This is a genomic window from Pigmentiphaga daeguensis (assembly GCF_039523035.1).
GTDB classification, from domain to species: domain Bacteria; phylum Pseudomonadota; class Gammaproteobacteria; order Burkholderiales; family Burkholderiaceae_B; genus Pigmentiphaga; species Pigmentiphaga daeguensis.
On sequence record NZ_BAAAEN010000009.1, the window covers coordinates 1 to 112,117 of the forward strand.

Annotated in this window: 106 protein-coding genes, 1 tRNA gene and 1 other RNA gene (1 of these 108 cut by a window edge); 73 read left to right on the forward strand and 35 right to left on the reverse strand. The window is 68.4% G+C overall.

The genetic code is table 11. The annotated features are described in order from the left end of the window. Positions 1-253: 253 nt before the first annotated feature. The 5 genes from ABD104_RS13045 to ABD104_RS13065 all read left to right on the forward strand — a co-directional run bounded on the left by ABD104_RS13045 (position 254) and on the right by ABD104_RS13065 (position 4,798). Positions 254-1,762: an amidohydrolase family protein gene (locus tag ABD104_RS13045; protein WP_343927644.1), complete on the forward strand. Its 1,509-nt coding sequence runs from the start codon at positions 254-256 to the stop codon at positions 1,760-1,762. A 134-nt stretch (positions 1,763-1,896) separates the two neighbouring features. Further along, positions 1,897-2,952, forward strand: a complete 1,056-nt coding sequence (pyrC, locus tag ABD104_RS13050) for a dihydroorotase (RefSeq protein WP_343927696.1) — start codon at positions 1,897-1,899, stop codon at positions 2,950-2,952. Continuing rightward, positions 2,934-3,764 carry a DUF3025 domain-containing protein gene (locus ABD104_RS13055; protein ID WP_132980535.1) on the forward strand — a complete coding sequence of 277 codons (831 nt, stop codon included), beginning with the start codon at positions 2,934-2,936 and terminating at the stop codon, positions 3,762-3,764. The genes pyrC and ABD104_RS13055 overlap by 19 nt, the downstream gene beginning before the upstream one ends. An 11-nt stretch (positions 3,765-3,775) precedes the next feature. Then, positions 3,776-4,187: RNase P RNA component class A (rnpB, locus tag ABD104_RS13060), an RNA gene on the forward strand. 53 nt (positions 4,188-4,240) lie between these two features. Next, a complete protein-coding gene (locus ABD104_RS13065; protein WP_132980536.1) occupies positions 4,241-4,798 on the forward strand; it encodes a LuxR C-terminal-related transcriptional regulator in 558 nt (185 codons plus the stop codon). A gap of 9 nt (positions 4,799-4,807) precedes the next feature. Here ABD104_RS13065 and ABD104_RS13070 read toward each other — a convergent pair whose 3' ends face one another. From ABD104_RS13070 to ABD104_RS13090, 5 genes are read right to left on the reverse strand one after another with little or no spacing between them, the layout of a single operon-like run. Then, the gene (locus tag ABD104_RS13070) at positions 4,808-5,785 is read right to left on the reverse strand and encodes a fumarylacetoacetate hydrolase family protein (RefSeq protein WP_087841745.1); all 978 of its coding nucleotides are present in this window, start codon (positions 5,783-5,785) and stop codon (positions 4,808-4,810) included. After that, positions 5,785-6,795 carry an MBL fold metallo-hydrolase gene (locus tag ABD104_RS13075; protein ID WP_087841744.1) on the reverse strand — a complete coding sequence of 337 codons (1,011 nt, stop codon included), beginning with the start codon at positions 6,793-6,795 and terminating at the stop codon, positions 5,785-5,787. The genes ABD104_RS13070 and ABD104_RS13075 overlap by 1 nt, the downstream gene beginning before the upstream one ends. A gap of 51 nt (positions 6,796-6,846) precedes the next feature. Then, positions 6,847-7,824 (reverse strand): Bug family tripartite tricarboxylate transporter substrate binding protein, encoded by a 978-nt coding sequence (locus ABD104_RS13080; RefSeq protein ID WP_087841743.1) that lies wholly within the window; start codon positions 7,822-7,824, stop codon positions 6,847-6,849. Next, positions 7,821-9,380: a class I adenylate-forming enzyme family protein gene (locus ABD104_RS13085; protein ID WP_087841742.1), complete on the reverse strand. Its 1,560-nt coding sequence runs from the start codon at positions 9,378-9,380 to the stop codon at positions 7,821-7,823. The genes ABD104_RS13080 and ABD104_RS13085 overlap by 4 nt, the downstream gene beginning before the upstream one ends. Before the next feature lie 10 nt (positions 9,381-9,390). After that, on the reverse strand, positions 9,391-10,560 hold the full coding sequence (locus ABD104_RS13090) for an acetyl-CoA acetyltransferase (protein ID WP_087841741.1): 1,170 nt from the start codon (positions 10,558-10,560) through the stop codon (positions 9,391-9,393). A gap of 406 nt (positions 10,561-10,966) precedes the next feature. On the opposite strand from ABD104_RS13090, the gene mraZ reads away from it, so the two are divergent. From mraZ to lpxC, 16 genes are all read left to right on the forward strand, one after another. Then, on the forward strand, positions 10,967-11,395 hold the full coding sequence (gene mraZ / locus ABD104_RS13095; protein ID WP_087841740.1) for a division/cell wall cluster transcriptional repressor MraZ: 429 nt from the start codon (positions 10,967-10,969) through the stop codon (positions 11,393-11,395). A 4-nt stretch (positions 11,396-11,399) separates the two neighbouring features. After that, positions 11,400-12,461, forward strand: a complete 1,062-nt coding sequence (rsmH, locus tag ABD104_RS13100; protein ID WP_279815623.1) for a 16S rRNA (cytosine(1402)-N(4))-methyltransferase RsmH — start codon at positions 11,400-11,402, stop codon at positions 12,459-12,461. 9 nt (positions 12,462-12,470) lie between these two features. Beyond that, positions 12,471-12,821 carry a cell division protein FtsL gene (gene ftsL / locus ABD104_RS13105; RefSeq protein ID WP_087841738.1) on the forward strand — a complete coding sequence of 117 codons (351 nt, stop codon included), beginning with the start codon at positions 12,471-12,473 and terminating at the stop codon, positions 12,819-12,821. Continuing rightward, positions 12,818-14,551 (forward strand): peptidoglycan D,D-transpeptidase FtsI family protein, encoded by a 1,734-nt coding sequence (locus tag ABD104_RS13110; protein ID WP_087841737.1) that lies wholly within the window; start codon positions 12,818-12,820, stop codon positions 14,549-14,551. The genes ftsL and ABD104_RS13110 overlap by 4 nt, the downstream gene beginning before the upstream one ends. 2 nt (positions 14,552-14,553) lie before the next feature. Continuing rightward, the gene (murF, locus tag ABD104_RS13115; protein WP_343927645.1) at positions 14,554-17,517 is read left to right on the forward strand and encodes a bifunctional UDP-N-acetylmuramoyl-L-alanyl-D-glutamate--2,6-diaminopimelate ligase MurE/UDP-N-acetylmuramoyl-tripeptide--D-alanyl-D-alanine ligase MurF; all 2,964 of its coding nucleotides are present in this window, start codon (positions 14,554-14,556) and stop codon (positions 17,515-17,517) included. Then, a complete protein-coding gene (gene mraY, locus ABD104_RS13120) occupies positions 17,507-18,676 on the forward strand; it encodes a phospho-N-acetylmuramoyl-pentapeptide-transferase (protein ID WP_087841735.1) in 1,170 nt (389 codons plus the stop codon). The genes murF and mraY overlap by 11 nt, the downstream gene beginning before the upstream one ends. 24 nt (positions 18,677-18,700) lie before the next feature. Continuing rightward, complete coding sequence (gene murD, locus ABD104_RS13125; protein WP_279815619.1) at positions 18,701-20,239, forward strand: UDP-N-acetylmuramoyl-L-alanine--D-glutamate ligase; 1,539 nt, start codon at positions 18,701-18,703, stop codon at positions 20,237-20,239. Between the two features lie 4 nt (positions 20,240-20,243). Continuing rightward, entirely contained in the window at positions 20,244-21,437 is a 1,194-nt protein-coding gene (gene ftsW, locus ABD104_RS13130) for a putative lipid II flippase FtsW (RefSeq protein WP_087841734.1), read from the forward strand. Continuing rightward, positions 21,434-22,501 (forward strand): undecaprenyldiphospho-muramoylpentapeptide beta-N-acetylglucosaminyltransferase, encoded by a 1,068-nt coding sequence (gene murG / locus ABD104_RS13135; protein ID WP_279815617.1) that lies wholly within the window; start codon positions 21,434-21,436, stop codon positions 22,499-22,501. Before ftsW ends, murG begins: the two co-directional genes overlap by 4 nt. Positions 22,502-22,507: 6 nt before the next feature. After that, positions 22,508-23,947 carry a UDP-N-acetylmuramate--L-alanine ligase gene (gene murC, locus ABD104_RS13140; protein ID WP_087841732.1) on the forward strand — a complete coding sequence of 480 codons (1,440 nt, stop codon included), beginning with the start codon at positions 22,508-22,510 and terminating at the stop codon, positions 23,945-23,947. After that, on the forward strand, positions 23,944-24,888 hold the full coding sequence (locus tag ABD104_RS13145) for a D-alanine--D-alanine ligase (RefSeq protein WP_087841731.1): 945 nt from the start codon (positions 23,944-23,946) through the stop codon (positions 24,886-24,888). The genes murC and ABD104_RS13145 overlap by 4 nt, the downstream gene beginning before the upstream one ends. Positions 24,889-24,908: 20 nt before the next feature. Then, complete coding sequence (locus ABD104_RS13150) at positions 24,909-25,724, forward strand: cell division protein FtsQ/DivIB (protein ID WP_087841730.1); 816 nt, start codon at positions 24,909-24,911, stop codon at positions 25,722-25,724. Beyond that, a complete protein-coding gene (gene ftsA, locus ABD104_RS13155; protein ID WP_087841729.1) occupies positions 25,721-26,953 on the forward strand; it encodes a cell division protein FtsA in 1,233 nt (410 codons plus the stop codon). Before ABD104_RS13150 ends, ftsA begins: the two co-directional genes overlap by 4 nt. Positions 26,954-27,231: 278 nt before the next feature. Then, positions 27,232-28,410 (forward strand): cell division protein FtsZ, encoded by a 1,179-nt coding sequence (ftsZ, locus tag ABD104_RS13160; protein WP_132980572.1) that lies wholly within the window; start codon positions 27,232-27,234, stop codon positions 28,408-28,410. A 301-nt stretch (positions 28,411-28,711) separates the two neighbouring features. Next, positions 28,712-29,215: a peroxiredoxin gene (locus ABD104_RS13165; protein ID WP_087841728.1), complete on the forward strand. Its 504-nt coding sequence runs from the start codon at positions 28,712-28,714 to the stop codon at positions 29,213-29,215. 117 nt (positions 29,216-29,332) lie between these two features. Then, positions 29,333-30,256: a UDP-3-O-acyl-N-acetylglucosamine deacetylase gene (gene lpxC, locus ABD104_RS13170; RefSeq protein ID WP_132980541.1), complete on the forward strand. Its 924-nt coding sequence runs from the start codon at positions 29,333-29,335 to the stop codon at positions 30,254-30,256. 41 nt (positions 30,257-30,297) lie between these two features. Here the strand turns inward: lpxC and ABD104_RS13175 are convergent, their stop codons facing one another. After that, positions 30,298-30,786, reverse strand: coding sequence for a DciA family protein (locus ABD104_RS13175; RefSeq protein ID WP_338616257.1), 489 nt, complete (start codon positions 30,784-30,786; stop codon positions 30,298-30,300). 82 nt (positions 30,787-30,868) lie between these two features. Here ABD104_RS13175 and ABD104_RS13180 point away from each other — a divergent pair, with 82 nt between their 5' ends. Further along, positions 30,869-31,825, forward strand: a complete 957-nt coding sequence (locus ABD104_RS13180; RefSeq protein WP_087841726.1) for a M23 family metallopeptidase — start codon at positions 30,869-30,871, stop codon at positions 31,823-31,825. A 224-nt stretch (positions 31,826-32,049) separates the two neighbouring features. On the opposite strand, the gene ABD104_RS13185 is transcribed toward ABD104_RS13180, so the two are convergent. Next, positions 32,050-32,994, reverse strand: a complete 945-nt coding sequence (locus tag ABD104_RS13185; RefSeq protein WP_343927646.1) for a LysR substrate-binding domain-containing protein — start codon at positions 32,992-32,994, stop codon at positions 32,050-32,052. 112 nt (positions 32,995-33,106) lie between these two features. Between ABD104_RS13185 and ABD104_RS13190 the strand changes: the two genes are divergently transcribed. The 4 genes from ABD104_RS13190 (at position 33,107) to secA (ending at position 38,818) form a co-directional block, all read left to right on the forward strand. Next, positions 33,107-33,991 (forward strand): amidohydrolase family protein, encoded by an 885-nt coding sequence (locus ABD104_RS13190; protein WP_343927647.1) that lies wholly within the window; start codon positions 33,107-33,109, stop codon positions 33,989-33,991. Further along, positions 33,991-34,872 (forward strand): substrate-binding domain-containing protein, encoded by an 882-nt coding sequence (locus tag ABD104_RS13195; RefSeq protein WP_279815607.1) that lies wholly within the window; start codon positions 33,991-33,993, stop codon positions 34,870-34,872. The genes ABD104_RS13190 and ABD104_RS13195 overlap by 1 nt, the downstream gene beginning before the upstream one ends. A gap of 65 nt (positions 34,873-34,937) precedes the next feature. Next, positions 34,938-35,900 (forward strand): tripartite tricarboxylate transporter substrate binding protein, encoded by a 963-nt coding sequence (locus ABD104_RS13200; RefSeq protein ID WP_343927648.1) that lies wholly within the window; start codon positions 34,938-34,940, stop codon positions 35,898-35,900. A gap of 173 nt (positions 35,901-36,073) precedes the next feature. Continuing rightward, positions 36,074-38,818: a preprotein translocase subunit SecA gene (gene secA / locus ABD104_RS13205; protein ID WP_132980546.1), complete on the forward strand. Its 2,745-nt coding sequence runs from the start codon at positions 36,074-36,076 to the stop codon at positions 38,816-38,818. Between the two features lie 208 nt (positions 38,819-39,026). Here secA and ABD104_RS13210 read toward each other — a convergent pair whose 3' ends face one another. Further along, positions 39,027-39,497 (reverse strand): RidA family protein, encoded by a 471-nt coding sequence (locus tag ABD104_RS13210; protein ID WP_087841720.1) that lies wholly within the window; start codon positions 39,495-39,497, stop codon positions 39,027-39,029. A gap of 167 nt (positions 39,498-39,664) precedes the next feature. On the opposite strand from ABD104_RS13210, the gene ABD104_RS13215 reads away from it, so the two are divergent. Then, positions 39,665-39,982: a YciI family protein gene (locus ABD104_RS13215; RefSeq protein ID WP_087841719.1), complete on the forward strand. Its 318-nt coding sequence runs from the start codon at positions 39,665-39,667 to the stop codon at positions 39,980-39,982. Between the two features lie 6 nt (positions 39,983-39,988). Here ABD104_RS13215 and ABD104_RS13220 read toward each other — a convergent pair whose 3' ends face one another. Then, a complete protein-coding gene (locus ABD104_RS13220; RefSeq protein WP_165963324.1) occupies positions 39,989-40,951 on the reverse strand; it encodes a LysR substrate-binding domain-containing protein in 963 nt (320 codons plus the stop codon). A 133-nt stretch (positions 40,952-41,084) separates the two neighbouring features. On the opposite strand from ABD104_RS13220, the gene ABD104_RS13225 reads away from it, so the two are divergent. Beyond that, positions 41,085-42,155, forward strand: coding sequence for a mandelate racemase/muconate lactonizing enzyme family protein (locus tag ABD104_RS13225; RefSeq protein ID WP_165963325.1), 1,071 nt, complete (start codon positions 41,085-41,087; stop codon positions 42,153-42,155). A gap of 49 nt (positions 42,156-42,204) precedes the next feature. Beyond that, the gene (locus tag ABD104_RS13230; protein ID WP_343927649.1) at positions 42,205-43,179 is read left to right on the forward strand and encodes a Bug family tripartite tricarboxylate transporter substrate binding protein; all 975 of its coding nucleotides are present in this window, start codon (positions 42,205-42,207) and stop codon (positions 43,177-43,179) included. Between the two features lie 40 nt (positions 43,180-43,219). Here the strand turns inward: ABD104_RS13230 and ABD104_RS13235 are convergent, their stop codons facing one another. From ABD104_RS13235 to ABD104_RS13245, 3 genes are all read right to left on the reverse strand, one after another. Next, positions 43,220-43,912, reverse strand: a complete 693-nt coding sequence (locus tag ABD104_RS13235) for a FadR/GntR family transcriptional regulator (protein ID WP_279815596.1) — start codon at positions 43,910-43,912, stop codon at positions 43,220-43,222. A 115-nt stretch (positions 43,913-44,027) separates the two neighbouring features. After that, positions 44,028-44,279: a hypothetical protein gene (locus ABD104_RS13240; RefSeq protein WP_132980550.1), complete on the reverse strand. Its 252-nt coding sequence runs from the start codon at positions 44,277-44,279 to the stop codon at positions 44,028-44,030. 223 nt (positions 44,280-44,502) lie between these two features. Beyond that, on the reverse strand, positions 44,503-45,780 hold the full coding sequence (locus tag ABD104_RS13245) for an aromatic ring-hydroxylating oxygenase subunit alpha (RefSeq protein ID WP_087841713.1): 1,278 nt from the start codon (positions 45,778-45,780) through the stop codon (positions 44,503-44,505). A gap of 343 nt (positions 45,781-46,123) precedes the next feature. Here ABD104_RS13245 and ABD104_RS13250 point away from each other — a divergent pair, with 343 nt between their 5' ends. Continuing rightward, a complete protein-coding gene (locus tag ABD104_RS13250; RefSeq protein WP_165963328.1) occupies positions 46,124-46,276 on the forward strand; it encodes a hypothetical protein in 153 nt (50 codons plus the stop codon). A gap of 23 nt (positions 46,277-46,299) precedes the next feature. On the opposite strand, the gene ABD104_RS13255 is transcribed toward ABD104_RS13250, so the two are convergent. Together ABD104_RS13255 and ABD104_RS13260 are read right to left on the reverse strand one after the other, a co-directional pair. Further along, on the reverse strand, positions 46,300-47,295 hold the full coding sequence (locus ABD104_RS13255) for a Bug family tripartite tricarboxylate transporter substrate binding protein (RefSeq protein WP_165963329.1): 996 nt from the start codon (positions 47,293-47,295) through the stop codon (positions 46,300-46,302). A gap of 163 nt (positions 47,296-47,458) precedes the next feature. Further along, the gene (locus ABD104_RS13260; RefSeq protein ID WP_087841711.1) at positions 47,459-48,205 is read right to left on the reverse strand and encodes a FadR/GntR family transcriptional regulator; all 747 of its coding nucleotides are present in this window, start codon (positions 48,203-48,205) and stop codon (positions 47,459-47,461) included. A 142-nt stretch (positions 48,206-48,347) separates the two neighbouring features. Here ABD104_RS13260 and ABD104_RS13265 point away from each other — a divergent pair, with 142 nt between their 5' ends. The 7 genes from ABD104_RS13265 to ABD104_RS13295 all read left to right on the forward strand — a co-directional run bounded on the left by ABD104_RS13265 (position 48,348) and on the right by ABD104_RS13295 (position 54,940). Further along, on the forward strand, positions 48,348-49,616 hold the full coding sequence (locus ABD104_RS13265) for an aromatic ring-hydroxylating oxygenase subunit alpha (RefSeq protein ID WP_087841710.1): 1,269 nt from the start codon (positions 48,348-48,350) through the stop codon (positions 49,614-49,616). A 95-nt stretch (positions 49,617-49,711) separates the two neighbouring features. After that, positions 49,712-50,719, forward strand: coding sequence for an amidohydrolase family protein (locus tag ABD104_RS13270; protein ID WP_087841709.1), 1,008 nt, complete (start codon positions 49,712-49,714; stop codon positions 50,717-50,719). A gap of 49 nt (positions 50,720-50,768) precedes the next feature. Next, positions 50,769-51,827: a CobW family GTP-binding protein gene (locus tag ABD104_RS13275; protein ID WP_343927650.1), complete on the forward strand. Its 1,059-nt coding sequence runs from the start codon at positions 50,769-50,771 to the stop codon at positions 51,825-51,827. A gap of 45 nt (positions 51,828-51,872) precedes the next feature. Next, positions 51,873-52,880 carry a DODA-type extradiol aromatic ring-opening family dioxygenase gene (locus ABD104_RS13280; RefSeq protein ID WP_087841708.1) on the forward strand — a complete coding sequence of 336 codons (1,008 nt, stop codon included), beginning with the start codon at positions 51,873-51,875 and terminating at the stop codon, positions 52,878-52,880. A gap of 30 nt (positions 52,881-52,910) precedes the next feature. Then, positions 52,911-53,579: an RraA family protein gene (locus tag ABD104_RS13285; RefSeq protein ID WP_343927651.1), complete on the forward strand. Its 669-nt coding sequence runs from the start codon at positions 52,911-52,913 to the stop codon at positions 53,577-53,579. Positions 53,580-53,615: 36 nt separating this feature from the next. After that, positions 53,616-54,266 carry an RraA family protein gene (locus tag ABD104_RS13290; protein ID WP_343927652.1) on the forward strand — a complete coding sequence of 217 codons (651 nt, stop codon included), beginning with the start codon at positions 53,616-53,618 and terminating at the stop codon, positions 54,264-54,266. Beyond that, positions 54,263-54,940: a 4-carboxy-4-hydroxy-2-oxoadipate aldolase/oxaloacetate decarboxylase gene (locus ABD104_RS13295; RefSeq protein ID WP_087841706.1), complete on the forward strand. Its 678-nt coding sequence runs from the start codon at positions 54,263-54,265 to the stop codon at positions 54,938-54,940. Before ABD104_RS13290 ends, ABD104_RS13295 begins: the two co-directional genes overlap by 4 nt. A 4-nt stretch (positions 54,941-54,944) precedes the next feature. On the opposite strand, the gene mgtE is transcribed toward ABD104_RS13295, so the two are convergent. The 6 genes from mgtE to ABD104_RS13325 form a co-directional block, all read right to left on the reverse strand. Continuing rightward, positions 54,945-56,414 carry a magnesium transporter gene (mgtE, locus tag ABD104_RS13300; protein ID WP_087841705.1) on the reverse strand — a complete coding sequence of 490 codons (1,470 nt, stop codon included), beginning with the start codon at positions 56,412-56,414 and terminating at the stop codon, positions 54,945-54,947. A gap of 254 nt (positions 56,415-56,668) precedes the next feature. Further along, positions 56,669-57,391, reverse strand: coding sequence for a monofunctional biosynthetic peptidoglycan transglycosylase (mtgA, locus tag ABD104_RS13305; RefSeq protein ID WP_207958691.1), 723 nt, complete (start codon positions 57,389-57,391; stop codon positions 56,669-56,671). 64 nt (positions 57,392-57,455) lie between these two features. Beyond that, positions 57,456-58,295: a shikimate dehydrogenase gene (gene aroE, locus ABD104_RS13310; protein ID WP_343927653.1), complete on the reverse strand. Its 840-nt coding sequence runs from the start codon at positions 58,293-58,295 to the stop codon at positions 57,456-57,458. Further along, on the reverse strand, positions 58,295-59,281 hold the full coding sequence (locus ABD104_RS13315; protein WP_279815570.1) for an energy transducer TonB: 987 nt from the start codon (positions 59,279-59,281) through the stop codon (positions 58,295-58,297). The genes aroE and ABD104_RS13315 overlap by 1 nt, the downstream gene beginning before the upstream one ends. Before the next feature lie 17 nt (positions 59,282-59,298). Further along, positions 59,299-60,249, reverse strand: coding sequence for a 2-hydroxyacid dehydrogenase (locus ABD104_RS13320; RefSeq protein ID WP_343927654.1), 951 nt, complete (start codon positions 60,247-60,249; stop codon positions 59,299-59,301). 62 nt (positions 60,250-60,311) lie between these two features. Then, positions 60,312-60,719: a VOC family protein gene (locus tag ABD104_RS13325; protein ID WP_087841700.1), complete on the reverse strand. Its 408-nt coding sequence runs from the start codon at positions 60,717-60,719 to the stop codon at positions 60,312-60,314. A gap of 215 nt (positions 60,720-60,934) precedes the next feature. Between ABD104_RS13325 and ABD104_RS13330 the strand changes: the two genes are divergently transcribed. Genes ABD104_RS13330 through ABD104_RS13350 form a run of 5 tightly spaced genes read left to right on the forward strand, consistent with a single transcriptional unit; the run spans position 60,935 to position 65,210 of the window. After that, a complete protein-coding gene (locus ABD104_RS13330) occupies positions 60,935-61,927 on the forward strand; it encodes a Bug family tripartite tricarboxylate transporter substrate binding protein (RefSeq protein ID WP_087841699.1) in 993 nt (330 codons plus the stop codon). Positions 61,928-61,942: 15 nt separating this feature from the next. Next, positions 61,943-63,163, forward strand: coding sequence for an FAD-dependent oxidoreductase (locus ABD104_RS13335; protein WP_207958687.1), 1,221 nt, complete (start codon positions 61,943-61,945; stop codon positions 63,161-63,163). Beyond that, complete coding sequence (locus ABD104_RS13340; protein WP_338616244.1) at positions 63,150-64,088, forward strand: alpha/beta hydrolase; 939 nt, start codon at positions 63,150-63,152, stop codon at positions 64,086-64,088. Before ABD104_RS13335 ends, ABD104_RS13340 begins: the two co-directional genes overlap by 14 nt. A 21-nt stretch (positions 64,089-64,109) precedes the next feature. Next, positions 64,110-64,526 carry a RidA family protein gene (locus tag ABD104_RS13345; protein ID WP_087841697.1) on the forward strand — a complete coding sequence of 139 codons (417 nt, stop codon included), beginning with the start codon at positions 64,110-64,112 and terminating at the stop codon, positions 64,524-64,526. 30 nt (positions 64,527-64,556) lie between these two features. Continuing rightward, on the forward strand, positions 64,557-65,210 hold the full coding sequence (locus ABD104_RS13350) for a GntR family transcriptional regulator (protein WP_087841696.1): 654 nt from the start codon (positions 64,557-64,559) through the stop codon (positions 65,208-65,210). Positions 65,211-65,246: 36 nt separating this feature from the next. On the opposite strand, the gene ABD104_RS13355 is transcribed toward ABD104_RS13350, so the two are convergent. Genes ABD104_RS13355 through mpl form a run of 3 tightly spaced genes read right to left on the reverse strand, consistent with a single transcriptional unit; the run spans position 65,247 to position 69,314 of the window. Further along, entirely contained in the window at positions 65,247-67,295 is a 2,049-nt protein-coding gene (locus tag ABD104_RS13355) for a ribonuclease catalytic domain-containing protein (protein ID WP_279815563.1), read from the reverse strand. A gap of 7 nt (positions 67,296-67,302) precedes the next feature. Further along, positions 67,303-67,917, reverse strand: a complete 615-nt coding sequence (locus tag ABD104_RS13360) for a YqiA/YcfP family alpha/beta fold hydrolase (protein WP_343927655.1) — start codon at positions 67,915-67,917, stop codon at positions 67,303-67,305. Next, positions 67,914-69,314, reverse strand: a complete 1,401-nt coding sequence (gene mpl, locus ABD104_RS13365) for a UDP-N-acetylmuramate:L-alanyl-gamma-D-glutamyl-meso-diaminopimelate ligase (RefSeq protein ID WP_343927656.1) — start codon at positions 69,312-69,314, stop codon at positions 67,914-67,916. Before mpl ends, ABD104_RS13360 begins: the two co-directional genes overlap by 4 nt. Before the next feature lie 113 nt (positions 69,315-69,427). On the opposite strand from mpl, the gene ABD104_RS13370 reads away from it, so the two are divergent. The 9 genes from ABD104_RS13370 (at position 69,428) to ABD104_RS13410 (ending at position 77,022) form a co-directional block, all read left to right on the forward strand. Continuing rightward, positions 69,428-70,045 carry a hypothetical protein gene (locus tag ABD104_RS13370; protein ID WP_343927657.1) on the forward strand — a complete coding sequence of 206 codons (618 nt, stop codon included), beginning with the start codon at positions 69,428-69,430 and terminating at the stop codon, positions 70,043-70,045. After that, complete coding sequence (locus ABD104_RS13375; protein WP_343927658.1) at positions 70,042-70,638, forward strand: TlpA family protein disulfide reductase; 597 nt, start codon at positions 70,042-70,044, stop codon at positions 70,636-70,638. The genes ABD104_RS13370 and ABD104_RS13375 overlap by 4 nt, the downstream gene beginning before the upstream one ends. 138 nt (positions 70,639-70,776) lie before the next feature. After that, on the forward strand, positions 70,777-71,211 hold the full coding sequence (gene aroQ / locus ABD104_RS13380; protein ID WP_087841690.1) for a type II 3-dehydroquinate dehydratase: 435 nt from the start codon (positions 70,777-70,779) through the stop codon (positions 71,209-71,211). Positions 71,212-71,233: 22 nt separating this feature from the next. Beyond that, positions 71,234-71,695: an acetyl-CoA carboxylase biotin carboxyl carrier protein gene (gene accB / locus ABD104_RS13385; protein ID WP_087841689.1), complete on the forward strand. Its 462-nt coding sequence runs from the start codon at positions 71,234-71,236 to the stop codon at positions 71,693-71,695. A gap of 168 nt (positions 71,696-71,863) precedes the next feature. Further along, positions 71,864-73,213 (forward strand): acetyl-CoA carboxylase biotin carboxylase subunit, encoded by a 1,350-nt coding sequence (gene accC / locus ABD104_RS13390; protein WP_087841688.1) that lies wholly within the window; start codon positions 71,864-71,866, stop codon positions 73,211-73,213. Between the two features lie 15 nt (positions 73,214-73,228). Next, complete coding sequence (gene prmA, locus ABD104_RS13395) at positions 73,229-74,122, forward strand: 50S ribosomal protein L11 methyltransferase (RefSeq protein ID WP_087841687.1); 894 nt, start codon at positions 73,229-73,231, stop codon at positions 74,120-74,122. 12 nt (positions 74,123-74,134) lie between these two features. After that, the gene (locus ABD104_RS13400) at positions 74,135-75,394 is read left to right on the forward strand and encodes a DUF3426 domain-containing protein (protein ID WP_338616239.1); all 1,260 of its coding nucleotides are present in this window, start codon (positions 74,135-74,137) and stop codon (positions 75,392-75,394) included. A 5-nt stretch (positions 75,395-75,399) separates the two neighbouring features. Beyond that, positions 75,400-76,356, forward strand: a complete 957-nt coding sequence (locus tag ABD104_RS13405; protein WP_087841761.1) for a carbohydrate kinase family protein — start codon at positions 75,400-75,402, stop codon at positions 76,354-76,356. A gap of 165 nt (positions 76,357-76,521) precedes the next feature. Continuing rightward, complete coding sequence (locus ABD104_RS13410) at positions 76,522-77,022, forward strand: outer membrane lipoprotein (RefSeq protein WP_087841685.1); 501 nt, start codon at positions 76,522-76,524, stop codon at positions 77,020-77,022. 72 nt (positions 77,023-77,094) lie between these two features. Here ABD104_RS13410 and ABD104_RS13415 read toward each other — a convergent pair whose 3' ends face one another. From ABD104_RS13415 to ABD104_RS13445, 7 genes are all read right to left on the reverse strand, one after another. After that, positions 77,095-77,652: a YggT family protein gene (locus tag ABD104_RS13415; protein WP_087841684.1), complete on the reverse strand. Its 558-nt coding sequence runs from the start codon at positions 77,650-77,652 to the stop codon at positions 77,095-77,097. 327 nt (positions 77,653-77,979) lie between these two features. Continuing rightward, entirely contained in the window at positions 77,980-78,501 is a 522-nt protein-coding gene (locus ABD104_RS13420; RefSeq protein ID WP_087841683.1) for a histone H1-like DNA-binding protein, read from the reverse strand. A 379-nt stretch (positions 78,502-78,880) separates the two neighbouring features. Next, on the reverse strand, positions 78,881-80,044 hold the full coding sequence (locus tag ABD104_RS13425) for a ribonucleotide-diphosphate reductase subunit beta (protein WP_343927659.1): 1,164 nt from the start codon (positions 80,042-80,044) through the stop codon (positions 78,881-78,883). Between the two features lie 26 nt (positions 80,045-80,070). After that, positions 80,071-82,968, reverse strand: coding sequence for a ribonucleoside-diphosphate reductase subunit alpha (locus ABD104_RS13430; protein ID WP_087841681.1), 2,898 nt, complete (start codon positions 82,966-82,968; stop codon positions 80,071-80,073). 465 nt (positions 82,969-83,433) lie between these two features. Further along, positions 83,434-84,009 (reverse strand): 1,6-anhydro-N-acetylmuramyl-L-alanine amidase AmpD, encoded by a 576-nt coding sequence (gene ampD, locus ABD104_RS13435; protein WP_087841680.1) that lies wholly within the window; start codon positions 84,007-84,009, stop codon positions 83,434-83,436. Beyond that, the gene (locus ABD104_RS13440) at positions 84,006-84,251 is read right to left on the reverse strand and encodes a PP0621 family protein (protein ID WP_087841679.1); all 246 of its coding nucleotides are present in this window, start codon (positions 84,249-84,251) and stop codon (positions 84,006-84,008) included. The genes ampD and ABD104_RS13440 overlap by 4 nt, the downstream gene beginning before the upstream one ends. A 21-nt stretch (positions 84,252-84,272) precedes the next feature. Further along, the gene (locus tag ABD104_RS13445; protein WP_087841760.1) at positions 84,273-85,124 is read right to left on the reverse strand and encodes a cytochrome C assembly family protein; all 852 of its coding nucleotides are present in this window, start codon (positions 85,122-85,124) and stop codon (positions 84,273-84,275) included. Between the two features lie 23 nt (positions 85,125-85,147). Between ABD104_RS13445 and ffh the strand changes: the two genes are divergently transcribed. From ffh to ABD104_RS13475, 6 genes are all read left to right on the forward strand, one after another. Continuing rightward, positions 85,148-86,566, forward strand: a complete 1,419-nt coding sequence (gene ffh, locus ABD104_RS13450; RefSeq protein ID WP_343927660.1) for a signal recognition particle protein — start codon at positions 85,148-85,150, stop codon at positions 86,564-86,566. Between the two features lie 42 nt (positions 86,567-86,608). Further along, positions 86,609-87,751 (forward strand): ABC transporter permease, encoded by a 1,143-nt coding sequence (locus ABD104_RS13455; RefSeq protein WP_343927661.1) that lies wholly within the window; start codon positions 86,609-86,611, stop codon positions 87,749-87,751. Further along, a complete protein-coding gene (locus tag ABD104_RS13460; RefSeq protein WP_207958688.1) occupies positions 87,745-88,539 on the forward strand; it encodes an ABC transporter ATP-binding protein in 795 nt (264 codons plus the stop codon). The genes ABD104_RS13455 and ABD104_RS13460 overlap by 7 nt, the downstream gene beginning before the upstream one ends. Further along, positions 88,540-89,478, forward strand: coding sequence for an MlaD family protein (locus tag ABD104_RS13465; RefSeq protein ID WP_087841676.1), 939 nt, complete (start codon positions 88,540-88,542; stop codon positions 89,476-89,478). It begins immediately after the preceding gene. Next, a complete protein-coding gene (locus ABD104_RS13470) occupies positions 89,475-90,110 on the forward strand; it encodes an ABC-type transport auxiliary lipoprotein family protein (protein WP_087841675.1) in 636 nt (211 codons plus the stop codon). The genes ABD104_RS13465 and ABD104_RS13470 overlap by 4 nt, the downstream gene beginning before the upstream one ends. Positions 90,111-90,285: 175 nt before the next feature. Further along, the gene (locus ABD104_RS13475) at positions 90,286-91,233 is read left to right on the forward strand and encodes a tripartite tricarboxylate transporter substrate binding protein (protein ID WP_343927662.1); all 948 of its coding nucleotides are present in this window, start codon (positions 90,286-90,288) and stop codon (positions 91,231-91,233) included. Positions 91,234-91,239: 6 nt separating this feature from the next. On the opposite strand, the gene ABD104_RS13480 is transcribed toward ABD104_RS13475, so the two are convergent. After that, positions 91,240-92,982, reverse strand: a complete 1,743-nt coding sequence (locus ABD104_RS13480; RefSeq protein ID WP_087841673.1) for a proline--tRNA ligase — start codon at positions 92,980-92,982, stop codon at positions 91,240-91,242. 83 nt (positions 92,983-93,065) lie between these two features. Between ABD104_RS13480 and ABD104_RS13485 the strand changes: the two genes are divergently transcribed. Together ABD104_RS13485 and ABD104_RS13490 are read left to right on the forward strand one after the other, a co-directional pair. Further along, positions 93,066-93,638, forward strand: coding sequence for an RNA pyrophosphohydrolase (locus ABD104_RS13485; protein ID WP_087841672.1), 573 nt, complete (start codon positions 93,066-93,068; stop codon positions 93,636-93,638). A 67-nt stretch (positions 93,639-93,705) separates the two neighbouring features. Beyond that, a complete protein-coding gene (locus tag ABD104_RS13490) occupies positions 93,706-94,314 on the forward strand; it encodes a CNP1-like family protein (protein ID WP_132980555.1) in 609 nt (202 codons plus the stop codon). A 40-nt stretch (positions 94,315-94,354) separates the two neighbouring features. Here ABD104_RS13490 and ABD104_RS13495 read toward each other — a convergent pair whose 3' ends face one another. From ABD104_RS13495 to ispB, 3 genes are all read right to left on the reverse strand, one after another. Then, positions 94,355-94,789: a secondary thiamine-phosphate synthase enzyme YjbQ gene (locus ABD104_RS13495; RefSeq protein ID WP_087841670.1), complete on the reverse strand. Its 435-nt coding sequence runs from the start codon at positions 94,787-94,789 to the stop codon at positions 94,355-94,357. Positions 94,790-94,877: 88 nt separating this feature from the next. Further along, positions 94,878-94,954: transfer RNA gene (locus tag ABD104_RS13500), tRNA-Pro, on the reverse strand. Positions 94,955-95,018: 64 nt separating this feature from the next. Continuing rightward, positions 95,019-95,984 (reverse strand): octaprenyl diphosphate synthase, encoded by a 966-nt coding sequence (gene ispB, locus ABD104_RS13505; protein ID WP_087841669.1) that lies wholly within the window; start codon positions 95,982-95,984, stop codon positions 95,019-95,021. A 252-nt stretch (positions 95,985-96,236) separates the two neighbouring features. On the opposite strand from ispB, the gene rplU reads away from it, so the two are divergent. From rplU to ABD104_RS13540, 7 genes are all read left to right on the forward strand, one after another. Beyond that, complete coding sequence (gene rplU / locus ABD104_RS13510; RefSeq protein WP_087841668.1) at positions 96,237-96,548, forward strand: 50S ribosomal protein L21; 312 nt, start codon at positions 96,237-96,239, stop codon at positions 96,546-96,548. A 69-nt stretch (positions 96,549-96,617) separates the two neighbouring features. After that, complete coding sequence (rpmA, locus tag ABD104_RS13515) at positions 96,618-96,875, forward strand: 50S ribosomal protein L27 (protein ID WP_087841667.1); 258 nt, start codon at positions 96,618-96,620, stop codon at positions 96,873-96,875. A gap of 414 nt (positions 96,876-97,289) precedes the next feature. Further along, positions 97,290-98,501, forward strand: coding sequence for a GTPase ObgE (obgE, locus tag ABD104_RS13520; RefSeq protein WP_343927663.1), 1,212 nt, complete (start codon positions 97,290-97,292; stop codon positions 98,499-98,501). Between the two features lie 8 nt (positions 98,502-98,509). Further along, positions 98,510-99,634, forward strand: a complete 1,125-nt coding sequence (gene proB, locus ABD104_RS13525) for a glutamate 5-kinase (RefSeq protein ID WP_165963331.1) — start codon at positions 98,510-98,512, stop codon at positions 99,632-99,634. A gap of 196 nt (positions 99,635-99,830) precedes the next feature. Further along, on the forward strand, positions 99,831-101,225 hold the full coding sequence (locus ABD104_RS13530) for an MFS transporter (protein WP_371696233.1): 1,395 nt from the start codon (positions 99,831-99,833) through the stop codon (positions 101,223-101,225). A 130-nt stretch (positions 101,226-101,355) separates the two neighbouring features. Next, a complete protein-coding gene (gene glpK, locus ABD104_RS13535) occupies positions 101,356-102,885 on the forward strand; it encodes a glycerol kinase GlpK (RefSeq protein WP_343927664.1) in 1,530 nt (509 codons plus the stop codon). After that, positions 102,882-104,495 carry a glycerol-3-phosphate dehydrogenase/oxidase gene (locus ABD104_RS13540; protein ID WP_343927665.1) on the forward strand — a complete coding sequence of 538 codons (1,614 nt, stop codon included), beginning with the start codon at positions 102,882-102,884 and terminating at the stop codon, positions 104,493-104,495. Before glpK ends, ABD104_RS13540 begins: the two co-directional genes overlap by 4 nt. On the opposite strand, the gene ABD104_RS13545 is transcribed toward ABD104_RS13540, so the two are convergent. Next, entirely contained in the window at positions 104,438-105,163 is a 726-nt protein-coding gene (locus ABD104_RS13545) for a TetR/AcrR family transcriptional regulator (RefSeq protein WP_279815529.1), read from the reverse strand. The genes ABD104_RS13540 and ABD104_RS13545 overlap by 58 nt on opposite strands. Before the next feature lie 219 nt (positions 105,164-105,382). Here ABD104_RS13545 and ABD104_RS13550 point away from each other — a divergent pair, with 219 nt between their 5' ends. The 7 genes in view from ABD104_RS13550 to ABD104_RS13580 are tightly spaced (at most 37 nt apart) and all read left to right on the forward strand, a layout consistent with a single transcriptional unit that may run on beyond the window. Then, positions 105,383-106,648, forward strand: a complete 1,266-nt coding sequence (locus tag ABD104_RS13550; RefSeq protein ID WP_343927666.1) for an alpha/beta fold hydrolase — start codon at positions 105,383-105,385, stop codon at positions 106,646-106,648. Between the two features lie 28 nt (positions 106,649-106,676). Next, complete coding sequence (locus tag ABD104_RS13555; protein ID WP_343927667.1) at positions 106,677-107,627, forward strand: VOC family protein; 951 nt, start codon at positions 106,677-106,679, stop codon at positions 107,625-107,627. Positions 107,628-107,649: 22 nt separating this feature from the next. Further along, positions 107,650-109,350, forward strand: coding sequence for an AMP-binding protein (locus ABD104_RS13560; protein WP_087841658.1), 1,701 nt, complete (start codon positions 107,650-107,652; stop codon positions 109,348-109,350). Then, a complete protein-coding gene (locus ABD104_RS13565) occupies positions 109,347-109,826 on the forward strand; it encodes an acyl-CoA thioesterase (RefSeq protein WP_343927668.1) in 480 nt (159 codons plus the stop codon). Before ABD104_RS13560 ends, ABD104_RS13565 begins: the two co-directional genes overlap by 4 nt. Continuing rightward, a complete protein-coding gene (locus tag ABD104_RS13570) occupies positions 109,823-110,977 on the forward strand; it encodes an FAD-dependent monooxygenase (RefSeq protein WP_343927669.1) in 1,155 nt (384 codons plus the stop codon). The genes ABD104_RS13565 and ABD104_RS13570 overlap by 4 nt, the downstream gene beginning before the upstream one ends. A gap of 37 nt (positions 110,978-111,014) precedes the next feature. Beyond that, a complete protein-coding gene (locus ABD104_RS13575) occupies positions 111,015-111,992 on the forward strand; it encodes a Bug family tripartite tricarboxylate transporter substrate binding protein (RefSeq protein ID WP_087841655.1) in 978 nt (325 codons plus the stop codon). A gap of 17 nt (positions 111,993-112,009) precedes the next feature. Beyond that, positions 112,010-112,117 carry the start of a maleate cis-trans isomerase family protein gene (locus tag ABD104_RS13580; protein ID WP_087841654.1) on the forward strand. The gene runs 642 nt beyond the window's last position, so the window shows 108 of its 750 coding nt (coding positions 1-108); it begins with the start codon at positions 112,010-112,012; the stop codon falls past the right edge of the window.

Sequence of the window (112,117 nt, forward strand, 5' to 3'; positions counted from 1 at the left end):
TCTTGGTCATCTCTCTGGTTCCTTTACCGGCATTATCGCCGGATCAGGCCCAGAGCTCTCCACTTATCGGACTGTCTGAATTTCCGCCGCCACCTCTATCCCCCTGGGCGCGGGCATCATGGCTTCGCTGGTCGAACGCAGCATGCCGGTCGTGGATTGAGCCTGCCCCAAAGGGGGCGGGTTTGCACCAGCCTTGCCACCAATTGCTTTAGGAATAAAATTTGTAGACCTAAAGCAAAAGAAGGGGGATGGCATGGCGAACGAACAGCGCGCGGCGGCGCACGCCGCAGGCGGCGGCCTGGACCGGCGGGATTTCCTGCGCGGTGCGATGGCGGCGGCGGTGGCCGGGACCGGTGCCGCCCTGTCGAGCCACGCACGGGCCCAGGCCCAGCCTGAAGACGCGCGGACGCCGGGCCGGGAGTTCCTGATTTCCGGCGGCCATGTGCTGTCGATGGACCGGAACGTGGGCGACCTGCCCGAAGGCGACGTCCACGTACGCGACGGCACCATCGTCGCGGTGGGCCGCAAGCTGTCCGCGCCCGGCGCGCAGGTCATCGACGCGCGCGGGATGATCGTCATGCCCGGCTTCGTCGATGCCCATTCCCATCTCTGGAATGCCTTCCTGCGGGGCTCGGTGCGGGGCGACGATCCCCTGCGCGGCTATTTCCCCACGACGAATCGAGCCGCGCCGCTGTGCACGCCGGACGATGCCTTCCATTCGGTCCGGTTCGGGCTGATGCAGGAACTGCTCTCGGGCGTGACCTGCCTGAACAATTTTTCGCACAACACGCGCTCGGTCGCGCATGCCGATGCCGAGATCCGCGCGGCGCTGGACGTGGGGGCGCGCACCCGCTTCTCGTACGGCACGCCCGGCCGGGGCGAGCGCCTGGACCTGGCCGGCGTCAAGGCGACGCTGGCGAAGTGGGGCCGGGCGGATCCGCGGCTGAGGCTGGGCGTCAACCTGCAGCTGCCGACGCCGGCCGTGCTGAAGGCCGGCGGCAGCGACGAGACCTTCGTCGGCGAGGTGCGGGCGTCGAGGGAACTGGGGCTGCCGATCTCGCTGCACTATGGCGACACGGCGCACGGGCTCGTGGGGCTGATGGATCGAAGCAACCTGCTGGGGCCGGACATCCTGATGATCCACACCCAGGGGTTTACCGCCGCCGAGCGTGAACTGATGGTGAAAAAGCAGGTGCAGTTCAGCATGTCGCCGGCTATCGAGATCCCGTACTCGACGGTGCGCAACGGCTACATCCAGTTCGCGGAGCTGGAGGCGCTGGGGGCCAGCCTGAGCCTGTCGGTCGACGCGTCCAGCGCGCTGGCGACGGGGGATTTCTTCACGGTCATGCGGGCGCTGCTTTGGGCCCACAAGCAGCGCGCCGACGTCGACCGCAAGCTCGAACCGCGCCGCATCGTCGAGATCGCGACGCTGGGCGGCGCCAAGGTGCTCGGCATGGACGACATCATCGGATCGCTGTCGGCCGGCAAGCAGGCCGACATCATCCTGGTCCGCAAGCGCGACATCAACATGGCGCCGGTGATCGACCCGTATTACTCGCTGGTCTATTCGGGCATGCCCGCCAACGTCGATACGGTAATGGTCGGCGGACGCGTGTTGCTGCAGGGAGGGCGGCACGCGACGCTGGACGTCCGGGAAGTCGCGGACCTGGCCGCGCGGGCCGGGAGCAAGATGCACGAGCGGCTCGAGGGCATCATCTCGAACAGCAAGGAAAACCTGGGCGACCTGAACCGGAAAGGATGAGCGGCGGCGGGCGCGGGCGCGGAAGTTGGCGCCGGGCCGGATTCGGGCCGTAAAATGAGGGCTACCGGGCCGGCGCGGGTGCGGCGTACCTGCCCGCGCCGGCCGATCCTTCGAGACGCCCCTTGGCCGCATCCATGACCATTTCCACGCTTACCATCACCCGCCCCGACGATTGGCACCTGCACCTGCGCGACGGCGAGGCGCTCGAGGCCGTCGCCGCCCACTCCGCACGCCAGTTCGCCCGGGCCATCATCATGCCCAATCTGAAGCCGCCGGTCACCACGACGGCCCAGGCGCTGGCGTATCGGGACCGCATCCTGGCCGCGCTCGGCAAGAGCGGCATCGGGCCGGAAGCGTTCACGCCGCTGATGACGCTGTACCTGACCGACAATACGGCGCCCGAGGAAATCCGGCGCGCCCGCGAGTCGGGCGCAATCCACGCCGTCAAGCTGTATCCGGCCGGGGCGACGACCAACTCGGATGCCGGCGTGACGGACCTGCTGGGCCGTTGCGCCAAGGTGCTCGAGACCATGGAGGAGGTCGGCATGCCGCTGCTGACCCATGGCGAGGCCACCGATCCCGCCATCGACGTGTTCGACCGCGAGCAGGTCTTCATCGACCGGGTCATGATTCCCCTGCGCCGCGTCTTCCCGGCCCTGAAGGTGGTGTTCGAGCACATCACCACCGCCGATGCCGCGCAGTACGTGCGCGATGCCGAGGGGCCGATCGCGGCCACCCTCACGCCCCAGCACCTGCTGTACAACCGCAATGCCTTGTTCCAGGGCGGCATGCGTCCGCACTGGTATTGCCTGCCGGTGCTCAAGCGCGAGACGCATCGCCAGGCCCTGGTGGAAGTCGCCACCAGCGGCAACCCGCGCTTCTTCCTGGGCACCGACAGCGCGCCGCATGCGCGCGGCCTGAAGGAACACGCCTGCGGCTGCGCGGGATGCTTCACGGGGCTGCACGCCATGGAGCTGTACGCCAAGGCCTTCGACGACGCCGGCAAGCTGGACGCGCTGGAAGGTTTCGCCAGTTTCCACGGCCCCGATTTCTATGGCCTGCCGCGCAATACCGGCAAGCTCACGCTGGTGCGCGAGCCCTTCCGGATTCCCGACGAACTGTCGTTCGGCCAACAGACCATCGTGCCGCTGGCCAGCGGGGAGACCTTGCCGTGGCGGGTCTCGATCTGACCCACATCGACTGGGGCCAGCCCTGGTTCGCCGGCGTCGCCCACAAGGGCGAACTGCTGGCGTCCGCGGGCGAGGAGCCCCTGTGCGACAGCCTGAACCGGCTGCTGACGGCGGGCGAGGGTGGCCACGGCGCGCGCGGACGCATGCGGGTGGCCTCAGGCAAGCCGCTGGTCTTCGTGCCACAGGCCGACTTGCCGGAAGGCCGGGCCTACGAGGCGCACATCCACCAGACCGGCCGTGTGCCGACCCGCGACAACCTGCACGATCTCTTCAACGGGCTGGTGTGGTTCGCCTTCCCGCAGACCAAGGCACGGCTGAACGCGATGCAGGCACGCGCGCTGAAGAAAGCGCCGGCGGCCGAGGGGCGGGGCTCCTTGCGCGACGCCGTGACCATCTTCGACGAGAACGGGCTGGTGCTGGCCTGCTCCAGCGACGAGCTGGCCCAGGCCTTGCGCCGTTTCGACTGGCGTAAGCTGTTCGTCGAACGCCGCACCGCCACGCTGATGCAGACCGAACCCTGGGCGATCGGCCACGGATTGCTGGAAAAGCTGGTGCGGCCCTACAAGGCCATCACCGCCCACACGCTGATCGTGCCGGTCGACGACTCGTATTTCCGCGCTTCGCCCCAGCAGCGGCGGACCACCGTCGACCGGCTGGTGGCCGACTGGCTGGACAACTGGCCCTTCTTCACCGCGCGCGACCTCTGCCCGCTGCCGGTGCTGGGCCTGCCCGGCTGGTGGCCCGACAACACGACGCCGGGGTTCTACGACGATCCCGAGGTTTTCCGCCCCGGCCGCACCCGTCAGCGGTAAAATACACGCGCAGAGCAGATCAGGCAGTCGCGGTGCCTTCGGGCATCGAGGAAGGTCCGGACTCCACAGGACAGGATGGCGGCTAACGGCCGTCCGGCGATCGCCGGGGCGCAAGCCCGGGCGCGAAGCCGAGGAACAGGGCCACAGAGACGAGTCTGCGGCGAGGGCGGACGATGTCCGCACCGGTACGGCCACTCCGTACCGTTCGCATGGGCAACCGTGCGAGTCGCGGCAGGGTGAAACGCGGCAACCTCCATCCGGAGCAACACCAAATAGGCATGCGCGCGGCTTCGGCCGCACAGGGCGGTCCGTCCGAGCATGCGGGTAGGTGGCTAGAGCCGTCCGGCAACGGCCGGCCCAGAGGAATGACTGCCCGCGGGCGATGCCCGTGTACAGAATCCGGCCTATCGATCTGCTTTGCCTTGATTCTTTGCGCCTGGCCATCCATCCGGGGCAAGCCCATCGCCGCGAGCCCCATGACCGCAGCCCTGCCCACCCCTTTGGATCTAGCCTTCGAACTGGCCCCGGTCGGCCTCCTGGTGACGCGCGACCGCGTCATCGAGCGCTGCAACCGGGCGTTCGCCGGGATGTTCGGCTACAGCCGCCAGCAACTGGTGGGGCAGACCACCGAGATGCTGTATCCGTCGCACGCCGAGTACGAGGACATCGGCGCGCGTGGCGTGCGCAGCATGCTGGCCGAGGGCATCCACCGCGACGAGCGCATCATGGTCCATCGCAACGGCGAGCTGTTCTGGTGCGCGGTATCCGGGCAGCCGGTGGACCCGGCCCAGCCCTATGCCTGCGCCATTTGGGTGTTCGAGGACCTGCGGCCGGTGCGTCCGGTCCGCCTGGCGCTGACGCCGCGCGAGCGGGAGATCTCGGCCCAGATCCTGGCCGGGCGGACCAGCAAGCAGATCGCCAAGGACCTCGCGCTGAGCCCGCGCACAGTCGAGACCTATCGCCTGCGCCTGATGCGCAAGCTCGAGGCCCGGACCGTGGGCGAGCTCATTTCCCGCCTGCTGGGCCTGCCGTAGCCCCGGCCCCTAGACCGGGATGCGGATGGGAAACGGCGGCGGCGACGGGACGTGCGGCGCCACGATGCGATTGCGCAGCGTGCCCAGCCCGCTGACCTCCAGTTCCAGCACGTCGCCGTCCTTCAGGAAGCGGCCCAGCTCGTTGCCGCAGCCGCCCCCCACCGTTCCCGATCCCAGGACCTCGCCCGCGTACAGGGTCTCGTCGGACGACACGTAGGCCAGGATGTCCAGGAAGGTATGGTGCATGTCGCGCGAGTTGCCGCGCGACCATTCCTCGCCGTTGACCCGGGTGACCATGGTCAGCGTCTGGGGATCGGCGATCTCGTCGGCGGTGACCAGCCAGGGGCCCATGGCGTTGCCGGTATCGAAGTCCTTGCCCTTGGCCGGGCCCAGGCCGCCCTGCATCTCGGTGTACTGGGCGTCGCGCGCCGAGAAATCGTTGAAGATGGTGTAGCCGAAGATATGGGAGGCGGCCTCGGCCACGGGGATGTTCTTGCCCCCGCGCGAGGTGACCATGCCTATCTCCAGCTCGTAGTCGATGACCTGCGAGTACGCCGGCCAGTGCACGTCGGCGCCGTCGCCCACGACGCTGAAGGGATTGCCCTTGTAATAGATGGGGCGTTCGTACCAGACGCGCGGCAGTTCGACCGAGGCCGGGTCCAGCCGCTGCGTGCCGATGCCGAACAGATGGCGGTTGGCGCGCGATTGCCGGAAATGCGTCTCGAAGCACAGGCAGTCGCGCAGGCGGCGCGGCTGGGGCAGGGGCGCCAGGCGGGCGACGGCCGACACTTCATGGGTGGCCGCGGGGCGCTCCACCAGCCGTCGCGCGTGGTCCAGCGCCGCCGGCCCGGCATCGATCAGGTCCAGCATGCTGCGGAAATAGGGCGCGGCGTCGGCCGCCGTGAAGTCCGAGATCGCGCTTTCCCCGGGCAGCAGCGCGCCGATGTGCGCCGCGCCGCCGGGGGCGAGGAAGGTGGTCAGTTTCATCAGTGGTTCCCATCGCAGTGGTCGTGTCCGCAGGCGTGCTGCTTGCGGGCGAAATGGCGTTTGCCCATCAGCGCCAGCATGTCCATGACGTTGGGCGCCGGGAGCGCGCCGCCCGAGATTTCGCGGTAGCAGGCGTAGACATTGACGCACAGCCGTTCGTCCTCGCCCCAGTTCGCCCAGCGGTCCATCGAAATGGCGTCCACCGCCTGCTCGAAGGACATGCCCGCTTCGAGGCAGCGGCGGGACTCGGCCAGCAGGTAGACCAGATAGTCGCGGAATTCCCGCACGCCATCCTTGTCCGTGATCGGGCCATGGCCGGGCACGATGGTCTCGACGTCCCACTCCAGCATCCGGTCGCAGGCGGCGATCCAGTTCGAGACCGGGCCGGTCCAGATGGCCGGATGCGCGCCGACGAACATGATGTCTCCGGTGAAGACGGTGCGGTCCTGCGGTACGTAGACCAGTACGTCGCCTCGCGTATGGGCCGGGCCGACTTCGATGAGCTGGACTTCCTTGTCACCGACCTTGAGGTCCATGCGGTGGTCGAAGGTCTCGGTGGGCAGCGTCAGGCGGATGCCGCTGAAGTCGAACCGCGAACCGATCACCTCTTGCCAGAACTTGCCGGCCATGCCCATGTTCGGCCAGTCCTTCTGCCATCCTGCGTATTGTTCGGGTGGGCGGTGCTTCATGTCCTCCACGCAGCCGTTGGAAGCGATGATGCGCGATCCCTCCAGCAATTGGTTGCCGAAGGTGTGGTCGCCGTTGCCGTGGGTGTTGACCAGGGCGCCGATCCGCTTCGCGGCGGGCACGGCGTCGCGCATGCTGGCCAGCATCTCGGACGTCATGGGCAGGTCGAACAGGGTATCGACCAGCAGCGATTCGCCACTGTCGGAAATCAGCCCGGCGTTGGACCAGCCCCAGCTTCCGTCGGGAACGAGGTAGGCGTGCAGGCCGTTGCCCAGATCGTGCAAGCCCTTGGTGAAGCGCCATTTGGCGGTCGAGGTCGTCATGTCGTCTCCTTCTGGTTGTCCCGCGCTCTATGTATATTCACAGGTGGTGGCTCAGTCGAGCCGGATGTTGGCGTTGCGGATGACGGCGCCCCATTTGTCGTAGTCGCGCCGCACGATGTCGCGCAGTTCGGCAGGGGTCGATCCTACCGGCTCCAGGCTGGCGGTGGCCAGGCGCTCGCGCACGTCGGGCATGGCCAGCACGCGGGCGACGTCGGCGCTGATCTTGTCCACGACCTCGGGCGGCGTGCCCGCGGTGGCGAACAGGCCGTGCCAGGCATCGGCCACGTAGCCGGGCACGGTCTCGCCCACGGTGGGCACGTCGGGGATGTTTTCGCTGCGCTTGGCCAGCGTCACCGCCAGCGGCCGGACCTTGCCGTCCCGCGCGGCGGCCACGCCGTTGGTGTAGGGCTCCATGGCCAGGTCGATCTGCCCGCTCAGCAGCGCCAGCACCTTGTTCGTGTTCATGGGGACGTGCAGCATGCGGGTGCCGGTCATGCTGGTCAGCAGCTCCATCACGATGTGGTTGCCCGAGCCGTTGCCGGCGGACCCGTAGGTGAGCTTGCCGGGATGCTTCTTCGCATAGGCGACCATCTCTGCGACGTTGTTGATGCCCAGGTCGCTCCGGGCCAGCAGCACGTAGCCCAGGTTGACCATGAGCGACACCGGCGCGAAGCTCTTGAAGGCGTCGTAGCCCAGTTTGCCGTACAGGTGGGGGTTGGCGCACAGCACCGAGTTGACCGTATAGAGCAGGGTGTAGCCGTCGGGCTGGGCCTGGGCAACCGCGGTCGCGCCGATGGCGCCGCCGGCGCCCGGACGATTCTCGACGATCAGGGACTGGCCCCAGATGTCCCCCAGCTTTTGGCCGACGATGCGCATGACCACGTCGGGCGAGGTGCCGGCCGCGAACGGGATGATGACCTTCACGGGCCGCGTGGGGAAGTTCTTCTCCGATCCGTGGGCGGGCCAGGAGGCGGCCAGAGCGAGGGCCAGCGCGGCGCGGCCGAACAAGCGTGCAACAGGGGTCTTCATGTCGTCTCCTTGGGAGGGGCTGGCTCGTTGCGGCCGCCGGCAAGCGCGGCCTTGAGCTCGGTTTTCAGAACCTTGCCGTAATGGTTCTTGGGCAGTGCATCGACGAAGCGGTAGCGCTTGGGGCGCTTGAATCGCGCGATCCGGTCCAGGCACAGGCCGTCGAGCGCGGCCGGGTCCGGCGGCGGGCCGCCCCGGGGCACGACGAAGGCCACGACCTCCTCGCCCCATTCCGGGTCGGGCGCGCCGACCACCGCGACCTCGGCCACGCCGGGATGGGCCAGCAGCACTTCCTCGATTTCGCGCGGGTAGATGTTAGAGCCCCCCGAGATGATGACGTCCTTGGAGCGGTCCTTCAGCGTCAGGAAGCCTTCCGCGTCCAGCACGCCGACGTCGCCGGTCCACAGCCACCCGCCGCGCAGCGCCCGGGCGGTGGCCTCGGGGTCGCGCCAGTAGCCGGCCATGACCACGTCGCCGCGCACCTGGACCTCGCCGATCTCGCCGTCGGGCAGCGGTTCGCCGCGTTCGTCGGCCACGCGTATCTCTACCTGGGACTGGGCGTAGCCCACCGAGGCCAGGCGCTCGAGCCAGCGCGGATGGCCCCGGTCGGCCAGTTGCCGGCGGGACAGCGCCGTGATCGTCATGGGCGACTCGCCCTGGCCGTAGATCTGGACGAAGCGGTCGCCCATCACGGCGAGCCCGCGCCGGATGTCCTCCACGTACATGGGGCCGCCGCCGTAGACGATGGTCTTGAAGCCGGACGGATCGGCATCCGTGGCCTCGAGGTGGGCCACCAGCCGCTTGACCATGGTGGGCGCCGCGAACATCGACAGCCGGTCCACGCCGGCCGCCAGGGCGGCCAGCTCTGCGGGATCGAAGCCGCCGGACTCCGGCACCACGTGGCGTGCCGCGGCGGCCATGTGCGGCAGGCTGTACAGCCCCGCGCCATGGGACATGGGCGCGGCATACACGGCGGCGTCGTCCGCATCCACCGGATCGACGTCCGAGAAGTAGCAGGCCGTCATGGCGAGCAGCATGCGGTTCGTCTGCATGACGCCCTTCGGGCGCCCGGTGGTGCCCGAGGTATAGAACAGCCAGGCGAGGTCCTCGGGCCGGCGCGGGGCGGGCGGCACCGGGGCGGCGTCCAAGAGGTTCCGGTAGCCGGCCGTGCCGGTCTCGAACACGCGACGGATCGCCGGCGCCTCGCCCAGCAGGGGCAGCAGGCCCGTGGCCAGTTCCGGGGCGGTGAAGAGCGCGCCGGCCTCGGCATGCTCCAGGATGAACAGCGCCTCGCGCGGATGCAGCTTCGCATTAATGGGCACGACCGCCAGCCCGGCCCACCAGGCACCGTACATGGCTTCCAGGTATTGCGGGCAATTGGGCATGAACAGCGCCACCCGGTCGCCGGGCTTGAGGCCGTGGCCGCGCAGGCCGCCGGCGATGGCCGCCGCGCGCGCGGCCAGCCCGCGGTAGTCGAGCAGCCGCGAGGCGCCGTGGTAGACGGCCGGGCGATCGCCGTGGGTCCGCGCCGCGCGGACCAGTAATTGGACGACATTCATCGGGCGGGTCCTAAGCTGCGCGTTCCAGCACGCTGACGTAGTTGGCGACCACGGAACCGCCCATGTTGAAGACGCCGGCCAGTTCGGCGCCGGGCACCTGGATGTCCCCGGCCTCGCCGCACAGCTGCATGGCCGCCATGACGTGCATGGACACGCCCGTGGCGCCGACCGGATGGCCCTTGGCCTTGAGGCCGCCCGACGGATTGACGGGCAGCGCGCCGCCCGGCGCCACCGTGCCGTCGTCGACGCAGCGCGCGCCCTGGCCGGCCTCGGCCAGCCCCATGGCTTCGTAGCTGAGCAGCTCGGCAATGGTGAAGCAGTCGTGGACCTCGGCCAGGTCGAGGTCGCGGATGCCGATGCCGGCTTCGTCCAGCGCGCGCCGCCAGGCCCGCCGCGGTCCTTCGAAGGCGACCGGGTCGCGCCGGGACATGGGCAGGAAGTCGTTGACCTGGACCGTGGAGCGAAAGCGCACGGCGCGGCGGAAGTCGCGCGCCAGCGGGGCGGCGGTCAGCACCAGCGCGGCGGCGCCGTCGGCGACGGTGGAGCAATCGGTCTTGCGCAGCGGCGCGGCGATGATGGGATTGCGCTCGGACACGGTGTTGCAGAAATCGAAGCCCAGGTCGCGGCGCAGGTGGGCGAGCGGGTTGCGGGCGCCGTTGGCGTGGTTCTTGGCCGCGATCCGCGCCAGGGTCGCGCCGTGGTCGCCGTGGCGGGCGAAATACTCCCGGGCGATCAGGGCGAAGATGCCGGGAAAGGTCAGGCCGCGCGAGCCTTCCTCGCGATGGTGGCTTGCGCGGGCCAGCGCCGCGGTCACGGCCGGCCCGTCTGCGGCCGTCATCTTCTCGGCCCCCACCACCAGGGCGACGCGGACCCGGCCCGAGCCGATGGCGTCCAGTGCGGCATGGATGGCGGCCGATCCGGAAGCGCAGGCGTTCTCCAGGCGCACGGTGGGCGTGAAGCGGAAATCGTCGTCGGCGCCGAAGGGCAGGGAGGAAGGAAAGCCGTCGGGCACCATGCCGGCGTTGAAGTGGGAGACGAACACCGCGTCCACGTCCCGCGCCCGCAGGCCGGCGTCGGCCAGCGCCAGGCGCGTGGATTCGACCATCAGCCCCTCCAGGTCGAAGTGGTCCAGGCGGCCGAAGGGGGTGTGGCCCCATCCGACGATGCAGGGGGTGTCCATGGCGTCTCCTTGGTGGCGTCCGTCCCAGTGGGAAGACGCATGTCGTTATGGAGGCCATTATTTCCAGCCGCGCCTGCCGGGCCTAGTCGTAGGAATACGCTAGTAGCGCCCCCGGGCGCGTAGGCCGAGGGCCGCGGGACCCGCGTGGCGCCTGGGCAAGGGGCATTGTTTTGTTACCTTGTCGCCCCTTTTATGTCACTCCCCGGTTTTTCTTCAGACGACACCTTCACTTCAAATGCCAATGCACTGATTTCATGGAACATTTCGCAATGTGAAGGTTCGAGAAAGTGCACCTAAGTCCTTGTTACTAATGAAGAAACCGTGTCCGAGCGGCTTGACCCCGCGTAATCGCTCATTTAGAGTGGGAAATAGTAGAATTTTGTGCAAAAAAGTGGGGTGAGAAGCCGTGTTTCAGGGCAGCAGCGCGCTGACGCTCGATGCGAAGGGAAGGGTATCCATCCCTACCCGGCATCGTGACGCGCTGATGATGCAGGCCGAAGGCCGGCTGACCCTGACCCGGCACCCCGACGGTTGCCTTCTGATCTACCCCCGTCCCACCTGGGAGGTGAAGCGCGAGCAGATCGCGGCGTTCCCGATGCAGGCGCGCGCGCTGCAACGGCTGCTGCTGGGCAATGCCCAGGATGTCGAGCTCGACAGCGCGGGCCGCATCCTGATCGCTCCCGAGCTGCGCACCGCCGCCGCCCTGACGCGCGAGGTGATGCTGCTCGGCCTGGGCGCTCACTTCGAGCTGTGGGACGCTGCCGTTCTGGCCCAGCGCGAGCAGGAGATGCTGGCGCAGGGCATGCCCGAAGTCCTGAACCAGTTTTCTTTCTGACGCCGTGACGACCCCATTCCTGCATCGGCCCGTCCTGCTCGAGCCGACGATAGACGCGTTGGCCGTACCCGCCGACGGCGTTGGCGCCGGGGTATGGGTCGACGCCACTTTCGGGCGGGGCGGCCACACGCGCGAGCTGCTTGCGCGGCTGGGGCCCGAGGCCAGGCTGGTGGTGTTCGACAAGGATCCGCAGGCCATCGCGGTGGCGCGCGCGCTGGCCGGGCAGGACCGCCGGGTGACGGTGGTCCACGAGGGTTTCGGCGGACTGGCCGAGGAAATGTCCCGGCTGGGGATCGCCCGCATTCGCGGCCTGATGATGGACCTGGGTATTTCGTCTCCGCAGATCGACGATGCCGAGCGTGGATTTTCCTTCATGCGCGACGGCCCGCTCGACATGCGGATGGATACGACACGCGGCGAAACCGCCGCGCAATGGCTCGCCCATGCGAGCATCGATGACATGCGGGAGGTCATAGCACGCTATGGTGAAGAACGGTTTGCTTTCCAGATTGCAAAGGCGATTGCAGCTGGCCGCGAGAAACGGCCTGTCACGACCACAGGCGAGCTTGCCGACATCGTGGCTGGTGCAGTCCGCACGAGGGAGAAGGGCCAGCATCCAGCGACCCGCACCTTTCAGGCTCTACGGATTCACCTCAATCAGGAGCTTGAAGAGCTCCCGCGTGCGCTAGCCGCGGCGCTCGACCTGTTGGAGCCCGGCGGCCGGCTGGCGGTGATCAGCTTCCATTCGCTGGAAGACCGCATCGTCAAGCAGTTCATCGCCGCCGCGGCCCGGCCCGGCGCGGAAACCGCGCGCCTGCCGCTGCGCGAGAGCGAGCGGCCGCAGCCCGTGCTGGCCTCGATCGGCCGCATCCTGCCCACCGAGACCGAGGTCGCCGCCAATCCCCGCGCCCGCTCGGCGGTGCTGCGGGTGGCCGAGCGTACCCATACGGCCCTGCCGGCCGAGGGCGGCAGGGCTTTCGTCAAGACGCCCGAGGCGGCCGCAGCCAAGCGGCGCCCGCCGGCCCGGACGCGCACCCCGCGCGCCCATTCTTTCGCCAGCGCATAGGAGGCCGGCATGGGGCGCCTGCTCTTCGTCCTGACGGTGGCCCTGATAGGGTGCGCGCTGTCCCTGGTCAGCAGCCAGTACAAGGCGCGCAGCCTGTTCGTCGAACTGGAGCGCGCCCAGGCCGTGGCGCGCGACCTGGACGTGGACTGGCGCCGGCTGCAGCTCGAGCAGACCGACCACGCCAAGCATGCGCTGATCGATAGCGTGGCCCGCACCACGCTCAAGATGGAACCGGTCACGCCCGCGCGCACCATCTACCTCGCGCAGTCGCGCGACGCGCAGAGCGGCCCGGCCCTGCTGCCCTATGGTCCGCCGGGCGTGCCCCTGCCGACCAAGCCGAAAGCGGGAGGTGCGCGATGAAACGCGTCCGTTTCTCGTCCGAGAATCCTGTCCTGAACCTGAAGCTGCCCGCGTGGCGGTCGCGCTTCGTGCTGTTCCTGCTGTTCGCCGGTTTCACCGCGCTGGTCGTCCGCGCGCTGTACCTGCAGGGGCTGTCGAACGAGTTCCTGCAGAAGCAGGGCGAGTCCCGCTATGCCCGCACGCTGGTGCTGCCGGCCTCCCGCGGCAAGATCACCGACCGCAACGGGGTCGTGGTGGCGTCCAGCGTGCCTGCCCGCGCCGTCTGGGCCATCCCCGAGGACGTGAAGGCGCCCCCCGGTGCGCTGGCCGAACTGGCCAAGCTGCTGGAAATCCCGCTGCGCGACCTGCAGCGCAAGCTGGCCAACGAAGACAAGACCTTCGTCTACCTGAAGCGGCAGGTGCCGGTGGACGTGGCCGAGAAGGTGGCGGCGCTGGGCCTGGACGGCATCCACCAGCAGCGCGAGACGCTGCGCTACTACCCCGAGGGCGAGGTGCTCGGCCATGTGCTGGGTTTCACCAACGTCGAGGACCGCGGCCAGGAAGGCATCGAGCTGGCCTACAATTCCCAGTTGGCTGGCCGTGCGGGCAGCCGCCGGGTCATCAAGGACCGCCTGGGCAGGGTGGTCGAGGACGTGCAGGCGGTGCGTGCGCCCGCCAATGGTCACGACCTGACCCTGTCCATCGATACCCGGGTGCAGTACCTAGTGTTTTCGCAGTTGCAAGAAGCCGTCGAGCGCCACAAGGCCAAGGGTGGCGCCGCCATCGTGGTGGATACCCGCACCGGGGAGATCCTCGCCCTGGCGAACATGCCCACCTACAACCCCAATCACCGCGAGACCCTGACCGGGGCGCGCCTGCGCAACCGCGCGCTGACCGACACCTTCGAGCCGGGCTCGACCATCAAGCCGTTCTCGATCGCGCTGGCGCTGGACCTGGGCCGGGTGCAGCCCACCACCGTGGTCGACACCGGCGGCGGCCGCATGAACTTCTACGGGCGCACCATTTCGGACACCCACGGCTATGGCAAGCTGGATGTGGCCGGCGTGGTCCAGAAGTCCAGCAACATCGGCACCACCCTGATCTCCCAGCGCCTCGAGAACAAGGAGATGTGGGAGAAATACACGGAACTCGGCCTGGGCCAGGCGCCCAAGCTGGATTTCCCCGGCGCGGTGGCGGGCCGCCTGCGCCCCTATGACAAGTGGAAGCCGATCGAGAAGGCCACCATGTCCTATGGCTACGGCCTGTCGGTGTCGCTGGTGCAGATGGCCCATGCCTACACCGCCTTCGCGCGCGACGGCGACACCGTGCCCCTTACCTTCCTGAAGACCGAGCGCCCGCCCGCCGGCACCCGCATCTATTCCTCGAAGACCGCGCGCACGATGCGCCAGATGCTCGAGGCGGTGGTGGGACCGGGCGGCACGGCCTCGCAGGCGCAGGTCATGGGCTATCGCGTGGCCGGCAAGACCGGCACTGCGCGCAAGATCATCAACGGGGCCTATGCCACCAAGTATGTCGCCTCGTTCTCGGGTTTCGCGCCGGTGTCGAATCCGCGCATCGTCGTGGCGGTCATGATCGACGAACCCACGGCGGGCAGCATCTATGGCGGCGCGGTGGCCGGTCCGGTTTTCTCCAAGATCACCGGCGGGACGCTGCGCATGCTGGGCGTCGAACCCGATGCGCCGTTCAAGTCGCTCGTCATTCCCGAGCATCCGCTGGAGGACAGCCTGTGACGATGGCGACGTCTCCCGCCTCCATCCTGGAGTGGCTGCGCAAGCATGCCTCTCCAGGTTCGCATTTGCGCCTGGACTCCAGGGCAGTGCAGGTGGGCGACATCTTCCTGGCCTACGCGGGCGCCCGCAGCGACGGCCGCGACTTCATCGGCCAGGCGCTCGAGCGTGGCGCGAGCGCGGTGGTGTTCGAGGACACCGCGGCCGACCGCACGGCCGCGCTCAAGCGGGACCTGGCCGAACGCGGTATTCCGGCGCTGCCGGCGGCGGGCCTGAAGGCCGCGCTGGGTGTCGTCGCGTCCGGCTGGTACGGCGATCCTTCGCGCGACATGAAGGTGATCGCCGTCACCGGGACCAACGGCAAGACCTCGTGCACGCAGTGGATCGCGCGCGCGCTGACCGACGGCGGCATGCCCTGCGGCGTGATCGGCACGCTGGGCATCCAGATCCCCGGACCGGACGGCGGCTCGCGCGCGCTGGCCACCGGCCTGACCACGCCCGACGCCGTGGCCCTGCACCGCGCCCTGGCCGACATGCGGCGCGATGGCGTCGCGGCGGTCGCGATCGAGGCGTCGTCCATCGGCATCGCCGAAGGACGGCTGGACGGGCTGCACGTGGACATCGCCGCCTTCACCAACCTGACCCGCGACCATCTGGACTACCACCCGGACATGGCCGCCTACGAGGCCGAAAAGGCGAGGCTGTTCTCGTGGCCGGGCGTGGCCGCGGCGGTCGTGAACCAGGACGACGAGGCCGGCCGGCGGCTGTTAGCCTCGCTCCAGGCCAGCGGCCGGTCCGTGGCGCTGACCGCCTATACGCTGGAACCGGCGCAAGCCGGTGATGCGGCGCCCCGGGTGCTGCGCGCCTCCGACCTGCATGCCACCGGCAGCGGAATGGTCTTCACCTTGAACTGGCAAGCCCACGCGGTGCAGATCGCCACGCCGCTGCTGGGCGAGCACAACGTCTCGAACCTGCTGGCGATGGCGGGCGTGCTGCTCGAGCTCGGATGGAGCGTGCAGCGCGTGTCGTCCGCGCTGGCGTCCGCCCAGGCGGCGGCCGGCCGGCTGCAGGCGGTGTCGGCGCCGGGCCGCGCCCCGGGCGAGGGCGGGCCGCTGGTCGTGGTGGACTACGCGCACACGCCGGACGCCCTGGCGCGTGCGCTCGACGCTCTCGTGCCGGTGGCCCGGACGCGCGGCGGCCGGCGGATATGTGTATTCGGTTGCGGCGGCGACCGCGATCCCGGCAAGCGGCCGCAGATGGCCCAGGTGGCGTGCGCCCATGCCGATCTGGTGGTGGTGACCAGCGACAATCCCCGCAGCGAGCGGCCCCAGGCCATCATCGAGCAAATCCTGGCCGGCGTGCCCGCGGGCAGCGCCGTGCGGGTCCAGCCCGACCGCGCCCTTGCCATCCGGGAAGCCGTCTTCCAGGCCGGGCCCGACGACGTCGTCCTGCTGGCGGGCAAGGGCCACGAGGCCTATCAGGAGATCGACGGCGTTCGCCATCCGTTCTCGGACGTCGAGCAGGCCGAGGCCGTCCTGGCGGCCTATCGCGCCGCGCCCACCGCCGGCGGGCTGATGACGGTGGCCGACGCGGCGCAGGCCATGCGCGGGGTCGTGCATGGCGAGGCCGGCGCCGACCGCGTGGCTTTCTCCCATGCCGGCAGCGACTCGCGCAACGTGGCCGCCGGCGAATTGTTCTTCGCCTTGAGCGGCGAGCGTTTCGATGGCCATGCCTATGTGTGCGCGGCGCACGAGGCGGGCGCGGTGGCGGCCGTGGTACAGCGTCCGGTCGATGGTGCCGGGATGCCGCAGGTCGTGGTGGCCGATACCCGCCGCGCCCTGGGCGACCTGGCGGCCGCCTGGCGCGGGCGATTCGCGATTCCGGTGGTGGGCGTGACCGGCAGCAACGGCAAGACCACCACCAAGGAAATGATCGCCGCCATCTTCGCCGCGCGCCATGGCGCCGACGGCCGGCTGGCGACTCAGGGCAACCTGAACAACGAGATCGGCGTGCCGCTCACGCTGATGCGGCTGCGCGGCACGCATCGCTGCGCCGTCATCGAGCTGGGCATGAACCATCCCGGCGAGATCGCCGAACTGTCGCGCATCGCCGCTCCCACCGTGGCGCTGGTCAACAACGCCCAGCGCGAGCACCAGGAATTCATGCACACGGTCGAGGCGGTGGCGCGCGAGAACGGCGCCGTCATCTCGGCCCTGGCTGCCGACGGTATCGCCGTGTTTCCCGGCGACGATCCCTATACCCCCGTGTGGGCCGAGCTGGCCGGCACGCGCCGCTGCCTGCGCTTCGGCCTGTCGGGCGAGGTCGAGGTCTCTGCCGCGAACCTGCGGCTGGATGCCTTCGAGACCCGCTTCCAGCTGCGCACGCCCGGCGGCCAGGCCGAGGTCGCGCTGGCCGCGGCCGGCCTGCACAACGTGCGCAACGCGCTGGCCGCCGCCGCGTGCGCGCTGGCGGCGGGCATGGAACTGGACGTCATCGCCCGCGGCCTGGCCGAGTTCGCGCCGGTCAAGGGCCGCATGCAGCGGCACCGCCTGCAAAGCGGGGCACTGCTGATCGACGACACCTACAACGCCAACCCCGACTCGGTGCGCGCCGCGATCGACGTGCTGGCCACGTTGCCTCAGCCGCGGGTGCTGGTGCTGGGCGACATGGGCGAGGTGGGCGACCAGGGGCCGGCCATGCACGCCGAGGTCGGCGCCTATGCCCGGGAGCGCGGCATCGACGCACTGTTCGCGCTGGGCGAGGCGACGCGCGACTCGGTGCAGGCCTTCGGTGCCGGCGGCATGCATGCCGACGCGGTCGAGCAGGTGGCGCCCGCCGTGATGGCGGCCGGCCCCGCGTCGGTGTTGGTGAAGGGCTCGCGTTTCATGCGCATGGAGCGGGTGGTGCAGGCGTTGCAGGCCGGCCCCCCGTCGGATCATTCTTCTATTGGTAATAAGCATGCTGCTTGAACTGGCCCAGTGGTTGTCCGAGGATTACCGGGCTTTCTCGGTGTTCAGCTACATCACGTTGCGCGCGGTGCTCGCGTGCGCGACGTCGCTGCTCATCGGCCTGATGGCGGGCCCCTGGGTGATACGCAAGCTCACCGCGCTCAAGATCGGCCAGGCCGTCCGCACCTACGGCCCCGAAACCCACCTGATCAAGAGCGGCACGCCCACCATGGGCGGCGCGCTGATCCTGATCTCCATCGGCGTCTCGACGCTGCTGTGGGCCGACTGGAGCAACCGCTTCGTCTGGGTCGTGCTGCTGGTCACCTTCGGCTTCGGCTGGATCGGCTGGTCGGACGACTACCGCAAGGTCGTGCGCCGGGATCCGGAAGGCATGCCGGCGCGCGAGAAGTTCTTCTGGCAGACGCTGATCGGTCTGGTCGCGTCGGTGTACCTGGCCTTCGCCATTTCGGCGCCGGATGCCGGCGGCACCTGGTCGCTGTTCGTCGACTGGATCTCGGGCGGATTCGGCTACCACCTGCCGCCGCGCGCCGACCTGATCGTGCCGTTCTTCAAGAGCGTGAGCTATCCGCTGGGCGTGATCGGCTTCATCGCGCTGACCTGGGCGGTGATCGTGGGCAGCAGCAATGCGGTCAACCTGACCGACGGACTGGACGGCCTGGCCATCATGCCCACGGTGCTGGTGGGCACCGCGCTGGGCGTGTTCGCCTACGTCGTGGGCCGCGTCGACTATTCCCGCTACCTGCTGTTTCCGTACATCCCGGGCGCATCCGAACTGATGGTGATCTGCGCCGCGCTGGGGGGCGCGGGGCTGGCCTTCCTGTGGTTCAACGCCTATCCGGCCCAGGTCTTCATGGGTGACGTCGGCGCGCTGGCGCTGGGCGGCGCGCTGGGCACCATGGCCGTGATCGTGCGGCAGGAGATCGTGCTCTTCATCATGGGCGGGGTGTTCGTGGTCGAGACGCTGTCGGTCATCCTGCAGGTGAGCTGGTTCAAGTACACCAAGAAACGCTACGGCCAGGGCCGGCGGATATTCAAGATGGCGCCGCTGCACCATCACTTCGAGGTCAGCGGCTGGAAGGAAACCCAGGTCGTCGTCCGGTTCTGGATCATCACCATGATGCTGGTGCTGATCGGACTGGCGACGTTGAAGTTGCGTTGAACCGTGTCGGACGAATCGCTGAACATGCAAACCCCCGTTGAAACCGCCGCGCAAGCGCCGTTCACCCTGGTCCTGGGCCTGGGCGAATCGGGCGCGGCCGCCGTGCGCTGGTGCGCGCGGGCGGGCGGGGGCCTGCGCGTGGCCGACTCGCGCGCCGAGCCGGCGGGTTTGCAGGCCCTGCGGGAAGCCGCGCCGCACGCCGAGTTCCGGCTGGGCGCGGGCGCCATGCGGGACAACGGCGGCGTGAGCGTCTTCGATCCCGCCCTGCTCGAAGGCGTCGAGCGCGTCGTCATCAGCCCGGGCCTGCCGCCGCACGCGGCGCCCGCGGGCGACCTGGTCGGCGCCGCCCGCGAACGCGGGATCCCGGTCATCGGCGAGATCGAGCTGTTCGCGCTGGCCCTGGCCGAGCTGGCCGTCTCCAGGTCGTACGCGCCGCGCGTGCTGGCGGTGACCGGCACCAACGGCAAGACGACCGTCTGCGCACTGACGGGCCATCTGGTCGAGGCCGCCGGCCGTACCGTGGCGGTGGCCGGCAACATCAGCCCGGCCGCGCTGACCGCGCTGATGGCCGCGCTGGACGAGGACCGCCTGCCAGACGTCTGGGTGCTGGAACTGTCGAGCTTCCAGCTGGAAACCACGCACAGCCTGCGGCCCGACGCGGGCGCGGTGCTGAACCTGACCCAGGACCACCTGGACTGGCACGGCGACATGCGCGCCTATGGCGCCGCCAAGGCCCGGCTGCTCGCGGCCTCGTCGGTAGCCGTGGTCAATCGCGACGATGCCCAGGTGGCGGCCATGGTCGAGCGGCTGGACGCGGAGCACGTGCGCAGTTTCGGACGCGAGGCACCGGTGGCCACGGGCGACCTGGGGCTGGACCACAGCCATGGCGTGGCCTGGCTGGCCGAGGCGGCGGCCGAGGATTTCGACGCGCCGCCGCCCAAGCGCAAGAAGGGCGAGGTCGTGACCCGTCCCGATGGACGGGTGAACCGGCTGATGCCGGTCGACGCGCTGCTGATCCGGGGCCTGCACAACGCCCTGAACGTCCAGGCGGCGCTCCTGCTGGCGCGCAGCCTGGGGCTGCCGTGGGCGCCGCTGCTGCGCGCGGTGCGCGAATACCGGGGCGAGCCGCATCGCGTCGAGTTCGTGCGCGGCATCGCCGGCGTCGATTTCATCGACGACAGCAAGGGCACCAACGTGGGCGCGACCGTCGCCGCGCTGGAGGGACTGGGCCAGCGCAGCGTGCTGATCGCCGGCGGCGTCGGCAAGGGCCAGGATTTCTCGCCGCTGGCCCGCGCCGTGGCCTTGCATGCGCGCGCCGTGGTCCTGATCGGCCGCGACGGGCCGCTGATCGCCGAGGCGCTGAAGGACACCGGCGTGCCGCTGGCCACCGGCCAGGACCTGGACGCCGCCGTGCGCACCGCCCTGGACCTGGCGCAACCGGGCGATGCCGTGCTGCTGTCGCCGGCCTGCGCCAGCTTCGACATGTTCCGCGACTACAAGCACCGCGCCGACCGGTTCGTCGATGCCGTGCAGACGTTAGCTGCCGACCGGGGGGAGGTGTAGCCCGATGAGCCTGTTCGCCGAACTCACCGGTAGCGTCAACGCCGTGCGGCCCAGCCGCACGCGGATGCTGAACTACGACGCCGCGCTGGTCACCTCGGCCCTGGCGCTGCTGCTGCTCGGGCTGGTCATGGTGTATTCCGCGTCGGTCACGCTGTCCGACTCGCCCAAGTTCGCTAATTACGGCAACTACTATTTCCTGGTCCGCCACGCGCTGTACCTGACACTGGGCGTGGTGGTGGCCGCCGCCACGTTCACGATCCGCATGGACGTGTGGCAGAAATTCTCGATGCCGGTGTTCGGCGTGGCCCTGTTCCTGCTCGTGGCGGTGCTGATTCCCGGCATCGGCAAGGAAGTGAACGGCTCGCACCGCTGGCTGCCGCTGGGCTTCGTCAACTTCCAGCCCTCCGAGCTGATGAAGCTGGCCGTGCTGATCTACGCCGCCGACTACACCGTGCGCAAGCAGGCCTACATGCAGAACTTCGTGCGCGGCTTCCTGCCCATGGCCTGCGCGATGGCGGCCACGGGTCTCTTGCTGCTGCTCGAACCCGACCTGGGCGCCTTCGTGGTCATCGTCGCGATCTCGATGGGCATCCTGTTCCTGGGCGGCATCAACGGCAAGCTGTTCGGCGGCCTAACCGCCGTGCTGGTGTCGACCTTCCTGCTGCTGATCTGGGCCGCGCCCTGGCGGCGCGAGCGGCTGTTCGCCTACCTGGATCCCTGGACCGAGGCCAACGCGCTGGGCAAGGCCTACCAGTTGTCGCATTCGCTGATCGCCTTCGGCCGCGGCGAATGGTTCGGCGTGGGCCTGGGCGCCAGCGTGGAAAAACTGCACTACCTGCCGGAGGCGCACACCGACTTCCTGCTGGCCGTGATCGGCGAAGAACTCGGGTTCGTCGGGGTGCTGGTCGTGATCACGCTGTTCTTCGTGATCGTGCGCCGGGGCTTCGAGATCGGCCGCCAGGCCATCGCCATGGACCGCGTGTTCAGCGGTCTCGTCGCCAAAGGCGTGGTCCTGTGGATAGGCGTGCAGGCGCTGATCAACATGGGCGTGAACCTGGGCCTCTTGCCAACCAAGGGGCTGACGCTGCCCTTCATGAGTTTCGGCGGCTCGGGCATCATCGCCAACATGGCGGCGCTGGCCGTGCTGATGCGGGTGGACTACGAGAACCGCATCCTGATGCGCGGAGGGCGGCTATGAACGCGCCGCGCACGCTGATGGTCATGGCCGGCGGCACCGGCGGCCACATCATGCCGGGACTGGCGGTGGCCGGCGCGCTGCGCGCGCGCGGCTGGAACGTGGTGTGGATGGGCAATCCGGACGCCATGGAAGGCCGGCTCGTGCCGCCCCAGGGCATCCCGATGGCGCCCGTGCGTTTTTCCGGCGTGCGGGGCAAGGGCCTGGCCACGCTGCTCAAGCTGCCGTTCACGCTGGCCCGCGCCGCGGCGCAGGCCCTGTCGGCGTTGCGCCGCTACCGTCCCGATGTGGTGCTCGGCATGGGCGGCTACGTGGCGCTGCCGGGTGGATTGATGGCGAGGCTGCGGGGCACGCCGCTGGTCGTGCACGAACAGAATTCGGTGGCCGGCATGACCAACCGGGTGCTGGCGCGCTGGGCCAGCAAGGTGCTGACCGCTTTTCCCGGAGCCTTGCCCGGCGAGCTGACCGGCAATCCCGTGCGGCCCGAGGTGGCCGCCGTGGCTCCGCCGGCCGAGCGCTTCGCCGGCCACGCCGGTCCGCTGCGCCTGCTGGTCGTGGGCGGCAGCCTGGGGGCGCAGGCGCTCAACGGCACCGTGCCCGCCGCCCTGGCGATGCTGCCGGCGGACGCGCGTCCGCAGGTGGTGCACCAGGCGGGCGAAAAGCACATCGAGGAATTGCGCACGGCGTATGCCCGGGCGGGAGTGGACGCCGACTGCCGCGCGTTCATCGCCGACATGGCATCCGCCTATGCCGAGGCCGACCTGGTCATCTGCCGCTCCGGCGCGATGACGGTGGCCGAGGTATGCGCGGCGGGCGTGGCGGCCCTGTTCGTGCCGTTCCCGCACGCGGTGGACGACCACCAGACCACCAATGCCAGATATCTGAGCGATGCGCAGGCCGGATGGCTGCAGCCGCAATCGGCCCTGACGGCCGAGTGGCTGGCCGACTGGCTGCGCCAACGCACACGGGCCGAACTGGCCGAAACCGCGACCCGCGCGCGAGCGCTGGCGCATCCGCTCGCCACCGAGCGGATCGCCGACATCTGCGAGGCGGCGGCGCGACGCTGACACATCATGAGACATCGAATCCGACACATCCATTTCGTTGGCATAGGCGGCTCCGGCATGAGCGGGATCGCCGAGGTGCTGTTGAACCTCGGCTACCGCATCAGCGGATCCGACCTGGCCGACAACGCGACCACTCGCCGGCTGGCGGAGCTGGGCGCGCACATCACGCAGGGCCACAGCGCCGGCAACGTCGAGGGGGTGGACGCCATCGTCACCTCCACCGCGGTCGCGGGCAACAACCCGGAAGTGATCGCCGCGCGCAACAAGCGCATCCCGGTCGTGCCGCGAGCGGTCATGCTGGCCGAGCTGATGCGCCTGAAGCGCGGCATCGCGGTGGCGGGCACGCACGGCAAGACCACCACCACCAGCCTGATCGCCAGCGTCCTGGCGGCGGGCGGGCTGGATCCGACCTTCGTCATCGGCGGGCGCCTGAATTCGGCGGGAGCCAACGCCAAGCTGGGGCAGGGCGAGTTCATCGTGGTCGAGGCCGACGAATCGGATGCCTCGTTCCTGAACCTGCTGCCGGTCATGTCGGTGATCACCAACATCGACGCCGACCACATGGATACCTACGGCCACGATTTCGCGCGGCTCAAGAGCGCATTCGTGGAATTCACGCAGCGGATGCCGTTCTACGGCACCGCGGTGCTGTGCATCGACGACGCCAACGTGCGCGAAATCCTGCCTTTCGTCTCGCGGCCGGTCACGACCTACGGCTTCGCCGCCGATGCGCAGGTGCGCGCGACCGACGTCCGCACCGACGGTCCGCGCATGTGCTTCACCGTCAGGCGGCGCGACCGGCAGGTCGAACTGCCGCCGCTGGACATCACCTTGAACCTGCCCGGCGAGCACAACGTGCGCAACGCGCTGGCGACCATCGCGGTGGCGACCGAGCTGGGCGTGCCGGACGACGCCATCCGCGAGGCCCTGGCGGCGTTCAAGGGCGTCAATCGCCGCTTCACGCAGGCGGGCGTATTCCCGGTGAAGGCCGAACACGGCGGCGGCAGCTTCACGCTGATCGACGACTACGGCCACCACCCGGTGGAAATGGCCGCCACGCTGGCGGCGGCGCGCGGCGCCTACCCGCACCAGCGCATCGTGCTGGCGTTCCAGCCCCATCGTTACACACGCACACGGGATTGCTTCGAGGATTTCGTCAAAGTGCTGGGTACGGCCGATGCCCTGCTGCTGGCCGAGGTCTACGCCGCGGGCGAACCGCCCATCGTGGCGGCGGATGGCCGCTCGCTGGCCCGCGCCGTGCGCGTGGCCGGCAAGGTCGAGCCGGTGTTCGTCGAGGACATCGCCGACATGCCGCAGACCATCGCGGATTTCGCGCGCGACGGCGACATCGTCATCGCGATGGGCGCCGGCTCCATCGGAAGCATGCCGGCAAGAATGGGAGCGCTGTTCGCTCCGGCATCGGATCAGGAAGGGATACCGCAATGAGCGCGCAATTCGGCAAGGTCGGAGTGCTGTACGGAGGGAAGTCCGCCGAGCGCGACGTGTCCATCATGTCCGGCACCGGCGTGCACAAGGCCCTGCGCAGCGCGGGCATCGAGGCGCACCTGTTCGACACCGGCGTGCGCTCGCTGGCCGAGCTGGCCGAGGAGCGCTTCGACCGCGTCTTCATCGCCCTGCATGGACGCTATGGCGAGGACGGCACGATCCAGGGCGCGCTGGAACTGTTGCGGGTGCCCTATACCGGCAGCGGGCCGCTGGCTTCCGCGCTGGCCATGGACAAGACCATGACCAAGCGCATCTGGGTCCACGAAGGGCTGCCCACGCCGCGCTTCGAGACACTGGACCGCCGGTCCGACCTGGCCGCGGTGGCCGCCCGCCTGGGCCTGCCGCTGATCGTCAAGCCGCCGCACGAAGGCTCCACCATAGGCGTGACCAAGGTCACGGACCTGGCCGGCATGCGCGCGGCCTACGACCTGGCGGCCGAGTACGACGAGCAGGTCCTGGCCGAGGCCTTCATCCAGGGCCGCGAGCTGACCGTGGCCATCCTGGGTACCGGCGCCTCGGCGCGGGCCTTGCCGGTGGTCGAGATCGTGGCGCCCGAGGGGAACTACGACTACGAGCACAAGTATTTCACCGACGACACCCGCTACCTGTGCCCCGCGCAGCTGCCGCCCGCGGTCACCCAGCGTGTCCAGGAAATCAGCGAGGCCGCGTATCGCGTCCTGGGCTGCGAAGGCTGGGGCCGGGTGGACGTGATGCTGGATGCCGACAACCAACCCTATCTGCTGGAGGTCAATACCTCGCCCGGCATGACCGGCCATTCCCTGGTGCCCATGGCGGCCGCCGCCGAAGGCATGAACTACGAATCCCTGTGCGTGGAGATCCTGAAGGATGCCCGCTGCAAGGTTTCAGGCCGGTCTTCGTAAGAGATTGAATCGGACACTCTGTGTGGAACGACTCCCGTACCCTGAATCTCATCGCCAATACCCTGTACCTCGCCGCGGCGCTGGTGCTGGCGGCGTGCGCGCTGCTGTGGCTGGCGCAGCGACCGGTGTTCGCGTTGCAGACGATCTGGATCGAGGCCGAGGACGGCACGCTCCAGCATGTGACGCCGGCCAGCGTGCATCCGGCCATCTCCGGCCGGCTGACGGGCAACTTTTTCACCGCCGACCTGGAGCAGATGCGCCAGGTGTTCGAGACGGTGCCCTGGGTGCGGCAGGCGTCGCTGCGCAGGCAATGGCCCAATTCGCTGGTGGTGACCATACAGGAGCACCAGCCGCTGGGACTGTGGAACGAGAACCGCTTGCTCAACACCTACGGCGAATCGTTCACCGCCAACCTGGGCGAGGCCGAGGACGACCGGCAATTGCCGATCTTCGCCGGCCCGGAGGGCTCCGAAAAGCTGGTGGCGCAGCGCTACGCCGAGCTGACGCGCTGGTTCGCGCCGGTCAAGCTCGACCCGCTGCGGGTGGTGCTGACGCCCCGCTATGCCTGGCAGGTGGAGTTGTCCAATGGCGCGATCATCGACCTGGGGCGCGAGCCGACCACCGCGCCCGGCACGGACACCGCGTCGCTGGAGTCGCGTGTCCAGCGCTTCGTGCAGGCGATTCCGGTGATCGAATCGCGCATCGGCAAGCTGGAACATGCGGACCTGCGCTATCCGAACGGCTTCGCGGTCACCACCGCCCGGCCGCCGGCCAGTGCCAAACCGAATCCAAGGAAACCTGCATCAACCATGCAACCTAACCAGAAAAGACCATGACTCGTGAAACCAAGGATCTGATCGTTGCCCTCGACATCGGCACCAGCAAGGTGGTGGCGGTCGTGGCCGAGATGCTGCCTGAAGGGCGCTTCGAAGTGCTCGGTCTCGGGCAGCATGAGTCGCGCGGCATGCGCAAGGGCGTGGTCGTCAACATCGAAACCACGGTCAACTCCATCCAGCGCGCGCTGGAGGAGGCCGAGCTCATGGCCGACTGCAAGATCCGGGACGTCTTCACGGGTATCGCCGGCAGCCACATCCGCAGCTTCAATTCCAGCGGCATGGTGGCGATCAAGGACAAGGAAGTCACCGCCACGGACGTCGCGCGCGTCATCGAGACCGCCAAGGCCATCAACATCCCGACCGACCAGCAGGTGCTGCACGTGCTGACGCAGGAGTTCATCGTCGACGGCCAGGAGGACATCCGCGAGCCCATCGGCATGAGCGGGATCCGCCTGGAAGTCCGGGTGCACATCGTGACTGGCGCGGTCAGTGCCGCCCAGAACATCGTCAAGTGCGTGCGCCGCTGCGGCCTGGAGGTGCAGGACCTGATCCTGCAGCCGCTGGCCTCGAGCCTGGCCTGCCTGACGCCCGACGAAAAGGAACTGGGCGTGGCCCTGGTGGACATCGGCGGCGGCACCACCGACATCGCCATCTTCACCGGCGGCGCGATCCGGCACACCGCGGTCATTCCCATCGCCGGCGACCAGATCACCGGCGACGTCGCCGCGGCGCTGCGCACGCCCACGCCCGATGCCGAGGAGATCAAGCTGCGCTACGGCGTGGCCAAGCAGGTGCTGGCCAGCCCCGACGAGCGCATCGAAGTGCCCGGGCTGGGCGACCGCGGGCCGCGCCAGCTGTCGCGCCAGGCGCTGGGCGCCGTGATCGAGCCGCGCGTCGAGGAGCTGTTCACCTTCGTGCAGCAGGTGATCCGCGAGTCGGGCTACGACGAGCTGCTGTCGTCCGGCATCGTGCTGACCGGCGGCACCTCGCAGATGCCCGGCGTGGTCGAACTGGCGGAGGACATCTTCCTGAAGCCCGTGCGGCTGGGCGTGCCCGAGTACACCGGCAGCCTGGCGGACGTGGTCCGCAGCCCGCGCTTCTCGACGGTGATGGGGCTGCTGGCCGAGGCCCGCTTGCAGCGCGTGCGCGGCCGCAAGGTGGCGCAGCAGACCGGAAATGTCACACAGGTTTTCTCTCGTATGAAAGAGTGGTTCCTGGGGAATTTTTGAAGCGATCCCCCGTCGCATACGTTGCCCGAATCGTGCAGTCCTTCGCAGTCCGATGAAGCAGTGCCCGTTCTTTGAGTCTGTGCAGTTGCAGGTCCAGAGTATCCAGTAGTTCGTTCAAATCAGTTTTTTACATGAGTCGAGGAGGTGCGTGACCGGGGAAGGTGAAACGTGAAGCGCGATCCCAAGGCGGGGTCAGTCAGATGGTCGATTCCGGCCCGATCACATTTCACATTTCACATTTCCCAGCCGCCACTTATCCGCCAGAACCCCCGGAGGTCATTATGAAATTCGAAATGCTAGACACCGATACCCGTGGAACGGTCATCAAGGTGGTGGGCGTGGGCGGCGCCGGCGGCAACGCCGTTGCCCACATGATCCGTCGCGGCGTGCAGGGCGTGGACTTCATCTGCGCCAACACCGACGTGCAGGCGCTGTCGCATACCAATGCGCCGGTGCAGATCCGCCTGGGCCGCAGCGGCCTGGGCGCCGGCGCCAAGCCCGAGCAGGGCCGCGCCGCCGCCGAGACCGCCCGCGAAGAGATCCGTGACGCGCTGCAGGGCGCCAACATGGTGTTCATCACCGCCGGCATGGGCGGCGGCACCGGTACCGGTGCCGGCCCCGTGGTGGCCGAAGTCGCCAAGGAGCTCGGCATCCTGACCGTGGCCGTGGTGACCAAGCCCTTCAACTTCGAGGGCAGCAAGCGCATGCGCATGGCCGAGGAAGGCATCGAGGCCCTGACGCAGCACGTGCATTCGCTGATCGTCGTGCTGAACGAGAACCTGTACGAACTGCTGGGCGAGGACGCCACGCAGGAAGACTGCTTCAAGTCGGCCGACGACATCCTGCACAATGCCTGCGCCGGCATCGCCGAGATCATCAACGTGGACGGCAACGTCAACGTCGACTTCGAAGACGTCAAGACCATCATGAGCGAGCAGGGCAAGGCCATGATGGGCACCGGCATCGCGAGCGGCGTGGACCGCGCCCGCGTGGCGTCCGAGCAGGCCATCGCGTGCCCGCTGCTGGAAGGCATCGACCTGAACGGCGCCCGCGGCGTGCTGGTCAACATCACCGCCAGCCGTTCGCTGAAGATGCGCGAGACCCGCGAGATCATGGACACCATCCGCAGCTATGCCGCGGAAGATGCCACCGTGATCTTCGGCGTGTCGTACGACGATGCGATGGGCGAAGACCTGCGCGTGACCGTCGTGGCGACCGGCCTGGGCCGCAACAAGGCCAAGCCGCAGCTGGTGCAGAACACCATGCAGCAGCTGCGTACCGGCACGGACAACGTGCCGGCCTACAACGCCCAGGCGGGTGGCACCAACTACCACGACTACGACACGCCCACGGTCTTCCGCAACCCGCGGGATGCGTCGATGCGCGTGCAGGCGCTGGAAAGCTCGGGCATGGAGCACCTGGACATCCCCGCCTTCCTGCGCAAGCAAGCGGATTGAGCCAAGGCTCAATCCGCTTGCTGGGTGGGTGAGCCCCCCGTACGCGCTGACGCGCGCCCCCCAGGGGGCGATGCGAGTGGACCGGCAAAGCCGGATCCACCGCATCCTGGGTCTAGTTCCTGTATCGTGAGGTCCTGGCGCTGTTGCTTCGCAGGCTGCCTGCGCTAGCACCGGTGGTACAACCCAACCAGTCCCCACTAGACCCAGGAAACCGCGGATCTGGCTTTGCCAGTCCGCCGGTTTCGCCCCCTGGGGGGCGCGCGTCAGCGCGTAGGGGGGGACATTTTTTTAGGAGTCTTCCATGACCATCAAAGTAGGTGATCGCGTCCCCGACGGTACCCTGACCGAATTCATTGCCGTGGAGACCGAGGGCTGCTCGCTCGGCCCCAACGCGTTCCAGGTCGCGGATCTGGTCAAGGGCAAGAAGATTGCCGTGTTCGCCGTGCCGGGCGCCTTCACGCCCACCTGCTCGGCCAAGCACGTGCCCAGCTACCTGCAGAACCATGATGCCCTGAAGGCCAAGGGCGTGGACGAGATCTGGTGCGTGGCCACCAACGACGCGTTCGTGATGGGTGCCTGGGCCAAGGACCAGGGCAGCCAGGGCAAGATCCGCATGCTGGCCGACGGCTCGGCCAAGTGGACCAAGGCGCTGGGCCTGGAATTCGACCTGACCGAGCGCGGCATGGGCGTACGTTCGCAGCGTTATTCCATGCTGCTGGACGACGGCGCCGTCAAGGTGCTGAACGTCGAAGCTCCCGGCAAGTACGAAGTCAGCGACGCGGAAACCCTGCTCAAGCAGCTGTAATTCCGTTTCCGGGATGGCCGCGGCAGGGCGTGCGCGGCCGTCCCGGAACCTGTGGCGGGCCACCCGCTCTAACACGGAAACGTTACAATATAGTATTAACCCGGATTCCTAGCCGCCATGCTTTGCCAGCGCACAATAAAAAGCGTCACTCGAACCACCGGAGTCGGTCTGCATTCCGGGCGGCGCGTCGAGATCACGCTGCGTCCGGCGGCGCCCAATACCGGCATCGTCTTCCACCGCATCGATCTGCCCGAGCCCGTGGACCTGCCCGCCTCCGCGATGTCCGTCGGCGATACGCGCATGGCGTCGGTCCTGCAGAAGGGCGATGTGCGGGTGTCTACCGTTGAACACCTGATGTCCGCCTGCGCAGGCCTGGGCATCGACAACCTGCACGTGGACCTGACGGCTGAGGAAGTACCCATCATGGATGGCAGCGCGGGTACCTTCGTGTTCCTGCTGCAGTCGGCGGGCATCGAGGAACAGAGCGCCGCCAAGGAATTCATCCGGGTGCTGGAGCCGGTCGAGGTTCGCGAGGGCGAAGGCGCATCGGCCAAGTGGGCCCGGCTCGAACCCTATGATGGCTTCGCCCTGGCCTTCTCCATCGATTTCCACCATCCGGCCATCGATGCCACGTCGAATTTCGCCGAGATCGACTTCGCCAAGCATTCCTACATCAAGGAAATCGCGCGCGCCCGCACCTTCGGGTTCATGCAGGACGTGGAAAACCTCCGCGCCGCGGGCCTGGCGCGCGGCGGCAGCCTGGACAATGCCATCGTGATGGACGAATTCCGCGTCCTGAACAGCGACGGACTCCGCTACGACGACGAGTTCGTCAAGCACAAGATCCTGGACGCCATCGGCGACCTCTACCTGGTGGGCAAGCCCCTGATCGCCCGCTACGTGGCCCACAAGTCGGGCCACGGCATGAACAACCAGCTCGTGCGCGCCCTGCTGGAGCGCCGCTCGGCCTGGGAATTGGCCACCTTCGAATCGAAGTCGGTCGCCCCCCAAGCCTTCCGCGAAGACTGGGTGACCGTGTGACCCCCCCTACGCCCTGACGCGCGCCCCCCAGGGGGCGCGCGTCAGCGCGTAGGGGGGGGTAACCTCTTTTTCAGTTCGGCCAGGGCCTGGGTGCCCAGCTCGGTAGCCTGGCGCGCGGGGGCGCGGGGGGCGGGGCGGGACAATTCGGTCTCTTCCAGGCGGGTAAGCGTTGCTTGAACGCGGACGGCGATTCCGTTAACCTGCCACCCTTGCTTTTCCAAGGCCGCCACCAGCCGGGGTGCCAACTGGCGCAGTTTGGCCGAATGGGCCGCGGCCGGTACGCCCAGTGTCAATTGGCCATCCTCGAAGCGCAGCACGCGGCAGGACGGGCCCAGGGGCGCGGGCAGGGCGTCGCAGACCTGGCGTTCCAGGTCCAGCAGACGGCGGGCGGTGCCCAGCAGGCTGGCGCCCTTGCCGTCACGGCCCAGGCACGCCAGCGTGGCGGTGTACTGCGCGGGGTCGGCATGGGTCTGCGGCTTGCGCCGCTTCCGGAGGGTCGCGGCGGGCCGGGTACGAAAAGTTTCGATCACGAACTCCCTGGAGTCTCGGGAACATTCAAGAGGATACGGGGCGCCGAGCAAGGCGCGTCTCTCACGCCAGGAGGCACGTTCCGTGCAGATCATCATAGTGCATCCGCGCCTGTCCGAGGCGAGGACGCTGACCATAACCCCCCGTTTCGCCGCGGGGATGATCGCCGCAATCGGTGCCGCCCTGATTCTTGGCGCCGTACTGTTGAATTACGCCGCTTCCGGCATCGCATGGCCATGGAGCGGCTCCGGCCTGTCCGAGCGTACGCGCGAGGAAGCCCGCCAGCAGGCGGTGCTGCGCGAGAACATCAATCTGCTGGCCAAGCGCGTGGGTGAAATGCAGGCCAAGCTGATGCAGCTCGACGCGCTGGGCGAGCGCGTCGCCGGCCTGGCGGGCGTGGCTCCGGCGTTTTCCGCCAAGGGCGTGCCGGGCCGCGGCGGGCTGCTGGTATCGCCGCAGCCTATGTCGCCCCAGGACGTCAGCTCCGAGCTCGATCATCTTGAAGCCCAATTGGCCGAGCGCTCCGACTACCTCAGCGTCCTGGACGCGCAGCTGACGACCCTGTCCGTGCGCAAGGCCATGACGCCCACCGTCATGCCCGTCACGCAGGGGTACAACGGTTCCTCGTTCGGCTGGCGCGTCGATCCCTTCACCGGTACGCGTTCCCTGCACGAAGGGGTGGATTTCTCCGCGCCGTCGGGCACGCCCATCGTGGCCGCGGCCGGCGGCGTCGTGCAGGTGGCCGAATTCCACGCCGGCTACGGCTACATGATAGACATCGACCACGGCAACGATCTCGTCACCCGCTACGCCCACGCCTCGCGGCTGCTGGTCAAGCCGGGCGACCTGGTCAAGCGCGGCCAGCGCATCGCCGCCGTCGGCAGCACCGGCCGCTCCACCGGTTCGCACCTGCACTTCGAGGTGCGGCTGGGCGGCGTGGCGGTCAACCCCAACAACTTCCTGACCCACGGCCCCGGCAAACAGCCGGTCGAACCGTTCTCCAAGGTCGTCACGCTGCCCGCCCCCGGTCCGCTGGACTAGAAAGAGGCCCCCCTACGCGCTGACGCGCGCCCTGGATGATGAGCCCCCAGCCCCCAGCCGCTACGCGGCAGCCCCACTAGACCCAGGATGCGGTGGATCCGGCTCCGCCGGTCCACCCGCATCGCCCCCTGGGGGGCGCCCGAAGGGCGTGGGGGTGGGCTTCCCTTCCGGTCCACCCGCATCGCCCCCTTGAGGGGGCCCGCGTAAGCGGGTAGGGGGAGGGCCTACGTCAGGGGGGGACCATAATCAACAGAGACCTCCCGCAGGCAGCGCATCAGGCGTTCGCTGGCGGGGGACAGCGCGCGCTGCTTGCTCCAGGTCAGGCCGATGGGGCGCAGCAGGCCGGGGAGTTCCAGGGGCAGAATGGCCAGCATGCCCAGGTCGCTGTAGTAGCGGGCCGCGACGCGGGACAGGAGGCCGACGGCCCGGGTGGACTGGAGATAGTTGGCGATGACCGGAACCGACAGGGTTTCGATGTAGTCGCTGGGCATGGCAATGTCGTGTTCCTGGAAGACGGCCTCCAGGGGTTCCCTGGGCAGGGACGCCACCGGCGGCAGGATCCAGGGGAACGGGGCGAGGTCGCGCCAGTGCAGCGACGAGACCCCGGCCAAGGGGTGCTGGCGGCCCACCACGACCATGCTCGATCCCTCGAACAGGGGCGCTTCCTCGAAGTCGGCCGACGGCCAACTGGACAGCCGGCCCACCAGGACGTCCAGGTGGCCTCGCCGCAATTGCGGCAGCAATGTGTCCATCGAGCCTTCTTGCACGTGCACCGTGGTCGTAGGCGAGACCCGCTTGAGCGCGGCCAGCGCCTGGGGGACCAGGGCCGAGGTCATGGCGGGCATCGCGCCCAGCGCCGTCCGCCCGGACGCGCCCGACAGCAGCGCACGCAGTTCGTCGCGGGTCTGGGCCAGGGTGTTCAGCATCACGCGGGCCTGGCGGATCAGGCATTCGCCGTAGGCATTGGGCTGGACGCCCCGGGCCGTCCGGTCGAACAGCTTGAAGCCCAGGCCTTTCTCCAGTTCGGACAGCGCCAGCGACACCGCCGGCTGGGTGATGTTGAGGCTGGCCGCGACCTTGCCCAGGTTGCGCAGCTCGTCCAGGGCCACCAGCAATTGCAGGTGGCGCGGCTTGAGGTTGGCGCGGATGTACCAGTCGAGTCTCGCCATGGCGGATCTCTCCGGATGTGTCATAAGTAGATGCTTATGATAAACGCCAGATTTTTAAGTGGTTTGCTTATGTTGATGCGGGCATGATGGGCGCCTTCGATCAGGAGTCCCCGTGTCCCATCCCAAGCCGACATCGATCATCGATCTACATACCCACGTCATCGCCGCGGACCAGCGGGCCTATCCGCTGGCGCCGCTGTCCGGCCGGCAATCGGACTGGTCGCGCGAGCGGCCGGTCACGCGCGAAGACATGCTGGCCGCAATGGACGAGGCCGGCATCGCGCAGGTCGCGCTGGTGCAGGCCTCCACCTGCTATGGCCATGACAGCAGCTACGTCGCGGACTCGGTCGCCGCTCGGCCGGACCGTTTCATCGGCGTCTATTCGATCGGCTTGTCCGAGCCTGACGCCGCCGATCGCATCGCATACTGGCACGGCCGCGGGCTGCAGGGCATGCGGGTGTTCATCGCCGGGCATACCGCGGCCGACCACGCGGCGCGGCTGGACGACCCGCTGGGCTTTCCCGCCTGGGAGCGGGCGCAGGCACTGGACATCCCCGTGTGCGTGCAACTGCGGGCCGATGGCTTGCCTCAACTGGAAAACATCCTGCGGCGCTTCCCGCGCGTGCGGGTGCTGCTGGACCACTTCGCCCGGCCCCGGCTGGACGACGGTCCTCCCTATGCGGCGGCGGCCAGCCTGTTCGCGCTGGCGGAGCATCCCAACCTGTTCCTCAAGTTCACCACCCACAACGTCCGGGAGTCCCGCGAGGGGGCGGCCACGCAGGCCAGCTTCCTGCGGCGCGCGATCGACGTGTTCGGCGTTCGCCGCATCGCCTGGGGATCGAACTTCCCGGCGTCGGCGGGCAGCCTGGCCAGCCTGCTGGGCGAAGCCCTGGAGTCCACCGCCTCGCTGTCGGGCGAAGAGCGGGAATGGATTTTCCATCGCACGGCCCGGGCACTGTATCCCGAGCTGGACGCCGCATCGGCAAGGGGCGCGTGATGGGTCCGACGACGCTGCGCACCCTGCTGGGCGATTATCCCAACACGCTGGCCCTGAAGCGGGGCGAGATCGCTTCGCCGCTGGTCGGTTTCGAGTTCGACCCGGTCAAGACCGCCAACCGGGCGTTCAAGCGCGTGGTGCGCGAAGGCGCCTTCGACGTGGCGGAGCTGGCGCTGGTGACCTTCCTGCAGGCCAAGGCCTACGGCAAGCCCCTGGTGTTGATGCCGGCCGTGGTGGGGGCGGGCCGCTACCAGCACCACTGCCTGGTCCACAACGTCGAGCGCGGCCGCCTGCGGGTGGCGGAGCTGGCCGGCAAGCGCATCGGGATCCGGGCCTACGCCCAGACCACGGTGGCCTGGGTGCGGGGCATCCTGGCCGACGACTACGGGGTGGACCTGAATGGAATACGTTGGGTGACGTTCGAGGACGGGCACCTGGCCGAGTTTCCGGATCCGCCGGGAGTGACGCGGGCCGAAGGCCGGAACATGGTGGAGATGCTGCTGGCGGGGGAACTGGATGCCGCCATCATCGGCACCGACCTGCCCGACGATCCTCGCCTGGCGCCGGTGCTGCCCGACCCCCATGCGGCCGCCGCTGCGTGGGGCGCCCGGCACGCCATGGTGCCCATCAACCATATGGTGGCCGTGGACCGGAAATTGTGCGAGACGCGTCCGGATGTGGTCCGCGAAGTCTACCGCCTGCTGCAGGAAAGCAAGGCCGCGGCCCGGCGGGACGCCGGCGCGCCGGATCTGACGCCGTTCGGTGTGGAACCCAACCGCCATGCGCTGGAGCTGATCATCCATTACGCCTACGACCAGAAGCTGATACCGCGGCGCTATGCCGTCGACGAGCTGTTCGACGACGTGACCCGCGTGCTGTGACCGGCGCCGGCCCGTAAAGACTATCGCGGCGGCGGGGACCGCCGCCCTCATTCCCAGGAGACAACATGAAATGGTTCGCAATCCTGGCCGCCTGCGTGGCGGCCGCCGTTCCCACGCTTCCCGCGCAGGCCCAGGTGGGCGGCCAGGTCTCGCGCATCGTCGTGCCGTTCGCGGCCGGCGGGGCCCGGGAACTGCTGGCACGCACCTTCTACCAGGAACTGGGCCAGCAGCTGGGCCAGACCATCATCATCGAAAGCCGGCCCGGCGCGGGCGGGGCCATCGGCACGTCCAACGTCGGGCGCGCCGACCCGGACGGGCGTACGCTGCTCATGGCCGCGTCCAGCCATTTCGTCACGGCGGAACTGGGCGCCAAGCCCCACTATGACCCGGTCAAGGATTTCACGCCGGTGGCCAACATCGGCACCCAGAGCTACGTGCTGATGATCAGCAGCGCGCTGCCGGCCAGGAACGTGGCCGAATTCATCGCTTATGCCAAAAAGCGCCCGGGCGAGCTGAACTACGGCTCGGCCGGCATCGGCAGCTCCACCCACCTGGCCATGGCCTATTTCCTGAGCACGGCCGGGCTGGACATGCTGCACATCCCCTACAAATCCACCCAGGAAGCGGCCAACGACGTGGCCGGCGGGCGGGCGCAGGCCGTGATCGTGCCCAATGCCGGCGTCGGCGCCTACTTGCAGGACCCACGGCTGCGCATCATCGGGGTGACGTCGCGCCACGCCTCGCCGCTGCTGCCCAACGTGCCGCCCATCGCCCAGGCGGGCCTGCCTTCCTACGTGTTCGAGTCCTGGTTCGGCCTGCTGGCGCCCGCCGCCACGCCCGCGCCGGTGGTCCAGCGCATCAACGCCGCGGTGGCGAAGGTGCTGGAGATGCCGGTCATCAAGGAGCGCCTGGCCACCCAGGGCGTGGCGCCGGACGCCATGGGCGTCGATGAATTTGCGAAACTGTTCGCCCAGGACAGGCAGTTGATGGCCCGCATTGTCAAGGAGGCCAGGCTGACCCGGGATTGATCCGGACCGCTACCGGCGGGGGGCGGGTGCCGGCCCCGGCCGGGCACCGATGTCCATGCGGACGGGGCGCGCGATTCAAGGTCCTCCCACGGTGCTAAACTGGCTGGCTTATCCCCTATCCCGGCTGGGATGCCAGGCCACGGCCCGGCCCCGGTTGCTTGCAAATATCGCGCATGGTTTCCTCTCTGCTCAAGAAAATTTTCGGCAGCCGCAATGACCGGCTGCTGAAGCAGTACGGCAAGTTGGTCGCTCGCATCAACGCGCTGGAGTCCCAGACCGCCGCACTCAGCGACGAGCAACTCGCGGCCCGTACGCAAGAGTTCAAGCAACGCTACCAGAACGGCGAATCGCTGGACGACCTGCTGCCCGAGGCCTTCGCCGTCGTGCGCGAAGGCGGCAAGCGGGTGCTGGGCATGCGCCACTTCGACGTCCAGCTGCTGGGCGGGATCGTGCTGCATACCGGCCGGATCGCCGAAATGCGCACGGGCGAAGGCAAGACGCTGGTGGCCACGCTGCCGGTCTACCTGAACGCGCTGGCCGGCAAGGGCGTGCACGTGGTCACCGTCAACGACTACCTGGCCCAGCGCGACGCCGGCTGGATGGGCCGGCTGTACCGCTTCCTGGGCCTGACGGTGGGCGTGGTCGTGTCCCAGCAGCCCAACGAGGAAAAGAAAGAGGCCTACCAGGCCGACATCACCTACGGCACCAACAACGAATTCGGCTTCGACTACCTGCGCGACAACATGGAATACCGCGTGGAGGACCGCCGCCAGCGCGCGCTGTTCTACGCGGTGGTCGACGAGGTCGACTCCATCCTGATCGACGAGGCGCGTACGCCGCTGATCATCTCGGGCCAGGCCGAAGACCATACCGAGATGTACATCCGGATGAACGCGGTGCCGCCGCTGCTGACCCGGATGGCGTCCGAGCCCAAGTCCAACGAGCCCGAGCCCGAGGGCGACTTCTGGGTGGACGAGAAAAGCCACCAGGTCTACCTGTCCGAGGCCGGCCACGAGAAGGCCGAGCAGATCCTGGAGCGCCAGGGCCTGCTGCCCGAGGGCGAGTCGCTGTACGAGCCGCGCCACATCAGCCTGATGCACCACCTGATGGCGGCGCTGCGGGCGCACAACCTGTTCTTCCGCGACCAGCACTACGTCGTGCAGAACAACGAAGTGGTCATCGTCGACGAGTTCACCGGCCGCCTGATGGTGGGCCGCCGCTGGTCCGACGGCCTGCACCAGGCGGTCGAGGCCAAGGAAGGCGTGAAGATCCAGAACGAGAACCAGACGCTGGCCTCGATCACCTTCCAGAACTACTTCCGGATGTACGAGAAGCTGGCCGGCATGACCGGCACGGCCGACACCGAAGCCTACGAGTTCCAGGAAATCTACCGCCTCGAGACCGTGATCATGCCGACCAACCGGCCCATGATCCGCGTCGACCAGAACGACCAGGTCTTCAAGACCGACCAGGAAAAGTACAACGCCATCCTGGAAGACATCCGGGACTGCCAGAAGCGCGGCCAGCCGGTGCTGGTGGGTACCACCAGCATCGAGAACTCCGAGCTGCTGTCGGCCATGCTGGTGAAGGCGGGCCTCAAGCACGAGGTGCTCAACGCCAAGCAGCACGCGCGCGAAGCCGAGATCGTGGCCGAGGCCGGCAAGCCCGGCCATATCACCATCGCCACCAACATGGCGGGCCGCGGCACCGACATCGTGCTCGGCGGCAGCGTCGACAAGCAGGTCGACCTGATCCGCGCCGACGACTCGCTGTCCGAGGCCGAGAAGGAAATCCGCATCGCCCGCGTGCGCGATGAATGGAAGCCGCTGAACGAGCAGGTCAAGGCCGCCGGCGGCCTGCGCATCATCGGCACCGAGCGCCACGAGTCGCGCCGTATCGACAATCAGCTGCGCGGCCGCGCCGGCCGCCAGGGCGATCCGGGTTCGTCGCGTTTCTACCTGTCGCTGGAAGACTCGCTGATGCGCATCTTCGCGGGCGACCGCGTGCGCGCCATCATGGAGCGCCTCAAGCTGCCCGAGGGCGAGCCCATCGAGGCCGGCATGGTCACCCGCTCCATCGAGTCGGCCCAGCGCAAGGTCGAGGCCCGCAACTTCGACATCCGCAAGCAGCTGCTGGAGTACGACGACGTCGCCAACGACCAGCGCAAGGTCATCTACACCCAGCGCAATGAGGTCCTGGAGGCCGAATCCATCGCCGACGTGGTCGCCGGCCTGCGCGAGGCCACCTTCACCGAGGTGTTCCGCGGCTACGTGCCGGAAGACTCCGTCGAGGAACAATGGGACGTGCCGGGCCTGCAGAAGACGCTCGAGCTCGAGTGGCAGGTCGAGCTGCCGCTGGCCGGCATGCTGGAAGCCGAGCCCAACCTGACCGACGACGACCTGCTCGAGCGCGTGCTGAAGGCCGCGGCCGATGCCTACGACGCCAAGGTGACCCTGGTGGGCACCGAGATGTGGGGCCAGTTCGAGCGCTCCATCCTGCTGCAGTCCATCGACACGCACTGGCGCGAACACCTGGCCATGCTGGACCACCTGCGCCAGGGCATCCATTTGCGCGGCTACGCCCAGAAGAACCCCAAGCAGGAATACAAGCGCGAAGCCTTCGAGCTGTTCTCCAACATGCTGGACCGCATCCGCAACGACGTCGTCAAGGTGCTGATGACCGTGCGCGTGCAGTCGGCCGAGCAGGTGGAACAGGTCGAGCAGGAGGCCGCCCAGCCGCACGTGCAGAACGTGCAGTACCACCATTCCGACTACGACGAAGCCCTGGCAGCCGCCAACGCCGCCGCGGGATCCGGACAGGAACCCGTGCGCAACGTACTGCCCAAGGTGGGCCGCAACGATCCCTGCCCCTGCGGCAGCGGCAAGAAGTACAAGCAGTGCCATGGGAAGCTGGCGTAGCCAGCTTCTAGGGAAGCCCACCCCCTATCCGCTTGCGCGGGCCCAGAATGGTGAGCCCCCAGCCGCTACGCGGCTATCACTGGCTGCCAGCGGTAGCAACCGTGCTTCTATCCAAGATAGTTTTCCCTAGACCCAGGAAACCGCGGATCTGGCTCCGCCAGTCCGCCGGTTTCGCCCCCTGGGGGGCGCGCGTAAGCGCGTAGGGGGGTTACACCACCTCGAACATCGCCTCGATCTCGACCACCACGCCGTGCGGCATGCTGCTCACGCCCACGGCCGTGCGCGTATGGGCGCCGGCTTCCCCGAATACCTCCACCATCAGGTCCGAGGCGCCGTTGACCACCTCGGCGATGCGGACGAAGTCGGGCGTGGCGGCAACGAAGCCGCGCAGGTTCACTACCGACACGATGTCGTCCAGGCCGTTGGGCAGGGCGGCGCGGGCCTGGGCCAATACGTTCAGCGCGCTGGCGCGCGCGGCCTGCTGGGCCTGGGCCAGGTCCAGGGTGTCGCCCACGCGGCCGACGTGGCGCAGTTCGCCGTTCACGCTGGGCAACTGGCCCGAGACGAACAGCAGGTTGCCCAGCTTGCGCGCCATGCGGATGCGCGCGGCGCGGGCCGCGGGCGCGGGCGGCAGGATGATGCCCAGGGCCGACAGGCGGGCGTCGATGGAACTTGGCATGGGTGGCTCCCGGTGATGGCGAAGGCCGCCATTGTCCCGTCCCGGCCCATGGGGCGGGCTGATTTTTCGCGCCGCGGCCATAACCATGCGGTTGGAACCGCGGGCGAAACTGGAATGCGGCAGCGGCCGGCGGCTCCGTATCATGGCCGTTTCGACAAGGAGCGCGCATGCTGTACATCATCTACCAGGAAGACCGGGACGACGGCGCGGCGGAGATCCGCAAGCGGGTCAAGCCCGCGCATCTGGAGTACCTGGCCAGGTTCGAATCCAGGCTGGTGCTGGGCGGCGCCATGCTGGCCGAGGACGGCGTGGGGCGCACCGGCAGCGTATTGATCCTGAACGTGGGCAGCCTGGCCGAGGCGGAGGCGTTCTCGCGCGACGAGCCGTTCCGCAAGGCCGGCCTGTTCAAGAGCGTGAAGATCTCGCGCATGCGGCGCGGACAATGGAACCCGGCGGCCGCGCCCGCCACCGCCGAGGGCAACTGACCGGCATCAGGCCGCGGGCGGGCGGTGGTAGAGCTCGCCGGCGGCCTGCTTGAGGCTGTCCACCATGCGCAGCGCGGCGGCCGACAGATTGTTGTGGGCGTGGGTGATGATGCCCACGGGCAGGGCGGGATAGCCGATGTCCACCGGCAGCTTGGCCAGGACACCCTGCTCGATGTCGGCCCGGACGATCTGCCACGGCAGCGCGGCCACGATGTCCCGCTGCAGCAGCAGGGCGCGTATCAGCGGGAACGACAGGGTCTCGACGATGCGGGCGGGCAGGTCCAGCCCCTCGCGGGCGAAGAACAGGTGGATGGGCGTGCGCGCCACGCTGCTCGCGTGCGGCATGACCCATTCCTGCGCAGCCAGGTCGGCTGGCGTGGGCGCGGCCTTGCCCGCCAGCGGGTTCTGGCGTCCCGCCACCAGCACGATGGGTTCGAAGTACAGGGGGATCTGCCGGATCTGCCCATGGCCGTCCTGCTCGGACATGCGGCCCACGACGATGTCGATCTCGCCGGCCTGCAGTCCGCTCAGCAGCCTTTCCTTGCTGCCGTCCACCACCGACACGCGCGTGGCGTCGCCGCCGGCGAAGAACAGCGACAGCGCGCGCGGCAGCAGCGTGGGCAGCGCCACCATGTAGCTGCCTATCGCCAGCTTGCCGGCCGAGCCCTGGCGCAGGGCGGTCAGTTCATCGGCCGCGCGCTTGAGCTCGGCGTGCAGCGAATGGGCATAGCGCAGCACGTGGCTGCCGAACACGGTGGGCACGACACCCTTGGCGGTGCGGTCCAGCAGCCGCTCGCCCAGCAGTGTCTCCAGTTCGTGGATGGTCTTGGATACCGCGGGCTGCGACATGTGCAGCGTTTCCGCCGCGCGCGACAGGGCGCCGCATTCGGCCACGGTCTTGAACATCAGCAGGTGGCGCAGCTTGACCTGGGTGGTCAGCACGCGCTCGATCGATCGCTCGGCTTCCATGTGAACCCCGATGGCGGGAAGAAGAGGACGGCCGGCCCATAACCATTTGGTTTGCCCGGCCGCCTGAATGCGAATGATCGCACGCTCGGGCCGCTGATAGAGTGGCCGCATCCCTGCCATGCCGGAGAAGCCGTTGAAGATCACCGCATTTTCCCTCGAACACCTGAGCCTGCCCGACGAAGATCCCAACTGGAAGTTCGCGGGCCAGGCCTATCCGACCAACGATGCCGTCGTCCTGACGCTGACGGCCGAGGACGGCACGCGAGGCTGGGGCTATGCCGCGGCCTTTCCGCACCTGGCCGCGACCGCGCTGGGGGTGGAGGGCGCCTTGCAGCGCATCTGTCCGGCGCTGGTCGGCCAGGACGCGATGGCGATCGAGGCCAATCTGGTGCGCGTACAGGCGGCGCTGGTGGGCAACAACCCCGCCAAGGCCGCCATCGATTGCGCGCTGCACGACCTGAAGGCGCGCCTCTTGGGCGTGCCGCTGTACGAGCTGCTGGGCGGCAAGACCACCGACCGTATCGCGATCTGCCGCATGCTGGGCCTGAAGACGCCGCCCGAGATGGCCGAGCGCGCACAGCGCCTGGTGGACCAGGGCTACCGCCACCTGAAGCTCAAGGTGGGCGGCTCCGTGCGCGAGGACATCGAGCGGTTGCGCGCCGTGCGGCGCCAGGTGGGCGACGCCGTGCGGCTGGTGGCCGACCCCAACCAGTCCTATCGCGCCAAGGATGCCGTCGTGTTCGCGCAGCGGGCCGTCGAGTTCGACGTGGACATCATCGAGCAGCCGGTGCGGGCCGACGACCTGGACGGCCTGCAGGAAGTCACGCGCGCCTCCAGCATCGCCATCGAGGCCGACGAGAGCGCCTACGACGCCTCGTCGACCTACCGCCTGGCCGCGAGCCGCTCGATCAACGCGGTCAGCCTCAAGGTGCCCAAGATGGGCGGGCTGCGGGCCGTGCAGACGGCCGCGCGCATCTGCGAGGTGGCGCACCTGGGGTGCCGGATGGGCGCCAACGTCGGCAGCCAGCTGCTGGCTGCCCATGCCCTGCACCTGGCCGTGGCGCTGCCCAACATCACCTATGCCTGCGAACTGGCCGAGTTCCAGAAGCTGCTGAACGATCCGTTCGAGGGCCTGAAGGTGGTGGACGGCCATCTCCATGTCCCGGAAGGCCCGGGCGTGGGCGTCGTCCGCCGCGCGTCCTGAGCGCGTCCGTCCGCACATTTTTCTTCAAGGAACGTCCATGGAATTCCCCATGCTTGCCCGTCGCCCCGTCCTGCGGTCCGCGTTGTTCCTGCTGGCCGCGACATTGGCCGGCAACGCCGCCGCCCAGCCCCTGCCGCGCCAGATCCGCATGGTCGTGCCGTTCTCGCCCGGCGGTCCGGCCGACCTGATCGCGCGCAAGCTCTCCGAGCGCCTGGGCCCGCAATTGGAAGCGACCGTGATCGTCGACAACCGTCCCGGCGCCAATGGCGCGATCGGCGTGCAGGCGGTGGCCAAGGCCGTGCCCGACGGCGGCACGCTGCTGTTCGCGACCTCGGGCATGCTGACCATCAGCCCCGTCTTGTACAAGGACCTGAACTACGATCCGCTGAAGGACCTCAGTCCGATCGGCCGGGTGGTGGCCAATGGCACCGCATTGCTGGTGGGCAAGCAGCTTCCGGCCAGCGACATGAAGGAATTCGTCGCCTACGCCCGCCAGTCCGCGAATCCCGTTCCCATCGGTTCGGCCGGAACGGGCAACATCACGCACCTGTACATGGAGCTGATGAAGGACGCCACGCGTGGCAACTTCGTCCACGTGCCCTACAAGGGCGTGGCTCCCGCGCTGACCGACGTCATGGGGGGCCAGATCGCCGGCGTGTTCGTCGACCTGCCGGCGGCGCTTCCGCTGCTCAAGGGGGGGAAGGTGAAGGCCCTGGGGTTGGTGGGCACGGAGCGCAGTCCATCGGCGCCCGAGATCCCCACCATTGCCGAGCAGGGCTATCCGGGGGTGGACGGCGTGAGCTGGTTCGGCGTGCTGGCGCCCGCCGGCATGGCCGCCGACAAGGTGCAGGCCATCCACGCGGGCATCGCGCGGGTGTTGGCCGATCCGGCCATGATCGAGAACCTGAAGGAGATCGGTTCGGTTCCCGCCTTGAACCAGCCCGCGCAGATGACCACGCTGATGCGCGACGAACAGACGCGCTGGGCGCGGCTGATCAAGGCGCGCAACATCCAGGTGGACTAGGGCCGAGGCCGGTGGCCCGCGCGGGCCACCCGGGACGCGGTCAGTTGCCGGCCGCGTTCTTGTCCGCGGCGCCGTGCTTGGCGCGGACCTTGGCCACGTGGTCGGTCAGCAGTTGCCTGGCCAGTTCGCCGTCGCGCGCCACGATGGCCGCCAGCATCTTGCGGTGCCGCTGCACCAGCCGCTTGCCCACCGCTGGTGTCGTGTATGGATTGACCGAGCGGTACAGCACGTACGAGATCGCCTTCATGATCGACGACAGGAACTGGTTGTGCGAGGCGTCGACGATGGACTGGTGGAAGGCCAGCGAGGCGGTGGTCAGTTTCTCCGGCGTGAAGTCCTCCGGCGAGGACACCAACTCCTCGACCCGCGCCAGGCACGCTTCCATCTTGGCGATGTCGTCGGCGTTCGCCAGCTTGGCCGCGAGTTCGGCGGCGCTGGCCTCGATGATGAGTTGAGCGTCGAAGACCTCGTCCGAACCGACGCCGATCAGCTTGAGCTGGATGGCCAGGGCTTCGACCACCGGCGCATCGTTGCCGTTGGCGATGCGGGTGCCGCCGCCGGCGCCCGTGCGCACGTCCACCACGCCGAGCGCTTGCAGCCGCCCCATGGCTTCGCGGATGGGCAGGCGGCTGACCTGGAACTGCTCGGCCAGATCGTTCTCGGAACCCAGGAAATCGCCGGGTTGCAGCTTGCCGTCCAGCACGGCTTCCTTGATCTGTTTTTCAACGCGCATGGCCGTGGATTCGGTGCGTCCGGCGCGCCATACTGGTAGATCGGCTCTGGTACGTGCCATTTTTTCTGTTCCACCGTTCATAAGTCGCAGACTGTATGAGCAATTATATCCGCTCTCATGACCTCGGGCCCCTGCCTCTTACCAGAAAACGAGCAAATGGCTTGGTGGTGGACGCTCCGACGATGACCTCGAACAGGCCGAACAGCCGCGGCGAGATGTACCTGACGGTGTCGTTCACGCGGACCACGCCCACCGCCATGCCGCGCCCTATGCCACCGCTCTGCACGCCGAAGCCGCTGGAGACCCAATCCGACCCGGTCGACGTGTTTGGCCTGCCGTTGGGATCGATGTTGCCGCCGTTGTCCATGTTGAAGCCGCCTTCGATGACGAAGTGCGCGCTCTAGCCGTTGCCCAGCGCTTCCGTACCCCGGAAGCCAAGGCGTGAGCCCGCGTCGTACAGGCGGCGCACGCGCGGGCGCTTGCCGTTACGGCGATGATCCGGTCTAATTACGCATACTGTATAAGTAAAAGAGGGGGTGTCAACGAAGAAAAACCCGGCCATGCCGGGTTGTCCTGGCTTACGCGCGGAGCTAGTGCGCCTGCACGTCCTCGTCGCGCAGGCCCATCGCTGCGCGGTAGGCGGCCTTGACCTCGTCCGGCTGTCCGGCCTGGAACGGATAGTCGGCCAGGTGCTTGCCCAGTATGGGATGCGCCAGCAGTTGTTCACGGGTCAGGCCCTCGGTGAACAGATGGCGTCCGGCTATGGGCAGCTCGACGCATTCGTTCACGGCCGGGTCGCGGATCAGCCCGCTGGGATCGCGTCCATCCGCCACGGCGTCCATGTCCTCGCCGAAGCGCTTGCGCAGCATGGCGATGCCGCGGTCGCTGGAGGCCAGGTTTTCCTTGGTGCGATCGGCGATGGTGCCTTGCCCGACCCAGGCCACGAAATCCTGGTTCATGACGTGGCTGGAGATCCAGCGGCCGGTGTCGGGATCCACCACGGGGCCGTGCCAGGCCGGGATGGGCCCTTGTTCATAGGGCTCCTGTTCCTTGGGAACGCGCGAGAAGGCCCAGGCGATGCTGAGCGTGTTCTCGTCGTCGATGGGGATCCGCCATTCGATGTGGTCGCCCAGGCAGAACGCCTGTGGCCACAGGCAGACGCGGCCGACGGTCCACAGGGGATGGCGCTCGCTGGTGTCTTCGCGCAGCCGCTTGTAGATGATGCCGTAGTCGAATTCCTCGAAATCCACCTTGATGTGCGTGGGCGCGTAAGGGCCGGTCTCGCCCTTGAGGCGAATGCTCCAGTTCGAGTGCATCCATTCGAAGTGCACGGGGTCGATGGAGTTCTCCTGGCACTGCAGCCAGTTGCAGGGAATCTCGGAGATGACGATCTGGGCGAAGCCGTTCTTCCAGGTGAAGGGTTCCCAGTTGGGAACCAGCGGCGCGGGCGGCGGGCCGAGATAGGCCCACAGCATGCCGGCCTTCTGTTCCACCGGATAGGCGGTGATGCGCAGGCGTTCCTTCATGCGGGCATGGGGCGCCGCGATGTCCTCGTAGGGTTGCTCGGTACAGCGGCCGTCGCGGTCGAACAGCCAGCCGTGGTAGTTGCAGCGAAGGCCCGATTGCTCGACGAAGCCATAGGACAGGTCCGCCCGCCGGTGGGCGCAGCGCCGGTCGATCAGGCCGAAGTTGCCGCCCAGGTCCTTGTACAGCACGAGATCTTCGCCCAGCAGCCGGACGGGCTTGGTCTCCATCTTGTCGAATTCGCTGACCGCCGCGATCGGGTGCCAATAGCGCCGTAGCAGTTCCCCCATGGGGGTGCCGGGCCCCACCCGAGTCAATTGACGGTTCTTCGCTTCGCTAAGCATGTGTCGTCTCCCTCGGCATCCGGCGACAACCATGCGGGTCTGCCTGCAAGTCGTTCATTGTTGGTGAATTAAGTCTGCTATTTAACATACAGTATGCGTGTTTGGGTGTTCGTGTCAAGACAAAGCGAAGGCCTTCCAGGACGGCAAGCGCGGTTCGCGCAATGGCGAGATCCATTGGGCGCAGGAGATGCTCGACCAGGGCGGCATGATGCGCGAGTTGGTCAAGTGGGACTCTATGCGCGCTACGTGGAAGGGGGCGACATCCACCGGGTGGCCGCCTTCATGAAGGCTCAGTGGCGCGGCGGCGTGAGCTGGCGATGCCTCGCGCGCGGTCCGGGAGGCGGTGGGAACGCTGCCGGTGCTGGCCGACGAAGTCCGGACCACGCTGGCGCAGATCGGCTGCCGCCGTTTCGCCGACATGTCGCCCGCGTTCATCCATCGCGGCGCGCCCGGACAGGGCGAGCCGGCCCGGGTGTCCGCGGCCCGCGCGGCCTGACGGGTGTCCCACCGTGCCGCGGGTTATTCCGGGCTGATGCCTTCGGTCTTGATGACCTGTTTCCAGCGGTCGAATTCGGCGCGGGTGAGCCGGCCCAGGTCCTCGGGCGAGCCCAGCACCACGTTGAAGCCCGTATCGGCCAGCGCGGTGCGCATGGCCGGCGCGTCGAAGATGGCCTTCAGCTCGCGGTTGAGCCGCGCCACCACAGGCTCCGGGGTTCCCGCCGGCGCGTACAGCCCGACCCAGACCGCCAGCCGATAGCCGGGATAGCCCAGTTCCTCCAGGGTGGGCACGTCGGCCATCAGGGGCGAGCGCGCCGCGCCCGTCTGGGCGATGGCCTTGAGCTTGCCCGAGGCCACCAGCGGCCGCGCCGCCTCGATCGGGGCGATCATCATGGTCACGCTGCCCTGGACCACGTCCATGATCGCGCTGTTCAGGCCGCCGGCGGGTATGTGGCGCATCTTCACCCCCACCATGTTCTGCAGCACGGTCGTGTACAGGTGGGCGGTGGAGGCGATGCCCGGCGAGGCATAGGACGCATCGTCGGGGCGGGCCTTGAGCAGGGCCACCAGTTCCTTGAAGTTGCCGGCTGGTGTGTTCGCGCCGGTGATGACGACCTGGGCGCTTTCGGCGATCTGGCCCACGGGCACGAAGCTCTTGACCGGATCGTAGGGCGTGGGGCGAAAGGCGGGCGTGATGACCAGCGTGGTGGGGCCGACCATGAGCGTATGGCCGTCCGGCGCGGCACCGGCGGCGTAGGCCGTGCCGATGATGCCGCTGGCGCCCGACCGGTTCTCGACATAGGTGTTCTGGCCCAGTCGTTGCGACAGTTGTTCGGCCGCGCGCCGGGCGATGGCGTCCGCGCTGGTGCCCGGACTGTAGGGAACGACGATCTTGACCGCGCGGCGGGGGTAGGGCGACGAGGCGGCCGGGTCGGGCTGCGCCTGGACGCCGGTGCAACAGACGAGCAGCCCGACCGCAAGCGGCAGTCCGGCTGAGAACGGGAACGCGTGAACCATGGCTGTCTCCATGCTGGGGTGGGCCGGCTTTCTACGTGCCGGACTCTATCTATAATATATAATATATATGAAATTAGACAAGAGAAAAGCATGAGCGCACGCGGCTCCGCCCGCCGTCCCGGGTCAGGACAGCGGGCGGAGCAGGACTCGAGGGGGAGGGGCGTCAGTCCGCGCGCGAGGCGGTGTCCGCTTCCTGGGACAGCGTCCTGGCGCGCTGGTAGGCCAACCGTTCCCGCATCAGCCTGGCCGCTTCCACGCCGTCGGCGGACTCGATGGCCTCGAGCAGCAGTTTGTGGTGGCGCACGATGCGGACCGCCGATGCCGAAGTGAGGTTGGGGCGCAGCACCGGTTCGAGCACGAAACTCAGCGCGTGGAACTGCGCAAGCAGGATGCGGCTGTGGGACGCGCGCACGATGGCTTCGTGAAAGCGCATGGATGCATCGGCGAAGCGGTCGAGCTCGCCTTTCAGCGAGGACAGCTCGGCCAACACGCCGCGCAGATGCTCCAGGTCGGCCTCGTCGCGCCGTTCCGCCGCCAGCCTGGCGGCCATTTCCTCGATCGCCATCTGCGCGTCGAACACTTCGCCCGAGGTGATGCCGATGAGCTTGAGGTGGATGGCCAGCGCGTCGGCCAGCCGGTCCGGGTTGCCTTGGGCGACCCAGACGCCGCCGCGGGCGCCCATGCGGATCTCGACGATGCCCAGCCCTTCCAGCGTGCGCAGGGCGTCGCGCGCCGCCATGCGGCTGACGCCGAACTGCTCGGACAGCGCGGCTTCGCTGCCCAGGAACTGTCCGGCGACGATTTCCCGGTTCAGGACCGCCGCCCGTATCTGCGCCACGATGCCGCCCGACAGCGTGGCGTTGGGGACGGCTGCCCACGAGGGGGGCGAAGAAAGAGGCTTGCTGACCAATCCTGATCCTTTGAGGGCAAAGCGTGACGGCGGTGGACCGCATTATAGGGCGCCGTGCCTTGCCTGGTGTAAGTATGATATATAATATATATAGGCATGGAGCCTCGCGCTCTTCCTTTCTATCCTTAGACACTGGCTGATCATGCTGAACCAAGAAAAGAACGAGTTGCTGACCCGCGTGGGGCGGGGCACGCCGATGGGGGAACTGCTGCGGCGATACTGGATGCCGGTCGCGGGCGTCACGGAGTTCGACAGCCGCGCAACCAAGGCCGTGCGCTTGTTCGGCGAAGACCTGGTGCTTTATCGCGACCTGGAAGGCAGATGGGGGCTGGTCGATCGCCATTGCCCGCACCGCCGGGCGGACCTGGCCTACGGTTTCCCGGAGTCCGAGGGCCTGCGCTGCAACTATCACGGCTGGCGCTTCGGCGCGGACGGCGCATGCCTGGAGCAACCCTACGAGGACGTTGCCCATCCCGAGGCGCGCATGAAGGACCGCATCCGGATCACGGCCTATCCCGTCCAGGAAAAGGCCGGCCTGCTGTGGGCCTACATGGGACCGGCCCCGGCGCCGCTCCTGCCCGACTGGGAGGCCTTTTCGTGGCCCAACGGCTTTCGCCAGATCGTGCTGTCGGAAATCCCCTGCAACTGGTTCCAGTGCCAGGAGAACTCCATCGATCCGGTGCACTTCGAGTGGATGCACAACAACTGGAGCCTGCGCCAGCAGGGGGTGCTGCAACCCTATTCGCCCGTGCACAAGGAGGTCGGCTTCGACGAGTTCGAGCATGGCTTCCTGTACCGGCGGGTCCGGGGCAACGGCAGGAAAGAGGACCCGCTGTGGGCGGTCGGGCGCGTCTGCCTGTGGCCCAACGCGGTGTTCCTGGGGGACCACTTCGAGTGGCGCGTGCCCATCGACGACGAGAACACGCTGAGCGTGTGCTGGTCCTACACCCGCGTTCCCCGGGAAAGCGAACCGTATGTGCAGCCCTCCATTCCCACCTGGCACGGCCCCATCCGCGACGAGCGCGGCGACTGGATCTCGTCGCACGTGATGAACCAGGACTTCGTGGCATGGGTGGGGCAGGGGCGGATCGCGGACCGCAGCCTGGAGAACCTGAGCGCCAGCGACCGGGGCATCACCATGATCCGCAAGAAGTTCTTCGAGGAACTGGATGCCGTGGCGGCAGGCGCGGACCCCAAGGGCGTGATGCGCGATCCGGACAGGAATCACCGGGTGGAACTGCCCCTTGCCTTTCGCGAGATCCTGACCGGCGGACTGCCGCTGGCGGAACTGAAGGCCCATCCGGTGTTCGGCCGGCACCTGCACGACTATGTCTTCCAGGCCGGACAGCCCGAACCGGTGGCGCGGGCGTATCGCCAGGCCATGGGACTGGAGGATGACGGGGGCCACTGAGTCCCTCCGCGCCGCAAGGGCCGGGACTGGTCCAAATGCGGCGGATATGTATAATACTGTATGAGTGTTATAGCGAGGTTGGAGGAGACCCACCCATGATCATCGATTGCCATGCCCACGTAAGCGCGCCCACGGAACTGTGGGCCTACAAGGCGAGCCTGCTCGCCAGCCGCGGCAGCCACGGCCGCGGCAAGGTGAAAGTCACGGACGACGAGATCCGGGCCGCCGCCAACAAGGCCGAGACCTGGCCGATGGGGCACCTGGACTACCTGAAGAAACACGGCACGGACCTGCAGCTGGTGTCGCCCCGTCCTTTCCAGCTGATGCAGTCCGAGCGTCCGGCGCGGATCATCGACTGGTTCACCGAGGAGTGCAACAACATCATCTACCGGCAGACCCAGCTTTTTCCGGAGACCTTCGCCGGCGTGGCGGGCCTGCCCCAGGTGGCGGGCGAGCCGATCGAGCGGGTGCTGCCCGAACTGGAGCGCTGCATCCGAGAACTGGGTTTCGGCGGCTGTCTGTTGAACCCCGATCCGTTCGAGAACGGTTCGGAAGAAGCGCCGCCGCTGGGCGACCGCTACTGGTATCCGCTGTACGAGAAGCTGTGCGAACTGGACGTGCCGGCGCACATCCACGGCACGGGATCGCGTTCCGAGCGCGTGCCCTATTCGCTGCACTTCATCAACGAAGAGACGGTGGCGGTATTCGGCCTGCTGAACTCCAACGTCTACAAGGATTTCCCCGACCTGAAGGTGGTGGTCAGCCACGGCGGCGGCGCCATCCCCTACCAGCTGGGCCGCTTCCAGGCGCCCTCGCTGCGGCGGCCCGAGGGCGACCGCTTCACCGATCGCCTGGAAAAGCTCTACTTCGACACGGTGCTGTATACCGAGGAAGCGCTGCGCCTGCTGATCAAGACGGTGGGCGTGGACCGCTGCCTGTTCGGCACGGAGTGCCCCGGCGTGGGGTCGTCGGTCGATCCGGCCACGGGCCGCTCGATGGACGACGTCAAGCCGCTGATCGAGGGCTTCGACTGGCTGAGCGCGGCCGACAAGAAGAAGATCTTCGAGGACAACGCCCGCAAGGTCTTCAAGCTGCGGCAGTAGGAACCAGGACGGGGCGCCGCCGGCGCGCCCCGTGCCCGAAGGGACGGACATGAGCACGACCGCCAATGCGCCCGCGCTGCGCACCCCCGTATCGCTGCTGACGGGCTTCCTGGGCAGCGGCAAGACCACGCTGCTGGGCCGCCTGATCCGCCATCCGGGCATGGCCGACACTGCGGTCATCATCAACGAGTTCGGCGAGATCGGCCTGGACCATCATCTGGTCGAGGCGGTCAGCGGCGAGGCCGTGCTGCTGGCCAGCGGCTGTGTCTGCTGCACGATACGCGACGACCTGACCGCCACGCTGCGCGAGCTGCACGACAAGCGCGAGCGGGGCGAGATCCCGGCCTTTCGCCGGGTCGTGATCGAGACCACCGGGCTGGCCGATCCCGCGCCCATCATTCATTCGCTGCTCAGGCACGCCGATGTCCGCCAGCTGTATGCGCTGGACAGCGTCATCTCGACCATCGATGCCGTCAACGCGGAGGCCCAGCTCGACCGCCAGCCCGAATCCGTGAAGCAGGCGGCGGTGGCGGACCGCCTGGTACTGACCAAGACCGACCTGGTGGACGAGGCGCGGACCGAGGCCCTGCTGGGGCGGTTGGCGCGCCTGAATCCCGGGGCCGACGTGGTGCGCGCCGACCGTGGCGAGGTGGACCCGGCGCGCCTGTTCGAAGTGGGCGCGCTGCCTCGGCACCGCGCGGCCGATACCGGCGATGAACCGGAACCGGACGGGTACCTGGCCGGTGTCATGCGTCACGTCTGCGGCCCGGATTGCGAGCATGCGGGCAGGGCGGGCCGGCACGACGCCGGCATACGCACGCACGCCTTCCGTTTCCAGCAGCCCCTGGACTGGGAACGCGTCAGCGCCTGGCTGGGCGGGCTGGCCTATTTCCATGGCGATGCCCTGTTGCGGATGAAGGGCCTGTTGAACCTCAGGGGCGAAAGCGCGCCGGTCGCCGTGCACGCGGTACAGCATCTGTTCCACGATCCCGTCACGCTCGCGCGGTGGCCTGACCAGGATCGCGATTCCCGCCTGGTGTTCATCACCAAGGGCCTGGACCGGGAGGTGATCGCCGATGCGCTCGCCCTGGCCATGGCCGAGGACTGACCATGACAACGAATCGAACGCACGCCGTGATCCAAGGAGACGGAAATGGCTGAGGTAGTGTGCGCGCTGGCGTGCTCGCACGGCCCCTTGCTGGCGACGCCGCCGGACATGTGGGACCTGCGCGCGGGCGCCGATCGCGAGAACAAGCGGCATTGGTACCGCGGCAGGCAGATGGACTACGCCACGCTGCTGGCGGAACGGCAGCCGGGCTTCCACGACGAGGCCAGCCTGCCGCAGCGGCAACTGCGCCACGACGCCTGCCAGCGGGCGCTGGACGAGATGGCGCGGCGGTTCCGCGCCGCGCGGCCGGACGTGGCCATCATCCTGGGCAACGACCAGCGCGAGGTCTTCCGCGAGGACCTGACCGCCGGCTTTACCGTCTATGCCGGCGACGAGATTCCCAACACCCCCTTGTCCGAAGAGCAGGTCCGGCGCCTGCCGCCCGGCGTCGCGGTGGCCGAGGAAGGCCACTGCCCGCCAGGGGGCGCGATCTATCCGGGCGACAGGCGGACCGCCGAGAGCCTGGTGCAGGCCTTGGTGGCCGAGTCCTTCGACGTGGCGGTGTCGTACCGGCTGCCCGGCGGCGCGGATCGCCAGCACGGCATTCCCCACGCTTTCGGCTTCATCTACCGCCGCATCATGGAAGATGCGCCGCCGCCGTCAGTGCCCGTCTTCACCAACGTGGGCGTGCCGCCCAACCGGCCGCTCACGCGGCGCTGCCTGCAGATGGGGCATGCGCTGGCCAAGGGCATCGCGGCGCTGCCGTCCGATCTGCGGGTGGCCATCGTGGCCTCGGGCGGCTTCACCCATTTCGTCGTGGACGAAGAACTGGACCGCCGGATCCTGGACGCCATGCGCAGGGGCGACGAGGCGGCGCTGGCCGCCGTGCCCGAGTCGCATTTCGAGGGCAATACCTGCGAGATCAAGAGCTGGTATCCGCTGGTGGCGGCCATGAACGACCTGGGCCGCAGGATGGAAGTGATCGACTACGTGCCGTGCTACCGGACCGAGGCCGGGACGGGCAGCGGCATGGCCTTCGCGTCGTGGCAATGACGCGGCGCAAGAACCGAGGGAATGCAAGACATGGATAGCAAGGACATCGTGCGGCGCATGCAGCGCATCGACAGCTGCGCCTTTTCGGATGCGCTGGACAAGCTGGGCTTGAAAGGGACGGTGACGGGCCTGCCCAGGCGCGCCGCGAGCCGCCGCATTGCCGGGCGGGTGGTGACGCTCAAGCTGGTCGAGGCGTCGCAGGCGCCCCGCCACGACGGGCCGCCCCGGCACCTGGGCACCACCGCCATCGAAGCGGCCGAGCCCGGGGATATCGTCGTCGTCGAACAGCGCACGGGCGTGGACGCGGGATCGTGGGGCGGCATCCTGTCGCTGGGCGCGAAGCTGCGCGGCCTGGCGGGCGTGATCGCCGACGGTCCGGTACGCGATGCGGACGAGGCGAACGAGTACGACTTCCCCATCTATGCGCGCGCCACCACCGCGTTCACCGCGCGCGGCCGCGTGGCCGAGGCGGGTACCAACGTACCCGTGCGGATCGGCGACGTGACCGTCCAGGCCGGTGACTACGCGGTCGCCGACAGCAGTGGCGCGGTGTTCATACCCGCCGAGCAGGCCGAGGCCGTGCTGCGCGTGGCCGAGGAGATCGCCGCGCGCGAGGCCGCCATGGCGCGCGCGCTGATGGCCGGCCAGCGCATCACCGACGTGATGGGCGCCAACTACGAGAACATGCTGGCCCGCTGAAACGGGGCGGCGCAACGACGAACGACCGGAGACGACATGGACAAGAACGTAGAACGCATCGCCAGGCTGGATACCGCCACGCTGAGCGATGCGCTGGACCGGCTGGGCATCCAGGGCCAGTGCCACGGCATCAAGCCCCGCACCGCCGGTTTCCGCCTGGCGGGACGCGCCTTCACCATCCTGTATGGCCCCGCTTCCACGCCGCCGCGCACGGTGGGCGATTTCATCGACGACGTGCCCGACGGCCACGTCGTCGTGCTGGACAATGGCGGACGGGTGGATTGCACCGTGTGGGGCGACATCATGACCGAGATCGCCCACCGCCGGAAGCTGGGCGGCACCGTGATCGACGGCATCTGCCGCGACGTGTCGCTGTGCATGGACCTGGGCTACCCGGTCTTCAGCCGCGACCACTGGATGCGCACCGGCAAGGACCGCGTGCAGGTCGAGGCCACCAACGTGCCGGTCAATATCGGCAACGCCCGTGTCGCGCCGGGCGACCTGCTGCGCGGCGACGCCGACGGGCTGGTCGCGGTGCCGCAGGCGCACGAGGAAGCCGTGCTGGCGGCGGCCGAGGAGATCGCGATGGTCGAAGACCGCATCCGCGAGGCGGTGCGGGGCGGCATGCGCCTGGACGAGGCGCGGCGCGAGTTCGGCTATCACACCCTGCAAACGAGGAAGAAATGAGCCAGAGCCGTTTCCCGTTCATGTCGCTGCCCACCGTCACGGTGGATATCGAGCGGCCCAGCCCGGCCCAGCTGGAGCAGGCCGCGGCGCTGCCCAGTTCGACGCTGCACGAGGCGGCCGGCAAGATCGGCGCGCTGCCGTCGGCGATCAAGCCGGTGCATCCCTCGTTCCGCATCTGCGGTGCCGCCGTGACGGTACAGTCGCCGCCGGCCGACAACCTGTGGCTGCATCGCGCCATCGTCGCCGCGCAGCCGGGCGACGTGCTGGTGGTGCACGTCGGCGGCCACTACGAGGCGGGCTATTGGGGCGAGGTCATGTCGCAGGCGGCTCGCGCCCGCGGCCTGGCGGGGCTGGTCATCGACGGCTGCGTGCGCGACGGCGCCATCCTGGAGCGCTTCGGCTTTCCCGTTTTCGCGCGCGGCCTGTGCATACGGGGCACGGGCAAGGACTTCGATGCGCGCGGCTGGATCAACGCGCCGACGCTGTTCGGCGACGTCACCGTGCAGCCGGGCGACCTGATCGTGGGCGATACCGACGGCGTGGTCGCCATTCCCCGCGCCCGCATCGACGAGGTCCTGGCCAAGGCCCGCCAGCGCGAGGAGGATGAGGCCCGCATCATCGAGCGCCTGGCGGCAGGTGAAAACTCCCTGGACATCTATAACTGGAACCGGTGACCGGCTATAGGAGGAACAGCGTCGCCAGGCCCAGGAAGATGAAGAACCCCATGGTGTCGGTCGCGAAGGTCAGCAGGACCGAGGAGCCGATGGCCGGGTCCTTGCCGAAGCGGCTGCGGGTCAGGGGGACCAGCATGCCTATGCAGGCGCCGACCAGCAGGTTCAGGACCATGGCGGCCATCATGACGAGGCCGAGCGAGTAGCGGCCGGAGATCGCCCAGGCGAACAGGGCGGCGACCGCGCCGCCGCCCAGGCCCACCACCAGCGCGATTTCCAGCTCGCGGCGCACCAGCTTGCCGACGTTGGCCGAGTTGATGCGGCCCACGGCCAGAGCCCGGATGATCAGGGTCATGGTCTGGTTGCCGGAGTTGCCGCCTATGCCGGCGACGATGGACATCAGGAAGGCCAGGATGACGATGTGGCCCACGGTGTCCTCGAAGCGCGAGGCGACGAAGGCGGCGGTCGAGGCGGTGCACAGGTTGACCAGCAGCCAGGGCGCGCGGTTGCGGATGGCCTGCGGGATGGGGGCGAAGATGTCTTCTTCCTGCAGGCCGGCCTTGGACAGCGCCTGCTCGTCCGAGGCCTCGCGGATCACGTCCACCACCTCGTTCACGGTCACGCGCCCGATCAGGCGGCCCACGGCGTCCACCACCGGCGCCGACACCAGGTCGTAGCGCTCGAACGCGGCGGCGGCCTCGTCGGCCTCGTCCAGCGGCGCCAGGGTCAGGATCTCGGTTTCCATCACGTCGGCCACCTGCGTATCGGGGTCGCTGACGATGAGGCGGTTGATGGCCAGGCTGCCCATCAGCTTGTCGTGCCGGTCGACCACGAAGATCTGGTCGGTGTGGTCGGGCAGTTCCTGCAGGCGCCGCAGGTAGCGCAGCACCACTTCCAGCGTGACGTCGTTGCGCACGCGGACCATCTCGAAGTCCATGATGGCCCCGACCGAATCCTCGGGGTAGCTCATGACCTCGGTCAGGCGGGCGCGCTCCTCGTCGGTCAGGCCCTTCTGGACCTCGGCCACCACCTCGGGCGGCAGGTCGGGGGCCAGGTCGGCCAGCTCGTCGGCCTCGAGGTTCTCGGTCGCGGCGACCAGTTCCTCCTGGTCCATGGTCGAGATGAGCGACTCGCGGACCCAGTCGGCGACCTCCAGCAGGATCTCGCCGGCCCGCTCGGGACGGACCAGTTGCCAGACCGCCTGCCGGTCTTCCTTGGGCAGGGATTCGAGGATGAAGGCGATATCGGCCGGATGCAGGTCCTCGAGCAGCGCGCCGAGTTCGGCGTCATGCTGGCGATGGACCAGGGCCTCGACCAGCGGGGCGCGGGTATCGCCGGCTTCCTGCCGGTGGACCAGTTCTTCGACCAGGTGCTGGCGTCGCAGCAGTTCCTGGACATGCTCCAGGGCTTCCTGGGCATCTTCGGGCTCGAGCCGGTTGCGCTCGAGCGATTTGAGTTGGGTTGCTTGTTCGACCATCGCGCGGGAAAACACAAGACGGCCCCGCACGGGCCTTGGGTCTGGCGCCTGACGCGGGCGGACTCAGATGGGGCTCGAACGGAGGCCGGGGAACAAAAGGCCGGCTGGTAGTAAGGGTCTAGGTCGTGGCTGTGAGGCCATACCGGAAAAGCAGCACGCATGCACTGCGAAGTTGACGACGCCGCAATTGTACGCGCGCCACATGACATTCGGCCGCATTGCCCCGCCGGTTGGCGAGTTTGGTTGCAATTGAGTCACGGAATGGCCGCGCCTGGCATCCAGCGCAGCAGGCGGTCGGTGCGCGAGGCGAGGTAGGCCGAGCCCCGGTTCTTGTCGTAGAACCGGGGCCGGGGCAGCATGGAGGCCAGCCGCGCGGCCTGGTAGGACGACAGGTTGGCGGCCGAGGTATTGAAATAGTGGCGGGCCGCTGCCTCGGCGCCGAAGACGCCTTCGCCCCATTCGGCGATGTTCAGGTACAGCTCCAGGATGCGCTGCTTGGTCATGACCAGCTCGATCATGTAGGTGATGACCACTTCCTGGCCCTTGCGCAGGTAGTTGCGGGAGTTAGACAGGAACAGGTTCTTGGCGACCTGCTGGGTGATGGTGGAGCCGCCGCGCATGGGCCGCGAAGGCGGCTTGCGGCCGCGAGCCATCGCGCGTTCGGTCGCTTCGGCCAGTTGGCGGTTGTGGTCGTAGGCCTTTTCGACGGCGTTCCAGTCTATGCCGCCATGTTCCAGGAAATTGGCGTCTTCGGCGGCCACGGCGGCGCGCTTGAGGTTGTTGCTGATGCGGCCGTAGTCCACCCACTGGTAGTTCAGGCGCCGGTGGGGATCGCGCTCCTGCAGCCGCGCGAGTTCGCTGCGCATGATCGAGGTCGAGCCCGGCGGCATGTAGGCATACCAGAGCACCCAGCCGAACAGCCAGACCTGGTACAGCAGCACCAGCGCCACCGCGGCCAGTACCAGGCGCATGGCCATGCCCGCGACGCGGGCGGCAAGCGAGCGGCGGCGGACGGGGCGCGCGGGGCGGCGGGGAGGCATGTCAGGCGGAAAGCAGCTTGCGCAGGGCGGCCAGCACCGGCGCCGGATCGGGCCGCACGCCGCGCCAGATGTGGAAGCTCTCGGCCGCCTGGCCGACCAGCATGCCCAGGCCGTCGGCGGTGGCCGAGGCGCCGTCGGCCATGGCCTGGCGCAGGAAGGCGGTGGGGCGGGCGGCGTACATCAGGTCGTAGGCCATCGCGCCCGCGGCGTAGGCGCCAGCCGGCAGAGGGGGGGCTTCATCGTCCAGGCTGCTGGCGGTGGCGTTGATCACGAGGTCCCAGCCGCCCCCGGCCCGCAGGTCGGCATAGCCGCTGCCGCGCAGCATGGCCTGTCCGGCCGGGAACGCTGCAGCCAGTTCTTCGGCGCGGGCCGCCGTGCGGTTGGCGATGTCTATCCGGGCGCAGCCGGCCTCGATCAGCGGCAGCAGGATGCCGCGCGCGGCGCCGCCGGCCCCGGCCAGCAGCACGCGCGCACCGGCCAGGCGGGTGCCCAGCCGGCGCAGGTCGGCGATCAGGCCGACGCCGTCGGTATTGCAGCCGTGCAGCCGTCCGTCCGCCATCCACAGCGTGTTGACCGCCCCGGCCGCCGTGGCGCGGGGGCTCAGGTGGGCGCGCGCCAGCTCGAAGGCCTGCAGCTTGAAGGGGACGGTCACGTTCAGGCCGCCGCCGCCAGCCGCGAAGAACGCGGCCACCTGGGCGGGAAAGTCGTCGATGGGCGCGCAGATGGCCTCGTAGGTGAGGTCCTGGCCGGTCTGCTCGGCGAACCGCGCGTGTATCCAGGGCGATTTGCTATGGGCGACGGGATTGCCGATGACGGCGTAGCGGGTGGGAGCGGAGGACATCAGCCGGGTTTCGCGAGTAGCTTGTCGTTGGTGAAGTACCAGGTGCGCGTGATGGCCAGCACGTCGGTGTCGCGCGCGATCTGGGGCGGGAACGGGGCGAACGGCGTGGCCAGCGCGACGATGCGCCTGGCCGCATCGTTGAGTATTTTATGTTCCGACGGCTTGTCGATGTCCATGCGTTCGACGGTGCCGTCGCTGCGTATATATACCGTCATGCGCAGGGAGCCGTATACCTTGCCGCGGGCCGCCGCCGGGTAGTTCTGGTTGCCCAGCGTCTCGACCCGCTGCCGCCACTGCTCGACATACACCGCGAAGCGGTATTCCGAGGTGGACGGGGCGAAGAAGTGCCGGCGCGGGCGCTTGTTGTAGTCGTCGACGCGCTGGGAGATCTCGGCGAATTGGCGGGCGAGCTGTTCGGCCCGTACCTGGGTGGGGTTGCGTTCGGGGGCGGGCGCGCCTAGCGGACCGGGAGGCGTGGGCGCCTGGCCGTGGTCGCGCGACAGCGAGGCGGCCAGGCGGCGCTGCTCGGCTTCCAGCGCGGCCTGGCGCTGCTGCAGTTCGGCCAGCAGCTTGCCGTCGCGGCTGGCGGCCGAGTGCGGCACCGGCGCCTTGGCATGCCCGGCGGCGGCATCGCCGCCGCCATCGCTGGCGACCTGCGCCCGCAATTGGGCCTGGGCCGGGGCGTGGCCGGTGCCAGCGTTGAGCAGCACCACTTCCAGCCCGTCGTCGCGTTCGGGGCGCGTGGGCCCGGGCGCGGTGAAGTGCAGGGCGAACAGGATGAGGTGGGCGAACAGCGAGATCGCCAGCGCACTCATCAGGTAGCGCCGGTCGGGCCGGGTGGTCCAGTCCTCGGCCAGTTGACCGAGGACGCGCGCGCCGGCGCGCCGGAGCCGGCGCGCCGGCGGATCCTGCGTGGAAGAAGGCCGGGGGCCGGAGGCCGCGGGCTTGCCGTCAGGGGGAAGGGGGGGAGCGGGGGGATGCGACACCCCGCGATTGTAAAGCGTCAGGCGGGGGCGGATGGCCGCACGGCATAGCGCGGCGGGCGGCCGGACAGGCCGTCTTCCAGGCTTTCGAGCATCATGTCGAGCTGCACCAGGATGGCGGCGGGCGATCGGCCCGAGATGTGGGGCGTCAGCACGACGTTGTCCATGCCCGCCAGTTCGGCCAGCAGCGCGGCGGGCGGCTCGGGTTCTTCCTCGAGCACGTCCAGGCCGGCCCCGGCCAGTTGCCCGGCGCGCAGCGCCTCCAGCAGGTCGCCCGTCTTGAGCACCGATCCGCGCGCGACGTTGATGACGACGCCGCCCGGCCCCAGGGCCTGGAACATTTCGCGGTTCAGCAGGTGGCGCGTGCGCGGCCCGCCGGGGCAGCAGGCGAACAGGAAGTCGCTGTTGCGGGCGAGTTCGAGCGGGTCGGCGTAGTAGGTGCCGGGCGCGCCCGGCTTGGGGGAAGGGTTGTGGTAGCCGATGTCGGCGCCGCAGGCGGCGGCGCGTTCGGCGACCATGCGGCCGATCTGGCCCAGGCCGATGATGCCCACCCGGGACTTGTTCAGGCTGGCGCGGGGGGCGCGCAGGGACGTCCAGGCTTCGCCGCGGGCCAGCCGGTTGCTCAAGGTCCGCAGGCCCCGCGCCAGCGCGAGGGCCAGGCCTATCGCATGGTCGGCCACCGTGGCGGCATTGGCGCCGGGGGCGTTGGTGACCACGATGCCCCGGGCATGGGCGTCGGCGATGTCGATGTTTTCGGTACCCGCGCCCATGGAGCAGATCACCCGCAGGCGCGGCAGCCTGTCCATCTGGGCGGCGGTCAGGCCGGTCGAGCCGTTGGTGACCACCGCTTCGACGTCGGCGACGGCGGTGGCGCCGAAGTCCGGCGCGCTCTCGTGCAGGCGGTAGTGCCGCGCGATACCGTCGCGCAGCGCGGGCGGCAGGGGAATGATGGACAGGACGTGGCGGGTCATGGGTGGTTGTTTCCTGGAATGGGGATGCGCCGCGCGGGACACGGCGCACGGGCCGGACCGTTTCAGGCGGCCGGCTTGACCTCCTTCACGGCGCCCTTCCAGCCATTTTCCGTGATGTCGAAGACCGTGCCGTCCGGCATCCGGTATTTGACCTCATAAAACACGTTGGGGTCGGTTTCCTTGCGGCCGGTCAGGTAGGTGCCGCCGGCTTCGGTGATGCGCTTCTCGGCGGCTTCCAGGTCGTCGACCCACATGCCGAAGTGGATCACGCCGCGCACATCCTTCAGGCCCGCATAGCCGGGCACGGTCTCGTTGGCGAAGTTCAGCAGCGCCACGTTCATGACGCCGTCCGTCATGTAGATGCCCCGCATGGCCTTGCCGGCCCGGGTCATGCCGAAGGCCTTCTCGAAGAATTGGGCCGCGGCTTCGGGATCTTCCACCGAGAGGGCGATGTGCCTGAGTTTTTCCATGAGTGCTCCTGGTCGTTCAAGGGCTGATGGGGCTTCCCATCTTTTGGTGTTCCATTCTATATTACAGGTATACCAAAATTAATAAAGGATTTTTGTTGTAGTTTTTTTGGATACCTGTAATCGATTTGGCATGTAAATTGCATCGGATGTCTCCGTGTGGCCCGGCGCCTCGGGTGAGCGCGTCGTGGGCCACTCCACCAAATCTGGAGCTCGGAATGAACAAGCAACGCAGGTCTTGCATGAAGGCGGGGGCCGTGGCCCTGGCCATGGCGGCATCGGGGGTGGCATGGACGGCCGGCGCGGCCGCGGATTCCTGGCCGGTGCGGCCCATCACCATCGTGGTGCCCTACGCACCGGGCGGCAACACCGACCTGATGGCGCGGCTGATCGGCGAGCAGCTTGCCAAGGCCTTGCACGTGCCGGTGGTGGTCGACAACAAGGCCGGTGCGGCGGGCCTGATCGCGGCGGAGTACGTGGCGCGATCGCCGGCCGACGGCTACACGCTATTCATGGGCACGCTTACGCAGATTTCCACGGCGCCGTTCACCAACAAGATCCGCTACGACCCGGTGAAGGACTTCGTGCCCATCGCCAACGTGGGCGGCAATCCGTTCGTGATCACGGTCAATGCGCGCGTGCCGGCGCGGGACGTGCAGGAGTTGATCGCCTATGCCAAGAAGCATCCCGGCAAGCTCAACATGGGGAACGCCGGCGTGGGCGGGCTGACGCATCTCTCGGCGCTGGTCTTCGCCAAGTACACGGGCATCGACGTGGTGGAAGTGCCGTACAAGGGGGCGTCGCTGGCGCTGGGCGACGTGGTGGCCGGACAGATCGACATGTATTCCGGCAACCTGTCCGAGGTCGTGCCCTATGCCCGCGACGCGCGCGTCCGGTTGCTGGGCGTGTCCAGCAAGAACCGCGTCAAGCAACTGCCGGATGTCCCGGCCCTGGCCGAATCGGTGCCCGGCATTCCCGAGGTCGAGACCTGGAACGGGCTGCTGGGGCCGGCGGGCATGCCGGCGCAAGCCGTGGACCGGATCTCCGGCGCGGTCCTGGCGGCGCTTGCCGATCCCGTCTTCCGCAAGAAGCTCGAGGACGCCGGCATCACCCCGCTGCCCGAGGCCAAGGAGCAGTTCGCCCGGCGCATCCGCCGCGACATCGAAGTGTGGAAACCGATGATCGAGATGGCCGGTATCAAACCCGAATAATCCAGGAGGAGGATCATGATGCAAGCAGACAAGCAGCGCGTTCTCATCGTCGGGGCCGGCCCCGTCGGCATGGTGTGCGCGCTGGCGCTGAACCGGCAGGGCATACCGGTGACCGTGTTCGAGCAGGAGCCCGGCCCGGTCAAGGACCAGCGCGCCGCGTCCATCCACCCGACCACGCTGGAGATGCTGGACGAGCTGGACGTGACCCGGACCATCGTGCCGCGCGGCCTGGTTTCCGAGACCTACCAGTACCGCGACCGGGTCAGCGGGAAACTGATCGCGGAGTTCGACCTGCGCGGGATGGCGGACGTCTTCCGCTTCCCCTTCGTGCTGCAATACGAACAGTACAAGCTGACGGGGGACATCGCGCAGCAATATGCCGACGAGTCGGATTTCGACGTACGCTACGGGCATGCGGTCGAACAGATCGAGCAGCATGCCGATCAGGTCGAGATCTCGGTCCGGGGGCCCGACGGCATCCGGCGCTATCGCGGCGCCTACCTGATCGGCGCGGACGGCGGGCGCAGCACCGTGCGCAAGGCCGCCGGCATCCCGTTCGAAGGCTTCACCTACCAGGAACGTTTCATCAAGATCGCGACCAGCTTCGATTTCCAGAAAGCCCATCCCGACTACGCCTATCGCAACTATTTTTCGGACCCGGACGAGTGGTGCAACCTGTTCAAGGTCCGGGGCGAGGCCGGGGAAGGGCTGTGGCGCGCCATTTTCCCGACCCGCGTGGACGAGTCCGAGGAAGAGGCGCTGAGCGAACGGGGCGTCGAGGCCAGGCTGCAGAAGTTCTTCCCCAAGGCCGGGCGCTACGAAGTGGCCTACTGCAACGTGTACGGCGTGAACCAGCGCGTGGCGCAGACCTTCCGGCGCGGCCGCCTTCTGCTGGCCGGCGATGCGGCGCACGTCAACAATCCCATCGGCGGCATGGGCATGAACGGCGGCATCCACGACGCCATCAACCTGGCCGGCAAGCTGGGCGCGGTGCTGAGAGGCGGGGACGACGCCCTGCTGGACCAGTACAGCCGCCAGCGGCGCCATGCCGCGGTGGCCTTCGTGCAGGCGCAGACCATCGCCAACAAGAAAATGCTGGAAGAAAAAGACGAGGCCAGCCGCCAGAAGAAATTCGAAGAGCTGGCGCGCATCGCGGACGATCCGGCCGGCGCGCGGCAGTACATGCGCCGCGCCTCGCTGCTGGAGAGCCTGGAAACCGCCAATGCCATCACCTGAGGACACCATGATCGATCCCACCCGCACGCTGGGCAGCCTGCCGCCCGAGCAGGCCGCCGAACTCGAGCGCGCCGGCCCCATCTGGGGCACCGACATCAATCGCTTCCGCGACCTGGTCGTCAAGCTGTACTCGCCGCTGGTGGCGGCGGCGCCCAAGGACGGGATGACCGTCGCGCGCAATCTGCCCTACGGGGACAGCGCGCGCCAGGTGCTGGACATCTTCACGCCCGACGGCGCGCGCGATGCCGACGTCGTGGTCTTCGTGCACGGCGGCGCCTTCATTCGCGGGTCCAAGAGCGCCAATGGCCATATCTACGACAATGTGTCGTACTGGTTCGCGCGCCAGGGCATGGTGGCGGTCAACATGGAATACCGCCTGGCGGGCGAGGCGCCGTTCCCCGGCGGCGCCGACGACGTGGCCGCCGCCGTGCGCTGGCTGGCCGGGCACGTGTCCGCCCATGGCGGCAATCCGCGCCGCATGTTCCTGATCGGACACTCGGCGGGCGGCACGCACGTGGCCACCTATTGCTTCGATCCGCGCCGGGGCTATCGGCCCGATCCCGGCGTGCTGGGCGCGGTGCTGGTCAGCGCGCGGCTGCGGGCCGACACGCTGCCGGGCAATCCCAACGCCAGGGCGGTCGAGGCCTACTTCGGCACCGATCCGGCCAGCCACGAGGCCGACTCGCCCATGGCGTACGCCGCCGAGTCGGACCTGCCGGTGATGATCGCCATCGCGCAATACGAGAATCCCTACCTGGACCTGTACGGGCTGGAGTTCTGCCAGCGCGTGGCCCGCGCGCGCGGCTACGTCCCGCGTTTCGTGCAGATGATGCGGCACAACCATACGTCCATCGTCGCCCATTTCGACAGCGGCGAGGAAACGCTGGGCCGCGAGATCCTGGACTTCTTCCGCAGCATTGCCTGAGCTTCCCATTTAGAGGTTTCCATGAGTGACTCCGCCACGCTGGCCACCCGTGCCCAGCCGCTGGGCAAGTATCCCCACTACAAGACCATGGGTGACAGCATCTACCTGTCCGGCATCAGCGCCCGGCTGCCCGACGGCTCCATCGCCGGTACCACCCGCCATGCCGACGGCAGCGTGACCCGCGACATCGAGGTCCAGACCCGGGTGGTGATCGAGAACGTGCGGGCGACGCTGGCCGAGGCCGGCGCGACCCTGGCCGACTGCATCGACATCCTGGTATTTCTGACCGATATGAAGGATTTCCCGAAATACAATGCCGTCTACGGCGAGTATTTCGATGCAGGCGGCCCCACCCGCACCACGGTGGCGGTCAGCGAGCTTCCGCGTCCCGACATGATCGTCGAGATGAAGGTGGTGGCATGCCGGCCCCGGCCGTGACCGCATGCGTTACAGACCTATCGGGTAGTCATGTCCACGATTTCCTCCAAGATCTCCAAGCAGCTGGCTGAACAAATCATCGACGGCACCTATCCGCCGGGCACCAAGCTCGAGGAGCGGTCGCTGGCCGAGAAATTCAACGTGTCCCGTACGCCCATCCGCGAGGCCTTGCGCGAACTGGGCAGCCGGGGGCTGGTGGAGGTGATGCCGCGCCGGGGCGTGGTGGTCGCTTCCATCGGGGTCAAGGAACTGGCCAAGCTGCTGGAGGCCGACTGCGAGCTGGAAGCGCTGTGCGCGCGGCGCGCCGCCGAATGCATGACGGCGATGGAAAAGAAAGAGCTCGAGTTCATCTACGAGCAGAGCGCCGAGTTCGCCCGGAACGAGGACGTCGCCGGCTATCTGAACAACAACCGCCAGTTCCACGCCCATATCCTGGCCGGCGCCCACAACGAGGTGCTGGCCTCGATGGTGGCCGACCTGCGCGAGCGGCTGGCGCCGTTCCGCCAGGCCCAGGCCCACGTGAACGACCGGCTGTCGGTGTCGCACGACGAGCACGAGCCCATCGTCAAGGCCATCCTGGGCGGCGACCCCGAGGGGGCGTACAACGCCATGCGCAGCCACCATGCGCGCCTCAGCAACCACGTATTGCGGCTGATCCGCTCGCGCCAGGACGAGGACGCCTGAGCCTGCGGGGCCGGCAGGCGACCGCCGCAAGCCGGCTCAGGCCCCTTCTTCCGGCTTCGGTCCGTCGCCCGGGGCGGGGGCGCCGGCGTCGTCCAGGCGCTGGTCCGTGGGATCGGGGCCGTCCGCCGCATCCGTCTCGGCGATCTCCGCCGCGGTTTCGGCCGTCGGCTCGTCCTCGATGTCCTCGGCGCCCCCCTGCGCATCCACCACGTCCAGGAAGCGGCAGTCCAGGCTCAGGTCGAGTTCGTCGTCGCCCATGATTTCCAGCAGCACGTGGCGGCCGCGCTCCAGCTCCGGCAGGGTACCCACGCGTGTATAGAAGGGCGCGTCCTTGAGCCTGACCAGGTCTTCGCGCAGGACCACGGCCTCTATGCGGCGCAGGCCCTGCTGCTTGATCCAGCGCAGGCACCAGAAGCGTTCCATGGCCTGCTGGAAGTCGGCATAGGCGCCGTACTTGGCCTCGAAGGCGCTGATGACGGCGTACAGGTCGGCTTCGCGGGGCTTGAAGGGGGCGACCAGGCGCGCCGACACGCCGTGCTCGATGGCGGCGATCAACTGGCCCTGGTTGACCAGGTCCACATAGCGCCGCAGCGGCGAGGTGCACCAGGCGTATTGCGGCACGCCTATGGAATCGTGGGGCGCCGCGGCCGTTCCCATCCGTACCCGGCCCATCTGCTGCGAGCGGTAGATGCCCGGCACGCCGCACGACGACAGCAGTCCGCCCCAGAGGTTGTTGGCCAGGATCATGTATTCGGCCACCAGCCGGTCCAGCGGCGCGTTGCGCTTGCGCTGCTCGATGCGCACGTGCGCCGATTCGGGGTGGTCGGGGTCGCCGTCCACGTAGAAGCTGAAATCGACCCGGTTGTTCGACTCGGGCTTGCCGCGGACTTCGTCGCGGCGCCGGGACAGGGCCTTGGCCAGCCGCCACAGCGGGCGAAAGACGTGGCCGTAGGGCAGCTCGGCGGCGGGGTCGTCCAGCTGTTCCTCGCCGATCAGGTCGTCCAGCGTGTTGTGGCGCAGGTTTTCGCGCACGACGATGCGCTCGATGCGCGATTCGTGAGACAGGATCTCGCCGGTGTCGGGATGGGCCACGACGTACAGCGACAGGGCGGGCACGGGCCGGCCGGCGTCCAGCGAGAACGCGGCGATCACCTCGTCGGGCTGCATCGGGATCTTGGCGCCCGGCATGTAGACCGTCGACATGCGCGCGCGCGCCAGCGCGTCCAGGTCGCTGTCGCGCGTGACGGCCAGGGCCGGGACGGCGATGTGGATGCCGACCCGGAGCGTGCCGTCGTCCAGCGCCTGCACCGATAGCGCGTCGTCGATCTCGGTGGTCGTGATGTCGTCCACCGAATAGGCTTCGACGTCGGCCAGCGGCAGGTCGCGGGCGATGGCGGGCACCTCGGCCGGGGCGAAGCCCGTGCCGCGCGGAAAATGCTGCGCGTAGAAGCGGCGCTTGTGGATGGCGATCGCGCTGGGGAAGGCGCCCAGGTTCATCAGCAGCCGTTCGGGGCGCATCTGCAACTGGGTGCAGGCGGCGTCCAGCGCCTTCCATTCCAGGGTGTTCTTGTCGGGCTTGAACAGCAGGGTCTCGGCCTGCCGGGCCAGCGGCTCGGGCAGGGTGCCGGCCTTGATCTCGTCCACCCAGGCTTGCTGCTGTTCGGCCTGGCGCTTCTTTTTTTCCAGGGCCGCCAGCGCGGCCGCCAGGATGTCGGGCGGGGCGGGACGGTACTTCCCCTTGCCGCGGCGGTGGAAATAGACCGGCGCGCCGTGCACGCGCAGCAGCATGGCGGTCTGCTCCACCGGGGTGGGCGCGTGGCCGTAGTATTCCTCGGCCAGCACCGGGATGTCGAAGTCGTCCTTGGGCGCGCATTCCCACAGGAATTCCAGGTCCAGGTCCTGCGAGGCCGCGTCGGCCTCCTTCAGCAGGGCCTCGGGCGACGGCTGCTCGAAACGCACGATGACCGCGGATTTCTTGATCTTGCTGCGCTTGCCGCTGGCCGCCTCGACCTGCAGGCTGGTGTCGGTTTCGCTCAGGACAGTGGCGGCCTTGAACCCGCCGTCATCCTCGTAGAGGACATGCATCGTGTGTTTACCCTGGGATGGATTCGTCGTCTGCCGCGGCGTCGGCGAAAGCCAGGACGCCGGGCAGGTAATGCTCGAAATCGGAGATGCCGTGGTCGCCGCCTTCGATGATGTGCTGCCGCGCGCCCGCGTAGTGGTCGCGCATCTCGCGCCAATCCAGCACTTCGTCGCCGGTGGCCGCCAATAGATAGTAGCGGGAGGGGCGGGTGATGCGCGCGACGGCGTAGGCGCGCAACTCGTCCACGTGGCCGGCGGTGAAGCTGAAGGGCTGGCCGTCGTGGTAGGACAGGTGTTCGCCCACCTGCGTGGCGAGGTCGCGCGCGCCGTGGACGACGGGATTGAGCAGGGCGGCGCGGCAGCCCAGCCGTTCGGCCAGCCAGGTCGCGTAGTAGCCGCCCAGCGAGGAGCCCACCAGGGTCAGTTCGCCGCCGTTCGCGCGCGCATGCCGCTGCATGTCGCGCGCCAGCGGCTCGGCCAGCTCCATGGCCTCGCGCGGGCTGGCCGGCAACTGCGGGCAGGCCCATTCGCGCCGGCGGCCGCGCTCGGCCATGGCCTGCGCCAACTGCCGCGCCTTGGCCGAGGCAGGAGAGGAACGGAACCCGTGCAGGTAGAGCAGCATCATGCCGAGCCGGTACCGGGGGCACGCTCGCGCAGCGCCCGCAGCAGTTTGTCGTGCACGCCGCCGAAGCCGCCGTTGCTCATCACCACCACGTGGTCGCCGGGCCGCGCCGCGGCCGCGATGGCCGCGACCATGGCGGACAGGTCCGACCAGCCGCTGGCCCGGGCGCCCAGCGGGGCCAGGGCCTCGGCCGGGTCCCAGCCCAGCGCGTGCTTGCCGTCCTGCGCGCCGAAGCAGAACACCAGGTCGGCGTCCTGCAGCGAGCCGGGAAGCTGCGCCTTCATGGCGCCCAGCTTCATGGTGTTCGAGCGGGGTTCCAGGACGGCCAGGATGCGCTCGCCCGGGACCCGGGCGCGCAGGCCCGCCAGGGTGGTGGCGATGGCGGTGGGGTGGTGGGCGAAGTCGTCGTAGACCCGCACGCCGTCCACGGTGCCGCGCAGCTCCATGCGGCGCTTGACCCCGGCGAAGCGGCTCAGGGCCGCCACGGCGTCCGCCGGGACCACGCCCACGTGCTCGGCCGCCGCGATCGCCGCCAGGGCATTCATCCGGTTGTGCTCGCCGCTCAGCGTCCAGGCCACGCGGCCTGCGGACGTGCCGCGGTGGATGACTTCGAAGGCGCCCGATGCGTCCTCCGGTCCCGCCTGCCAGTCGCCTTCGGCGCCGAACGTGACGGTTTCCGACCAGCATCCGCGCGCCAGCACGCGGTCGATGGCGGGCGTGCGGGTGGGCGCGACGATCCGCCCCTGGCCGGGAATGGTCCGGACCAGGTGATGGAATTGGGTTTCGATCGCGGCCAGATCGGGGAAGATGTCGGCGTGATCGTATTCCAGGTTGTTCAGGATGGCGGTGCGGGGCCGGTAGTGGACGAACTTCGAGCGCTTGTCGAAGAAGGCCGTGTCGTACTCGTCGGCCTCGATCGCGAACACCGGCCGCCCTGTGCCCCGGCCAGGCGAGAGGCGCGCCGACACGCCGAAGTCCTGCGGCACGCCGCCCACCAGGAAGGACGGCTGCAGCCCGGCCGACTCCAGGATCCAGGCCAGCATCGAGGTGGTCGTCGTCTTGCCGTGCGTGCCGGCCACGGCCAGCACGTGGTGGCCGGGCAGGACATGTTCGCCCAGCCACTGCGGGCCGGACGTGTAGGGCAGGCCTTCGTTCAGGATGGCTTCCATCAGCGGGTTGCCGCGGCTTACCACGTTGCCGGCCACGAACAGGTCCGGCGCGAGCGCCGTCTGGCCGGCATCGAAACCCTCGATCAGTTCTATGCCTTGTTCCATGAGCTGGGTGCTCATGGGCGGGTAGACGCCGGCGTCGCAGCCGGTGACGCGGTGCCCGGCCGCCCGCGCGATCAGCGCCAGGCCGCCCATGAAGGTGCCGCAGATGCCGAGTATGTGTAGATGCATGGTTGCCTGCTTCCGGTCGGGGTATGGATTGTAGACGCCCGGGCCGGTCCGGGCCGTCGCGGGGCCGGGCCGGGGACGAAGTATGATGTCGGGGTCACCTCCTCGGAGCAATCATGTCGTTTTCTTCTTTGCGCCAGGAAATCGCCGCCGCCGCGGCCCGGATGATCGCCGAGGACGGGCTGGACTACAGCACCGCCAAGCGCAAGGCGGTCAAGCAACTGGTGGGGGCCGGCAGCCTGCCCCGCGGCGACGTGCTGCCGGACAATGACGAAATAGAGAACGAGGTCCGCGAATATCAGGCCCTGTTCATGGGGGATACCCAGCCCGCGCGCCTGGCCAGGCTGCGGCGGGTGGCGCTGTCGGTCATGGACCTGCTGGAACGATTCCAGCCCTATCTGGTCGGTCCTGTCTGGAACGGCACCGCCGGCGAGCATTCCGACATCGCCCTGCAGTGCTTCGCCGACTCATCCAAGGAAGTCGAGATATTTCTCCTGAACCATGGCATCAAGTACGAAGTGGGCGAACGCCCGGATTTCCGCGGCCGCGGCAAGGTCGAGGCCCTGTACTTCCTCTGGCAGGAGGAAGGCGTCATGTTGAGCATCTATGATGGCCTGGCGCTGCGCGGCGCCTTGAAGCCCGGCCCCGACGGCCGCGCCGAGCGCGGCGACGCGCGAGCCGTGGCGCGGCTGCTGGACGACGTCGAGGGGCGGATGCAGGGGCAAACGGCATGAGCGCGCCCAAAGGGGGCGCGGCCTCCCGCGGGGAGGACGGCGCGCGACAGCAGGGGAGTACGGCGAGCGGATCTTCCCGCCGCCGGCTGCTGATGTACGGCGGCACCGGCCTGGCGGCGGCCCTGGTGGGCGGCGGCGTGGCCTGGTGGCGCCTGGCGCCGACCGCGGCGTCCGACCGGGCGGTGAACATCCTGTACGCGCAGACCCTGGAAGGGCTCGACGGCCGTTCCTATCCGTTCCAGCAATGGCGGGGACGGCGCCTGGTGGTGAATTTCTGGGCGACCTGGTGCCCGCCCTGCGTGGACGAGATGCCGGAACTGGACATGCTGCACCAGGAATTCGCCAATACCGCGCAGTTTGTCGGGATCGGCATCGATTCGGCCGCCAACATGCGGAAATTCGTTGAAAAGGTGCCCGTAGGTTATCCTTTGCTGATCGCCGGCAACGTCGGTACGGAACTGGCCCGCGAGCTGGGCAATGCCAGCGGCGGACTGCCGTACACGGTAGTGATCGACGAAAAAGGGGCGGTAATCCATCAGTATTCCGGCCGGATCAAGCCCGATACGTTGCGGGGCGTGCTCAGGCCCGCCTGAAGGCCATCTCTGCCCCGGGACATCCCCGGGGGGTGGGATGGTCCCGACATGGCAGAATCGTCGAATTCGTTACAATTGATAGACAATATGGCGTGTTTTGCGTAAAAATCGCGCCCTTCCGTATCGCATCGCAGGCATATGGCCCATCGCATCCTGGTTCTGCACGGCCCGAATCTGAATCTGCTCGGCACGCGCGAGCCCGGTATCTATGGTGCGACGACACTGGCCGACATCGATGCACGGCTGCAGGCCCTGGCGCAGCAGCACGGCGCGTCGCTCGCCTCGTTCCAGAGCAACCATGAAGGTGCGCTGGTCGACCGCATCCAGGCGGCCGCGGGCGAAGGCGTCGATTTCATCGTGATCAATCCGGCGGCCTACACGCACACCAGCGTGGCGGTCAGGGATGCGCTCGCGGCGGTGGCGGTGCCGTTCATCGAAGTCCATTTGTCGAACGTGCACAAGCGGGAAGCCTTCAGGCACCGTTCGTATTTCTCCGACCTGGCCGTTGGCGTGATCGCCGGGCTGGGCGCCGATGGCTATGAAGCGGCCGTGCGCTACGCGCTGTCGCATTGAAGAAAATTACTGGGGAAGCCCCATGGATCTTAGAAAACTGAAAACCTTGATCGACCTGGTTGCCGAATCCGGCATCGCCGAGCTGGAGATCACCGAAGGCGAAGGCAAGGTGCGCATCGTCAAGTTCGCGCAAGGCGGCCAGCTCGCCGCCGCGCCCGCGGTCCAGGCCTACCAGGTCATGCCGCAGGCCGCCCCCGCGCCGGCCCCGGCAGCCGAAGCCGCGCCCGCCCCGGCGCCCGTCGTGGCCCAGGGCCACGTCGTCAAGTCGCCCATGGTCGGCACCTTCTATCGCGCGCCCAATCCCGGCGCCGCGGCATTCGTCGACGTCGGCCAGGCGGTCAAGGAAGGCGACCCGCTGTGCATCATCGAGGCCATGAAGCTGCTCAACGAGATCGAGGCCGACAAGGCCGGTACCATCAAGGAAATCCTGGTCGAGAACGGCCAGCCGGTCGAATACGGCCAACCCCTGTTCGTGATCGGCTGACCGGTCGACACCATGCGCATCGACACCCTGCCCGTTGATGCGCTTCACACCGTGTTATCAGTCGGGCGCCGGGACCGGCGCGCCAGTCCCGGCAAGGCATCGTCCGCCGCGACGCCGCCGGAGGAAGCCGCCCCGACCAGCCGTCCGACTTTTTCAGGACATTCGTTCATGTTTGAAAAGATCCTGATCGCGAATCGCGGGGAAATCGCCCTGCGCATCCAGCGCGCCTGCCGCGAGCTGGGGATCAAGAGCGTGGTCGTGCACTCCGAGGCCGACCGCGAGGCGAAGTACGTCAAGCTGGCCGACGAGTCGGTCTGCATCGGGCCCGCGCCGTCGCGCGAGAGCTACCTGAACATGCCGGCCATCATCTCGGCGGCCGAGGTCACCGACGCCGAAGCCATCCATCCCGGCTATGGCTTCCTGTCCGAGAATGCCGATTTCGCCGAGCGGGTCGAGAAGAGCGGTTTCGTGTTCATCGGCCCCAAGCCCGAGTCCATCCGCATGATGGGCGACAAGGTCAGCGCCAAGCAGGCCATGATCGCGGCCGGCGTCCCCGTCGTGCCCGGTTCCGACGGCGCGCTGCCCGAGGATCCGAAGGAAATCATCCAGATCGCCCGCAAGGTCGGCTATCCGGTCATCATCAAGGCCGCCGGCGGCGGTGGCGGACGCGGCATGCGCGTGGTCCATACCGAGGCCGCGCTGCTCAACGCCGTGACCATGACGCGGTCCGAGGCCGCGGCGGCGTTCAACAATCCCGACGTGTACATGGAGAAGTTCCTCGAGAACCCCCGCCACGTCGAGATCCAGGTCCTGGCGGACGGCCAGCGCGGCGCGATCTGGCTGGGCGAGCGGGACTGCTCGATGCAGCGCCGCCACCAGAAGATCATCGAGGAAGCGCCGGCGCCTCACATTCCGCGCCGGCTGATCGACCGCATCGGCGACCGCTGCGCCGACGCCTGCCGCAAGATCGGCTATCGCGGCGCGGGCACGTTCGAGTTCCTGTACGAGAACGGCGAGTTCTATTTCATCGAAATGAACACCCGCATCCAGGTCGAGCACCCGGTCACCGAGGCGATCACGGGCGTGGACCTGGTGCAGGAGCAGATCCGCATCGCCGCCGGCGAGAAGCTGCGGCTGCGCCAGCGCGACATCGTGTTCCGCGGCCATGCCATCGAATGCCGGATCAATGCCGAGGATCCGTTCCGCTTCACTCCCAGCCCGGGCCGCATCACCAACTGGCACGTGCCCGGAGGCCCCGGCATCCGCGTCGATTCGCACGTCTACAACGGCTATTTCGTGCCGCCCAACTACGACTCCATGATCGCCAAGGTCATCGCCTATGGCGATACGCGCGACCAGGCGCTGGCGCGCATGCGCATCGCCCTGTCGGAAATGGCGGTCGACGGCATTTCGACCAACATCGCGCTGCATCGCGAACTGCTCCAGGATGCCCGCTTCATCGAAGGCGGAACCAACATCCATTATCTGGAGCATCGCCTGTCCCAGCGTCCGGACTGAAGGTAGCGAGTCCGTATGCGCGAACTGGTGTTCGACTGCCCCGAGCAATTGGCCGAGCCGCTGTCCGACGCGCTGCTGGAAGCGGGCGTGTTGTCGGTGTCGGTCGAGGATGCCGATTTCGGCACCGAGGCCGAACGGCCCTTGTTCGGTGAGCCCGGCCTCGAGCCGGAAACCCAGGCCTGGTCGCGCAATCGCGTCGTGGCGCTGCTGCCCGACGGCGAGGATCCGGCCCAGTTGCTGGCCCTTGCCTGCGCGGCCTGCGGCATCGACGACACCCCTGCCTGGCAATTGCGCGAGGTGCCGGATGCCGACTGGGTCCGCCTGACCCAGTCGCAGTTCGAGCCCATCGAGGTCGATGCCCGCATCTGGATCGTGCCGACCTGGCACGAGGTGCCGGACCGCCCGGGCACCATCTCCATCCGCCTCGATCCGGGCCTGGCCTTCGGCACCGGCAGCCATCCCACCACGCATCTGTGCCTGGCCTGGCTGGCCGCCAATCTGCGGGCTGGCCGCAGCGTGCTGGACTACGGCTGCGGTTCGGGCATCCTGGCGATCGCCGCGCGCAAGCTCGGCGCCGGCGAAACCGTGGGCATCGACATCGACCCGCAGGCGGTCCAGTCCGCCCAGGCCAATGCGCAGGCCAACGGGGTCGAGGTGCTGACCGGGCTGCCCGATGTGCGCCAGGGCTGGCGCGCCGACGTCGTGGTGGCCAACATCCTGTCCAATCCGCTCAAGGTGCTGGCGCCCATGTTGTGCGATCGCGTGTTGCCGGGCGGCGACCTGATCCTGTCGGGCGTGCTCGAGCGGCAGGCCGACGAAGTCGCGCGGGCGTATGCGCCATGGATCGAGATGAAGGTCTGGCGCGCGCTGGACGGTTGGGTCTGCCTGCACGGGCAGCGTCCCGCCTGACGGACGCCCGGCATGACGCTCGCCACTCGCTGCCCCCAGTGCGCCACGGCGTTCCGGGTGGCCCCGGACCAGATCAAGCTGCGTGGCGGCTGGGTGCGGTGCGGGGTCTGCAACGAAGTCTTCGATAGCAGCCAGAGCCTGATCGAGCTGGACCCGGCCGGCGGCGCGCCGCGCCCGGTGGCCGCCGGACCGGCCTTTCCGCCCGAGGCGCCAATCTCTTCGCCCGAGGCGCCGGCTTCCCCGCCCGAGTCGCCGGTCGAGCCGCACGTGCTGCGCCGGCGCGGAGAAGGCCTGGTCGCTTCCATGCAAGACGATGGCAGCCAGGCGCCTACGCCCGAACCCACATCCTCGTTCTCTTCGCCGCTGGCCGTTGCCGCCGGCGAAGCCGGCGTGCCGGACCGCGAGGCAACGCCGGGCGCCGAGTCCTTTCCGGCCGCGGGCGCTTCGCCGAAGCCGGCCTTGACGGACGAGGCGGCCGATGGCGCCCTGCCTTCGGTGCTGCGATCCCGCCGCGCCGCGCCGGCCACGGCATCCGACGGTGCGCCGGTCCAGCCGCCGGATGCGGAGGCCGGAGCCGCCGTCGCCGTCCCGACGACGCCTGCCCTTGACTCCGCCGAAGACGCACACGCTCCCATCGTGGGCGAATCCCGCCCACGCGAACGGGAGTCCCGCGGCGACGAGGCGCCCGATTTCCTGGACGAAGAGGCCCGGCAACGCCGGCGGCGTGCCCAGTGGCTGTGGGGCCTGGCCGCGCTGATCGCGCTACTGGTCCTGCTGGCCCAGGCGGCCTGGATCTTCCGTGCCGAGATCGCGACCCGCGTGCCCATGCTCCGTCCCGCCATGGAGCGGCTGTGCCAGCGGTGGCAGTGCACGGTCGGCTATCCCCGCGCGCCCGAACTGCTGGTCATCGAGTCCTCGTCCGTCGAGCCCTGGTCGCCCGAGTCGCCGGGATTTGCGCCCCCCATCGCCGACGAGGCCGAGCCGGTGCCGGGCGAGTCCGCCGGCATCGTGCTGCCGACGCGCCAGCTGGCGCTGCGGATGGTGTTGCGCAACCGCGCCACCTTTCCGCAGTCCTGGCCCGCCATCGAACTGTCGCTGATGGACCTGTCCGACGCGGTGGCCGCCCGCCGCGTGCTGCTGCCCTCGGTCTATCTGTCGCCCCGGGATTTCGCCCAGCCGCTGGGACCGCTCCAGGAGCGGGTCCTGCGGATTCCCATCGAAACCATCGACGCCCATGCCACCGGCTACCGCGTCGCCATCTTCTATCCGTGACCGCCATGGCCCATCCCGAAACCGCTCCCGTCATCATCTGCGGCTCCGTTGCGTTCGATACGATCATGGTGTTCGAAGGCAAGTTCCAGGAGCACATCCTGCCGGAGCAGGTGCACGCGCTCAGCGTGTCCTTTCTCGTGCCGTCCATGCGCAAGGAGTACGGCGGCTGCGCCGGCAACATCGCTTACAACATGCGGCTGCTGGGCGGCACGCCCGTGCCCGTGGCCACGGTGGGCGAGGACGCGGGCGACTACCTGCGCCGCATGCGCGAGCAAGGCACCAACGTCGACTGGGTCAAGGTCGTACCCGGCACCTTCACGGCGCAGTGCTTCATCACGACCGACCTGGCGGACAACCAGATCACCGCATTCCACCCCGGGGCCATGTCGGCGGCGGCCACCAACGACCTGACCGGCGCGCCCGGCGTCTGGGGCATCGTCGCGCCCGACGCGAAGGACGGCATGTTCGCCCATGCGCGGCGGCTGCACGCGCAAGGCATCCCCTTCATCTTCGACCTGGGGCAGGCCATGCCGCTGTTCAACGGCGAGGACCTGGAGGAAATGCTGGCGCTGGCGCAGGTGCTGACCGTCAACGATTACGAGGCCCATGTGGTCGAGCAGCGCACGGGCCGCAGCATGGCGGACATCGCCGCGGGCCTGCAGGCGGCCATCGTGACCCGGGGCGAGAAAGGCTCGACGCTGCTGACCGGCGGCCAGGAGATCCACATCGATCCCGTCAAGGCCGAGGCCGTGGTGGACCCCACCGGTTGCGGGGATGCCTATCGCGCCGGGCTGCTGTACGGCCTGACCGTGGGATGGCGCTGGGAAGACTGCTGCAAGCTGGCCAGCCTGATGGGCGCCATCAAGATCGCCTGCCGGGGCCCGCAGAACCACCAGATCAGCCGCGAGGAGATTTCGTCGCGCCTGGAACGCAGCTACGGGCTTTCGCTGCCGCAAGGCTGATGCGATTCGCCGTGGTCATGGTTTGAAACAACCTGGGCCGGTCGGGGGCGGGCGCCCAAGGGCCGGTGGGCGAACCGACAGGGTATAAATCCAGTCCAAGATCTTTGTTTCATACCAAGAAGAGGGCGCTGCGGCGTTTCTCCGCTTTTCCATCAGGATGGCTCTATGAACCCAAGCAATTCGTCTCTTTCCCTGGCTGCCGGGCGCGGGCGCGCCCTGGCGGTGGCGGCCGCGCTGTCGGCGCTGGCGCTTTTGGCCGGATGCGCGACGGGCAGCAACTCGGCGTCGGTCTATGACCGCAACCAGGCTCAGCGCGAGCAGGTGGTGCGCATGGGGACGGTGGAGTCGGTGCGACGCGTCACGATCGACCGCGGCCAGACCGGCGTGGGCACGGCCGGCGGCGCGATCGTCGGCGGCGTGGCGGGCAGCAGCATAGGTGGGGGCCGTGGCCAGATCATCACCTCGGTGCTGGGCGCGATCGCCGGCGGCATCGCCGGGCAGGCCGTGGAAGGCGGGATGTCCAAGCGCGAAGGCCTGGAAATCACCGTCCGCTTCCAGAACGGGGAGTTGCGCTCCATCGTGCAGGAAGCCGACGAGATGTTCTATGTCGGGGACCGTGTGCGCGTGTTGAGCGGCACGGGCGCCACCCGCGTCACGCACCTGTAAGGCAACGAGGCCGGCGCCGCTTACCCGGCGGCGCCGCATCGATACCGGGGCGGGCCCTGGGCCCGCGTGGCCTTACAGCCCGAAGATGGGCAGGCCGATGCGGGACAGCACCATCAGCGCGATCTGCGTCAGCAGGAACAGGACCAGCGGCGACAGATCCAGGCTACCCAGCGAAGGCAGCACGCGCCGGATCGGATCCAGCAGCGGGGCCGTCAACGCGTGAAGGACCGGCATGGCCGGCGCGCCGGGGTTGACCCACGACAGGATCACCATCAGCAGCGTGACCCACATCACCAGATTGATGGACCACTTGAGCATCAGCATCAGCGCGATCCACAGCCCCTCGGGCAGCATGGAAAGCGGATTGCCCCCCGCAACCAGGATGATGGCCGCCAGATAGACCAGCGCCGTCAGCCAGGCCGCCACCAGGCAGGCCCAATCCACGCCACCCCGCCCCCCCAGCACCCGCCGCAGCGGGATCACGATCCAGTCCGTGACCTGGAACACGGTCCGCGAAATGGGGTTGTACGGCGGCATCCGCACGAACTGCAGCCACAAGCGCAGCAACAGCACGGCCCCGTAAAGGGTGAAAACGACGTTGAGCAAAAACCGGGCGATATCGCCAACCATGAGGACTCCGGGCACCGTACTGCTGTTCAGCAGGTTGTAAGCAAAAGATTATAACCCCCCCCTACGCGCTGACGCGCGCCCCCCAGGGGGCGGCACTGGCGGACCGGCAAAGCCGGATCCGCGGTGCCCTGGATCAAGGCAAGCAAGCGGTGCTTCGCACCGAGATATCCTACGCAGACCCAGGATGCGGTGGATCCGGCTCCGCCGGTCCACCCGCATCGCCCCCTGGGGGGCGCGCGAAGCGCGTAGGGGGGGCCACAAAAAACCCCGCCAAAGCTCGCACCTTGGCGGGGTTTGAATCAGAGCGCAAGGCGCTCCGATTAGGGCTTACGGGCGGCTGCCCGTAGGGAAGGGCCAAGCAGCGGCAGGGTTGAGCGCCGTTTTCGCGCCCGGCGCAGCCGCGGTGGACGGCGCAGGGGCAGGCTTTTTGGCTGCAGGCTTCTTGGGAGCAGCCTTCTTGGCCGGCGCCTTCTTCGCAGCAGGCTTCTTGGCAGCAGCGGCCTTCTTGGCCGGGGCCTTTTTCGCCGCGGGCTTCTTGGCGGCGGCAGCCTTCTTGGCCGGGGCCTTCTTGGCTGCGACCTTCTTCACTGCGGCTTTCTTGGCCGGAGCCTTCTTGGCCGCAACCTTCTTCACTGCGGCTTTCTTGGCCGGAGCCTTCTTGGCCGCGACCTTCTTCACTGCAGCTTTCTTGGCCGGGGCCTTCTTGGCCGCGACCTTCTTCACTGCGGCTTTCTTGGCCGGGGCCTTCTTGGCCGCAACCTTCTTCACTGCCGCCTTCTTGGCCGGGGCTTTCTTAGCCGGGGCTTTCTTGGCTACCGCTTTCTTCGCGGCCTTCTTGGCTGTCGCCATGGTCTGCTCCTTTACGAGACGTTCAGGGACCCAGAACACGAACCCGCTCGGACCATCCTCACGGGCTATTCATCGGCGCAAGCCCTGCTGGTGAACGAAACCTCAACAGCGGAATCAGTTTGCGCTAATGAATGCTGCACACAGCCATTCGACATACCCCGCAACTGGTGCGACCCATGTCGAATGACTTGGCAGGCGGTTTCCCGCCTGCCGGATGACACCCCCGTTTGCCCGGCCGCCGATGCTTCGTCTTCGACAAAGCAACATGCGCAGGGGCCGGATGGTGCGCTGGGCGAGGGGACCTGCCCCATGCGCCGCGTCTGAACTCATCCGGGCCCTGCCGGGCGCCCGAGGGCGCCTGATCCTGTCTACGTGTGGTCTAGTCCCAGCTCAGCGCCCCGCCGGTCTGGTACTCGATCACACGCGTTTCAAAGAAATTGCGTTCTTTCTTCAAGTCGATCATTTCCGCCATCCACGGGAAGGGGTTCTCTTCCTGCGGGAACAGCGGTTCGATGCCGATCTGCTGGCAGCGGCGGTTGGCGATGAAGCGCAGATACGATTTGAACATCGGCGCATTCAGGCCCAGCACGCCGCGCGGCATGGTGTCTTCGGCGTAAGCGTATTCGAGTTCGACCGCCTTGCGGAAGAGTCCGCGGATTTCCTCGCGGAATTCCGGCGTCCACAGATGCGGGTTCTCGAGCTTGATCGTGTTGATGAGGTCGATGCCGAAGTTGCAGTGCATGGACTCGTCCCGCAGGATGTACATGTACTGCTCGGCCGCGCCGGTCATCTTGTTCTGCCGGCCCAGCGCCAGGATCTGGGTGAAGCCGACGTAGAAGAACAGGCCTTCCATCAGGCATGCGAAGACGATCAGCGACTTCAGCAGGGTCTGGTCGGCCTCCGGCGTGCCCGTCTTGAAGCTCGGGTCGGCGATGGCGTCGATGAAGGGGATCAGGAACTCGTCCTTGGCGCGGATGGACGGAACTTCATTGTAGGCATTGAAGATTTCCGACTCGTCCAGGTCCAGGCTTTCGACGATGTACTGGTAGGCGTGGGTGTGGATCGCTTCCTCGAAGGCCTGGCGCAGCAGGAACTGCCGGCACTCCGGGGCGGTGATGTGGCGATACGTGCCCAGCACGATGTTGTTCGCGGCGAGCGAGTCGGCCGTGACGAAGAACCCCAGGTTGCGCTTGATGATGCGGCGCTCGTCCTCGGTCAGGCCCTCGGGGTTCTTCCACAGCGCGATGTCGCGCGACATGTTGATTTCCTGCGGCATCCAGTGGTTGGCGCAGGTGGCCAGGTATTTTTCCCAAGCCCACTTGTACTTGAACGGGACCAGCTGGTTGACGTCCGTCTGGCCGTTGATGATGCGCTTGTCCGCGATGTTGACGCGACGCGAGGAGGCGGTGCCGGGCGCCGCAGCGCCCGCGGCCAGCGCGACCTCGTCGAACGCGCCGGCGTGTTCGCGCGGCGCGGCGGTGCCCGCCGGCTGCAGGGCCGGCGTGGCGGAGGGGGTGGATACTTCTTCGTCCCAAGACAACATAGATCGACTCCGGTATTCAGCGGGGGTTATTGGCAGGCTTCGCACTCTTCGAAGCCAGGGTCACCCGGCTTCATGGTGCATACCGCCCCGACGATTTCCGGTTCCGGAAGGTTGGTGCCCGCCGCGGACATTCCCGCATTGGACGAGGCCGTGGGCACGGCGTTCAATTCGCCGCCGCGTCCGGTCGATTTTTCAGCGCTGGTCGCACCCAGGGTGCGCAGGTAGTAGGTGGTCTTCAGGCCGCGCTGCCAGGCCAGCTTGTACGTCTCGTCCAGCTTCTTGCCCGATGCGCCCGCCATATAGATATTGAGCGATTGCGACTGGTCGATCCATTTCTGGCGGCGCGCCGCGCATTCCACGAGCCAACGGGGCTCTACCTCGAAGGCCGTCGCATACAGCTTGCGCAGCTCGGGAGGCACCCGGTCGATCTTGGCGAGACTGCCATCGAAGTACTTCAGGTCTGCGATCATCACCTCGTCCCACAGCCCGAGCTTCTTGAGATCACGCACCAAGTAATCGTTGACGATCGTGAATTCGCCGGAGAGATTCGATTTGACGTACAAGTTCTGATAAGTCGGTTCAATGCACGCAGATACGCCAATGATATTGGAAATCGTCGCCGTCGGGGCAATAGCGATGCAGTTCGAATTGCGCATGCCATGCAGTTTGATGCGCTCGCGCAACGCATTCCAGTCCATCGACGCGCTTTCGTCGATGTCGACGTAGCCTCCGCGCTCTTCGCGCAGCAGCTTGATGGAATCCTGCGGAAGAATGCCGCGGTCCCACAGCGAGCCTTCGAACGACGAGTAGCGGCCGCGTTCCTCGGCCAGTTCGGTCGACGCGAGGTAGGCGTAGTAGCACACCGCTTCCATCGAGCGGTCGGCGAATTCGATGGCGGCATCCGACGCGTAGGGCACGCGCATGATGTGCAGCGCATCCTGGAAGCCCATGATGCCCATGCCGACGGGACGATGGCGCAGGTTGGAGTTGCGGGCCTTGTCGACGGCGTAATAGTTGATGTCGATCACGTTGTCGAGCATGCGCATGGCGACGTGGATCGTGCTGCGCAGCTTGTCGTGGTCGAGCTCGACCGTGCCGTCGGCGTTGGTCTTCAGGTGCGCGACGAGGTTGACCGAACCCAGGTTGCAGACCGCGATCTCGGACTCGTTGGTGTTCAGCGTGATCTCGGTGCACAGGTTGGAGCTGTGGACGACGCCGACGTGCTGCTGGGGCGAGCGGATGTTGCAGGGATCCTTGAACGTGATCCACGGGTGGCCGGTCTCGAACAGCATCGAGAGCATCTTGCGCCACAGCGACATGGCCGGGATCTTCTTGAAGAGCTTCAGTTCGCCGCTGGCGACCTTGGCTTCATAGCCCAGGTAGGCCTTCTCGAATTCCTTGCCGACCTTGTCGTGCAGGTCGGGGCAGTCGGACGGCGAGAACAGGGTCCATTCGGCATTGTCCATGACGCGCTTCATGAACAGGTCGGGGATCCAGTTGGCCGTGTTCATGTCGTGGGTGCGGCGGCGCTCGTCGCCGGTGTTCTTGCGCAGTTCGAGGAATTCCTCGATGTCCAGGTGCCACGTCTCGAGGTACGTGCACACGGCGCCCTTGCGCTTGCCGCCCTGGTTGACCGCCACCGCGGTGTCGTTGACCACCTTCAGGAAGGGGACCACGCCCTGGCTTTCGCCGTTGGTGCCCTTGATGTGGCTGCGCAGCGCGCGCACGGGGGTCCAGTCGTTGCCCAGGCCGCCGGCGTACTTGGCCAGCAGCGCGTTTTCCTTGATGGCGTCGTAGATGCTTTCCAGGCTGTCGGCCACCGTGGTCAGGTAGCACGACGACAGCTGCGAGTGCAGGGTGCCGGCGTTGAACAGGGTCGGCGTCGAGCTCATGAAGTCGAACGACGACAGGATGTTGTAGAACTCGATGGCGCGGGCTTCGCGGTCGGTTTCTTCCAGGGCCAGGCCCATCGCGACGCGCATGAAGAAGGCCTGCGGCAGCTCGATGCGGGTGCCCTTGATGTGCAGGAAGTAGCGGTCGTACAGGGTCTGCAGGCCCAGGTAGGTGAACTGCAGGTCGCGCGTATCCTTCAGCGCCGCGCCCAGGCGCGCCAGGTCGAAGGTGGCCAGCTTGGGGTCAAGCAGGCCGCCCTCGATGCCGCGAGCGATGAATTGCGGGAAATATTCGGCGTAACGCGTGGCCATGGCGGCTTGTTCGACCTCCTCGCCCAGCACTTCCTTGCGGATGGTGTGCAGCAAGAGACGTGCCGTGACCGTGCTGTAGGCCGGATCCTTTTCCAGCTGCGAGCGCGCGGCCAGGATGGCGGACTTGAAGATCTCGTCGGTGGAGACGCCGTCGTACAGGTTCTTGACGGTTTCCTTGAAGATGCCCTCGGCCGAGACGAATTCCTCCAGGCCCGAGCACGCGGCCTGGATGATGGCCTGCAGGTGCTGGGGGTCGAGCGGGATGCGCAGGCCGTTCTCGGTGACGTGCACGACCGCCTGGTCGGGCGAGGTGTGCATCAGCGCACGCTGCTGGGCGCGCTTTTCACGGTACAGCACGTAGGCGCGCGCGACGTCATGCTCGCCGGAGCGCATCAGCGCCAGTTCGACCTGGTCCTGGATGTCTTCGATATGGACCGTGCCGCCGCTGGGCTGGCGGCGGACCAGCGCGTGGACGACCTGTTTGGTCAGGCCTTCGACGAGCTCGCGCACACGCGCGGAAGCAGCGCCCTGGCCACCGTTGACGGCCAGGAAGGCCTTGGTCAGCGCGATGGAAATCTTGCCGGGTTCGAATCCGACCACGGCGCCGTTGCGCCGGATGACCTTGTGGTCGGAATACGCGGTCTGGTCGGCTTCGGTCTGTGCGGGCTTGGAAGCTAGCGGCGCAGCGGTCGATTGGGCCGAGGGAGTCGAGAGTTGCATAAGGCCTCCTGGATGCATGAAGGCGCGGGGGGCCGCGCCGGTACTCGGTGTTCTGGGATTTGCAGCGAATATTCTTGATTACAAGGGCGTCAGGCCGCGCCGGAGCGCGGCTTGGGGCCTAACGACGAGGTGCGCGGCAGTGGCCGCCGCACATCCGGGCTGGTCTGGATAAGCCATGTTTTCCCCCTCCCTTGCAGCGCGGGCACTACATCTAGTGGTGTGTGACCGGCAAGGCACTAATTCTAGGGGGGTGCAGATTGTACGGCAAGTGTCAAAATGTTGCTGGCGGAGAGAATCCGGCGCTCGCATAGGCAAATCGGGCTCTATTTATTAGACAGCCAGCAACCATGCGTGTTTCACGACGAAAGGTGCACGAGGCACGCGTGAAATGCGGCGTTTGCAGCGCGTGAAACAGAGCGGGCGCGGGCTGGGCGTGGGCGGGCCGGGGTTGGCGAGGGCGAGATTCTACAGGAGGGGAAGGGCGGTCCAGCCCGTTTCCCGGCCGTAGCGGGCCCAGTCGAAGGCGGGGCCGGGGTCGGTCTTGCGGCCGGGGGCGATGTGCTCGTGGCCGCGGACGGCCTGCAGGGGGTAGCGGGCGCGCAGGGCCGGGGTGAGCCAGGCCAGGGCGCGGTACTGGGCGTCGGTGAAGGGCACGGTGTCGCAGCCTTCGAGTTCGATGCCGATGGAGAAGTCGTTGCAGCGTTCGCGGCCGTCGTGGCAGGAGACGCCGGCGTGCCAGGCCCGGCGGTCGGTGCTGGCGAACTGGACGATGGCGCCGTTGCGGTCGATCAGGAAGTGGGCCGAGACCTTCAGGCCGCGCAGGCAGTCGAACCAGGGGTGGGCATCGCAATCGAGGGTGTTGGTGAACAGGGCCTCGACGTAGGGGCCGCCGAATTCGCCGGGCGGCAGGCTGATGTTGTGCAGGACCAGCAGCGAGATTTCCGTGCCGGGGGGCCGCTCGTCGGTGTTGGGGGAAGGGACCCGGCGCACGGCGGGGTGGTCGATCCAGCCCTGGCCGTCCAGCCGCGCGGCGACGTTCATTTGCCGGGACCCTTCAGCGAGTGGGCCAGGCTGCAATAGTTATAGCCCTTGCGCCGCACGGCTTCGGACGGCGGCAGGTGGATGCCGCAATGGGCGCAGCGCACCATGCCGTCGGCCGGGAAGCGGCTGGCGTCGGCCCGACGCGATTCGCGGCGGTGGCCCTTGACCGCGCTGCGGGCGGCGATGCGGGCCACCAGCAGGGCGACCACGATGACGAACACCCAGAAAAGTAGCTTGCCCATGGTGGTTGGGGGTCCTGGTTTCTAGCGGTGCAGGATGAACTCGAGCACGAACCGGGTGCCGGTGTAGGCCAGCAGCAGGAAGGCGAAGCCGACCAGCGTCCAGCGCAGCGCGATGCGGCCGCGCCAGCCCCAGACCTGGCGTCCCAGCAGCAGCAGGCCGAAGGTCAGCCATGAGAGCAGCGTGAAGACGGTCTTGTGGTCCAGGGGCAGCGCGGTGCCCGACAGCGACTCGGAGATGACGATGCCGCTGATGACGGCCAGGGTCAGCAGCACGAAGCCGACCCAGATCAGCCGGAACAGCAGGCGTTCGAGCACCAGCAGGGGCGGCACGGCGTCGAACAGGCGGGCGTAGACCCGGGCCGAGTGCCGGGGCTGGGGCGGGTTGCTGGCCGAGATGTCGTGCAGGCGCCGGTCGGCCGAGGCCATCAGCAGCGCGTGCAGGGCGGCGATGGTGATCATGCTGTAGGCGGCCAGCGCGATGGCCAGGTGCACGCGCAGCCAGCCGCTGTCGGCATGGGCGATGACGCGGCCCTCGGGAAAGACCACGGGCAGCACGGTGCCGATCACGCCCAGCGGCATCAGCCAGAGCCGCAGGCCGTCGATGGCCACCCACAGGCTTTCGGCCCAGAAGACGACCAGGCCCAGCCACAGCGCGGCCGAGATGCCCAGAGCGAAGCCCAGCTTCAGGTTGCCGTCCCCCAGCATGGCCTGCTGGACCGCCAGGCCGTGCAGGATCAGCACCAGCGCCAGCCCCAGGCGCTCGGCGGAGCCGGTCCGGGGTTCGGGGTGCGACGAGACGGCTCGCCACGCGAATACCGTCAACAAGGCGTAACCGGCCGCAGCCAGTGCGTGCAATACAATTCCCATATCCATGGAAGTGTAAGCGAATCCCATTCATGCTCGATAACCTTACCGCCCGCCTGTCGCGCGTCGTCAAGACCCTGAAGGGGGAAGCGCGCCTGACCGAGGCGAATACGCAGGAAATGCTGCGCGAAGTCCGTCTGGCGCTGCTGGAAGCCGACGTGTCCCTGCCGGTCGTGCGCGAGTTCGTCGCGCGGGTCAAGGAAAAGGCGTTGGGCGAGGACGTCATGGGCAGCCTGACGCCCGGCCAGGCGCTGGTGGGCGTGGTCCACAAGGAACTCACCGCCCTCATGGGCGGCGACCTCGGACCCCACGCGAGCGAGCTGTCGCTGGCCCAGCAGCCCCCCGCCGTGATCCTGATGGCGGGCCTGCAGGGCTCGGGCAAGACCACCACCACCGGCAAGCTGGCCCGCTGGCTGGCCGAAGGCGGCCATGTCCAGAACGGCCGCAAGACGGGCAAGAAGAAGGTGCTGGTGGTCAGCGCCGACGTCTACCGTCCCGCCGCCATCGAGCAGTTGAAGACCGTGGCCGCGCAGGCCGGCGTCGACTTCCTGCCCTCGTCGGCCGACCAGGCGCCCGAGGCCATCGCCCGCAACGCGCTCGACCATGCCCGCAAGCACCATTACGACGTGCTGATCGTCGATACGGCCGGCCGCCTGGGCATCGACGAGACGCTGATGAACGAGATCCGCGCGCTGCATGCCCTGCTCGAGCCGATCGAGACCCTGTTCGTGGTCGACGCCATGCTGGGCCAGGACGCGGTCAACGTGGCCAAGGCCTTCAACGACGCCCTGCCGCTGACCGGCGTGGTCCTGACCAAGCTGGATGGCGATGCGCGCGGCGGCGCCGCGCTGTCGGTGCGCCACGTCACCGGCAAGCCGCTGAAGTTCGTCGGCGTGTCCGAGAAACTGTCCGGCCTCGAGCCCTTCCATCCCGAGCGCATGGCGCAGCGGGTGCTGGGCATGGGCGACATCCTGTCGCTGGTCGAGGAAGCCCAGCGCGCGATCGACGTGGACGAGGCGCAGAAGCTGGCCGCCAAGCTCAAGTCGGGCGACAAGTTCGACCTGAACGATTTCCGCGCCCAGATCGCGCAGATGAAGAACCTGGGCGACATGGGCTCGCTGCTGGAGAAGCTGCCGGCGCAATTCTCGCAGGCGGCCTCGCAAATCGACAGCAAGCAGGCTGGCAAGCAGATCCGGCGCATGGAAGGCATCCTGAACTCCATGACCGAGCTCGAGCGTGCCAAGCCCGAGCTGATCAAGGCCTCGCGCAAGCGCCGCATCGCCACCGGCGCCGGCGTGCAGGTGCAGGAGGTCAACCGCATGCTGTCGCAGTTCGAGCAGATGCAGGCCATGATGAAGCAGATGAAGAAAGGCGGCATGGCCAAGATGATGCGCGCCATGGGCGGCATGAAGGCGCTGCGCGGCATGAAAGGCTTGCCTGGACTCAAGTAAAGCCCCGACAATCGCGGTTCCGTGGTCCCGTCTCCAGGAACGATGAGCGCAGCGCCGCAGCCAGGCCGTCTAGTGTGGGATGCCGCAGCCGGCGACGGCCGCCTGTCGGTCGAGGGCGACTGGTCGCTGGCGGGCTTCGAGGCCCTGCGCCGCGAGACCGCCCGTTTCGATGCGGTCCCCCAGGTGCGCGTGCTGGACCTCAGCCGGCTGGGCGTCCTGGACACCGCGGGCGCCGCGCTGCTGGTCGACCTGCTGGGCGCGGAGCGCCTGCCCGGGTTGCTGGCCTCCGGCCCCCCGGTGGAGGCATCGCGCCGCGCCTTGCTCGACACCATCATCCGCGCCCAGGGCGCGGTCCAGCAATGCAAGCCACCCGAGCCGCCGTCGCCGGTGGCCGAGCTGCTGTGCCACGTGGGCGAAGCCGCCGAGCAGTTCTGGAAGCACGCCGTGGGCCTGTGCGGGTTCATCGGCCTGACGCTCGAAAGCCTGGGCCGTTCGCTGGTGCGTCCGCGCACGTGGCGACTCACGGCCACCGTCGCCCAGATCGAGCAGATCGGACTGAACGCCGTTCCCATCATCGCCTTGCTGACTTTCCTGGTCGGCGCCGTCGTGGCCTTCCTGGGCGCCACGGTGCTGCGGGACTTCGGCGCCACGCTCTATACGATCAACCTGGTCGGCTTCGCCTTCCTGCGCGAGTTCGCCGTGCTGCTGACCGCCATCCTGATGGCGGGCCGGACCGCCAGCGCCTTCACCGCGCAGATCGGCTCGATGAAGGCCAACGAGGAAATCGACGCCATCCGGGCCCTCGGGCTCGACCCCATCAACATGCTGGTGCTGCCGCGCGTGCTGGCCATGCTGGTGTCGCTGCCCGTGCTGACCTTCATGTCCATGCTGACCGGCATCGCCGGCGGCATGGTGGTCTGCGCCTGGAGCCTGGACATCCCGCCGTCGCTGTTCCTGTCCACCCTGCGCGAGAGCCTGGACGTGCGGCATTTCTACGTGGGCATCGTCAAGGCGCCGATCCTGGCCTTCATCATCGCCGTGATCGGCTGCCTGGAGGGCTTCAAGGTCAGCGGCAGCGCCCAGTCCGTGGGCGAGCACACCACCTCCAGCGTCGTGCAGGCGATCTTCATGGTGATCCTGATCGACGCGCTGGCGGCGCTGTTCTTCATGGAGATGGGATGGTGACGGCCGACGAACCCATCGTGCGCGTGCGCGGGCTGGTCAACCGCTTCGGCGCCCAGACCGTGCACGAAGGGCTGGACCTGGACATCCGCCGGGGCGAGATCCTGGGCGTGGTGGGCGGGTCGGGCTCGGGCAAGTCGGTGCTGCTGCGTTCCATCGTGGGGCTGCGGCGGCCGACCGCCGGCAGCGTGCAGGTGTTCGGCCAGGCGCTGGACGAGCTGTCCCCCGAGCTGCGTTCGCGCCAGGAGCGCCGGATGGGGGTGCTGTTCCAGCGCGGCGCGCTGTTCTCCTCGCTGTCCGTGACCGAGAACGCCGCGCTGCCGCTGATCGAGCACGCGGGCCTGGCGCGGCCCGAGGCCGAGCGGCTGGCGCGGCTCAAGCTGGCGCTGGCGGGCCTGCCGGTCGAGGCCGGCGCCAAGTCCCCGGCCTCGCTGTCGGGCGGCATGGTCAAGCGGGCGGCGCTGGCGCGCGCCCTGGCGCTGGATCCCGACCTGCTGTTCCTGGACGAGCCCACGGCGGGACTGGATCCGATCGGCGCGGCCGCCTTCGACGACCTGATCCGCACCTTGCGGGACGCGCTGGGGTTGACCGTGTTCCTGGTCACGCATGATCTGGATACGCTCTACGCCATTTGCGACCGGGTGGCGGTGCTGTCGCAGCGCAAGGTGCTGGTGGTGGACCGGCTGGAAGTGGTGGAGCGGGTCGACGATCCGTGGATACAGGAGTATTTCCAGGGGCCGCGCGGACGCGCGGCGTCGCGGGCGGCCGAACGGCCGCGCAAGGAGGAGTAGATGGAAACCCGGGCGCATCATGTCGTGATCGGCCTGTTCCTCGTCATCGCGGTGACGGGGGCCCTGCTGTTCGCGCTGTGGCTGGCCAAGAGCCATTCGGACGCCAGCGTGGCGCAGTTCGACATCGTGTTCAACGAAGCGGTCAACGGACTGTCCGAGGGCAGCGCCGTCATGTACAGCGGCATCAAGGTGGGCGACGTGGCGCGGCTGCGGCTCGATCCCGTGGACCCGCGCAAAGTGGTGGCGCGGATACGGATCGCCAGCGACGTGCCGGTCAAGGAGGACACGGTGGCGCGCCTGCGCCTGACCGGCGTCACCGGTACCTCGGTGATCCAGCTCGGCAGCGGCACGCCCGAGAGCCCGCGCCTCCTGCCCAAGGGCGACGAGGTGCCGGTCATCGTGGCCCTGCCGTCGCCCATCACCCAGCTGCTGGCGGGCGGCGAGGACCTGATGCTGAACATCAACGAGATGGTCGCCAGCGCGCGCCAGATCATGTCGCCCCAGAATGCCCGGCAGATCAGCCGCATCCTGGAACATCTCGAGGAAAGCACCGCCGAGCTGGCCGCGCAGCGCGAGGGCTTCGCGAAGCTGAGCGGGCAACTGGGCGAGATCGGCCGGCAGACGTCCGAGGCCCTGGCCAAGGCCAACTCGCTGATGACGCACACCGACGAACTGGTCGGTTCGCAGGGGAAGGACACCATGCAGAGCGCCCAGCAGGCCATGGCCTCGCTGGCGCGCGCCAGCGACAGCATCGACCGGCTGGTGCAGGAGAATCGCGGCGCGCTGGGCAGCGGCGCCCAGAGCCTGAGCGAGCTGGGCGGCGCGCTGCGCGAGATGCAGGCGACGATGGCGTCGCTGCGGGCCATCACCCGCCGCCTCGAGGACAATCCGGCCGACTACCTGCTGGGCCGCGAACAACCCAAGGAGTTCACCCCATGAGACGCGCGGGCGCAATCATCCGTTGGGCGGGCATGTCGCTGGCGGTGCTGGCTTCGGCGTGCACGCTGCTGCCGGAACAGAAGACGGTCGACATCTACCGGCTGCCGGCCACGCAGGCGGCGCCTGCGCCGGGAGGCAGGGCCCAGGCCTGGTCGCTGCGCATACGCAGCCCCCATGCCAACGCCGTGCTGGACAGCGCGCGCATCGCCGTCATCGTCCAGGGCGACCAGATCAGCACCTATGGCGGAGCGCGCTGGACCGACGCGCCGCCGACCCTGGTGCGCACCCGCCTGGCGCAGGCCTTCAGGCTGGACGGCCGCGTCGCGTCGGTGTCGACCACCGACAGCAACGTGCGCGCGGACCTGGAGCTGGACAGCGACCTGCGGGCCTTCCAGAGCGAATACCGCGGCGCGGTGCCCCATGCGGTCGTCAGCCTGGACGTGCGGTTGATCTCGACCTCGACGCGGCGCGTGGTGGCCTCGCGCAGCTTCGAGGTCGCGCAGCCGGCGGGCGGGGTCGAGGTGCCGGCCGTGGTGTCGGCCTTCGGCCTGGCCACCGACGCGCTGGCCGCGCAGGTGGTCCAGTGGGCGGTGGAGCAGGGGGCCGCGGTTCAATCCGGCAGGCCGGAGTAATCGCCGCCCGTACCGGGATTGTGGACGTCCTTTTTTGTGGATACCATCAACTATATGGTTGATTTAATCAATCATATACGGGCGCCCGCCAGCGGCGCCGATGACCACATGACCAAGGAGACGTTCGATGATCGTTCTGGAAAGGGTGGGGCGCAGGGTCGGAGGAGTGTTCTGCATGGCGGCGGCCGCTTGGGCGGGAGGAAGCGCCGGGGCCGCCGAGCCGCCCGCGGCGGGATTTCCGGGGCGCACGGTCCAGGTGATCGTGCCCTATCCGCCGGGCGGCCTGACCGACGGACTGGTCAGGCAGCTGGCGGCCGAGCTGGGCCAGTCATGGAAGCAGAGCGTGGTCGTGGAAAACCGGGGCGGCGGCGGCACGACCATAGGCACCGCGCAGGTGGCCCGTGCCCAGCCTGATGGCCATACCCTGCTGTTCACCAGCACGGGCCTGGTCACCAACCAGATCCTGATGAAATCGCTGCCCTACGAGGCGGACGCCCTGGCGCCCGTGGCGATGGGCGGCACCGCGCCCAACGTGCTGTACGTGCGGCCCGGGCTGCCCGTCCGGTCGGTGGCCGAACTGGTGGCCTATGCGAAGGCCCGGCCCGGTGAGGTGAAGTTCGCCTCGACCGGGAACGGTTCGAGCCCGCACCTGACGGCCGAGCTGCTGGCGTCCCGCGCGGGCATTTCCATCCTGCACGTGCCTTACAAGGGGGCGGGGCCAGCCTTGACCGACCTGCTGGCCGGCCATGTCGATGCCATGTTCCACTTCCCCGCGTCCCTTGCCCTGGCCAGGCAGGGCAAGCTGCGGGCGCTGGCGGTGGCCGCCGACGAGCGCCTGGCCGACGCGCCGGACCTGCCCACCGTGGTGCAGGCGGGCGTGCCGGGCGTGGTATCCGGAAGCTGGTTCGGCTTCTTCGTGCCGTCCGCGACGCCGGAGGCGATCCAGGACAAGATCCATCGCGACGTGGCGCAGGCCCTGCGGGCGCCTGCGGTGCAGCGCTACATGCAGGAGTCGGGACTGGTGTCCCCGCCCATGTCGCGCGCCCAGTTCTCGGCCTTCATCGAGCACGAGCGCGACAAGTGGGCCGAGGTCATCCGGACGCGCAACATCCGGCTGGAATAGCGGCGGTCAGTTGGCCTGCGCCAGCCGGGCCAGCGTGGCGGCCAGCGCTTCGCCCACGGGGATCTTGGCGGCCGCTTCGTCGCGGCGGCCCTGCAGTTCGATCTGCCCCTCCTTCAGGCCGCGGTCGCCGATGGTGACGCGCACCGGCACGCCGATGAGCTCCCAGTCGGCGAACATCACGCCCGGGCGTTCGTCGCGGTCGTCCAGGATCGCGTCGACGCCGGCTTCCTTCAGGCCTTCGTAGAGCTTGGTCGCGGCTTCGCGCACCGCTTCGCTCTTGCCCCAGCCCACCGGGCAGACGACCACCTCGAATGGCGCCAGCGCGCGCGGCCAGATGATGCCGCGCCCGTCGTGATGCTGTTCGATGGCGGCGCCCAGCAGGCGCGTGACGCCTATGCCGTAGCAGCCCATCTGCAGCAGCGCGGGCTTGCCGGTCTCGTCCAGGTAGGTGGCCTTGAGCGCCTCGGAATACTTGGTGCCCAGGAAGAACACATGGCCGACCTCGATTCCGCGCTGGATCGCCAGCGGGCCGCTGCCGTCCGGCGACGGGTCTCCGTCGACGACGTTGCGCAGGTCGGCCACCAGGTCGGGCTCGGGCAGGTCGCGTCCCCAGTTCACCCCCACGTAGTGGTGGTCGGCCTGGTTGGCGCCGGTGACGAAGTCGTGCAGGTTGGCAACGGTGCGATCGGCCACCACCTTGACCGGCTTGGCGGTGCCCACGGGCCCGATGAAGCCCGGCACGCAGCCGAAGTGCTCGACGATCTCGGCATCGGTGGCGAAGCGGTAGCCACGGTCCAGGCCGGGGATCTTGCCGGCCTTGATCTCGTTCAGTTCATGGTCGGCGCGCACCAGCAGCAGCCAGATCTGGACCGGCTTGCCGGGCTCTTCCGGTTCGACCGCCAGCGCGAGGGATTTCACGTGGCTGGCCAGCGGCAGGCCCAGCATCTGGGCCACGGCTTCGCACTTGGTGGCGCCGGGGGTCGGGGTTTTCTCCAGGGCCCGGCCGGGCGCCGCGCGCTGGGCGACCAGGCAGGGGGCCTCGGCCAGCTCGATGTTGGCGGCGTACTGGGTGGCCGGGTTGTAGACGATGAGGTCCTCGCCGGTGTCGGCGATGACCTGGAATTCATGGCTGCGCGTGCCGCCGATGGAGCCGGTGTCGGCCGCCACGGCGCGGAAGGTCAGCCCCATGCGGGTGAAGATGCGCATGTATGCGTCGTACATGGCGTCGTAGCTCTTCTGGGCGCCGGCTTCGTCGCGATCGAAGGAATAGGCGTCCTTCATCGTGAACTCGCGGCCCCGCATGACGCCGAAGCGCGGCCGGCGCTCGTCGCGGAACTTGGTCTGGATGTGGTAGAAATTCTTGGGAAGCTGGCGCCAGCTGTGGATCTCGTTGCGGGCGATGTCCGTGATGACCTCTTCCGAGGTCGGCTGCAGCACGAAGTCGCGGCCGTGGCGGTCCTTCATGCGCAGCAGCTCGGGGCCGTACTGTTCCCAGCGGCCCGATTCCATCCACAGCTCGGCGGGCTGCACCACCGGCATCAGCAGCTCGAGCGCGCCGGCGCGGTTCATTTCCTCGCGGATGATGGCCTCGACCTTGCGGATGACCCGCAGGCCGATGGGCATATAGTTGTAGATGCCGCCGGCCAGCTTGCGGATCATGCCCGCGCGGGTCATGAGCTGGTGGCTGACGATCTCGGCGTCGGACGGTGCTTCCTTGAGGGTGCCGATATGGAACTGCGATGCGCGCATTGCGGTGCTCACGTGGGTGGATACGAGTTCGGCCCCCTGGGCCTATAATTGACTCAATTGTATGAGAATCGCTGGGGTGGCTCATGCTGGATCGTGAAGGTTACCGTCCCAACGTCGGCATCATCCTCGTCAACCAGAAGAACGAGGTCTTCTGGGGCAAGCGCGTCAACGAACATTCCTGGCAGTTCCCGCAGGGCGGCATCAAGCACGGTGAAAGCCCTGTCCAGGCGATGTTCCGCGAGCTCCACGAAGAAGTGGGCCTGCGGCCCGAGCATGTCCGCATATTGGGTAGAACACGCGACTGGTTGCGCTATAACGTGCCCGAACACTTCGTCAGGCGTGAATGGCGCGGGCACTACAAAGGTCAGAAGCAGATCTGGTTCCTGCTTCGGATGCAGGGGCGCGATTGCGACGTCTGCCTGCGGGCGTCGTCGCATCCGGAGTTCGACGCGTGGCGCTGGAGTTCCTACTGGGTTCCGCTGGAATCGGTCATCGAGTTCAAGCGCGACGTCTATACGCTGGCCTTGAACGAGCTTGCGGTCGTGCTCTTCCGCCGGAACCACGAGACCCGGTACCTGCGCCAGCACATCGGTTCGCACCGGCGCGGCCAGGGCGAACCGCAGGCGTCCCTGTCCAAGGAAGCCCCCGAGGTCTGAACCCCCGCGACCTCCTGCGCGGGGTTCGGGTATCGTGTCGGGTGCAACCTGTATATGGAAAACACTTATGCCTAGTCAGTTCGCCGGGGCGCGTCCTGCCCGCCGGGCCCTGCGCGCCGCCGCCTGGGCCGGCGCCGGATGCCTGGCCCTGCTTCTTGCCGCCTGCGGCAGCCAGCCGCGAGGCGAGGGCAACTACCTGCTGGACGACATCGATGCCCAGCGCACGTTGCCCGATGCCGGATGGGAAGCCCTGAAGTCGGAATTGCCGCCCGTGCCCACCGAGGCCGACGTGCTGCCCGTGGAAAACCTGTCGCGCAACGAACGTTTCCGCTTCGGCGTGGATCCGCGCTCCATCCAGATCGCCCCGGGGCTGATCGTGCGCTATACGCTGCGCGCGGTCAGCGACATGGGGGCCGAGAACATCTCGTACGAGTCGGTCCGTTGCGGGACGCGCGAGTGGCGCACGGTGGCGCTGTACCGGCCCGGTGCCGGCTGGCAGCGCCCGGTGCACGACGAGTGGCGCCCCTTGCTTCCCAATACGATCCAGCACCTGCTGCGCAACGGCGTGCTCTGCTCGGGCGGCGGCCCGGCCGGCGCCAAGGCGTCGGACCTGGCCTATCGCGTGCGCCACTGGGACCGCTACGCCGACGCCATGGCGGGCCGCAACACGCAGTGACCGGCATGCGGGCGGGCGGATGATCCCGCCTGGGCCGCCGTCAGCAGCCGACCAGCGTCACGGTGATGCGCCTGCGGTGCGGGCGCCGGCGGTGTTCCCACAGGTAGACGCCCTGCCAGGTTCCCAGCGCCAGGTCGCCGCCGGCCAGCGGCAGCGTCACGCTTGCCGCGGTCAACGCCGCCCTGACGTGGGCCGGCATGTCGTCCGGGCCTTCGGCATCGTGCGCATACAGCGGATCGCCGTCCGGGACCAGGCGTGAAAAATAGCGTTCCAGGTCGGCCAGCACGTCGGGATCGGCGTTTTCGGTCACCAGCAGCGAACAACTGGTGTGGTGGGCGAAGACGTGCGCCACGCCGGCATTCATGCCGCTTTCCCGCGCGTGGCGCCGGACGTGCCCGGTGATTTCGATCAGGCGGCGGCCGGGCGTCTCGATGGTGAAGGCGTGCTGGGCCACGAGGGCTGGAGAGGTTTTCATGGCGCGGGCATCCTGCGTGCACAAACAAAAACGCACAGCCTGAGCTGTGCGCTTGCGTGCCTGGCTACAGGCTTGTCGACCAGATCAATGGTCGGGGCGAGAGGATTCGAACCTCCGACTCCTGCGTCCCGAACGCAGTACTCTACCAGGCTGAGCTACGCCCCGACTTGTCGGTCCGGCCTGCCGGCTACGGGCTGTACAACTTGCCCGGCAGGCCGTCTTGCTTTTTTCAGCGATCTCGGTTGATCGCGAAAGCGCAGAATTCTAGCAGAGAATCCCGGAAAGCGGAAACGGGGTAGCCGGAAATCGCCGTGATCGCCGCGTCCGCCTCGATCCGGGCCCGGGCGCGGGTGTAGTCCAGGGCGTCCGATTCCCGGATCGCGGCGGCGACGGCGGCGAAATCGCCTTCGCCGTTTTCGATCGCGGTGCGCACCAGTGTCTGCTGCGCCGGCGTGCCCACGTCCAGCAGGCGGATCAGCGGCAGCGTGGGCTTGCCTTCGCGCAGGTCGTCGCCCAGGTTCTTGCCCAGCGCCTCGGCCTCGCCGCTGTAGTCGAGCACGTCGTCGATCAGCTGGAATGCCGTGCCGGCGCGCCGGCCGTATTCCGCCGCCGCGGCTTCCTGGTCGGGCGTGGCGCCGGCCAGCACCGCGGCCAGCTGGGCCGAGGCCTCGAACAGCCGGGCGGTCTTGTAGCGCACCACCTGCAGATAGCGCTCCTCGGTCACCAGGGGGTCGTGCACGTTCAGCAGTTGCAGCACCTCGCCCTCGGCAATGACGTTGGTGGCATCGGCCAGGATCTGCATGACGCGGACCGAGCCGGTCTCGACCATCATCTGGAACGAGCGGGAATGCAGGAAGTCGCCCACCAGCACGCTGGCGGCGTTGCCGAAGACCGCGTTGGCCGTGGCGCGGCCCCGCCGCAGCGCCGATTCGTCGACCACGTCGTCGTGCAGCAGCGTGGCCGTATGGATGAATTCCACCACCGCGGCCAGCAAATGATGCTGCTGCCCCTCGTATCCCAGCGCCCGGGCGACCATCAGCAGCAGGGCAGGCCGCATCCGCTTGCCGCCCGCGCCTATGATGTAGTCGGCGATGGTGCGGATGAGCGGGACGTCGGAGTCGAGTCGTGCCCGGATGACGGCATCGACGCGCTGCATGTCGTCGGCAATGGGGGCGAACAGGGTCGGCAGGCTCAAGGGGAATCCGTGGGTAGACTGGCCGTTGCCGGCCAGGTGTGCAACAAAAGCCGAGATGCAACAACCGGCGGCATGGCGTACAGAGAGGCCCGCGAGCGGGCGGCGGCGCCCGAAAGCGCCGTGGCAACGAAATTATACCGGGGCTGTGCGCGGGGCGATGCCGGGATTGACGCCGCGGTACAACTCCGGTTATAGTCTATGGTTCGACCCCCATTGGGGGTTCGAGCTTTGAACAATCCAAGAGGTCATCCCATGTACGCGGTCATAAAAACCGGTGGCAAGCAGTATCGCGTTGCCGCTGGCGAAAAACTGAAGATAGAACAGATACCGGCAGACATCGGGCAAGAGATCACGCTGGACCAGGTCCTGGCAGTGGGCGAAGGCGATCAACTCAAGATCGGCGCGCCTCTTCTGTCCGGTGCCGTGGTCACGGCCAAGGTTCTTGCACACGGTCGCCACGACAAGGTCCGCATCTTCAAGATGCGTCGGCGCAAGCACTACCAGAAGCGCCAAGGCCACCGTCAAAACTACACCGAAATCCAGATCGGCACCATTTCCGCCTGATGGGAGCCCGGCGCGGCCGGGCACCGGAATGTAGGCAAGAATCGGTAACGAACAAGCAGGAGTGCAAACATGGCACAGAAAAAGGGCGGCGGTTCCACACGGAACGGCCGCGACTCAGAAGCGAAACGCCTGGGCGTCAAGGCCTACGGCGGTGAATTGATCCCGGCTGGCTCGATCATCGTTCGCCAGCGCGGCACCCGTTTCCACCCCGGCGTCAACGTCGGCGTGGGCAAGGACCACACCCTGTTCGCGCTGGTCGACGGCCGCGTGCAGTTCGCGGTCAAGGGCGCCCTGCGCAAGCATACCGTCTCGATCGATCCTGTGTAAGGGATAGGCCCCCCTACGCGCTGACGCGCGCCCAGCATGGTGAGCCCCCAGCCGCTGCGCGGCAGCCCCCCGAGGGGGCCGGGGCCCGCCTTGGGGCGGCCCGGCGCCGGGTCCCGAGGGGCGGCACTGGCGGACCGGCGGAGCCGGATCCGCTGTGCCCTGGATCTGGGCTTGGCTTCGTGGGGTAGGGTATGTGGTCACGGGGAGCCTTGGCTCCCCGGAAAAATAGCGCCGCCGCGCGATGTTACGCGTGGGGGCTTTTTTTTATGATCGCGCTAGTATTGGCACTTGCACGGTCATTTCTTTTGAATCTTTGAAACCCCGCCGCCGCGCCTCCCGGGATGCGGTGGATCCGGCTTTGCCGGTCCACCCGCATCGCCCCCCGGGGGGCGCGCGAAGCGCGTAGGGGGGGGCATGAAATTCGTCGACGAAGCCACCATCGAGGTAGTTGCCGGCAAGGGCGGCAATGGCGTGGCGAGCTTTCGCCGCGAGAAATTCATTCCCTTCGGCGGACCCGATGGCGGTGATGGCGGGCGGGGCGGCAGTGTCTACGCCGTGGCCGACCGCAACATCAATACGCTGATCGACTACCGCTACGCCCGTCTGCACCGCGCCCAGAACGGCGAGCAGGGCAGCGGTTCCGACCGCTATGGCGCCGGCGGCAGCGACATCACGCTGCGCATGCCGGTGGGCACCATGGTCTACGACGCCGAGACCAACGAGCTGCTGTTCGACTTGGCTACCCATGGCCAGAAGGTCGTGCTGGCCGCCGGCGGCAATGGCGGCCTGGGCAACCTGCACTTCAAGTCCAGCACCAACCGCGCGCCGCGGCAGTTCACCCACGGCCGCCCGGGCGAACAGCGCAAGCTGCGGCTGGAGCTGAAGGTGCTGGCCGACGTCGGCTTGCTGGGCATGCCCAACGCCGGCAAGTCCACGCTGATCCGCAAGCTGTCGAACGCCCGGCCCAAGGTGGCCGACTACCCGTTCACCACCTTGCATCCGAACCTGGGCGTGGTGCGCACCGACGCCGAGCGCAGCTTCGTGATCGCCGACATTCCCGGGCTGATCGAGGGCGCGTCCGAGGGCGCCGGGCTGGGGCACCAGTTTCTGCGCCACCTGTCGCGCACGCGCCTGCTGCTGCACCTGGTGGACGTGGCGCCCATGGATCCCACGGTGGACCCCGTGCACGAGGCGCGTGCCATCGTCGAGGAATTGCGCCGCTACGACCCGGCCCTGTACGAGAAGCCGCGCTGGCTGGTGCTCAACAAGGTCGACATGGTGGACGACCCGCAGGGCCTGAAAGAGGCGTTCTGCCTGGAGTTCGGCTGGGACGGCCCGGTATTCTGCATTTCCGCGCTGGCCGGCGACGGTACCCAGGAACTGGCCTGGGCCGTCCAGAACTGGCTGGACGAGCAGCGCGAGGCCGAGCAGGCCTTCGACGAGGACCCGCGCTTCGTCGAAACCCAGGCGTCCGCGGCCAAGCCGGCGCCCGTCCGCCGCCGCCCGCCGCGCCGTGCGCCGGCCGATGGCGGTGACGCGGGGCCGCAGACGCCCGAAGATGCCCCCGACGACGACGGCGGCGATGCCGGCGGCGAAGGCGGCGATGGTGGTGGCGACGGCGATTGAGTTCCACGATGAATAGCACTTCCGTGATCGCCGCCGCCCGGCGGCTCGTGATCAAAGTAGGCTCCTCGCTGGTCACCGACGAGGGACGCGGCCTGGACCGGCGGGCGCTGCTGCGCTGGGCCGGGCAGATCGCGCACCTGCGCGCGCTGGGCAAGGAAGTCGTCCTGGTCTCCAGCGGCGCCATCGCGGAAGGCATGCTGCGCCTGGGCTGGGACAAGCGGCCCACGCTGGTACCCGAACTGCAGGCGGCCGCGGCGGTCGGCCAGATGGGCCTGGCGCAGGCCTACGAAAGCGTATTCGCCGAACATGCGCTGCATACCGCGCAGATCCTGCTGACCCATGAGGACCTGTCGGACCGCACGCGCTACCTGAACGCGCGGTCGACGCTGTTCACGCTGCTGCGCCTGGGCGTCGTGCCCATCATCAACGAGAACGACACGGTGGTCACCGACGAGATCAAGTTCGGCGACAACGACACCCTGGGCGCGCTCGTGACCAACCTGATCGAGGCGGACGCCCTGATCATCCTGACCGACCAGGCCGGGTTGTATTCGGCCGATCCGCGCAAGCATCCCGACGCGAAGTTCGTGTCGCATGCGCGCGCGGGCGATCCCGAACTGGAGTCCATGGCCGGCGGCGCCGGCAGCAGCCTGGGCAAGGGCGGGATGCTGACCAAGATCCTGGCCGCCAAGCGGGCGGCCGGCAGCGGCGCGCATACCGTGATCGCGTCGGGCCGAGAACCGGACGTGCTGGTGCGGCTGGCCGGCGGAACCTGCATAGGGACCGAACTGCGCGCCTCGCTGCCGCTGTTGTCGGCGCGCAAGCAATGGATCGCCGACCACCTGCAACTGCGCGGACGCGTCACCGTGGACGAGGGAGCGGCCCTGGCGCTGACCCGCGACCACAAGAGCCTGCTGCCCATAGGCGTGACCGCGGTCGAGGGCGAGTTCGAGCGCGGCGACGTCGTGGCCTGCGTGGACGCCTCCGGCAAGGAACTGGCGCGCGGGCTGATCAACTACTCCTCCGGTGCGACCCGCCGCATCATGCGCCAGCCCTCGAGCCGGATCGAGGCGCTGCTGGGCAGCATGGAAGAGCCCGAGCTCATGCATCGGGACAACATGGTCATCCGCTGACCGCGATTCTCCGTATATCGACGGCAACAACCCAGGCACGGGGGCGACGTTCCGATGGACGTCGTCCCCGTGCCTCTGTTATTTTGTGTACGCTGTACACATTTGTCGTCCCCACCCATCCACCATGCCGCGTGCCGGCATGAGGAGCTCATCCGTGACTGCCGACCTAGACCGCCGCAAACGCTGGCTGGCCCTGATGGTGCTGTGCCTGGGCGTGCTGATGATCGTGCTCGACACGACGATCGTCAACGTGGCGCTGCCTTCCATCCGCGATGACCTGAAGTTCTCCGAGACCGCGCTGGTCTGGGTGGTGAACGCCTACATGCTGACTTTCGGCGGCTTCCTGCTGCTGGGCGGGCGGCTGGGCGACCTGTACGGGCACCGGCGGCTGTTCGTCGCCGGCATCGCGCTGTTCACCCTGGCGTCGCTGGCCTGCGGGCTGGCCCAGTCCCAGGCCGTGCTGGTGGCGGCGCGCGCGGTGCAAGGCCTGGGCGGGGCGGTGGTTTCCGCGGTGTCGCTGTCCCTGATCATGATGCTGTTCCCCGAGCAGGAGGACCGCGCCAAGGCCATGGGCGTCTACGGCTTCGTGTGCGCGGGGGGCGGCAGCATAGGCGTGCTGCTGGGAGGCTTCCTGACCAGCGTGCTCAGCTGGCATTGGATCTTCCTGGTCAACCTGCCCATAGGCGCCGCCGTCTACGGCCTGTGCATGGCGCTGCTGCCGGCGAAGGGCGGCCAGCCCGGCGAGCGGCTGGACATGGCCGGCGCGGCGGCCATCACCGCCTCGCTGATGCTGGCCGTGTATGCGGTGGTCAATGGCAACGAACGCGGCTGGACCTCTTTCCATACATTGGGCTTGCTGGGCGCCGCCGCCGTCCTGCTGGCGGCTTTCCTGGCCATCGAGTCCCGGGTGCGCGCGCCGCTGATGCCCCTGGCGCTGTTCCGGCTGCGCAACGTGGCCACGGCCAACGCGGCGGGCGTGCTGTGGGCCGCCGCCATGTTCGCCGCCTTCTTCATTTCCGCGCTGTACCTGCAAGTGGTGCTGGGCTACAGCCCCATGCAGGTGGGCCTTGCTTTCCTGCCGGCCAACATCATCATGGCGGTGTTCTCGCTCGGCCTGTCGGCGCGGCTGGTGATGCGCTTCGGCATCCGCGCGCCGCTGGCCTGCGGGCTGGCGCTGGCGTCGGTGGGGCTGGCGCTGTTCGCGCGCGCGCCGATCCAGGGCGATTTCCTGATCGATGTGCTGCCCGCCATGTCGCTGCTTGGCCTGGGCGCGGGCATCGCGTTCAACCCCATGCTGCTGGCGGCCATGAACGACGTGGACCCCCGCGATGCCGGACTGGCCTCGGGGGTGGTGAATACCTCGTTCATGATGGGAGGCGCGCTGGGCCTGGCCGTGCTGGCCAGCCTGGCGGCGGCGCGCACGAGTTTCCTGCTGGAGCGGGGCGCCGCCGAGGCGGCCGCGCTGAATGGCGGCTACCAGCTGGCCTTCGCCCTGGGCGCCGCATGCGGCGCGGTGGCCGCGGTCCTGTGCGCGATGCTGCTGCGTCCGCCCGCCACGGCACGGGCGGGCGATTCCGCGCCGGCGGCGTAGCGGCGCCGGGCGGGCCGGGGCGGGAGGGGTACGGTCGGGCCAGATGCGCGCGGGCGTCGCTCGCGCTACCATCTGCCTGCGTCTTGGCCGACGCCTCCACGCAACGCAGGTTTCACTAGGTCTCCTCCGTATGCGCTACATCCTTTCGCTGGACCAGGGCACGACCAGTTCGCGCGCCCTGCTGATCGACCACGCCGGGCAGATCGTCGCCGTCGCCCAGAAGGAATTCCCCCAGTTATTCCCCCGTCCGGGCTGGGTCGAGCACGACCCCGAGGACATCTGGCAATCGCAACTGGCCGTGGCTCGTGCCTGCCTGGCGCGGGCTCCCACCTCGCTCGTGGGCAACGGTTATTCGCGTGCGCCCGCCATCGCGATCGGCATCACGAATCAGCGCGAGACCACGGTGCTGTGGGACCGCATCACCGGCAAACCGGTGGCGCATGCCATCGTCTGGCAGGATCGGCGCACGGCCGATCGCTGCGACCAATTGCGCCGGGAAGGGCATGAGGCGCTGATCCAGCGCAAGACCGGGCTGGTGCTGGACGCCTATTTTTCCGCCTCCAAGCTGCAATGGCTGCTGGACCACGTGCCGGGCGCCAGGCAGCGTGCGCGCAACGGCGAACTGGCTTTCGGCACCGTCGACGCCTGGCTGATCTGGAAGCTGACCAACGGCCGCGTGCACGCCACCGACGCCAGCAATGCCTCGCGCACGCTGCTGTTCGACATCCATCGCATGGCCTGGGACGAGGAATTGCTGGACGTGTTCGACATCCCGGCCAGCGTGCTGCCCGCCGTGGTGCCGTCGTGCGCGGTACTGGGCGAGACCGAGCCCGATCTGTTCGGCGCGGCGGTGCCGATCGCGGGCGTGGCGGGCGACCAGCAGGCGGCCACGTTCGGGCAGGCCTGCTTCGAGCCCGGCATGGTCAAGAACACCTATGGCACCGGCTGCTTCATGCTGATGAACACCGGCACCGTGCCCATGCCCAGCCAGAACAAGCTGGTGGCCACGGTCGGCTGGCAGGGGCCGGCCGCCGCCGATCCGGCCACGCGCACCGCCTATTGCCTGGAGGCGTCGGTGTTCATGGCGGGCGCCACCATCCAGTGGCTGCGCGACGGCTTGAAGATGATCGCCAGCGCCCCCGAGGTCGAGCCGCTGGCCGCCAGCGTGGCCGACGCGGGCGACGTCTACCTGGTACCGGCCTTCACAGGACTGGGTGCGCCCGACTGGGACGCCTATGCGCGCGGCACGCTGATCGGCCTGACGCGCGGCACGACCCGCGCCCACATCGCCCGCGCGGCGCTGGAGTCGATTGCGTTGCAGGCCACCGATGCGCTGACCGCGATGATGGGCGATTCCAGCCTGGCCGTCCGGGAGTTGAGGGTGGACGGCGGCGCCTGCGGCAACGACCTGCTGATGCAGATGCAGGCCGATTTCCTGGGCGTACCGGTGGTGCGGCCCCAGGTTACCGAGACGACGGCGCTGGGCGCGGCCCACCTGGCGGGCCTGGCCACGGGGTTCTGGGCCGACGGGGCCGAGATCGCCTCGCAATGGGCGCTGGACCGGCGCTTCGAGCCGTCGATGTCCGAGACCGCCCGCCGTGCCAAGGTCGAGCGCTGGCGCGAGGCGGTCGCGCGCTCCCGCGCGTGGGCCCGGACTTGACCGTGTCCACGCAGGCGCCGCTGCGTACCGACCGGGCCGGGTTGCTGGCCCGGCTGGCCGAGCCCCGGGATTACGACGTGGCGGTGATAGGCGGCGGCGCCACCGGCCTGGGCGTGGCGCTGGATGCGGCCACGCGAGGCCTGCGCGTGGTGCTGGTCGAGGCCCATGACTTCGCCAAGGGCACCTCCTCGCGCGCGACCAAGCTCGTGCACGGCGGCGTGCGCTACCTGGAGCAACGCAATTTTCCGCTGGTGCGCGAGGCTTTGCGAGAACGGCAGATCCTGTTGCGCAACGCGCCGCACCTGGCGCAGCCGCTGCCCTTCGTCGTGCCGGCCTACCGGTTCTGGGAAAAACCGTACTACGGAACGGGCCTGGTCCTGTACGACGTGCTGGCCGGCAAGGCCGGCCTGGGGCGCACGCGCTGGCTGGACGCGCGGGCCATCACGGCCCGCCAGCCCGGGCTGCGGACGCAGGGGCTGCGCGGCGGCATCGAATATTGGGACGGCCAGTTCGACGATGCCCGGCTGGCCATCGCACTGGCGCGCACCGCGGCGCGCGAGGGAGCGCTGCTGGTCAACCATTGCGCCGCCGTCGGCCTGGTCCGTGAACAGGGCAGGGTGGCCGGCGTGCGGTGCGAGGACCGCGAAACCGGCCGCTCGTACGTCCTGCGCGCCGCCTGCGTGGTGAACGCCGCGGGCATCTGGGTCGACGCGGTGCGGCGCCTGGACGCCCGCGCGGAGGCGGTCCAGGACACCATCGTGTTCAGCCAGGGCGCGCACGTGGTCGTGTCGCGCGACTTCCTGCCCGGGGACCGGGCGCTGCTGGTGCCGCGCACGCGCGACGGCCGGGTGCTGTTCGCGCTGCCCTGGATGGGCAGGACCGTGATCGGCACCACCGACACCCCCCGGCCCGGCCTGGAGCTGGAGCCGCGCCCGCTGGCCGAAGAAGTGGACTTCCTGCTGGGCGAGGCCGGCCGCTACCTGGCGCGCGCGCCGGGCGCCGGGGATGTCTCCAGCGCCTGGGCGGGCCTGCGTCCTCTGGTCCGCCCGGCGGGGCACGCCAGCACCAAGGATGTCAGCCGCGAGCACGTGGTCCGGATCGAGGACGACGGGCTGGTCACCGTGGCCGGCGGCAAGTGGACCACGTACCGCGCCATGGCCCGGGACACGCTGGACGCCTGCCTGGATGCCGGGTTGCTCGCATCCGCCGGTCCCTGCGTGACGGCGGACCATGCCCTGGTGGGAGCCGAGCCGGCCAGGCACAGCATCGGCGATGCCCCGGGCCTGTGGGGGTATGGCAGTGAGCGGGACGCGCTGCTTGCCCTGCCGGGCGCGGACCGCGAACTGGGCGGCGGATTGACCGAAGCCATGGTGCGCTTTGCCGCGCGCCACGAATACGCGCGCACGGTCGAGGACGTGCTGGCGCGCCGCTCGCGCCTGCTGTTCCTGGATGCCCGCCTGGCTCGCGAGCTGGCGGACGAGGTCGGGAGCCTGATGGCCGAGGAGACCGGCGTCGACGCGGGCGCCGGGGCGTTCCGCGATCTGGCCGACAGCTACTTGCGCTGGCCGGCGGATGCGTCTTCGTCGGGCACCACCAGCTTCTCCAGGTAGGCCAGGTCCTCGCGCAACAGCCGCAGGGATTCCTTGACGTCCGGCACCCGTGCCCGGCGCGACTCGTCGCGCCGCAGGGCGTGGATGGCCATGTCGGCGATGGCCTCGGCCACTTCCTGCTGGCCCAGGCGCCCGCTGGGCTTGAACCACCACGCGGTCCAGTTGCACATGCCGATCAGCCCGAAGGCCGCGACGTGGGGGTCGGCCATGCGGAAATGGCCGAGCTGGATGCCGCGTTCGATGATGCCGCTGAAGTCCGCCAGCACGCTGCGGCGCGCCGTATGCATGGAGGCGCGCTGGCGCTGCGTGAGATCCGATTCATTGCGGTCGGCCACGCGGAACTCGGCCGGGCGCGACAGGATGAGGTTGGCGTAGTCGGTGACCAGCTCCCGCAGGGCTTCGGCCGGATCGCGGTCCTGGCGGGAGACGGCGGCGTTGGCCAGTTCCCGGGCCGAGGTCAGGATCTCCTCGGTCAGCGCCCGCAGGATCGCGTCCTTGTTCTTGAAGTAGTAGTAGACGGCGGTACGGCTCAGGCCCAGCGATTCGGCGATGTCCTGCATGCTGGTGCCGCCCGTGCCGCGTTCGATGAAGAGCTTGGCGGCGGCGTCCAGGATGGCGCTGCGCAGGACTTCCCCTTTCATCGTCGCCTTGGTGGGAAGCTCGTTCACGGATAGGGACTTTCCAGGATATGCGGCCGGAACGGATGCCGGCCCAGGGGCCGATTATGGCATGTCGAAACCCCGTCTTCCCAGGGAAAACGGGGATGGCCGCGAATTTTTTTGACACCTCTGTCTGAATTTCTACGTGTATTGACAGTTTAGTCAAAAAATAGTCGAATGTGACAAAAGACGGTTGCACCAGCCGTCCGCGTCACCAGGAGACCCATCGTGAGCACCGGCGCCAACGCCCCCCAGCACGTCACCGCAGGATTCTTGAACACCGACTGGAACCCCCGCGACCTTCCGGCCGGCGCCTCCACCCGCAACGTCGTCCTGCGCACCGATGACGACGCCGCCACCACGGGTTCGCTATACCTGCCCGCGGGCCCCCGGCCCCGGACCGTCGTGTGCGTGATGCATCCGCGCGAATTCATGGCCTGCCACTACCTCATCCCCGACATCGTCGGCGCCGGCTACGCGGCCTGGTCGCAGGGCGCGCGCTCGGTCGGCAACGACCTGCGCCTGGAGCACGAGACCGCGCTGCACGACGTGGCCGCCGGGCTGGCCTTCCTGCGGAGCCAGGGGTTCGAGCACATCGTGCTGCTGGGCAATTCGGGCGGCGCGGGCCTGTATTCCTTCTACGTCCAGCAGTCCTCGCTTCCGCCCGCCGAGCGCATCGCCCGCACCCCGGGCGGCAGGCCGTCCGGCCTGGCCGGGCTGGAGATGCCCGGGGTCCAGGGGCTGGTGCTGGTGGGACCGCATCCCGGGCAGGGCGCGCTGCTGATGAATTGCATCGATCCCTCGGTGCTGGACGAAGGGGACGCGCTGTCGGTCGACCCCGCCCTGGATCCGCTGAATCCCGGCAACGGCTATCGCCCCGGCGGGCAGGCGCGCTATGCGCCGGAGTTCGTCGCGCGCTACCGGCAGGCCCAGCGCGCCCGCGTGGAACGGCTGGATGCGCTGGCGCGGCAGTTCATCGCCCAGCGGCTGGCGGCGCGCAAGGCGCTCAAGGGCCGCGAGGATGCCTCCCAGGCCGAGCGCCGGGCGGCTGCCCATACCCCCGTGATGACGGTCTGGCGCACCGATGCCGACCTGCGCTGCCTGGACCTCGGCCTGGATCCGTCGGATCGGCATCCCGGTTCGCTGTGGGGCCGCGATCCCTACGCCTCGAACTACGGCGCCGTCGGCTTCGCGCGCTTCTGCACGCCCGAGAGCTGGCTGTCGACCTGGTCCGGCCTGTCGTCCAACGCCAGCCTGGCCGCTGCCGCGGGCGCCATCGTCCAGCCCACCCTGGTCATCGAATACACGGGCGACCAGGCCTGCTTCCCGGGCGATGTGCGCGCCATTCACGACGCCCTGGCCACGGCCGACAAGCGCCATCTGCGGGTGCGCGGCGACCACCATGGCCGCGCGCTGGCCGAAGGCGAGGAGCCTGGCCGCTACGAGGCCGGCCGCCAGCTGGCGGCCTGGCTGCGCGAGCGTTTCGCGCACTGACCATCATCCATAGGCAAGGGGAAACGACATGAGCAGCAGCCCGAACGCCAGCGCCACGCTGGCAGGCAAGACGACCGCAGCCGCTCCCGGGGCGCCATCCGCCCACGGGCTGGCGCTGCGCGGCGTCGATCACACCGCGCGTCCCACCTGGAAGCTGCGCGAGACCGTCGCGTTCTACCGGGACATCCTGGGCCTGCCCCTGATCCACGTGATCTCGGCGCGCGGCTGGGGGCCGGCCACGCATCCGGACTTCCTGCATTTCTTCTTCGACAGCGGCAACGGCAGCACCATCGCCTTTTTTTATTACCTGGGCTCGGAGCCGCCCGAGGCCATGCGCGACCGTCCGGTCATGGCGCCCGTGCCCGACGACCACGTGTTCGACGCCACCCACACCGCCTGGCTGGTCCAGGGGCAGGACGAGCTGCGCGCGTGGAAGAAGAAGCTGGAGGATGCCGGCCTGCAGGTGTCGGTCGAGACCACCCATGAAGTGATCGAGTCGATCTACGTGCGCGATCCGAACGGCTACTTCATCGAGTTCACGCGCAAGCTGCGTCCGCTGACCCAGGTGGATGCCCTGGACGGCCACCTGACGCTGCAGGCCGCGCTGGAAGCCGAGGACGAGGCCCGGGCCGGACAGCGGCGCGTGTCGGACATCGCCGAAATCTGGTCGCGCAAGGCCCGGCTGGTGGCCGAGCACGTGCAGCCCGGCCAGGCGCAGGCCACGCCGGCGGTGCGCATCTTCGTGCCCCGCGTGCGCGAGTTCGCCGCCATCGTCGAGGATGCGCGCGGCCGCGGCGATTGCCGCGTACAGGCCCTGGGCGACTACGACCGCATCGAAAGCGACGGCCCCATCGAGTTCCGCCGCAAGACGCTGGGACTCAAGCCCGCCATCTGGTATGGCCTGTTCACCGGCGGCGTGCAGGGCCGCATAGAAACGCTGGACCGGGACCGGGTCCGCATCATTCCAGAGGCCGCCTGAAGCCCGGACGGAGGAGACCATCATGCAAGACATACGGCACCCGATAGAAGGGGTCATCTACCATCCGGCCGAACGCGCCGCATCCTACCTGGACAGCGGCGCGTGGATGCGGTCCTCGGTGGGCGACGCCCTGCGCGCCACGGCGCGGCGCCTGCCCGGCAAGACGGCGTTCATCTCCGACGAGGGCAGCCTGAGCTTCCAGGAACTGGACGAGCAATCGGAGCGGCTGGGCGCTGCGCTGCTGGAAGCGGGCCTCGCGCCCGGCGACCGCGCCATCTTCCAGATGGGCACCACGCTGGAAACCGTACTGGCGCTGGCGGCCTGCTACAAGGCCGGCATCGTGCCCGTCTGCTCGCTGCCCCAGCATCGCGAACTGGAGATCGGCCAACTGATCCGGCAATCGGCGGCGCGCGGCTATTTCGTGCAGGCCGATTTCCATCCCAGCTTCGACCTTGCTGCCTTCGCCCGCAAGATGGCCGAAGGCAGCGATACGCTGCGCCATCTGGTCGTCGCGCGTGGGCCGGCGGGCGAGGGCGGGCTGTCCCTGCGCGACCTGATCGCCGGCATGCCGCTCGCGGCCGCGCGCCGGCGCCTGGCCGAGGCGCCGCCGGGACTGGGCGACGTGCTGAGTTTCCAGCTCTCGGGCGGCACGACGGGGATGCCCAAGATCATTCCGCGCTTTCATGCCGAATACCTCGGCCATGCGCTGGCCTGCGCGGGCATGTACAAGCTGCGCGAAGACGACCGCTTCATGTGGGCGCTGCCGTTGCTGCACAACGCGGCCCAGGTGTACGTGCTGATCCCGGTATTCGCCATGGGCGTGTCCGCCGTGCTGATGCCCAGGCTGGACCTCGTCCGCATGCTGGAGCTGATCGAGGAACACCGGGTCACCCGCGCCGTCTCCATCGGCCCCATCGCCCCGCAGCTCATGACCTATCCGGACCTGGCCAGGCACGATCTGTCGGCCTTGCGCCTGTTCATCACCATGAGCCGCGCCGATCGCCTGGAGGCGCACCTGGGCGTGCCTTGTTCCAACCTGTTCGGCATCACCGAGGGGCTGCTGCTGGGGTCCCCGCCCGACGCGCCGGCCGCCAGGCGTTTCCAGACCCAGGGCTGCTCCGGCTGCCCGCAGGACGAACTGCGCCTGCTGGAGCCCGATTCGGAAAAGCCGGTGGCGCCCGGACAGATGGGCGAACTGTGCTTCCGCGGTCCCTCCACGCTGCCGGGCTTCTTCAACGCGCCCGAGGCGAACGCCCAGGCCTATACGTCGGACGGCTTCTATCGGACCGGCGACATGATGACCGCCCACGTGGTCGACGGCGTCACCTGCTACGCCTTCGAAGGCCGGCTGCGCGACAACATCAACCGCGGCGGCGAGAAGATAGGCTGCGAGGAGGTCGAAGGGCTGGTGGGCGCGCACCCGGCGGTGGCCGAGGCACGGCTGGTGGCCATGCCCGATCCCGTCTATGGCGAGAAGGGCTGCATCTACATCGTGCCGCGCCCCGGGCAGACCGCGCCGCAGGTCAAGGAACTGGCGGACTTCCTGGTCGCCCAGGGCCTGGCCAAGTACAAGTGCCCCGAGCGGGTCGAAGTGATCGACGCCTTCCCGGTGACCAAGGTGGGCAAGCTGGACAAGCCCGCGCTCAAGCGCATGATCGCCGAGAAGCTGGCGGGCGAGACCGGTGCCCAGGACCAGGATCCCGGGCAAGGGAGCCCGGCATGACCAGCACCGAACACGTGCTCTCGAGCACGCCCTTCGTCGTGCGCCGCCGCGTCAAATGGGGCGACTGCGACCCCGCCGGCGTGGTCTACACCGTGACCTTCGGCGAATACGTCATCTCCGCCGTCGAACTGTTCTACGGCATGCTGTTCGATTCCACGCCCCAGCGCGTCAAGGACGAGCTCGGCTTCGGCACGCCCAGCCGCGCGCTGTCGTTCGACTTCCGCGGTTCGCTGTGGCCGGACGACGAATTCGACATGCGCGTGACCGTGGAGGACATCCGCCAGCACACCTACGCGCTCGACATCACCGCCACCACGGCGGCCGGGCAGACCGCCTTCATCGCCAAGCTGACCCCCATCTGCGTCGCCCGCGGCGAACGCCGGGCCATCCCCGTGCCCGGCGTGCTGCGCGACGCCTTGTCCTCTTATCAGACCGCCTGCGGCGCCGCCGCGACGGCAGGGAGCCCCGCATCATGAAAATCGCCGTCATCGGAGCCGGCCCCGCCGGCCTGTACTTCTCGCTGCTGGCCAAGAAGCACGACCCGTCCCACCAGATCCGCGTCTACGAACAGAACCCCGCCGGCGCCACCTACGGCTGGGGCGTCGTGTTCTCGGACGTCGGCCTGTCCTTCCTGCAGGAGGCCGATCCCGAGTTCTTCAAGGCCTTCGTGGCCCACCACGAACGCTGCGACTACATGGAGATCGTCCACCGCGGCACCCACGTCCAGGTCCACGGCAACCACTTCTCGCGCACCGCCCGCATCGACATGCTGCGCGTGCTGGAAGACGCCTGCCGGCGCGAGGGGATCGAGATCGAACACGACCGCCGCATCGATGACGTATCCGCGCTGGCGCGCGAGGTGGACCTGGTGGTGGCGGCCGACGGCGGCAACAGCGCCGTGCGCAAGCAGTTCGCCGACCACTTCCAGCCCAGCTTCGAGAAGCGGCGCAACAAATTCGCCTGGTACGGCACCCGCCAGCGCTTCCACCCGGTCTCGCTCATCTTCCGCGAGACCCCGCACGGCGTGTTCATCGCCCACAGCTACCAGTACAGCCCCGAACTGAGCACCTTCCTGGTCGAGGTCGATCCCGACACCTGGCGGCGCGCCGGCCTGCACGAAGCCAGCGAGGACGAGAGCCGCCGCTACTGCGCCGACGTGTTCCGTCCCGAACTGGGCGGCAACGAACTCCTGACCAATCGCTCGCTCTGGTTCGAGGCCAACATCGTCCGCAACGAACGCTGGACCTGCGGCAACATCGTCCTGCTGGGCGATGCGCTGCGCACCGTGCACTTCTCGCTGGGCTCCGGCACGCGCATGGCCATGCAGGACGCCATCGCCCTGCACCAGGGGCTGGTGCGCCACCCCGGCGACCTGCAGCAAGCCTTCGCCGCCTTCGAAACCCAGCGCCGCCCCGCTTCGTCCAGCTTCCAGAACGCCGCCGCGCGCAGCCTGGACTGGTACGAAAACGTCGCCGACAAGATGCATCTCGACCCGGTCTCGTTCGCCTACGACTACATGCGGCGCACCGGCCAGGTCAGCCATGAAGACCTGAAACAGCGCGACCCCCATTTCGCGGCCGCGTGCGAGGCGCTGTCCTGCCACCAGCGGACGCCCGCGACAGCCTGATTCCCCCACACCAACGAAACACACACGAGGAGACACCATGAAAACCATCCTGCGCGGCGCCGCCGCCCTAGTCCTGGCCCTGGGCGCCGGCCATGCCGGTGCCCAGGCCCCCGCCTATCCCTCCAAGCCCGTGCGGATCGTCCTGCCGTACTCGGTCGGCAGCGGTCCCGACGCCGTCACCCGACTGGTCGGCGAAAAACTGTCCAAGACCTGGGGCCAGCCCATCATCGTCGAGAACAAGCCTGGCGCCAACGGCTGGCTCGCCATCGGCGACGTCAAGCGCGCCGCGCCCGACGGCCTGTCCCTGGTCGTGGTCGACAACACCCACATGACCCTGCACCCGCACCTGTACAAGAAACTGCCCTTCGACCCCGTTGCCGACTTCGAGCCCGCCTCGCCCGTCTACACCACCAACTTCTTCATCGTCGTCTCGGCCAAGTCCCCCTGGAACAACGTCGCCGACCTCATCGCCGACGCCAAGGCCAAGGGAGGCAACCAGACCTACGGCACCTGGGGCCTGGGCAGCGTCGCGCACATCGGCGCCTCCATGTTCCAGACCCAGACCGGCACCCACATGACCCACGTGCCCTTCAAGGAACTGCCGCAGCTCTACACCGCCGTCGCCACCGGCGAAGTCGACTGGGCCTTCGGCACCGCCGCCACCGTGGCCCAGCTCTACCAGGCCAAGAAGGTCAAGCTGCTGGCCCTGGCCGCGCCCAGGCGCCTGGCCCTGTATTCCGGCGTGCCCACCGTCTCGGAGGCCGGCGGTCCGGCCAACTTCGAACTCAAGACCTGGGTCGCCCTGTTCGCGCCCAAGGGCACCCCCAAGGCCGCCATCGACGCCATCAACAGCGGCGTCGCCAAGGCCGTGGCCGAGCCCGACGTGCGCAAACAGTTCGACACCTTCGGCTTCGAAGCCTGGCCCGCCTCGGCCGCCGACCTGGCCCAGGCCGTCAAGGCCGATACCCAGCGCTTCGAATCCGTCGTCAAGCTCGCTAATATCACCCTCGACTAAACCGCGCAGGAAACGCCATGACATCCCGCCTCTACCGCATCGGCCAGATCGTCCCCAGCTCCAACACCACCATGGAGACGGAAATCCCGGCCATGCTCCGCGCCCGCGAGGCCATCCGGCCCGAA

Coding starts and splice junctions, on each gene's coding strand:
- accB (WP_087841689.1), top strand. CDS start 71,234: ATGGATCTTAGAAAACTGAAAACCTTGATCGACCTGGTTGCCGAATCC.
- glpK (WP_343927664.1), top strand. CDS start 101,356: ATGCGCTACATCCTTTCGCTGGACCAGGGCACGACCAGTTCGCGCGCC.
- ABD104_RS13065 (WP_132980536.1), top strand. CDS start 4,241: ATGACCGCAGCCCTGCCCACCCCTTTGGATCTAGCCTTCGAACTGGCC.
- mtgA (WP_207958691.1), bottom strand. CDS start 57,391: ATGGCCATGCGCCTGGTACTGGCCGCGGTGGCGCTGGTGCTGCTGTAC.
- ABD104_RS13195 (WP_279815607.1), top strand. CDS start 33,991: ATGGGTCCGACGACGCTGCGCACCCTGCTGGGCGATTATCCCAACACG.
- ABD104_RS13320 (WP_343927654.1), bottom strand. CDS start 60,249: ATGACCCGCCACGTCCTGTCCATCATTCCCCTGCCGCCCGCGCTGCGC.
- ABD104_RS13530 (WP_371696233.1), top strand. CDS start 99,831: ATGGTGCTGTGCCTGGGCGTGCTGATGATCGTGCTCGACACGACGATC.
- ABD104_RS13375 (WP_343927658.1), top strand. CDS start 70,042: ATGAGCGCGCCCAAAGGGGGCGCGGCCTCCCGCGGGGAGGACGGCGCG.
- ABD104_RS13325 (WP_087841700.1), bottom strand. CDS start 60,719: ATGGAAAAACTCAGGCACATCGCCCTCTCGGTGGAAGATCCCGAAGCC.
- ABD104_RS13355 (WP_279815563.1), bottom strand. CDS start 67,295: ATGCATGTCCTCTACGAGGATGACGGCGGGTTCAAGGCCGCCACTGTC.
- ABD104_RS13350 (WP_087841696.1), top strand. CDS start 64,557: ATGTCCACGATTTCCTCCAAGATCTCCAAGCAGCTGGCTGAACAAATC.
- ABD104_RS13425 (WP_343927659.1), bottom strand. CDS start 80,044: ATGTTGTCTTGGGACGAAGAAGTATCCACCCCCTCCGCCACGCCGGCC.
- rpmA (WP_087841667.1), top strand. CDS start 96,618: ATGGCACAGAAAAAGGGCGGCGGTTCCACACGGAACGGCCGCGACTCA.
- ABD104_RS13490 (WP_132980555.1), top strand. CDS start 93,706: ATGCCTAGTCAGTTCGCCGGGGCGCGTCCTGCCCGCCGGGCCCTGCGC.
- ampD (WP_087841680.1), bottom strand. CDS start 84,009: ATGAACGTCGCCGCGCGGCTGGACGGCCAGGGCTGGATCGACCACCCC.
- ABD104_RS13235 (WP_279815596.1), bottom strand. CDS start 43,912: ATGCGCGTTGAAAAACAGATCAAGGAAGCCGTGCTGGACGGCAAGCTG.
- ABD104_RS13480 (WP_087841673.1), bottom strand. CDS start 92,982: ATGCGCGCATCGCAGTTCCATATCGGCACCCTCAAGGAAGCACCGTCC.
- ffh (WP_343927660.1), top strand. CDS start 85,148: ATGCTCGATAACCTTACCGCCCGCCTGTCGCGCGTCGTCAAGACCCTG.
- rplU (WP_087841668.1), top strand. CDS start 96,237: ATGTACGCGGTCATAAAAACCGGTGGCAAGCAGTATCGCGTTGCCGCT.
- ABD104_RS13465 (WP_087841676.1), top strand. CDS start 88,540: ATGGAAACCCGGGCGCATCATGTCGTGATCGGCCTGTTCCTCGTCATC.
- ABD104_RS13240 (WP_132980550.1), bottom strand. CDS start 44,279: ATGGACAACGGCGGCAACATCGATCCCAACGGCAGGCCAAACACGTCG.
- ABD104_RS13075 (WP_087841744.1), bottom strand. CDS start 6,795: ATGACGACCTCGACCGCCAAATGGCGCTTCACCAAGGGCTTGCACGAT.
- ABD104_RS13145 (WP_087841731.1), top strand. CDS start 23,944: ATGAGCGCGCAATTCGGCAAGGTCGGAGTGCTGTACGGAGGGAAGTCC.
- ABD104_RS13370 (WP_343927657.1), top strand. CDS start 69,428: ATGTCGTTTTCTTCTTTGCGCCAGGAAATCGCCGCCGCCGCGGCCCGG.
- ABD104_RS13485 (WP_087841672.1), top strand. CDS start 93,066: ATGCTGGATCGTGAAGGTTACCGTCCCAACGTCGGCATCATCCTCGTC.
- ABD104_RS13345 (WP_087841697.1), top strand. CDS start 64,110: ATGAGTGACTCCGCCACGCTGGCCACCCGTGCCCAGCCGCTGGGCAAG.
- ABD104_RS13570 (WP_343927669.1), top strand. CDS start 109,823: ATGAAAATCGCCGTCATCGGAGCCGGCCCCGCCGGCCTGTACTTCTCG.
- ABD104_RS13555 (WP_343927667.1), top strand. CDS start 106,677: ATGAGCAGCAGCCCGAACGCCAGCGCCACGCTGGCAGGCAAGACGACC.
- ABD104_RS13210 (WP_087841720.1), bottom strand. CDS start 39,497: ATGCCAAGTTCCATCGACGCCCGCCTGTCGGCCCTGGGCATCATCCTG.
- ftsW (WP_087841734.1), top strand. CDS start 20,244: ATGAGCCTGTTCGCCGAACTCACCGGTAGCGTCAACGCCGTGCGGCCC.
- ABD104_RS13360 (WP_343927655.1), bottom strand. CDS start 67,917: ATGATGCTGCTCTACCTGCACGGGTTCCGTTCCTCTCCTGCCTCGGCC.
- ABD104_RS13080 (WP_087841743.1), bottom strand. CDS start 7,824: ATGAAGACCCCTGTTGCACGCTTGTTCGGCCGCGCCGCGCTGGCCCTC.
- ABD104_RS13495 (WP_087841670.1), bottom strand. CDS start 94,789: ATGAAAACCTCTCCAGCCCTCGTGGCCCAGCACGCCTTCACCATCGAG.
- ABD104_RS13185 (WP_343927646.1), bottom strand. CDS start 32,994: ATGGCGAGACTCGACTGGTACATCCGCGCCAACCTCAAGCCGCGCCAC.
- aroQ (WP_087841690.1), top strand. CDS start 70,777: ATGGCCCATCGCATCCTGGTTCTGCACGGCCCGAATCTGAATCTGCTC.
- ABD104_RS13340 (WP_338616244.1), top strand. CDS start 63,150: ATGCCATCACCTGAGGACACCATGATCGATCCCACCCGCACGCTGGGC.
- ftsL (WP_087841738.1), top strand. CDS start 12,471: ATGGGGCGCCTGCTCTTCGTCCTGACGGTGGCCCTGATAGGGTGCGCG.
- ftsA (WP_087841729.1), top strand. CDS start 25,721: ATGACTCGTGAAACCAAGGATCTGATCGTTGCCCTCGACATCGGCACC.
- prmA (WP_087841687.1), top strand. CDS start 73,229: ATGCGCGAACTGGTGTTCGACTGCCCCGAGCAATTGGCCGAGCCGCTG.
- murC (WP_087841732.1), top strand. CDS start 22,508: ATGAGACATCGAATCCGACACATCCATTTCGTTGGCATAGGCGGCTCC.
- ABD104_RS13560 (WP_087841658.1), top strand. CDS start 107,650: ATGCAAGACATACGGCACCCGATAGAAGGGGTCATCTACCATCCGGCC.
- ABD104_RS13265 (WP_087841710.1), top strand. CDS start 48,348: ATGCTGAACCAAGAAAAGAACGAGTTGCTGACCCGCGTGGGGCGGGGC.
- ABD104_RS13575 (WP_087841655.1), top strand. CDS start 111,015: ATGAAAACCATCCTGCGCGGCGCCGCCGCCCTAGTCCTGGCCCTGGGC.
- secA (WP_132980546.1), top strand. CDS start 36,074: ATGGTTTCCTCTCTGCTCAAGAAAATTTTCGGCAGCCGCAATGACCGG.
- ABD104_RS13430 (WP_087841681.1), bottom strand. CDS start 82,968: ATGCAACTCTCGACTCCCTCGGCCCAATCGACCGCTGCGCCGCTAGCT.
- ABD104_RS13455 (WP_343927661.1), top strand. CDS start 86,609: ATGAGCGCAGCGCCGCAGCCAGGCCGTCTAGTGTGGGATGCCGCAGCC.
- aroE (WP_343927653.1), bottom strand. CDS start 58,295: ATGTCCTCCGCTCCCACCCGCTACGCCGTCATCGGCAATCCCGTCGCC.
- ABD104_RS13445 (WP_087841760.1), bottom strand. CDS start 85,124: ATGGATATGGGAATTGTATTGCACGCACTGGCTGCGGCCGGTTACGCC.
- murG (WP_279815617.1), top strand. CDS start 21,434: ATGAACGCGCCGCGCACGCTGATGGTCATGGCCGGCGGCACCGGCGGC.
- ABD104_RS13270 (WP_087841709.1), top strand. CDS start 49,712: ATGATCATCGATTGCCATGCCCACGTAAGCGCGCCCACGGAACTGTGG.
- ABD104_RS13410 (WP_087841685.1), top strand. CDS start 76,522: ATGAACCCAAGCAATTCGTCTCTTTCCCTGGCTGCCGGGCGCGGGCGC.
- ABD104_RS13280 (WP_087841708.1), top strand. CDS start 51,873: ATGGCTGAGGTAGTGTGCGCGCTGGCGTGCTCGCACGGCCCCTTGCTG.
- ABD104_RS13330 (WP_087841699.1), top strand. CDS start 60,935: ATGAACAAGCAACGCAGGTCTTGCATGAAGGCGGGGGCCGTGGCCCTG.
- ABD104_RS13285 (WP_343927651.1), top strand. CDS start 52,911: ATGGATAGCAAGGACATCGTGCGGCGCATGCAGCGCATCGACAGCTGC.
- ABD104_RS13200 (WP_343927648.1), top strand. CDS start 34,938: ATGAAATGGTTCGCAATCCTGGCCGCCTGCGTGGCGGCCGCCGTTCCC.
- ABD104_RS13420 (WP_087841683.1), bottom strand. CDS start 78,501: ATGGCGACAGCCAAGAAGGCCGCGAAGAAAGCGGTAGCCAAGAAAGCC.
- pyrC (WP_343927696.1), top strand. CDS start 1,897: ATGACCATTTCCACGCTTACCATCACCCGCCCCGACGATTGGCACCTG.
- ABD104_RS13085 (WP_087841742.1), bottom strand. CDS start 9,380: ATGAATGTCGTCCAATTACTGGTCCGCGCGGCGCGGACCCACGGCGAT.
- ABD104_RS13405 (WP_087841761.1), top strand. CDS start 75,400: ATGGCCCATCCCGAAACCGCTCCCGTCATCATCTGCGGCTCCGTTGCG.
- ABD104_RS13090 (WP_087841741.1), bottom strand. CDS start 10,560: ATGGACACCCCCTGCATCGTCGGATGGGGCCACACCCCCTTCGGCCGC.
- ABD104_RS13400 (WP_338616239.1), top strand. CDS start 74,135: ATGACGCTCGCCACTCGCTGCCCCCAGTGCGCCACGGCGTTCCGGGTG.
- obgE (WP_343927663.1), top strand. CDS start 97,290: ATGAAATTCGTCGACGAAGCCACCATCGAGGTAGTTGCCGGCAAGGGC.
- ABD104_RS13565 (WP_343927668.1), top strand. CDS start 109,347: ATGACCAGCACCGAACACGTGCTCTCGAGCACGCCCTTCGTCGTGCGC.
- ABD104_RS13470 (WP_087841675.1), top strand. CDS start 89,475: ATGAGACGCGCGGGCGCAATCATCCGTTGGGCGGGCATGTCGCTGGCG.
- ABD104_RS13440 (WP_087841679.1), bottom strand. CDS start 84,251: ATGGGCAAGCTACTTTTCTGGGTGTTCGTCATCGTGGTCGCCCTGCTG.
- ABD104_RS13165 (WP_087841728.1), top strand. CDS start 28,712: ATGACCATCAAAGTAGGTGATCGCGTCCCCGACGGTACCCTGACCGAA.
- ABD104_RS13255 (WP_165963329.1), bottom strand. CDS start 47,295: ATGGTTCACGCGTTCCCGTTCTCAGCCGGACTGCCGCTTGCGGTCGGG.
- mgtE (WP_087841705.1), bottom strand. CDS start 56,414: ATGGTCGAACAAGCAACCCAACTCAAATCGCTCGAGCGCAACCGGCTC.
- ABD104_RS13475 (WP_343927662.1), top strand. CDS start 90,286: ATGGCGGCGGCCGCTTGGGCGGGAGGAAGCGCCGGGGCCGCCGAGCCG.
- proB (WP_165963331.1), top strand. CDS start 98,510: ATGAATAGCACTTCCGTGATCGCCGCCGCCCGGCGGCTCGTGATCAAA.
- lpxC (WP_132980541.1), top strand. CDS start 29,333: ATGCTTTGCCAGCGCACAATAAAAAGCGTCACTCGAACCACCGGAGTC.
- ABD104_RS13070 (WP_087841745.1), bottom strand. CDS start 5,785: ATGAAACTGACCACCTTCCTCGCCCCCGGCGGCGCGGCGCACATCGGC.
- ABD104_RS13335 (WP_207958687.1), top strand. CDS start 61,943: ATGATGCAAGCAGACAAGCAGCGCGTTCTCATCGTCGGGGCCGGCCCC.
- mpl (WP_343927656.1), bottom strand. CDS start 69,314: ATGCATCTACACATACTCGGCATCTGCGGCACCTTCATGGGCGGCCTG.
- accC (WP_087841688.1), top strand. CDS start 71,864: ATGTTTGAAAAGATCCTGATCGCGAATCGCGGGGAAATCGCCCTGCGC.
- murF (WP_343927645.1), top strand. CDS start 14,554: ATGGCGACGTCTCCCGCCTCCATCCTGGAGTGGCTGCGCAAGCATGCC.
- ABD104_RS13295 (WP_087841706.1), top strand. CDS start 54,263: ATGAGCCAGAGCCGTTTCCCGTTCATGTCGCTGCCCACCGTCACGGTG.
- ABD104_RS13245 (WP_087841713.1), bottom strand. CDS start 45,780: ATGCTTAGCGAAGCGAAGAACCGTCAATTGACTCGGGTGGGGCCCGGC.
- mraY (WP_087841735.1), top strand. CDS start 17,507: ATGCTGCTTGAACTGGCCCAGTGGTTGTCCGAGGATTACCGGGCTTTC.
- ABD104_RS13460 (WP_207958688.1), top strand. CDS start 87,745: ATGGTGACGGCCGACGAACCCATCGTGCGCGTGCGCGGGCTGGTCAAC.
- ABD104_RS13110 (WP_087841737.1), top strand. CDS start 12,818: ATGAAACGCGTCCGTTTCTCGTCCGAGAATCCTGTCCTGAACCTGAAG.
- ABD104_RS13230 (WP_343927649.1), top strand. CDS start 42,205: ATGCTTGCCCGTCGCCCCGTCCTGCGGTCCGCGTTGTTCCTGCTGGCC.
- ABD104_RS13215 (WP_087841719.1), top strand. CDS start 39,665: ATGCTGTACATCATCTACCAGGAAGACCGGGACGACGGCGCGGCGGAG.
- ABD104_RS13045 (WP_343927644.1), top strand. CDS start 254: ATGGCGAACGAACAGCGCGCGGCGGCGCACGCCGCAGGCGGCGGCCTG.
- ABD104_RS13415 (WP_087841684.1), bottom strand. CDS start 77,652: ATGGTTGGCGATATCGCCCGGTTTTTGCTCAACGTCGTTTTCACCCTT.
- ABD104_RS13275 (WP_343927650.1), top strand. CDS start 50,769: ATGAGCACGACCGCCAATGCGCCCGCGCTGCGCACCCCCGTATCGCTG.
- ABD104_RS13220 (WP_165963324.1), bottom strand. CDS start 40,951: ATGGAAGCCGAGCGATCGATCGAGCGCGTGCTGACCACCCAGGTCAAG.
- murD (WP_279815619.1), top strand. CDS start 18,701: ATGCAAACCCCCGTTGAAACCGCCGCGCAAGCGCCGTTCACCCTGGTC.
- ABD104_RS13290 (WP_343927652.1), top strand. CDS start 53,616: ATGGACAAGAACGTAGAACGCATCGCCAGGCTGGATACCGCCACGCTG.